Genomic DNA, 101,861 nt, shown 5'->3' on the forward strand with positions numbered 1-101,861 from the left:
CAGGCCCTACCGGAGCACACAGGAAAAGCTGGGCAGACCAGCAGCTACCCGCTGCCAGCACAACGACCGACCGGCGCCATCACCTCAGAACCACATCCATCAGGTCAGTCCACGGATCGAGGCTAAGCGTGATCCTGTCTCACATCGGAGGGATGGGTAGCCAACGGAGTGACCCGAATGTCCATGTAGGGGAACAGCGGCAGGTTGGAAATGATCTGGTGCAAGGCGTCATTGGATTCGACATCGAAGATCGAGTAGTTGGCGTACTCGCCCACCACCCGCCAGATGTGTGGCCATTTTCCGCTGCGCTGTAGATCCTGGGAGTAGGCCTTCTCCCGGCCGACGAGCTCGTCGCGGAATTGCGGATCCAGATCAGTGGGGATGTTGACCTGCATGTGGACGTGGAACAGCACCTCAGCCCCGCTCGGGATCGAGCGCAAAACCGTAGGTGACGGTCTGCGAGCCGTCTGCCTCGGTCTCGGGATCGAGGACCAGCTCAGGTTTGACGGCATTGGCAATGTCGTCCTCGTTGTGGGCGTTCCCCGGGAAATACAACTGTGCGGTCAGCAGCTCATGGCCCGGTGCCGACACTTTGACGTGCAGGTGAGCCGGACGCCAGGCATGCCATCCCGCTGCCGAGATGAGTTGCCGCAGGCCCCGTCGGTGGGAATCATGTACGGCGCAGGGCGGATCGTGGTGATCTCGAATTCGCCGTCCGGCCCGGTGGAAAAGCTGCCGCGCAGGTTCCACTCCGGGATGCCCGGCGCGAACTGGGAGTAGTAGCCGTCGTCGTCGGCGTGCCACAGCTCGATCTTTCCCTGCAGCGGGGTGCCGTCGGTCGAGGTGATGCGGCCGCGCCACACCAGGCGGGTGCCCTGTTCGTCGTCGCGCATCGGGATGGTGCCCGTGGCGCCCAGCTCCGGTGCATTCGGTGCGTAGTAAGGGCCTTCGATGGTGCCCTTGTTTCCGGTGCGGTGATCGGTGGCGACATCTTCGACGACGTGCTCGACCCAGACGTCCAGGAACAACGGCCATTCGCCGGTCTGGCCGACATCGATCATCCACGCCTTCAGGGCGTTGTACTCGTCATAGCTGACGCGGTGGCGGCGGATGGTGTCATGCACGGCGGACAGCACCTCGCGGGCCAGCAGGCTGACTCGCTCCGGAGCGGTGTCCTTGACCGCAGCGTACGGAGACTTGTCGGCGTGGAATCGTTCGGTGGCCGAGGCGCCGGATGCCGCCGCGGTCGCGAGCTCGGATGGCTGTCGATGGTGACAGCACAAGCGCTGCCGATCTGCCCGTCGATCTGGTTACCCATCACCACCTCCAGTCCGAGGCCCTCGGCCAGATGATGGACCCGCTGCGAGGTGGTGAACCCGGTCCGGGCGGTCTTGATGCTCACGGCAGTCGCGGATCTTCCCAGCACCTCCCGCGTGACATCGGCGGGTGAGGGCACCGATTCATCGGCGATGAACGGCACCTCGAGGCGCTCGACCAACCATCGGCGTCCCAACACGTCGTCGGCCGGGCACAACTCTTCGGCGAACAGCAGATCGAGGTCGGCCATCTCCTGCATCGCGCGCAGTGATTCCGCTGCCGTCCAGCCACGGTTGCCGTCGACGTAGAGTTCGACGGCGTCGCCGAAGTGTTCCCGCAGCGCCCGCACCACCGTGGTGTCCAGCGTCACCGGGCGGCGGCCGACCTTGACCTTGAAGACATTGATGCCGTGAAGATCCCGGATCTTCTCCGCTTCGGCGACCATCGCTGCGGGGTCGTCGAACCCCAGCATGTGGCTGACACACATCCGGTCGGTGTAGCCACCGAGCAGGCCTGTCACGGGGAGTTCCAGCGTCTTGCCCAGTGCGTCCCAAATGGCCATGTCGACAGCGGATTTGGCAGTCGGGTTGCCGACGGTCCGCGACATCCGGTGGCCGATGACCTCACGTTCGGTCAGTGTCAGGCCGACCAGGGCCGGTGCGAACAGCTGCTCCACCACGGCGATGATGCCGGTCTGTGTCTCGCCGTAGGTGAACGGCCGCGGTGGCGCTTCGGCCACCCCGGTGATGCCGTCGTCGGTGTGGACCCGGACCAGCACGTGGTCAGCGTTGTGCACCTGGCCCGAGGCGAACTTCAACGGTTTGACGTACGGGACGGTGAACGGGATGGCGTCGACTGCAGTGATTTTCACGACGATTCTCCTAACGGGCTCTTCGATGTCCGAGGAGCGAAGATGGTTGACAGGACACCGAGCACGGCGTCGAGCACGGGGTTGTCGCCACCGTGCCGCCAGGCGAGCGCCAGCTCGATGTTCCTGCCGTCGGCCAGGCCACGAAACACCAAGCCCTGCAACGGTAACGACCGCACCGATGCCGGCAACACAGCGACACCGAACCCGGCGGCCACCAAGGCCAGCAACACCGCAGTTCCCGGAGCGGAATGTTCACGGTGGGGCACGAAGCCGGCGCGCTTACAGGCCCGCCACACCGCGTCGTTCACGGCCGAATCCCGACTGGCGTAGGCGATGAAGGATTCGTTTCGCAGATCCGCAATGGAGACGACGGGCTCTGCTGCGAGTCGGTGATCGGCGGACGTCACGAGGACCAGGGGCTCGATATCGATGCTGCGCAGCTCGATGCCCTCGCCGATGGCAGGCGGCCGCAGCACGCCGAGAGCAACCGAGCCCGACCGAAGCTGATCGCACTGTGCCGGGGTGAGCATATCCGACTGGAATTCCATCGCCACTCCGGGAAGCTCTTCGCGGAGGACGCGGGCGATACGGGGTAGGTGCGAGAAGGTGGCGGTACCTGTCAGACCCACCCGTAGCAGTCCACTACGTCCCGCGGCGATGCGGCGGACCCCGCGTTCGGCATCTTCGACGCCGGCGAGGATCCGCGCGGCTTCGGTACGCAGGAACTCGCCGGCCGGTGTCAGGGAGACCTGCCGGGTGGTCCGGTTGAAGAGGGTGACGTCGAGTTCGGCTTCGAGCTGGCGGATCGCATACGACAGTGCCGGCTGCGCGACATGGAGCTGCTCAGCTGCCTGCCCGAAATGACAGGTCCGGGCGACCGCGGCGAATTACCGCAGGTGTCGCAGTTCCATGAGATTTCCATTCGTTCGAAAGGCGGGTGTGACGGCCCGCACGTCGACGGTAAGACCCTTATCCATTGATGACAAGGACAAATAGTCGCGCTATTAATCGATGGCATCGATTAATAGTTTTCTCCCCGAGCGGTTCGGCTCCTGTCGGCGAACTGTTGATCAGGGAGCGGAAGGGGCGTGGGCCCAGGCGGCGATATCGTTCCGCGATGCGGCACGGCTGACCGCTGACCCGGTGATGCGCGACGAGTATCTGGCTCGCTCGTCGGACGCGCTGGTCGCCGCGGGGGACTGCGTGGCGGCCGCGGCAAGTGTTCCTGCGGTGGAGAGCCTGCGCGAGACCCCGTTGCGTAACGCGGCGCTGGTGCCGCAACGCCATGTCCTGCATTCACTGATCCGTTGCCGCGATGAAGAATTGGTGCTGGATCTGTTGAACGGGCTACCACTGCGCTACGGCAGCGCTCGGGTGGATTCTGCTTTCGGGCAGACCCTGCGCCGTGCCGGGAAGCGCCGCCAAGCGGACAGGGTGATCAGCACTGCCCGCGAGATCTATCTGTCGCTGGGTGCGCAGACCTACGTCGCACGCTGTGACGGTGAGCTCAAAACCGGTGGTCTGCACCAGGTTCGCGGCTCCCGTGACAACGTGCAGTTGACCCCTCAGGAGGAGGCGGTCTCAACCCTTGTTGCTCGAGGGCTTTCGAACCGTGAGGTGGCCGCACTGCGCCGCTGACGTCCGTCAGTGATGGGGGCGCCGGTCTTGGCCGCCACCTCGTCATAGGACACCCCGTCGGCCAGTTCGACGACCTCGAAGCCGGTTCCGGTGATGTCGAACACCCCGAGGTCGGTGATGACGCGGCTCACGACGGCCTTACCCGTCAAGGGCAGATCGCAGTCGAGAACAAGTTTTGCCGCACCGGATTTCGAGGTGTGGTCCATCAGCACGATCACCCGGCCGGCGCCGCTGACCAGATCCATCGCGCCGCCCATGCCCTTGACCATGGAACCGGGCACCATCCAGTTCGCCAGGTCGCCGTTGGCGGCCACCTGCATGCCACCCAGCACCGCGACATCGACGTGACCGCCGCGGATCATCGCGAAACTGGTGGCCGAATCGAAATAGGACGCCCCGGCGACCACCGACACGGTTTGCTTGCCCGCGTTGATCAGGTCCGGATCGACCTCGTCGTCGTACGGGAAGGGGCCGACGCCGAGGATGCCGTTCTCGGCATGCAGCGTGACGCTCGAGCCGTCCGGCAGATGGTCGGGGATCAGCGTCGGCAGGCCGATGCCGAGGTTGACGTAATCACCGTCATGCAACTCCAGGGCGGCGCGGGCGGCCATCTGGTCACGGGTCCAGCTCATGAAAGTGCCTCCAGGGGACGGGGCCGCGTAGTGCGTTTCTCGATCTCCTTGCGGGAGGCCTGAACTGGTGTCAGTTCGACGACGCGACGGACGAAGATGCCGGACAGGTGGATCTCGTCGGGATGCAGCTCGCCCACCTCGACCACCTTCTCGGCCTCGACGATGGTGAGTCGCCCGGACATCGCGGCCGGAGGGTTGAAATTGCGTGCTGCTGCGTGGAAGACGCAGTTACCGGCCGTGTCGGCGACGGCGGCGCGCACCAGCGCGAAGTCGGTGACGATGGACTCTTCGAGCAGCATCTGTCGGCCGGCGAAGGTGCGGACCTCTTTCGGCGGTGACGCCAGGGCGACGCTGCCGTCGGGGTTGTAGCGCCACGGCAGGCCGCCGTCGGCCACCATGGTGCCCACGCCGGTGGGGGTGAAGAACGCGCCGATGCCGCTTCCGCCGGCGCGCAGGCGTTCTGCCAGCGTGCCCTGCGGGGTCAACTCGACGGTCAGCTCGCCGTTCAGGTACTGACGGGCGAACTCCTTGTTCTCGCCGACATAGGAGGCGATGACCCGGCTGATGCGGTGTGCCTCCAGCAGCAGGCCCAGTCCGGCGCCGTCGACCCCGCAGTTGTTGCTCACGATCGTCAGGTCGGTGGCACCCTGCTCGAGCAGGGCCTCGATGAGGAACCAGGGAATGCCGGCCAGCCCGAAGCCGCCGACTGCCAGACTGGCGCCGTCGGGGATGTCGGAGACCGCATGTGCTGCCGACGGCACGACCTTGTTCACAGTCATTGTTGCTCCAGATGTTCGATGAGCGCCGGGGTGATGATGTCGGATTGTTCGACGTTGGCGAGGTGGGCTGCGTTCGCGACCCTCAGCAGCGTGGCGTTCGGGATACGCGCAACGATCTCCTCGAGCTTGGCCGGCGGGGTCGCCGGATCGTCTGCGCCGGCGATTGCCAAGGTGGGCGCGGCGATCGTGGAAAGCTCTTCTCGCAGATCCAATGTGGCGATCGCCTCGCAACAGCCGGCATAGCCTTCGGCCGGGGTGGCTCCGATCATGGCCGCGTAAGCACCGCCCTTCTCGGGGTGGGCATCCAGGTGGCTCGGGGTGAACCACCGTTGCACGACGGCGGCGGCCACTGCCGGGCTGCCGTGCTCGCGTACCAGCGCGGCGCGGTCGGTCCAGGCCTGTGCCGGCGGAAGTTGCGCGCTGGTGCACAGCAGTGCGAGCCGCGCCACCCGTTCGGGGTTGCGGCTGGCTACCCGCATCACGGTCATTCCACCCAGGGACAGGCCCACCAGATGGGCCCGCTGGACGCCGAGCCGGTCCAGCAGCGCGATCAGGTCATCGGCGAGATCGTCGATCGAGTAGGGCCCGTTGGGCACCGGTGAGTTGCCGTGGCCGCGGGTGTCATAGCGCACCACGCGGAAATGTGCTTCGAGTTCCGGGATTTGGGCGTCCCACATGCGGTGGGTGGAACCGAGCGAGTTCGACAGCACCACCACCGGCCCGTTAGCTCGCCCGGTGACGATGGCGTGGACAGGCACCGCGGTCATCGGAGGACCTCGAATACGGCTGCCAGGCCTTGGCCGCCGCCGATGCACATGGTTTCCAGGACAGTGCGCGCGTCACGCCGACGCGCTTCGTAGGCGGCGGTTGCCAAGATCCGGGCACCGGTGGCGCCGATCGGGTGTCCCAGCGAAATACCGGAGCCACATGGGTTCAGGCGATCGTCGAGGGGGTCGATCTTCCACTCGGCGAGCACCGCCAACACCTGCACGGCGAACGCTTCGTTGAGTTCGATGAGGTCGATGTCGTCGAGGCCGAGTCCCGCGCGCTCGAGGGCGGCGGCGGCGGCGCCGACGGGCCCCAGGCCCATGGTCTCCGGAGCGCATCCGTGGACTGCCCACGATCTCAGCGCCAGCATGGGGGTCAACCCCAGCCGCTCGGCGTCTGCGGCGGTGGTCACCACACACATTGCGGCGCCGTCGTTCTGACCCGAGGCATTGCCGGCGGTGACGGTCGATTCGGGGTCGATCTTCGCGCGGATCGGTCGCAACGCCGCGAGCTTCTCGACGCTGATGTCGCCGCGGGGGTGTTCGTCGCGGTCGACGATGACGGCGGGTTTACCGCGCTTGCCGGCCACGGTCACCGGCACCAACTCGTCGGCGAACCGGCCCGATTCATGGGCTGCGATGGCGCGGTGATGCGACCGCACCGACAGCTCGTCCTGCTGGTCTCGGGAGATGCCGTATTCGCGACGCAGGTTCTCGGCGGTCTCGATCATGCCACCGACGATGGGATGTGAGGCACCGCCCGCTGTTTCGCGAGCCCGATCCAGTCGGTCCTGCAGTGCAATCCCGCCCTGGCGGACGCCGGTCCGCAGGCCCAGTGCGTAGTGCTCGACATTGGACATCGACTCGGCGCCGCCCGCCACGACCACGCGCGCGGCCCCGGTCGCCACCTGAGCTGCGGCGTAGAGCACGGCCTGCAAGCCGGACCCGCATCGCCGGTCGATCTGGAGGCCGGGGACACCGATACCGAGGCCGGCGTCCAACGCGGCAATTCGACCGATCGCCGGCGCCTCACCGCTGGGGTAGCCGTTGCCCAGGATCACGTCGTCGACGTCACCCTCGCCGAGACCGGTGCGCTCCACCAGCGCGCGCAATGTCGCTGTGGCGAGATCGGTGGCCGTCAGCGTCGACAACGCGCCGCCCATCCTGGTAACCGGAGTGCGGACGGGACTGCAGATCACGGCATCCATATCTCGACGGTAGGGAGCGTGGCCGATATTGTGAAATACTTAAATCGACTCTATTGAGAGCTAGTGGGTCCTAATTGTGGAGCTTCGCCATCTGAGATATTTCCGCGCTGTTGCTGAGGAGCTCCACTTCGGCCGGGCCGCGGAGCGGTTGCTCATGGCTCAGCCGCCCCTGTCGCAGCAGATCCGGGCCCTGGAACGCGAACTCGGTGTCACCTTGCTGACACGATCGACCCGCAATGTCGAGCTGACCCCGGCCGGGCGGGCGTTTCTCACCAGAACGGTCGAGATCCTGGCCGCGGTGGACGACGCCGGTGACCAGGCTCGCCGGATCGCCAATGGGGCCGAAGGCCGCCTGGTGATCGGCTGCGTCGGGTCGGCCACTTACTCGCTGCTGCCGAAGCTGGTGCGGGCGTTGCGGAAGACGCTGCCGAATGTCGACCTGAGCGTGCGCGGTGAGATGTTGGCGCCGGCGCAGCTCATCGCGCTTCACGCCGGCCAGATCGACATCGCCCTGCTGCGCCCGCCGGTCCTCGATCCAGGCATCGCGGCCGAGGTGATCAGAACCGACCGCTTGCTCGTCGCGTTGCCCGCCGAGCATCCGCTGGCCGCCCGGGACACCGTGGACCCCGCCGATCTGCGGGACGAGGACTTCATCAGCCACGCCGGGCATGGCCGCTCACGAATGGGTGCGCTGCTGACGACGTTGTGTGAGGAGGCCGGTTTCACACCACGCGTGCAGCATGATGTGGAGGAGACCTCCACCCTGGTGACACTGGTGGCGGCGGGGCTCGGCGTGGCGGTGGTGCCGGAGCCCACCTCCGAGTTGGACATTGCCGGGGTCTGCTACCGGCCGCTGTCGCCGGCCGCGGCCTCCATCGAGTTGTTGGTGGCCTATCGCAGCTCCGAGGTCTCGCCGTTGATCGCCAATGTGCTCGAGGTTCTCCGCGAGATCACCTGATGCCGAGGGGATTCCGTGGGTCGATCGAGTCGACGATTCCGCAACCTCATGTCGAAGAGGAGCCAACAAGCCGGCTGACGCTGCTGCGAACCCGTCCAGAGCGTGAACAATATGTGCGCAATCTGGTGGCGGTGTCGTCGACGCCGGACGATGGACCGAGTCGCCGAGCGAAAGGTCCGAGTCTTGACAGTCTCATCGCAGGTCACCGAGCGAGTCCGGGAGCCGCACTGGTCGCTGGCCCGGACGTGGTTGTTGCAGCCGGGGATCCCGAACGGGGGCCGAGCTTACGACGCCGCGGTCGCCGGCAGCGCTGATGCGGTTGTCTTAGATATCGAGGACGGGCTGCCGGAGGCGCAGAAAGTCGCTGGTCGCCAGTCGGTGGCGGAGTGGCTGGGTTCGGGCCAGGGGTGGGTGCGGATCAACAGCGTGAGCACATCTGCCTGGTCGGCTGATCTGGATGCGCTGGCCCAGGCGCCAGGTCTCATCGGCGTGATGCTGGCGAAGACTGAATCCGCCGACGACGTCGCCGCAACCGCCGCGCGGCTGCCTGCCGGTACACCCCTGGTGGCGCTGGTCGAATCGGCGCTCGGGATGGAATCGGCTTCCGAGATTGCCCGGACCTCCGAATGTTCTCGAATCGCCTTCGGGGTCGGTGATTTCCGGCGAGACACCGGGATGAGCGAAGACCCGACGGTGCTCGCCTACGCCCGGGCACGCCTGGTGATCGCCAGCCGCGCCGCGGGGCTCCCCGCGCCCATCGACGGGCCGACTCTGCGTGCACAGACACGCCACCTCGCCCGGGAAACCGCGGTGGCCAAAGCTGCCGGTATGACCGGACGGCTGTGTCTGGCTCCCGAGCACGCCGAGACCATCAACAGCCTGCTCAGCCCGTCGCAGCTGGAGATCGACGAGGCGCGTTGCACGCTCGCCCGGCTGGATGCGCCCACCGGCCCCTACGACGGCAGTGTCGGTCCCACCCGGGCCCGCGCCGAAGCGGTGCTCGAACTCGCCGTCAAACTCGGTCTCGGCTGAACCGCCCCCGCCGAGCGCCGGCGCGGTGCCGTCACCCAGCGCAGCTGTGTCCCGTCATGTGACGGAGAGCCGGCCCCTACGGGGCAGGTGTCACGTCGCCGCCGGAACCCTTCACCGAAGCCTTTGCCCGTTTTTCAGCCCGCACTGCTCTGTTGCCACGCACAAAACCGGTGACCGAGACCGTCGCTGAGAGCAGCGCTTCCTCGCCGTTGACAAACGGGTGGAACCCGACGCCGACGCCGCCGCGGCCCTTCACCGGGATATCGGCCACTTCGGTTACCTTCCAGCCCTTTTCGGAGATCGACAGAATGGCCTCGCCGTTATCACAGGTGAGCGGCAATGCCGCAATGACCTCATCGCCCGCGCCCAGCTTCACTCCGGCGACACCGTTACCGGCAGCGCCCTGCGGGTTCACCGCGGCCGGGTCGATCCGCAGAACCTTGCCGCGCCGGGTGACCAGCAGCATATGGTGGCCATCAGGCAGCACCCCGGAGCGCAGCAGGCCGGTGATATCCGGTGCCACCGGGATGTCGCGGGTCTTGTAGGGCAGCCCGTTGCCGGTGGTGAACTTGATGCGGCCGTCGGTCCACACCGCCCAACCCAGACCTGAGGTGAGCAGCTCGCCGTGGCTGTCGGAGAACACACCGCGGTCATCGAGGCGCCATGCGGCGTTGACCTTTCGTTCCCGGGCGCCGTCCTCGTCGGCGCCGAAGGTCGTGGGGGTGGCGTCGAAGTCCAGCACCGTACGGCGGTCGAACTCCGGGCCTTTGAACAGTTTTGCGGTCTCCACCAGTTCCTTGTCGATCACTGTTCGACGTGCGTCGGGATTGGACACCAGTTCGGTCAACGTCGCGAACTCGGCGTCCAGCTTCTCTGCCTCGGTCTGGAGTTCGATCACATCGAGCTTGGTCAACCGCCGAAGCTGCAGCCCCAGAACGTAATCAGCCTGCTCGGCGTCGATCACAAAACGCTCCTGCAGTCCCTGGCGGGCGTCATCGACGGTGTCGGAGTTACGAATGATCGCGACGGCAGTGTCGATGTCGATGTGGATCAGCATCAGGCCGGCCACCAGGTGGCGGCGCGCGGTGACCTTCTCCAGCCGGTATTCGCTGCGATGTAGCACCACTGAATCGCGCAGATGCAGGAATGCGGAGATCAGCTCGCGCACCGACCACCAGCGGGGCACCCGGTCTTCATCGAGTGCAACCAGGCTGGCGGCAAAAGTCGACTCCAGCGGAGTCAGGGCGAGCAGTTGCTCACGGATGGTGTCGGCACTGTGGCCGCGTTTGGCGGTGACCACGATGCGCAGCCCATTGCGCCGGTCGGTCAGATCCGACATGTCCGCCACCCCGGACAGTTCACCGGACTCGACCAGGGTCCGGATCCTGTCCTGCACAGTGTTACTGGCGACTCCCGGCGGCAGCTCGGTGATCACGACGTTCTTCCCGTCGACCGATACCGTGCCGCGAACGGTGAAAGCGCCACGGCCGGTCGTCATGTACTCGCGCAGGCCGGCTGTGCCGACGACGCTGGCTCCGCAGCCCCAGTCGGGACCGGGCATGAGTTTGACCAGCCTGTCATCGGTCATGTTCGGGGTTTTGAGCAACGCCCGGCAGGCGGCCATCACTTCACGGGGGTTGTGGGCCGGCACCTTGGTGGCCCAGCCTTCGGCGATGCCAACCGCGCCGTTGCAGAGCAGGACCGGCCACTGGGCCGGCAGCATCGTCGGCTCGGTCCACTCTCCGTCGAATGTCGGGACCATCGGGACGGCGTGATCGGCGAGTTCGGCGGTCAGAGCCGCCCCGGGAGCCGACAACCGCATCTCGGTGTAGCGGTCGGCGGCGGGAATGTCACCCTGGATACGCGGGAAAGCACCTTGTCCGTCAATGACTTTCACTCGCTGGAACTCGGCGGCCAGCAGTGCGGCGGCCCCGTACATCGACGCTCCGCCGTGCGGGTGCAGGTTGCCGGTGACAGCCGAGCAGACCTTCGAGGACTTCTGCGGCTTGTTGCCGGGCAGTAGTTTGGAGTCGTACATCTGGTACAGCAGCCGCCGCTGTCCGGGCTTGAGGCCGTCGAACGCGGACGGGATCGCACGGTCGCTGACGCTGTAGAGGGCGAAGGTCAGCTGGTAATGGTTCCAATAGTCATCGGCGCTCTGGGCGAGCACCAGATCCGGGTTCTGCTCAGGAATGTCCAGGGTGGCGGTCACAGTCCTTCTTCCTAGCTGAGGTCGAGAGCAGTGGTGTCGACGCGGGCGGCGATCTCGGCCATCCACGTGCGCCGGCCCTCCGGCGGCCCACCGAACAGAGTGTGGTGCAACTTCGGATCCCCGTCATCGAGGTGTACCCGAATCACGGTGCGCCGCTGCGGATCCAGCACGGTGTTCCAGAAGTCATCGGCATCCATCTCGCCGAGACCCTTGTTGCGCTGCACTTCCACTTTGCGTTTCGAGGTGGCTTTCAGCTGAGCCACCGCGGCATCGCGTTCGGACTCGTCCTGGCAGTAGATGCGCTCTTGGCCGTCTTTGACCACAAACAGCGGCGGCAGCGTGACATAGACCATCCCCGCCTTGACCAGTGGTCGGTAGAAGTCCAGGAACATCGAGATGAGGCTCGAGTTGATGTTGCCGCCGTCCGGGTCGGCGTCGGAGGCGAACAGGATCCGGTCGTAACGGCACGACTCCGGATCGCAATTGTCCCGAACACCGCAGCCCAGGATGCGCTCGATCGAATCGAACTCGTCCTTGACCCGGGCCTTGTTGATGGTGAACCCATAGACGTTGGGCGGCTTGCCTTTCAGCGGGAAGGCCGCCTGGAAGGTGGCGTCACGCGCCGCTTTGATGGTGCCCAGCGCGGAATCGCCCTCGCACAGGAACAGTTCGGCTCCGGACCCGCGCCCGGTCTCCCGGCTGGGTAGCAGCTTCGGCGGAAGCGACAGGTTTGTCCCCAGGCCCTTGGCTTTCGACGCCGCCCGGGACCGGGCCTTGGCGCCCTCGGCGCTGCGCCGTGCCCGCGCAGCTTCCAGAGCCAGCCGGGTCCACAGAGATACCGCGTCGCCGTTGCTCGGGTTTGCCGCCCAGATGGTGACGCTGCGCGCCACGTCCGGGGCCATCGCGACGTTCAGCGACCGCGATGACACCGCAGTCTTGGCCTGCGAGTCCCAGGCCACATCGGGAGCCCGGGTGTCCACGGCCAGCGCGGTGACCGCGACGAAGTCCTGTGCTTCCGGGCCGTCCTCGCCTTTGGCCAGGCCCAGGTCGCGGATACGGGACGCGCGGTCGGCCAGCGCCTCGGACAGGCCCTTGAGGGCGGCAGTCAGATGGGATCCACCACCGGGGGTGCGCACGGTGTTGCAGAACGCGGCGACGGTGGCGGGCTCGGCGGGGCCGGCGGTCAACGACCACCGGAACGGGGTGGGGCCGCGCCCGGTGGTGTACTCGCCGCGGCCCTCCACCACCGCACGCACGCCGGGCACCGGCGTGCCGGCGGCGGTGCACATGAGGTCCAGGAGGGTATCGGTGCCCCAGGGGCCGCTGAACGGCTCGATCAGCTCGGGCCGGACGTCCTCGCCGGGCCAGCCCTCGTCGACGACGACCAGGTGGACCCCTGGCGACATCCGGGCGGCGGCATGCGCCCGTAGCAGGACTTCGTTGATGTCGACGCTGGAATCCGGAACCACCGTCGGGTCGAACAGGATGCGCACTTCGGTGCCGTGCACGTCCGGTTTGCGGTTACCGGAGCCGCGCAGTTTCTGCGTGTCAGCGCGGGTGAACGGGGCGTCGGCGTCGAAGTCCTTACCCTCGAACACCCCGGGATAGCCGCCGCCGAAGCTCTGCAGGTAGGTCTTCCCGGCCCGGCGCACCGTCACGTCGGTCCGCGCCGAGATGAACACCGCGGCCGCCGCACCGATGCCGTTGAGGCCGGCGCCGGTGCTGGCCGCGTCGGTGTGCGCGGAGAACTTCCCACCTGCCCGCGCGGTGCCCAGCGTCTTGACGATGCCGTTCTTCCCGTTCACCGGGTCGGAGTCGACGGGAAGGCCCCGGCCGTCGTCGGCGACGCTGACCGATCCGTCGGTGTGCAGGGTGATGGTCACGGTGGAGCCACCGTGGGCGGGATCGGCGACCTCTTCGACTGCGTTGTCCACCAGCTCGCGCAGCGCGGTGTTGAGCACGTCCAGACCGAGGTTCACCGCCGGCCGCAGGCGTGTGTGCTGGACATCGTCGAGCTCGGTGATGTCGGCGGCGGTGTAACTCACTGCTCGTCCTTTCCATCGGTGCAGGTCGGATCCATCCGTGCCGGCTGGATCCCTCGTTGCCGGGTGGCAAGTGCCGAAGCGCGCAGGGGTGCGGTGGGCGGTCTGCCCGGCAACCACGGGTCTGCCCGGGGGAATGGTAGACGGTGGGCCCGACATCGTTGCGGATCCCCAGCGTCACCGGCCCGGTGTTCGACGATGAGTTTTGCCACGCGCGGAGGTCCAGACAGGTGTCATGATCGGATCGGTCCTATCCTGCGGAGGCAACCATGAACAGGACAAATCTGTCGATGTCCGTCTCGGCCGACGGCTACGTGGCCGGACCGCATCAGAGCGAAGAGCACCCGCTGGGAGTGGGCGGCGAGGCGGTCCACCGGTGGCACATCGGCCCCGAGAAAGATCACCCGGTCAACCGGCAGGTTGCCGCGGAGATGATGGACGGGATGACGGCAACGATAATGGGACGCAACATGTTCGGCCCCATTCGTGGTGCCTGGGGCGCCAGACCGTGGCAGGGATGGTGGGGTGAGGAGCCGCCCTATCACTGCCCGGTCTTCGTACTGACCCATTACGCCCATGAGCCGATCGAGCTGAAGGGCGGGACCACCTTCTTCTTTGTCACCGACGGCATCGAATCTGCATATCAGCAGGCGACTGCCGTTGCCTCAGGTGGACCCATTTCGATTGCCGGCGGTGCAAGTTGTGCACGTCAAGCGATAGCGGCAGGAATCGTCGACGAGATCGATCTTCAGGTGAGCCCTGCCATCCTGGGAGCGGGGGAGCGCTTGTTCGAGGGTTTCGCCCCGGGCGCGCCGACACTGGAGCTGGTCCGCGTGCTGGAGGCCCCGGGTGTCGCGCACCTGAGGTACCGGGTCGTTCGATGATGGAGCTCCCGACGGGTCACGCCGTGCGGGCGGACCAGTCGGGTGTACGGTCGCGCGTCGCCTCGGCGAGCGCCTTGCGGGTGTTGGCTGCGTTGAAGTCCTTGCCGTACACCGGTGTCCCGGGCTGTTGCCGCCACGATTCGGAGATCGGTCCGGCATCAACCGGCTCGAAGCCGAGTTCATCGACGATCCCGTGGACCCGGTCGCGACCCGATCCGTTGGCGCCGGCGATCGGAAGTGCGATCCGGTCCGGAGTTCCGCTGGGTGTTCCCCGCTGGAGTAGATGCTTCCAGAAGATCCAGCTGAACACCTTGTACACCGGCGCGCCGATCTGCTTGGCAACCCACGCGCTCTCGACCTGGCCGTCCTCGATCGCGGCGATCTCACCGTCACGTTGCTGTGGGTAGTAGTTGTTGGTCTCGATCACCGGGGCGCCCGGTTTACGCGCGTCGACGATTCCGTCGGCGAGGTCGGGAACGTTCTTCTGCGGAATACTCACGATGACCAGGTCGGCATCGGCTGCCGCGTCTTTGGCCCACGCCGCGCCGGCTCCGGTTTCGTTGACGAGGTCTGTGAGGGTTTCGGGGGAGCGCGAGTTTGCCACCGTGACCTCGTGTCCGAGTTCGCGCAGCCGACGCGTCAGCGTGCCGCCGATGTGACCTGCTCCGATGATGCCGATCTTCATGTTTCGCCTCCGAGCCGTTTGATGCCTCTGTCGGGCGACATCGCGGAGGGGGCGGCTGTTCCGGTCCGGTGCTTTCTGTTCTTGCCGTTCAGGTTTCAGGGTTGCCCCGGTTGTCGAGGATGACCTTGCCGACGGTGCCCTTGGATTCCAAGAGCTGGTGGGCGCGTGCAGCCTCGGCAATGGGGACGACCGTGTCGACCACCACGCGGACGGCGCCGGTGTCGAACAGCGGCAGGACGTCGCGGGTCACGCCCGCGATGATGTCGGCCTTCTGATCGACGGGACGCGCCCGCAGCATGGTTGCGGTCACGCTGGCCCGTTTGGACATCAACAGGCCGACGTCGAGCAGTACCGGAGTGGTCGACCCGCCGATGATCACCAGATGTCCATCAGGTGCCAGACATTCCAGATTCCGGCCGAGGTAGTCCGAACCCACGACATCGAGGATGGCGTCGACTCCACGGCCGTCGGTCGCTGCGAGAGTTGCGGCCACAAAATCCTGGGTGCGGTAGTTGATCGCGGTCGTTGCTCCCAGATCGAGACCCGCCTGAGTTTTGGCGTCGCTGCCCGCGGTGGTGATCACCTGGGCGCCGATCGCGGTTGCCCACTGGATGGCAAAAGTGCCGATCCCGCCGCCGGCCCCGTGGATCAGCACGCTGTCGCCTCGGGTGAGCCCGGCGATCATGGCGAGGTTGGAGTACACCGTCGCTGCGACCTCGGGGACGGCGGCGGCCTCCACGCTGGTGAGGCCGGCGGGGATGGGCATGACCTGGGTGGCCGGGACGGCGACCTCATCGGCGTAGCCGCCGCCGTCGAGCAGCGCGCACACCTGATCCCCTGGTGACCAGCCGGTGACGTCGGCACCGACCTCGGTGATGGTGCCTGAGCACTCCAATCCCAACGGACGCGGTGCCCACGCCGGAACCGGGTAGTGTCCCCGGCGCTGCAGGAGATCGGCATTGTTGACACCAGCTGCCGCCACCGTGACCACAACCTCGCCGGGGCGAGGATGCAGCGGTTCCACCGCAGACCAATGCAGGACATTCGGGGGACCGGGATGGTCGAACAGTATCGCTGAGGGCATTGCACTTCCTTCCGCCGTATGTCGGTCAAATCGTCACTTCACCGCGTGTGCGGCCGCCCAGCGGGCAATGCTGCTGGCGTACAGCGGGGTTTCGACCCGGCAGTGCGTGCCCGAGGCCGCTTGTCGAGCCGCTGCCGCTTCGTTGAAGGTCTGTCCGTTGTCGGCGATGAACTTCAGGAAGTCGTCGGTGGGATGGGAGGTCACCGTGTTGGTATACCGGCACCGGCCACCGTCGAGGCGCTCCATCCTGAGTTCCCAGATGACTTGTGTTGTGGTCCATCCCGACGGGGTGAGGATGTCCGACAACGACACCATCTTGCAGTAGTGGGCTTCGGCAACCTCGAACCGATACTGCTGGATCACCAGGCCGGTGCCGATCATCTCGACATTGATCGACATCGGTGTTCCGTCGTCGTCGACTGTGTACCCGGCGGCTTTGTGATCACCGGGCGCGCAGCGTTGATACTCGTGAGTTGGAAGAGTTTTCAACCACTGAGCAATGTCGACATCATCGAACGACGTCTCCACCTCCGCGGTGACAACTGCATGCGAGAGGACCAGATCTTCGTGCACTTCGGTGCTCATCCATCGCTCCTGTCGTAGTTCCCATGAGTGCCGGGTCCATCGAAACGAAGCACGAGTGGCGGACCGACGAAACAAGCATGTCGGGACCGCCGTTGAGCCCACAATGACGTTGTCGTGACCGAGCAGGTAGTGCTAGCACCCCCTCAAGTTGTCGGCTTGTCCCAGATCAGTGCATAGCGCCACATCGTCAGCCGGGTCCATCTGGCACCGGGAAGTACCTGGCGGGCCGCGCGACGCGCCTCGGCGTAACTATGAGGCGGCGGCCAGAAAATCGGCGCCGAGTGCTCCCAGATGCCGTATCGCCGCTTGAATCTCTGCTGCTGGACGAGGCCGGCGAGGTCATAGAGCGCATCGCCGGGGCGGGTACTCCTGGCCAGGCCGACGACGGCCAGGACGCCGCCCGGCGCCACCAGTTCGGCCAGGCGGGTCAGGGTCTGCGTGACGTCAGGAAGATGGTGGATCGTCGCCACGGAGGCGACGACGTCGAAGGAGGCGGGCTCGAAGGGGTAGGTCATGATGTCGCCGACCAGCCAGTTCACCTCGGGATCCTCGCGGCGGGCGGATTCGAGTACGTCGGCGTCGGCATCGAGTCCGGTCACCTCGGGCAGAAGCTTGTGCAGGTCGGCAGCCAGGAGTCCATTACCGGTGCCGACGTCGAGTGCGGTGCGCGCCGCTGCCGGAATGGCCTCGAGGATCACCCGGTGGTAGTGAATGTTGTTGTTCCAACGCGTGATTGGGCCCTGGCTGGTCACCATGCCACCTTGTCGCAGCTGATCTGAGCAGTCAGCGGGTCTGTTCTTGCGGCCTCACGGTGAATGGTGCACCGCCAGATAGTGCTCGGAGACCGGAGCGCCGTCGGTGAATCGCTCGACGGCCTCCTCGATGATCCGGTCTTGACCGGTCTGCCGGGTGTAGTGCTGATGCAGATGCTCACCCCAGGAGCGCACCACAAACGTTTCGACAAACGTCGACTCGTGTTCGATGCTGCGGAACAGTCGCCACTGTGATGCGCCGGTCCGTTGGCGGGATCGGCCCAATACGTCCATCGCCCTGAAGAAGCCGTCCTGATCTGCGGGGGCGACGCGGTAAGACGTGATCACCAGTACCGGACCGTCGAGGGGCTCGGGGTCGAATATCAGGTTCGGTTCCGGCCAATGCGACGACAACGTCAGGTCCAGGCCACCGGTTTTGGCGTGCAGTGGCCACCACAACGACGACAGCCCGCAGACCACCAGCAGCGCCGCGCTGATCAACAGGCTGGTGACGCTCGTGGTGGCTCCGGCGACCAATCCCCACACCAGCGAGCCCATCGCCTGGCCACCCATGAACACCAACTGGTACACCGACAATCCGCGGGCCCGTACCCAGGCCGGCAGACTCAGCTGCATCGAGGCGTTGAGCGTCGACAGCGACAGCAACCAGGCGGCGCCGCCCACCAGCAGCGCCAGTAACACGACAACGAAGTTGGGGATCAGCGCCAGCACGACGGTCGCAGCGGCGAAGCCCATGGCCGCCATCGTCAGCAACGTGTTCTGACCGTACCGGGACCGCAACCGCGACAGCAGGAAAGCGCCCAGCACGGCACCAGCGCCGAGAGCGCCCAAGAGGAGCCCGTAGCCGGATGCCGACAGTCCCAGTTGGTCTTTGGCGATCACCGGTAGCAGCCCCCACACTGCACTTCCGGGGGCGATGAACAACGCAGCCCGCAGCAGGATCCGCCGTACGATCGGTGAACTCCGGATGAACCGGCCGCCGGCGCTCAGCGCCGCCAGGGCCCGCTCGGGAGGATAGTTGTGCTCGACGGGGGCGCGGCGCCAGCAGGCGAGCACGATCACGATCCCGACGAAGGACACCGCGTTGAGCGCAAAGACCAGGGTCGGGCCCGACAGCGACACCAACAGTCCGGCGATCGCGGGCCCGATGGCACGTGCCAGGTTGACACTCATGCTGCCCAACGCAGCTGCAGCCGGAATCTGTTGAGGAGGAACAAGATCAGGCTGAATCGCCTGCCAGGCGGGCGCGACGAGCGCCTGCCCGCAGCCGATGACAAACAACAGTGTCAACAGCACAGCCGGCGTTGTCAGCCCGGCACCTGTCAGCGAGGCGAGCAGCCCCACGCCCGCCGCCATGGCGCCTTGGGTCGCGATCAGCAGCCGCCGTCGGTCGATGAGGTCGGCCAACACACCTGACGGCAGCGCCAGCAGCATCACCGGCAGCGTCGTGGCGGTCTGCACCAAGGGAACCAGAACAGCTGCGCGAGGATCGCCGACAAGCATCCACTGGGCCCCGACAGTCTGCATCCAGGTACCGAGGTTGGAAACCAGTTGCGCGATCCACAGTGCTCGGTAGACCGGCGATCGTAGCGGCGCCCACGTCGACGTCGGCGGTGCCGCGGTGTGCGCCGACGTCATCCGCGGCTCTTGTCCAAGGCCATTCGATCACTGTAGAAGGGCACTCGGTGAGTCGTCTGTGGACTCGTCGCAACCCTGCCGTCGCGTTTTGGCCTTTGGGCACCCCGGGTAGATACGTAAGCTCTCGACTGTGGAAAGGCGCGCCGATGACGTTGGTTGACCATGACCCGGCGCTGCGGCCGTGGCAACTCGACGAGGCCGACTATCCCAGCACCGGCCCGATGTCTGAACGTGTTGTCTTTCTGCTGAGGTACGCGGTTCTGGCTCCGTCGGGCCACAACACTCAACCGTGGCAGTTCCGGGTGGACAACAATCGGCTGCAAGTGCGTGCTGACCGATCACGTTGTCTTTCGGTCGTCGATCCAGACGACCGCGAGCTGGTGATCAGTTGCGGCGCCGCGCTCGAGACGTTACGGGTGGCGGCCCGCCATTTCGGCCTGGATGTCGGTGTTGACCTGTTCCCCGACACTGCCGATCCAGACCTGCTCGCCAACCTTCGGCTGGAGCCGGGCGTCCCGCCGAGCGTCGATGACAACACATTCTTCGGCGCCATCACACGGCGGCGTACCAACCGCAGGCCGTTTGCCGACCGTCCCCTGCCTGAGGCTCTGGTGCAACAGCTCGTCACGGACGCGCAGGATGTCGGCGCCCGGCTGTACCCGGTCGACATCGAGCAGCGTCAGCAGGTAGCCGCACTGATCGCCGATGGGACCACGATCCAGATGGCGGACAAAGGCTTCCGTCGGGAGCTGGCTGCGTGGCTGCGCCCGAACGCAAGTCACCACATCGACGGCATGCGTGCCCATGGTTTCGGGTTCGGCGACCTGATCTCGCATGTTGTACCGCTGGTGATCCGTAATCTTGATCTCGGAAAGAGTCAGGCAGCCAAAGATCGTGCGCTTGTGGACGGATCCCCATTGCTCGCAGTGATCGGCACTGACACCGACAGCCCTCTGGCGTGGCTCCTCGCGGGGCAGGCATTGCAGCGCACCCTGCTGCGTTGTTGCGCCGCCGGTGTTTCGGCGTCTTTCCTGAACCAGCCGATCGAGGTTGACCACCTGCGGTCGCGGCTGGCCGGGGAGGTCGCCGGCGGCAGCGCCCCACAGCTGCTGCTTCGCCTCGGATACGGGCCGCCGGTCGATCCGCAGCCGCGACGGCCGATCGAAGCCTGCTGCACGGCCGGAAACCGTCAGAAGTAGGTGTGGATGAAATCGACGACCACGGGATCCGGGGCGTCGACATCGTTGATCACCGGAATGAGCCGCCACTTGTCGAATGCGGTGCACGGGTGTGAAAGCCCGAGCCGCACCACGTCGCCGATGTTCAGGTCGTGACTCCGCACATAGGTGTGCTGGTCGTTCATGGCTGTGACGGTGCCGTTCACAGGTCCGCGTGGCCCGGTCTGAACCGAGGGCAGGCCTTCGTCGTACGGGAGGTCCCGCTTGCCGGCGTCGAGCAGCGCCAGGTCAGCTTCTGGGACCGAGACCACGCGCGCCCAACCGTGGATCGCCGAGGTCAGCTGCACCGAGTCCGACGCGGCGGCGTGGACGGAGAACGGGGAGATGCCCTCGTAGAACCCGTCGTCGTGGGTCAGGTAGGCACCGGATCTCAGCACCACCTGAGCCCCAGCCGCAATGGCGTTTCGAGTCTGGGTGGCCACCAGATCGGGATAGGCGCTCCCGCCGACGGACAGGATCTGGTTCGTGTCGAAAACCCTTGTGACATCGTGATACAACTCCGTCAGATGCCGTAGATAAGTGTTGACCCGGTCCACGGCCTCGGCAGATCGGTCGTGTCCCAGTACGCCCTCGTAACCGCCGACGCCGGCCAGGGTCAGCAGCGGTGACTCCGCCACCTTCGTCGCGACGGCGAGCGCCGCACTTTTGCTCCGGGCTCCGGTGCGGCCACTGGTGGCGCCGAGTTCGACAACCACCCTGATGCCGGCGGTGTCGATACCGAGCGTCGAAAGCGCCGCCTCCATCAGCTCGACGGTGGCCAGAGAATCTGCCCAGCAATAGAATTCGAATTCAGGGTGGGTGTCCAGTTCGCCGGCCACCCAATGTAGACCGGATTTCGAGATCAACTCATTGGCCAGCACGATTCGGTTGATGCCGAACCGGCGCGCCAGCTGCGCTTGCCACACGGTGGCCAACGTGATGCCCCACGCGCCGCAGTCGAGTTGCCGCTGCCACAGTTGCGGAGCCATGGTCGTCTTGCCGTGCGGCGCCAGGAGCATCGAGTGGGCCCGGGTCCACTGCGCCATGGCGGCGATGTTGTTTGTCAAACGGCGTTGGTCGATTGTCAACACCGGCGTCGAGATCGATGACAGCCGTGGCCGTGCGGCCACGAACTCCGAGATGCTCTTCCCCCACGCCTCGGGCGGAATGGATTTGTACTGCGGTCCTAGGATCGTGTCATCGGGTGCTGGGGTCACGTGTTGTCTCCTGGGTTGCGCTCGATCACATCGGTCAATCTGACCATGCCCGGCGACGCCGCAGGTCCCGCCCCCTTGCCGGCCAGTGTCACAGCACCTGGATCCAGCGGAATCAATCCACGGTTCTCCCTGTTTGAGATGAAGTAGCCGGGAGTGACTCCCAGCGACGGAGCCGACAGTGAGAAGAGGCGAGATCGATGAAGAAGATCGCAATGGTGGGGGCGGTCGCCGGCGTCCTGTCCGCAGCCGTGATCGGGTTTGCCGGTCCGGCCCAGGCCGACGAACATGGGTTCGGGTACAGCGGACGCGACAATGACTCCGGCAACTACTACGGTAGCGGCACCAACAACAACCCCTGGCTCAACCAGTTGGTGCCAACAGTGAAAGTCCCGCAGGTAGACACAAGCGTGCGCAACTAGGTGGGCAGCGGAGGTGCCGATCCTTCTCGTTTGCCGAGGTATAGATGACATCACCAGTTGCGCAACTTCTTTCGCGGGTGAGCGCTCTCGGCGGGTGGCTACCTGGCGCCGATCGGCGACTTGACCGCCAGGAGATCGACCTGACAAATCGTCGGCGGCCGATCCGGCCGGAGTGAACAAAAGGCTTACGTTCGCAGGATGGGCTGGACGGAGAAACCCAGCGTGCCGGCAGCGTAGTCCACGACCGCGTCCACGGCCCGGCGATCACCCACCTCGCCGTAGATCAGCCAAATGGCCGGCGCAGTGGTGTCCCAGGTGCCCAGATGTCGCCGCAGCTGCGCCAACTCTGCGCACATCGCGGCTTGGGTGCTGAACTGCAGGACCAGGCACGCGGTGGCGTCGCTCTGGTCGATCGACTGCAGAGCGTAGAGCAGCGAACGCTTGTTGATGGCGGTCAGATCCAACTCGATCGGGACCAGATGCCTCACATGGCGCTGTTTGATGGTCTGTCGGGGAGGCGCCGTCGTTTGTTGCGTCGCGGTGCGCACCGACTCGTACAGATCCAGTCGCGAGCCGACATTCTTGAGCAGCAGCGGGGTGATGCTCAACCGCGGCGCACCCGCGGTCCGCGTCAGCTCTCGACGGTGCTCGTCGATCAGCTGCGTCGCCGCCACCGCGGTCATCCTATCGATGTCGCCGGGGATCGACATTTCCGGACGGAGTTTGCGCCGATACTCAGCGGGCTGATGATGGAACCAGTCCGCGAACGCCCGGGTGAAGTACTTCACGTCGGAGAAGCCGCACGCCGCAGAGACTTCCACCATGGTGGCGTCACTGTCGAGGAGTAGCCGCTCACCGTGGTTGACCCGCACGAATGTCAGCAGATCGCGGAAGCTGATGCCCGAGACCTCCTTGACCAGATGCGACAGCCGCGATTTCGAGTAGTGCAGCTGCGCCGCCAGCTGTCCGAGTACGTCGCGTTCGACAGCGTGCGCACTCAGATGACGCACCACGGTGTGGAACAGGGCACGCTGTGCCGCCGTCGGTTCCCGGTCGCGATGGTAATAGTTCTCCAGCGAGTAGGAGGAACACAGCGTCCTCACCAGATCCTGAGAGGTGCCTGTCATTGAATCCTGCTGTACACCAGGCTCGTTCAGCAGATCAGCAACCAGGTCCAGGAGAATGCGGCGAAGCCGTGACTCCTGTCCGCGATAGCGGACCAGGTCGAAGGACTCGCAGGCAAAGATGACGTCACCGACAAACGGGTCGATATGCTCGAATGTCGCCAGATCCAGGTGCACCAACGCAGTGACGTTGGCCTCGCCGCCGACGAGTTGGTGCGGATCGCCCTCGTTGATCACGATGAAGTCGCCGCTGACGAGGTCGAACTGTTCGAAGCTGACCTGCGCGTGCAGCCCGCCGCGCAACACATACACGATCTCGAGGACACCCGGATGGGCGTGCAGACTTGTCCGCCCGATCGACACCACTTCCGCGCGCGTTCCCGTTCCGGGGGCGAACTCGACGGTGGAGGCCAACATAGTCCGAGAGCCTAAACTCTGCCCCTACTGTCGCTCTGCGGCTACCAGGGCGTCTACCAGACGAATTGACCGTCTTGGACGGTGAGCCGCCCGTCGCAGTAAGTCTGATGGATGTTGGCGACGTCGTAGATCACCATTGGATCGTTTGTCGGATCCTGTCGCAGCACCAGCAGGTCGGCGAGTTTGCCCGCTTCGATGGTGCCCAGCACGTGTGACATCCCGACGGCTTGGGAACCGATCTTCGTTGCGGCGGTGATGGCCTCCGACGTGGTCATCCCGTATTCCACCAGCGCGCGCAATTCCAGCGCGCTGTACTCGCCATACTTGGTGAGCGGCTCGTAGACGGTGTCGGAGCCGAGCGCAATCTTCACCCCCGCGGCCTTGGCTGTCTGGAAGCTCTGTACGGCTTGGGAACTGTAGCGATCGCCGAATGCCTCGTCATGGAGGTCGTAGTGATCCCGGTACAGGAATGCGTCCGGCCGCGGTTTCGGCGCCGCCGCCGCTCCGACGGGCACGAAGTCGCGATACCAGTTGACGATCAACTGCAGCGTCGGCACCAGGATCGTGCCCTTGGCGGCCATCTTGGCGGCCAGCGCTTCGTCGATGTCCTCGCCGTGTTCGATGGTGTCGCATCCGGCATCGATGGCCATCTCGATGGCCTCGCGGTTTTCCGCGTGACACATCACGAGCGTGCCGCGCTGGCGGTGTGCCTCCTCGACACACGCGGCGAGTTCCTCGAAGGAGTAGTGCACATCGTGGTTGCGGTCATGCGGCCAGTTGTCGCCGCCACTGGCGAAGATCTTGATGGCGTCGGCACCCTCTCGGAGCAGGTAACGCACCGATTTGACCACCTCGTCACGGCCGTCGGCGAGGATGCCCCACACACCGTTGGACTGAACGTAGTCGGTCGTGAACTGGTGTAGGTCGGCGTGCCCGCCGGTGCGGGTCAGCCCGGGGCCACACGCGATGACCTTCGGTCCCGGAATCCCCTGTTCGAAGAACAACCGCTTCAGGTACAGGCCGTTCCAGGACACGTCCCGCGCCGTCGTGACACCACGCTTGAGCAGCTGTTGCGCTTCGTAGACCGACCGCACGGCCCGCATCAGCTTGGGCTCGGCGATGACCCCCATCTCCTGATCATCGATCTGGGCCCGCCCACCGGACAGATGAACGTGCGCGTCGATCAGGCCCGGCATGACGTAGTGGCCGTCGAGGTCCACCTCGGGTATCCCGGGGTCTCGCCGGTACTGGGGCATCGGCACGACAGCCTCGATACGGCCGTCGCGCACGATCACCGCGCGGTCCGCCAGAGGTGGTCCGCCATGGCCGTCGACAACGTGTACCGACAGCAGCGCAACCGAATTCGTGGGCAGGCTCACCCGGATGTGACCGCGGCGTAGATGTCGTTGAACTGCTTCTGCTGGACATCGTCGACGGGCTTCCACTGCTTGAGGCGGTCCAGAAGTTCCTGAGGCGGGTTGATCAACGGGTTGGAGGCCAACGACGGGTCGATTTTGGCCAGCTCGTCGGTCATGTCGGAGAGCACCGGCAGGTAGTGGGTGAAGGCGACGAGTTTGGCGTAGTTCGGGCGGTCGTAGACGAAGTTGATCCACTCTTCGGCGGCTGCCTGGTTCTCGGTGGTGTAGGGGATGACCATCGACTGAAGCGTCAGTGTCCCACCGGAATCCGGCACGACAAACTGTAGATCGGGATTGTCGGCTTGCAGCTGGATCACATCGCCGGAATAGGCCTGTGCGATGACGGTGTTGCCGGTGGCCAGGTCGTCACCGTAGTCGTTGCCGGTGAAGCGGCGAATCTGTCCCTTGCCCATCTCTTCGGCCACCAAATCGGCGGCCTTCTGCACGGAGGCGACGGTGGGGTCCTCGGGGGTGTTGCCCTGCGACAGCATGATCATGCCCAGCGCGTCGTGTGCATCCGAGAGCAGCGTCACCTTGCCCTTGAACCGGGGATCCCACAGGTCGTCGATGGTGGTGATGTCGCGACCGACCGCAGCCCGGTTGTACGCCAGCCCGACCATGCCGTTCATATACGGAGCAGTCCGCTTGCGGCCCGGGTCGACAGCGCTGTCGAGCAGTGCGGGCTGCAGGTTGACCTTGTTGGGCCAGCGCGATTCTCGGATCTCGTTGACCCACCCCAGCGCCATGAGTCGACTCGCGATGGTCTCGGAGGGAATCACCAGATCGCAGCCGATGTCTTGGTGGCGCGACAGCGGTTCCTTGACCTTGGCGAACCACGACTCATCGTCGTTGTAGTCCTCGGTGTAGGCCACTGTCAGACCGGTGGCCCGCTGGAAGTCCGCGACAAATCCCTCGGCGATGTACAACGGCCAATTCGACACCCGTAGCGTGCCGGTGGCCGGCGAGCCGTCGTCGGGGGGCGCCGTTGCTCCCGTCGAGGCCGGCTGAGAGCCGGGACCCGACCCGCACGCCGTCAGGACGGAGGGGCCGACGATGAGCGCGGCCGCGGCCAGCGTTCCGCCGCCGAGAAATCGGCGGCGCGAGGGCATGTTCGGAGGGGGACCGGCACTACGCATGGAGGCACTGTAGGAACCGGAGAGCCCAGCGGGACATGCCGAACAGGCTGGGCATCCATGCCGATGGCGCTGGATCACTGCGGCGACGGACCGGCGGCGACTTTCAGCAGCGCGTTGCGGCACATGTCACGGATCTCGCGCCGGGACAGCTGCTCGTTTCCCGTCTGCTGATGCGCCTCTGCCAGTAGTGCCCAGGTCATGGCGACCACCCACTGCGCCGAGAACTGGGTGTCGATGCTGGAGTCGTCCTGACCGCGCGCCACGACGGCCACGATTCCCCGGTCCGCTTCGCAGTCGAAGTCTGCTACCTCCTCGTATTCGGTGCGCATCCACCACGCCAAACTGTCGAGTCGTTCCAGGAGTTCGTCGACGATCCTCGAGTAGGCGGCCAGGCCGGTGCCCTCGTGTGGGCGAGCGTGTTGGAGAGCCTCTTCGTATTCGGCTTCGACGTGGCTCTCGATGCCGTCCATGAGGGAGCTCCGGTCGGGAAAGTAGCGGTGCAGCGTGCTGCGGGCGACGCCCGCAGCGGCGGCGATATCGGCCATCGAGGCACCCGGGTGCTTACCGAGCACCTCGATGGCGGCGCCGAGCAGTGTTTGGCGTGTTCGGTCCCGAAGGCGGGAGGGCCTCGTCGACGACGTCATGAGTACATCGTCCACCATGGCGTCAAAATCGAACATATTTGACGAAAATAGGACAGCAGTGTCCTAATTATGGCCATGATGTCGACGACGGTGAACGCTGCGCCCCCGGCGGGCGGACTCGGGTCCAGGGTGGCAATCCTGTGGGCCCTTGCGCGTCCGCAAGCCCCCAAGCTGATCTTGGCGTTGTGTCTGGGTCTGGGAGTGGCCGCAGCGGAACTGGCCACTCCGCTGGTCACCCGATGGGTCCTGGACTCCATCGGCGCGCGTGCCGGCGGGCTGACCGGACCGGTCCTCTTGCTCGCCGGACTGATCGTCGCCGGCACGGTGTTCAGCTGGTGGCAGTGGGTGGTGTTGGGCACCCTCGCCGAGAACGTCGTCTACGACGCGCGCCAGGGAATGATCCGACGGTTCCTCGTCGCGCGGTTGATCCCGTTACAGGCACGACCGACCGGTGAACTGGTGACCCGCGTGACCAGCGACTCGGTGCTGCTCCGGGAGGCGGCGTCGTCGAGTGTCGTCGGGCTGGTGAACGGCAGCATCACCCTGGTCGGGACGCTGGTGTTGATGGTTGTTCTCAATCCGCTGCTCGGGGTTGTCACCATCGGCGCGATATGCCTGATCGCGGTGGTGTTCGCGGTCCTGATGCCGGGAATTGCGCAAGCGCAGGAACGGGCTCAGGATTCGTTGGGCAACCTGGGTGGAGCGCTGGAGAGCACACTGCGCGCGATCAGGACGGTCAAGGTCGCGGCCGCCGAACAGCGCCAAGCGGAGAGTTTGTTGGCCCATGCCGCCGAGTCGAGGACGTACGGCCTGCGGGCGGTTCGGCGCGAAGCGCTGGTGTGGAGCGTGGCCTTCTCCGGGATCCAGGCGGCCACACTTGTCATCGTGTGCGGTGGCGCCTATCTGGTGTCGACGGGACAGATGACGGTCTCGACGCTGGTGGCTTTCCTGCTGTACGCGGTGGGTCTGCTGGGTCCGACCATGGAGCTGAGCAACGACCTGACCACGCTGCAAGCGGGAATGGCGGCTGCAGGCCGGATTCGCGACGTTCAGGCACTCGAGGTCGAACCGCAGTCCACCGCAACGGCGGAGCTGCGTGACGAGCTCGCGGCACCTGCCATTGCCTTCGACCGGGTGAGTGCGCGCTACCACGACGGGGCAGCTGCAGTGCTTCGAGACGTCAGCCTCGAGGTGCCGCGGCGCGGCCACACCGCGATCGTCGGTCCTTCCGGTGCGGGCAAGACGACGGTGTTTTCGCTGATCCTCGGATTCATCGAGCCCGAGAGCGGTCGCCTGTTGCTGGCCGGCACCCCCTACCCGGACGTCGGCATCAGTGGGATCCGCTCCCGCATCGAATACGTCGAACAGGACACCCCGCTGTTGCCGGGAACCCTGCGCGACAATCTGGTGTTCGCCAATCCCGTTGCGACCGAGCGTGATATCGCCGAGGTCTTGCGGCGGGTCCGGCTGAGTGAGTTCGTCGACGGACTCGAGCTCGGACTCGACACCGATGTGGCCGGCACCACCATTTCCGGCGGTCAACGACAACGCATTGCACTTGCCCGGGCCGTGCTGGCGCAGCCGGAGGTGCTGCTGCTGGATGAGGCCACCGCTCAGATCGACGGTCTCTCGGAGTTGGCTGTGCACCAGGTCATTCAGGAGCAGTCAGCCACGGCAGCGGTGCTGACCATCGCGCATCGGCTCTCCACGGTGGTCGATGCCGACAGCATCATCGTGATGGATGACGGTCGAATCGTGGATCAGGGTCGCCACCACGAACTGCTGGCTCGCTGTCAGTTGTATCGACGACTGGTCGACTCGCTGCGCCTCGATCCGCCCGAGCGGGTCGGCGACCCCACGCCGTCGGGTGCTGGATGCCTGCCCTGACGTGACCGGGTAGCTACTGGGCGGGCTCGCGCAGCGGCCGCCCGTCTCCTTCCGGCTGGTCTTCCGGCTGGTTGTCCTCGGCTGCGGGCTCGTCATCGTCGGTGTCCTCGGTTTGGTCCTCGCCGGCCCGCTCACCGACCTGCTCGTCGTAGTACCGCAGGATCACGGCAACCGCGGCGGCCACGGGCACCGCAAGGAACGCCCCGACGATGCCGAACGTCGAGGCTCCCAGTGTCACTGCCAGCAGCACGATCACCGCGTGGAGTTTCATCGACTTCGACTGCAACCACGGCTGCAGCACGTTGCCCTCGAGCTGCTGGACAACCAGGATGATTCCCAGGACGATGAGCGCGTCGACCGGGCCGTTGGACACCAACGCGACCAGCACGGCAAGGCCGCCGGCGACAAACGCGCCGACGATCGGAATGAAACCGCCGATGAAGGTGATGATCGCCAGCGCATATGCCAACGGCACGCCGACGATCAGCAAGCCGATCCCGATGAGCACGGCGTCGACGAGGCTGACAACGGCCTGGGTGCGGATGAATCCGCCGAGAGTCGACCAGACCCGCTGGAGAACTTCGGCCACGTGCGCGGCACCGGGGGAGCCGACCACGCGGCGCAACCAGGGCAGGAAAGCCGGGCCGTCTTTCAGCAGGAAGAAGGTGACGACGATGGTTGCGAACACCGTGACCAGCGCTGAGGTCGCCGCGCCCACCCCGGAGAACACCCCTGAGGCGATTTGCGCGCTACTCGAGTTCAGTCGGTCGTTGATCGCCTCGACCGCCGAATTGAGCTGAGCCTCACTGATGTTCAGTGGTGGCCCACCCATCCAATCCCGCACCTGCACCACACCTGCGGTGGCTTGCTCGGCCAGCTCGGCGGATTGGTCGACGATCGCCGGCGCCACCGCGGCGATCACCGCACCGATCGCTGCCACCGCGATGAGAAGCGTCGACACGACCGCCAGTGCCGGGGGAAAGCCCTTTCCCCGCATCCAGCGCACGGGTGGCCACAGCACGGTGCACAAGATCAGGGCAAGCATGACCGGCAGGACAATCACCCATGTCTTGCCGACCACCCACGCGAGGATCCAGAGCGCGCCGGCCACGATGATGAACTCCATGGCGACCGTCGCGGTCGAGCGGAGATGGGCACCGTAGATCGAACCGCGGCTGCGCACTGCCAAAGTGTCGTTCTTCACCTCTCCTCTCTACCCAGCAAAAGCCACTTCCAAGTGTTCGGACACTCTCTTCTCGATCACATTTTGATTTGTCTACGCCGACAGCCCTGTTGTGCAGGGGCGGCTCCGCGGGCTGCGGCGCTGGGCGTCGCGGTAGTCGTCGACCAGGCTCAACTCTGTTGCCGCCTCTTCGTCGATGACCAGAACGGCGTTCTCGTGGAGCTGCAGAATCGAGGCCGGGCAGCGGGCGGACACGGGTCCCTCGGCGGCCCGCACGATCGCATCAGCCTTTGCCGCTCCGGTGGCGATCAGCAGCGTCATACGGGCCTCCATGATGGTGCCCAGCCCCTGCGTGACGCAGTCCATCGGCACGTCGTCAGGCGAATCGAAGAAGCGTGCGTTGTCCTGTCGGGTCCGTCGTGACAGCGCTGCGACCCGGGTGCGGGACACCAGTGATGACGTCGGCTCGTTGAAACCCAGGTGGCCGTTACGCCCGATCCCGAGGATCTGGATGTCGATCCCGCCCGCATCACGGATGGTGTTCTCGAATACGCGGCACGCTGTGTCGAGGTCGTCACCGATGCCCGCGGGTACGTGGACATTGCTGGGGTCGAGTCGCAGCGGTTCGGTGACCTGGGTCCGGATGACATGTGCGTAACTGTGCGGATCGCTGGGCGCCAGGCCCACGTACTCGTCGAGTGCAAAACCGGATACGGCGCTCATGTCCAGCCCGGCGGCAACGCGCTTGGCGAGTTCGGCATACAGACCCAGCGGACTCGAGCCCGTCGCGAGTCCGAGGACGGCGTTCGGTTTCCGTTGAACCAGGTCGGTCACCATATCTGCGGCCGCCGTGGCGACAGCGCTGACATCAGAGCTGATGATGACGTCCATTTCAATCCTCATTCCTTGTATGACAATGTATGAACATGATTCGTTGCGGATTTGCTGCCGCTTCGGTCGCGCAGACTGCGGCTCGTGTGCGTGTGGCTCGTGACTCGGATGGTGAACCGGCGCTTGAGATCATGGGCCGCCGGGTCGATGTGGAGGACCTGTGACCGACGCCGGGAACGCCAAGCGGGCACGACCGAAAGAAGCTGGAGCGCGGCGAGCGCTCCGGTACCAGCACGTGTACGACCTCGTCGTGTCGCTGATCGAGGACCGGGGTCTGCGCGAGGGCGACCAACTGCCCAGTACCGCCGAACTCGCCGAGATGGCCGGTGTCAGCGTGATCTCGGTGCGCCGGGCCCTCGATGAGCTCACCCATAGCGGGAAAATCGTGCGCCACCAAGGTGTCGGTACCTTCGTGGCCCCGCAACGGCTCGTCAGCGAACCGTCGCGGCCCGGTGCGCTGCTGGAGACCCTCAAAGGGCAGGGCGACGAGGTTGAACTCGCCACCGAGCTGGTCAGCATGGTGGTCGGTCTGCCGAGTAGCAAACACGCGGCAACCTTGCGCATCGACACCGGTCAGCCAGTGTGGGAGATCTGTCGCCTCCGCCGCCTGGGCAACGCTCCGAAGGTCCTCGAGAACGCCGTACTGCCGCTCAGCCTGGTTCCCTCGCTCGACGAAGGTCGACTGGCAGCCGGCGAATCGCTGTACGGTTTCCTCGCCGAGCGGTACGGGTTCACCGACGATTTCGTGGAGCAGGTCTTCGAGGTTGACCAGCCGAATTCCCTTGAGCGCGAACATCTGAAGCTGACCTCGAAGGACAACGTGGTGCGCATCCGTGGCGTGAGCGTCAACGCCTCGGGGGTGGCATTCGACAGTTTTCAGCAGACGTATCCGGCCCGGGAGTTCCTGTTCTACGTCTCGGGCACCTCGGGGCCCCGCCTGATGGAACCAGTTCACAACGGCCCGTGGTCGGTTCGGCCCCTCGGATCCTCCCCGGGACCCAGCGATTCCTCCCCAGGACCCAGCGATCCGGGGTGAGTCGCGTCGCAGATCAGGAAACGCGATGGTGCTGTGGATCGGGACTCGGCACACTTGCCAGAAGCTTTCGGGTGTAAGGGTCGGCGGGTTCGTTGACGATCTGCCACGGCTCGCCGGACTCGACGACCCTCCCCGAACGCATCACGATCACGCGGTCGGCGTAGGCAGTTGCCGTGGACAGGTCGTGGGTGATCATCAGGATTCCCATGCGGTGTTCGCGGCGTAACCGGTCGAGGAGTTCCAGGACCCCGGTACGCACCGACACGTCGAGCATCGACACGGGCTCGTCGGCAAGGAGTAATCGGGGGCGCAGAACGAGGCTGGCCGCGATCGCAACTCGTTGGCGCTGCCCGCCCGACAGCTCGTGTGGATAACGGCCTGCGAGGACCTCGGGGTCCAGCCCGACGTCGCGGAGCGCCTCGGCGACCAGCAAACGGCGCTCCCGGCGACCGTCTCCGATGTTGTGCACGTCCAGAGGTTCCATCACGGTGTCTTCGACTCGCAGCCGTCCGTCGAGCGCCTCGTACGGATCCTGGTAGATCATCTGTACGTTGCGCCGCAGTGGTCGCCAGGCGCGCGGGGTCAGTCCGGTGATCTCGACACCGTCGATCTGAATGGATCCGGATCTCACCGGCTGCATGCCGAGAATTGCCTGCAGTGTAGTGGTTTTCCCGCAGCCCGACTGACCGACCAAGGCGACCAGCTCGCCCTCGGCCACCTGCAGGCTCACGTCGGAGACAGCGTCGCCGACGGTGGAGGCGGCTGTCCCGGCCTCAGGGGCTGTCGCAGATTTCGCATCGGCGGCGGTTGCACTGCGGGAGAGCCACCGCCTGCGGGGCTTTCGCAGCAGCTCGCCGTAGGTCACCCGCAGATCGGCCACGTCGAGCAGCGGCGACGGGGGTGCTGGGCGCTCGTCCGCAGGCCGGACGTCGTTGAGGTCCGGGGTCGACTCGAACAGTTGGCGGGTGTAGGGGTGGGCCGGGCGACGGTACAGGTCCTCCACAGTGCCCTGCTCGACTATCTCGCCGCCACGCATGACCGCCGCCCGCGTGCAGGCCTGGGCTACCACTCCGAGATCGTGGGTGACGAGCACCAGGGCCAGACCCAGTTCGCCGGAGAGCCTAACCAGCAAGCGCAACACCTGATCCTGCACCACCACGTCAAGCGCCGTTGTCGGTTCGTCGGCAAGCAGTACCTTGGGCTCGCATGCGAGTGCCATCGCGATCACAGCCCGCTGCTTCATCCCACCGGAGAGCTGGTGGGGGTAGCGCTCGTCGCTGTCGGCGGGCAGACCGACGAGATCGAGAAGCTCCCGGGTACGGGCCACCGCTTGTTTGCCGCGCGCGATCCCATGGACCTCGAGGGCTTCACGGATCTGCCAACCTACTGTCTTGACTGGGTTGAAAGCGCTCATGGCGCCCTGGAAGACCATCGCGATGTCCGTCCAGCGGTGAGCGTTGATACCGCGCTCACCGGAGGCGATGATGTTGCTGCCAGCGACGCGAACCTCGCCGGCGACGGTGGCGGTGGCGGGCAGCAAGCCCATCGCCGCCAGGATGGTGGTGGTCTTTCCGCAACCCGATTCGCCGACCAAACCCACCCGCTCGCCCGGTGCGACGACGAGTGAGAGATCTTTGACGGTGTGAACGGCCTCCCCGTCGCGCTGGTGACGGGGCTGGAACCAGACATTGAGATCGACGATCTCCAAAGCATTCTCGCCGTTCACAGCGCGTCCTTCCCGCGGCCGACCAACGGGCGCATCTTCCATGACTTCGCTGACAGATGGGACGACCGCAGCCGCGGATTGAGTCCGTCTTCGATCGAATTGCCCACCAGGTGGCAGCCCACGATGAGCACGGCGACGCAGATCCCGGCGGGCACGATCGCCCACCATGCTCCCGTGCTGATGGCGCCTCGAACGAAGGCGTGCTCCATGATGGTTCCCCAGGTCACCGCCGTCGGGTCGGACAGCCCGAGGAACGCCAGCGCCGTCTCGTTGAAGATCGCGAGCGTGATCGCCAGTACGGTGTTGGCGATCAGCAACGGCCCCAGTTGAGGAAGGATGTGCCGGAAGATGATTCGGGTGTGACCGGCGCCGATCGACATCGCCCGCCGGACGTAGACACGCTCGCGCAGGGTCTTCACCTGGGCCCGGACCACTCGTGCGGTGCTGGTCCACATCAGGAAGCCGATGACGATGATGACATGGCTCAACTTCGGGCCCCACACGGCCGCAACCACGATCATCAGCACGATCTGCGGTATCACCATGAAGTAGTCGGTGATTCGCATCAGCACGGTGTCCACCCAACCGCCGAAGTATCCGGACAACACCCCGACGATCGCACCGATGACGATGGCGATGACGGCTGAGGTGAACCCGACAAACATCGAAATCTGCCCACCCTGCAGCACCAGACTGAGCATGTCGATGCCGCCGTCATCGCATCCGAGCCAGTGGGCAGCCGACGGCGGCTCGAACACCGCGCAGCTGGGATGGGAGGTGCTGTAGGGCTTGAGATACTGCGACAACGCCGAGAGCGTGAGAAACAGGCCGATGATGACGAGTCCGACGATGGCCGGCGGGGTGGCGACCGCGGTCCGCAGCGCTCCCCACACGCCGCGCCGGCGATCTTCTTTCGGGGTCTGCACTACGGCCCCGTCAACTGCGGGGTGATCCTGCGGGTTCACTGTGAGATCCTCGGGTCTAGCCGGAAGTACAGCAGGTCGGCAAGGTAGTTGATCACTACGACAGTGATGGTGATCGCGAGGAATCCGCCCTGCAACATCGGGTAGTCGCGCTGCAGCACCGCGTCGTACAAGGCGCGACCGATGCCCGGCCAGGAGAAGATCACCTCGACCAAGATCGATCCGCCGACGATGGTGCCCAACGACAGGGCGGTCTGGGTGATGGTCGGCAGGGCGGCGTTGCGCAGCGCGTATGCCCATACGATCCGCCCACGCGTCAGCCCCTTGGCCCGTGCGGTCAGGATGTAGTCCTCGCCGAGGGTTTCCAGCATTGCCGAGCGGACGATGAGGGCATTCTCGGCGTAGAGGGTCAACACGAGTGTGGACACCGGTAAGATCATGTGCCGCAACAGATCCGCGAACTGCTCGCCGGGCGAGAGCCCGACCGCGAAGGGGTCGGTCATGCCGACCGACGGTAGGACGCCGGCAAACAGGATCAGCAGCATCATCCCGAGGAACTGTGTGGGGAAGGCATAGAACGCCACCGCCAGGCCGGTCGAGAGATGATCGCCGGCCGAGCCGCGCCGCAGCGCGGCGAACATGCCGACGGCGACGCCCAGGATGATGGCGATCACCGTACCCGTCGCAACCATCGGCAACGTGTTGCCGAATGCCTCGATCAGGTTGTCCAGTACGGGTTGTCGGTTGGTATAGGACACCCCGAGATTCCCCTGCACGAGCTGCTGCAGATAGCGCAGGTACTGCTCGAAGATCGGCTTGTCGAGTCCGAACTCTGCCTGCAGGGCTTCCTTCATGGCGGGCGACGCATTCGGGATGCGCGATATCTGGCTGACCGCGTCGCCCGGTAGGACGCGAAACAGCACGAAGTTGACGGTGAGTGCGATGAAGATCGTGACCGCCGCGAAGAGTGAGCGTTGCCAAAGGTACCCGCGCACGAGGCCCCTTTCTCTCTTGACGCCCTAGGTGACGGTCATCATACTAAGCACACAAAGTAGCCGGGATGTTACGGCGCGACGCACGTCGACTCAGTTTGTCCGGGCCGAAACCTGGCGCCCGCGGCAGCATCCGGCTCGAGTTCGGCAGTCACCGCGCCACCACCCCAAAGAGCGAGGGAAGGCTCTAGATGAAGTTCGTTCTTCGAACCCTGGCATTGATCGTGAGCGGCATCGTGGCCGTTGGACTGATCGCAGGATGCGGTTCCAAGTCTTCGAGCAGCGTCTTGCGGATAGGCGTGAGCGTGGCTATCGACTCGCTCAATCCATTCGTGTCGACATCGGACTACAGCAATGTCGTCTACCAGTACGTCTATCCGCATCTGACGGAGTACGACACCAACGACATGTCTCTGCAACCCTCGTTCGCGACCAAGTGGGAGGCATCGCCGGACGGTCTGGTGTGGACCTTCGACACCGTGCAGGGTGCCGAGTGGTCCGACGGTGAGCCTCTCACGGCACAGGACGCGGCGTTCACGCTCAACATGATCCGTCAGTTCGAGGATGGGCCGACCGGGAAGCTCGCCGGCTTCATTCGCAGCCTGACCTCAGCCAGCGCCGAGGGGGACACCTTGACCTTGACGTATTCGGCGCCCGTCTCGAACGTGCTCGCCCAGATGCAGCAATTGCCGATCTTGCCCGAGCATGTGTGGTCGCAGTACGCGAATGGTGACGGCAAGTCCATCACGACCTTCCAGAACGAGGCTCCGTTGGTCTCGGGGGGTCCGTTTGCTCTCACCGAGTACAAGAAAGACCAGCTCGCGATGTTCTCGCAGAACCCGAAGTGGTGGGGCGAGACAAAGCCGCAGATCTCCGGTTTCGGACTGCAGTTCTTCGCCAACTCCGATGCGATGGTGACCGCGTTGCGCACCGACCAGGTCGACATGATCGGCGCGAGCACCCCGGCCACGGCGGTTCCGTCGATCAAGGAGGCGGGCTTCGAGGTGGGCACCGCGCCCGGGTCGGGGTTCTACAACTTCATCATCAACACCAACCCGAAGAAGAACCACCCCGAGCTGCTCAACCCTGAGGTGCGCAAGGCCTTCGAGTATGCGATGAACCGGGAAGAAATGGTCGGGACCGCCTGGCTGGACATGGCCACGTCCGGATCGACGATCGTCGCCCCGGCCACTGGCTGGCACGACAACTCGATCACCGGGCTGCCCTACGACGTGGCCCAGGCCAACGCCATCTTCGACGGCCTGGGTTATGCAAAGGGACCGGACGGCATCCGGATCGCCGGTGACGTTCCGATGTCCTACGAGGTGATCTTCCCGACCGACATCAACGGCGCCGGTGACCGGATGTTCCAGATCATCCAGAACGGGCTTCGCGAGGCGGGGGTGCGGCTGGAGATGCGCAAGATGGACACCGATGCCGCGACCGCGGCAATCCTGGGCCCCGACAACACCTACGACGAATTCGACCTCGCCATGTGGACCTGGATTCCGCCGGTGGATCCGGACTTTCAGCTCAGCGTGCTGACGTGCGCACAGTGGGGTAACAACAACGACAGCGGCTACTGCAACCCCGCTTACGACGAGCTGTATGCGGCTCAGGGAATTGCCCGCGATCGCGCTGAACGTCAGGACATCATCAATCGGATGCAGCGGATCGCCTTCGACGACCGCCCGTACATCGTGTTGCTGTACCAGAACGTGATCGAAGCGCATTCGCCGAACTGGACCGGGTTCCAGATGTCTCCGCTGGTCGGCTCGGTGAACAACCTGTCGACTCAGACCCTGCTCGAGGTTCACCCTGTCAAGTGATGGACGTGGCCATGTTCTGCTGCTCCCCGGATGACCTCGGCGATGTGCTGTCCGGTAACGCTCCCACCGAAGTGGTCGTGGGGATGTTCGGGGCCCGCAGCGGGCGCGGCGCCGATCTGATCGGCGCCGCACTCGGCATCGACTGTGCCGCGTTTGCCGCCGCCGACCCCGGCTTCGACGGTGAACCCGGCGCGCGCGCAACCGTGCTGATACCGGGCTCCTCGGGCGCGCTGCGGGTGACGTTGGTGGGCCTGGGCGCAAGCATTGTGGGTTCGGCGCCGCTCTTCGAGGCGGCGGTGAGTTCGGGTGCGCGGGGCGCCGTCGTCTCGACGCTGGCGCTCGAGGACCGTGCTGCCCTCGGCGCCGTGGCGCAGGGGCACGCGATCGGTTCGTGGCGGTATCGGCGTCCGGACACCGCGGCGGATCCCACAAGTGTGACGCTCGTCGTGGACGGTGCCGCGGGCACCGACGTGACGCTGGCCCGGGCGGCCACGGTGGCGCGGGCGACGGCGTGGGTGCGCCAGCTGACAGAAACGCCACCGAATGCATTGCGGCCCAGAGAGTTTGCCAGTGAGATCGCCGACTTTGCCCGTGAGTTGGCCGGCGGTTCGGTGGTGGTCGAAACATGGGACGCCTCGCTCTTGGCTCAGCGGGATTTCGGCGGCACGCTCGGAGTCGGAGCCGGAAGCGCCGAGGCTCCCCTGGTGGTGGTGTTGCAGGTATCCGGTGATGGGCCGTGGACGGCGTTGGCGGGCAAGGGGATAACGTTCGACTCCGGTGGGGTGAACCTCAAGCGGGATCTCGGCGAGCTCAGCTGGATGAAGTCGGATATGGCCGCGGCTGCCTCTGTGGCCGCCGCGGTGATCGGCGCGGCAGCGCTCGGTACCACAGGTCCCGTCACCGCGATCCTGCCCGTGGCGGAGAACATGCCTGGCGGCCGGGCGCTCCGGCCGGGTGACGTGGTGAGGCATCCCGGTGGGCGCACCACGGAAGTCCTCGACACCGACTCCGAGGGCCGGTTGGTGCTTGCCGACGCGCTCGGGTGGCTCGCCGCCCAACATCCCTGCCGCATCATCGATGTGGGCACACTGACGGACTCCGGAGGTGTCGGGCACGCATTCTGGGGCTGCTGGGGGACCTCGGATGCGCTGACCTCGGAACTCACCGCTGCCGGTGAGCGCGCCTTCGACCGGGGTTGGGCGTTGCCCTTGCACCACTCCTATCTGTCGCGGCTCGCGTCACGGGTGGCCGATGTCGCCAATGCGCCTGTCGGCGTTCCGGATTCGGGCCAGTTGGCGGCCACTTACCTGCGCACTTTTGTCGGTGACGTGCCCTGGGTGCACATCGACAACGGGTCGGCGGCTTTTCTCGAGGATGCCGCCTACCCGTGGCCTGCCGGCCCCACCGGCACGCCGGTGCGGGCTCTCATCGAGTTGCTGGCGCCAGAGGCGCCATAATTCAGCGTTGACAACATACTTAGTATAATAAGTGCAACTGCGTTGGTCAGTTCATCTAGAGGAAGAGCATGTCCATGACGACGTTCGACACCGCTTACGCCGAGCGGACCACGGCCACCAAGGCCCTCTACGACCGGGCACGCCGAACCATTCCCGGCGGCGCCGGGAGCACCGCCCGCCTGCCGCGCAACGGCTGGAAGCCCTACCCGCTCTTCATGGCCGAGGGCCAGGGATCGCGGCTGCGGGATGTCGATGGCAACGAGTACATCGACTACCTGCTCGGCCTGGGCCCGATGATCCTGGGCCACCGCCACCCCGAGGTGACCAAGGCCGTCACCGACGCGATCTCCGAGTACGGCACCTGCTTCGGCCTGCCATATGAACTCGAGATCGAGGCGGCCGAGAAAGTTGTTGCCGCCGTCCCCGGTGTGGAGCAGGTCCGGTTCACCAACTCGGGTTCCGAGGCGGTGGGAACCGCTGTCCGCCTGGCCCGCGCAACCACCGGCCGCCGGCTCATCGTGCGCTTCGAAGGCCACTATCACGGCTGGCAGGACACGGTGTACTGGTCCAACCACGTGGATCCGAAGCTCGCCGGCCCGGCTGACCGGCCGCGTCCGGTGGCCATGGGGCCCGGGGTGCCCGCCGAACTCGAGAGCACATTGGTGGTTCTCACTTGGAACGATCCCGAGAGCTTCGTCAAACTCATGGAGGAGCGCGGTGAAGAAGTGGCCGCGGTGCTGACCGAGCCCGCCGTCTTCAACACCGGCTGCATCCTGCCCGAGCCCGGGTATCTGGAGCTGTTGCGCGAGCAGACCACCAAGTACGGCGCGATGCTGATCTTCGACGAGGTCATCACCGGCTTCCGGTTTGCTCGCGGCGGCGCCCAGGAATGGTTCGGAATCCGTCCGGACCTCACCACCTACGCCAAGGGCATCGGCGGAGGCTTTCCCGTGGCGGCGGTCGCCGGTACGACGGAGGCGATGAAGCTGGTCGCCGACGGGACCTACTCGCACTCCGGCACCTACAACGCCAACGTCGTTCAGTGCGCTTCGGTCTCGGCGACCATGGACGTCCTGGCCACGCCGGGGCTGTATGAACGGCAACGCGCGCTGGGCGACCGACTCGGCCGCGGGCTCAAATCCCTGGCCGAAGACAAGGGTATCGACGCCTACGTCGAGGGCATCGGCACGGTGTTCCAGTTGTGGTTCACCGATCGCCCGATCAGGAACTGGCGCGAGGCGGCGGCCAATGCTCGCGAGGATGTGTTCACCCGTTGGTACCAGGAGATGGTGGTACGAGGCGTACTGTTCCACCCGCTGCAGTTCGAGAACCTCTTCGTCTCACTGGTGCACACCGATGCCGACATCGACGAGACGCTGAACGCGGCCGAGGCTGCGCTCAGTGTGGTGGCACGTGAGTTCTAGCCGTCCGTCAAAGTGTTGAGGGAGGCCAAAGCCGGTGAGTGACAATGGGTTCCTGGCGATCGGAATCGACCTCGGGACCAGCAGCCTCAAAGCGGTCGCGGTGCGGGCCGACGGCCGGTGTGTGGCCCGGGCGCGGGTGGAGTATCCGACTGCACAACCTGAACCCGGTGCCGCCGAACAGGACCCCCGAGATTGGATCGGGGCCTGTCACCGGGCACTGGCAGAGCTTGCGGCGCAGACCGAGCCGGCCGGCTGGCGCAGCATCGCACTCTCGGCGATGCTGCCGACGCTGGTCAGCCTTGATCGTGAGGGTCGCCCCATCGGCCCGGCGATCACCTGGAAGGACGGCCGAGCCGAGGCCGATGGCGACCGCATCGCGGCGGCCATCGGCCCGGCCACCCTCTACCGACGCACCGGGCAGCAGTTCGACGGCCGCTACCTGCTGGCGATGCACGCGCGACGGGTGGGTCTCGGACTGCCCGCGGAGTCGACCGTCGCCGGCGCCAAGGATTACCTGTTCTGGGTGCTGACCGGGGAACTGCTGACAGACCCGAGCACCGCCTCCGGGTACGGCGCCTACGACCTGTACGACCGCACCTGGGATGCCGGCATGCTGGCGGCAGCGTCGGTGACACATGTCCCGGACATCGTGGCCTCGCACGAATACCGGCCGCTGCGTGCCGAACTCGCATCCGAATGGGGCTGCCCACCCGGCATCCCGGTGCTGGTCGGGGCGGCTGACTCCGTTCTCGGAGCGTACGGGCTCGGGGTGCGCAGCCCGGGTGCAGTCGCCTATATCGCGGGAACCAGCAACGTCATCCTCGGCTGGTCACCGACCGTGCACACCGACGACGCCGGGCGCTTCCTGGTCACCCCCATGGCCGACGACGGCTTCGGGCTGGAGATGGACCTGCTCGCGACGGGTTCGGCGGTGGATTGGATGGCCCGGCTACTCGGAATCCCGGGAGGATCGTCCGCACTGGCCGATCTCGCGGCTACCGCACCCCTGGCATCGGCCCCGCTGATCCTGCCGTACTTCTCACCTGGTGAGCAGGGCGCCCTCTGGGACTCTCGGCTTGTCGGTGCGATCGAAGGATTGACGCTGGGCACCACGCCTGCCGACCTCGCGCGCGGGTTGATCGCGGGGATCGTGCTCGAGTCCCGTCGGTGCATCGAGGCACTCGAGGAAGCATCACCGGCAGCTGATTCGCCCGGACCGATCCTGATGAGTGGTTCGCCCGGACCAATCCTGATGAGTGGCTCGGGCGCGGCCGCCGAGATCTTCAGGCGCGACCTCGCGGATGCCACCGGCCGTGCCGTGCACTTCGATCGGCACGAGCGTGACCACTCGGCGGTCGGCGCCGCACTGCTCGCCGGGCGTACCTCGCTGGGGTGGTCCGACACCGAGACCGCAGCCGACCGACAACCCGACGTCATCGCACCCGACTCCCTCCGTGCTGAGGAGTGGGCACAACGCTTCGTCCGTCACGACGAGGCCTGCCGAGCACAGCAAGCGAGACAAGCCCGATGATCCCTACGAGTCCACCGGAGCACACCGCCTTGACAACATCGCGGACCCCGTCCGATCTCGATCTGTCGCTGTATCCCGAAGGGACGACGCTGGATTCCGACCAGAGTCTGCTCATCGGTGGATGCCGAGTAGCCAAGCTGGCCGAACAGCACGGTACCCCTGCATATCTCATCGACGAGGGGGCGCTGCGACGCACGGCGCGCACCTATGTCGAAGCATTCGCCAGCCGTCACCCCCGGTCGCTCGTGTTGTTCGCATCGAAGAGCTTCCCGTCGGCGTCCATCATCGGAGTGTTGGCGCAGGAGGGGTGCGGTACCGACGCCGCGGCGGCGGGGGAACTACGCCTGGCCGTCGCCGGCGGTGCGGATCCCAGCCGAACGGTCTTCCACGGCAACGCCAAGACCGACGAGGACGTGCGGACGGCGGTGGATGCGCGGGTCCGTTACATCGTCATCGACAACCTCGACGACGTCGAACGGATCGCTCGGATTGCGACGGCGCCGGTGCCCGTCCTCCTGCGGGTGAGTCCGTCACTGGAGGCCAAGACACACGCGGCGATGATGACCGGACACGATGCGTCCAAGTTCGGGATCCCGCCGGATCAGGTCGAAGACGTCATCCGGGAGATCCGCAGCGAGCCCCTGCTGGATCTGCGGGGCCTGCACGCCCACGTGGGATCTCAATTGCTCGACCTGGGGCAGTTCGAGGCCGCGGTGACCGCGCTCGCGGAATTCGAGCGCTTCGGGGTATACGACTTCGGTGGCGGCCTGGGGGTGCGGTATGTCAGCGCCGACACTGCACCCTCGATCGACGACTACGCCGACCGGTTGGTCTCGGCGGTGCACCGCAAGCTCGGCAACGACGTCGAGTTGTTGGTGGAACCTGGGCGTTCGATGGTGGCGCGCAATGGAATCACCGCTTACCGCGTTGTCACCGTCAAGCGTGGGGTGCGCACCCACGTGGCCATCGACGGCGGGATGGGCGACAACCTGGAGGTCTCGCTGTACGGGCAGGCGTTCCAGCCCGCAATCATCGACCGCAGTGGACCTGTCGAGACCGTTGACATCGTTGGCAGGCACTGCGAATCTGGTGACCGGATCGCCGAGCAGGTGGAGGTGGTCGCCCCCCGAGTCGGGGATCTGGTCACGGTCCCGGTGACGGGCGCCTACTGCTACACGATGTCGAACAACTACAACACCGCCCTGCGCCCGCCGGTGGTGTTCTGCCGCGACGGTGTGTCCCGGGTTGCGGTCCGCCGCGAGACATTCGACGACTTGCTTCGACGTGAGCAGCTGATTGGCGGCGAATGAGCGATTCAGCGCGCGCGGTCGTTACTGCGATCGCCGAGCAGTGGGCGGTACCCGGTGGCGCCGTTGTTGCCGTCGACCGGCACGGCGAGGTGTTCTCCCACGTGTTCGGCCGAGCGGACCTGCGGGCGGGCGATCCTGTCGAGCCGCATCATCTCTTCGAGATCGGTTCCATCAGCAAGATCTTCACGGCAATCACGATCCTGCAGCTCGCCGAGCAGGGGCTGGTCGGACTGGACTGGCCGGTCGCGAGGGTCCTCGACTGGCTTCCCGAGCCGATGCACGCCGAAGGGATCACGATCGGACGGCTGCTCAACCACACTGCGGGACTCGTCGCGAGCGTGGACGCGCTGCCCGACGAGATCGGGCAGGCCAGTGTCTATGCGGGACAACCGTCGTCGGCCCCGCCGGGCAGTTTCTTCCACTATTCGAACCTGGGTTTCATCCTGCTCGGGTTGGTGGCCGCAAACGTGGCGGGGCAGCCGCTGACCACCCTGGTGCAGCAGCACATCCTGCTCCCACTCGGCATGGCCGACACGGTGTCTCGGGTGACGCACGACGATTATGCGGCGCTGGCACGTGGTCACCAGCCGCTGCACGACGACCGGCCGTGGGTCCCGGGAGACCCCTTGGTGAACGCCCCCTGGTTGGAGGTTGCCGGTGCCGACGGCAACATCGCGGCCACGGCGTCCGACCTCGGCCGGTTCGCCCGCATGCTGTTGGGGCGGGGCACCTTGGGCCACAACAGGATTGTGAGCATGGCGGCCTTCGAAACCATGTTGTCCACGCTCGCCCCCGAGGGTGAAGACGTGCTCGCGCTGCACGGTGTTCCTACCAGCGATATCAGCCGGTACGGGCTCGGCGTCAACGTCGAAGAGATCAACGGTCGTGTTGTCCTGACACACGGTGGCGGGATGGTCGGTTACGCATCGTTCCTGTGGGCCGATCTCGATGATGGTCTGGCGGTGTGCGTGGTGACGAACGCCAACGGTGACACTCCCGTCGCCGAGGCGATGGCGCGTGGCGTCGCGGCAGAGCTGAGCACTCCGGGTCGGGTCGACACAGATCGAACCGACCCGGGTTGGTGGGATGCACATCTGGTGGACGAGTCGGGGTGTATCGGCGAATTCTCCTCTACCGAGGCTGAATTCGGGTCGACGGAGCCGTCCACGTCGGTGCACGTCTCGATAGCTGCCCGTCGCGGAGATCTTGTTCGGCTGATGGTGTCCGGCGGCGGCGACCAGGCGCCGCTGGTGCGTACGTGGGGGAGTCGCGCGGTGACGACGTTACCGCTGCTGAGGCGCTACGCCCTCACGTTCGAGGATGGGCGCTGGATCTGGGGGCCGGAAGTGCTCACCCGAGACGGCTCCATCGCTGTCGAGCCCGCCGACCAGGCCGAAGGGCTGACGGCATTGTGTGGTCACTACCGCTCGTATTCACCGTGGTTCACCAACTTCCGGGTGGTGCTTCGGGCCGGTGGGCTGGTGCTCATCGCGGCCAGCGGTGTCGAAGCGCCCGGCGAGGATATCGACCTGGTGCAGGTCGGGCCATCGACATTCCGCATCGGCACCGATGATCGGCTACCGGAACGGATCACCTTCGGTCCGGTGATCCGCGGTGTTGCCGCCTGGGCCGAGCGGGACGGCTGCAGATACTCGCGCGCGTTCACGCAGTGATCGCGGGGCGCGCCCTCTCCGATCAGCGGAAGCGCACGTTCAAGGTCGCCAGACCGAAGATCTTGCGGCCTTCCGACTTCGCGGCGACCAGGACAACACCGGTGCGCGTTGCCGCGTCCAGAGACTTGATCTTGCCACTGAATTCGATATCGCAACCTTCGGTGGCCGGCACGATCGCGGGCTGCGACAGCCGCACCGCATATCGGGTGACGGCACCCGGGTCTCCCGACCAGGCGGAGGCAAAGCCGGCGCCCAGTCCCATGGTGAGCATGCCGTGGGCAATCACGTCGGGCAGCCCGGCCAGTTTGGCGATGCTCTCGTCCCAGTGGATCGGGTTGGCATCACCGGCCACCCCGGCGTAGTTCACCAGGTCGCCGCGAGACAGCCGGGTGTGGTGTACCGACAACTCGTCGCCGACCTTGACGTCCTCGAAGGACGGCGTCCCCAGGGGACGGGTGGCGTCGACTTCGGCGATCCGGACCTCACCCGCCGGGCGCACCGTCTTGTGATACTCCGATTCGCCGATGGCCATGATGTTGACGTCGTGCATCATCGCCTTGTGCACAGCCGTCATGGTCGCCGGATTGAGGTCCTCGGCGGTGACACCGACAACGGTGGTGTGCAGAGTGTGCACCCGCTCGCCGTTGAGGTCGGTGAAGGTGTTTGTCACCGTGATCAGGTCGCGGCCGGCAATCCGGCGGACCGCCGTCAGCTCGACGTCGATGCGCAGCTCGTCGCCGGCAACGATCGGGCGGTGCTGCTCGAACACCTCTTCGGTCTGCAGGTAGGTGTCATAACCGACGACAACCTCTTCGAACATGCGACGGTTGCACGTCATGCCGGGGACCGAGGTGAACGTCAACGGCGCCACCAGGCCCGAGTAACCCAGCTCAGCGGCCGCGGCAACATCCCAGTGCGCGGGGTGGTAGTCCTGCACGGCCCGGGCGTACTCGCGTACCTTCTCGCGGCCGACCAGATAGCTGTCGGCCATCTCGTAGTAGTGACCCACCCGCGACTCGAGCGGCGACGCCTCTGATGCTGCAGTCATGAATTCGGCTCAACTTTTCTATCGGCCTGTTCGCTGAGGCTGACCAAAGCACCCTAACGCGCCGCCGGCGTGGCCCTCCAGCCGTGGGGTGCCTGCTGAAGCGGTCCTGGGGCAACCTGGCCGATTCCGCTCCAAAACACCTGGCAGCGCGGCGGCGGGCCTCGTAGGGTCTCCCCATGACCGATTTCGGCCGCATCGTCAGCGCCAGCCGTGATGTCTTCGCCCCCGCCGCGGCGATCTTCGAGCTGATCGCCGATCCGGCGCGGCAACCGGACTGGGATGGCAACAACAACCTGGCCGAGGCTGCGCCGGGACAGCGGATCCGCGCCGCCGGGGAGGTTTTTGTCACGACGCTCACCACCGGTGCACAGCGACACAACCACGTCGTCGAATTCGAGGAGGGGCACCGCATCGCGTGGCGACCCGCAGAGCCGGACAGCCCCCCACCAGGGCATCTCTGGCGGTGGGAACTGGAGCCACTCGGCGACGATCGCACCCGGGTCACCCACACCTATGACTGGTCGCAGTTGACCGACCAGGCGCGGATGAAGCGCGCCCAATCGACCACCAGTGCCGCCCTGGCCGGGTCGCTCGACCGGCTCGCCGAGATCGCCGAGCGGGACTGAGCGCCGCTACTCGATCACGCCGCTACTCGATCACAAAGACCGGGATCTGCCGATCGGTCTTGGTCTGGTACTCGGCATACGGCGGGTACGCCGCGACGGCCAGCTTCCACCAGTGGTCACGCTCTGCGCCGTCGAGCTCGCGTGCGGTCCCGGTGGTGACCTTGTCGCCGTCCTGAACGGTGACCGACGGGTTGGACTGTACGTTCCAGTACCACGACGGATGCTTGGGGTCGCCGCCCTTGGACGCGACCATGGCGTAACGGCCGTTCTCCTCGACACGCATCAGCGGCACATAGCGTTGCTTGCCCGACTTCGCACCGGTGGTCGTGAACAGCACAACAGGCCGATCCAGGACCTCTACTCCGTCGGTGGTGCCCTGCTCCAGGATGCGTTTGGTCTGCTCGCGGACCCACTCGGTGGGGCTCAACTCGGCATTCTCGGTCATGGCGGGCTCAACAAATCGGGCCCCGCGGTTATTCCCGACGCAGACGTTCGGGGCGACAGGTTTGAATTTCTGGCTACTGCGGTACCTGTGACTGCATACGGCAGCCAGTGCCGCGACTTCGACTACTGACTCAGGAGATTCGAGATGGAAATGCTGACGGCCGCCGACGTGCTGGCACGTTCGACAATGACCACCAGCGTCGGCTGGATTGGCTACATCATCATCGGTGCGCTTGCCGGGTGGATCGCCGGCAAGCTCGTGAAAGGGGGCGGCGCAGGCATCCTGATGAACATCGTCATCGGCATCGTCGGTGCGCTCATCGGCGGGTTCCTCTTGAGCTTCTTTGTCGACACCGCCGGCGGAGGCTGGTGGTTCACGCTGTTCACCGCGATCCTCGGGTCGGTGATCCTGTTGTGGATCGTCGGCAAGTTCCAGGGTGATCGCGCGTCACGCTAGCTGCTGTGAGACAACGCGGTCGCCGGTCCGCTAGGTGACCATCTGGTCGACACCTCCCGCGAGTTCCGCGCGGGAGGTGTCCTTGAGTTCAACACCGGACCGACCGAGCCGGCGAGCCCCCGCCACCAGCGCGGCGGTGATGCGGGCCGCGGACACATAGTCCAGACCACCTGGCGGGTGGATGTTGGAGATGCAGTTCCGGTCAGCGTCGGTGCGGCCGGGTCTGGGCAGGTGCGTCAGGTAGATCCCCAGACTGTCGGCGACCGACAACCCCGGCCGTTCGCCGATCACCATGATGAGCGTGGTGACGCCCAGCGCCGCCCCGATGTGATCGCCGAGGGCCACCCGCGCCTGCGTCGCGATCACCGGCTGTGCCAGCTGATAGCGGCCCTCGAACTCGGCCGCCAGTGCCGCCAGCAGCCCGGTTCCGTGCTCGGTCAGGGCCCGCGGCGACAGACCGTCGGCCAGCACGATGCCGATGTCGGCACCCGATGCCGCCGCAGTCAGTTCGTCGAGATCCGCTGGGGTGCGTCCGAGGTCGGGCCGCCGCAGGTATTCGCTGCGGTCCGCGGCGCGACTCCGGACATGCAGTGGCGCACCGAGGTTCAGCGTCTCGATCTCCGCGGTGAACGCTTCGGAATCCAACGGGACGTGCACCGCGTCGCGTGCAGCCGAATGCGCCGCCTTGAATTCGAGGACCCGGTGCGACGGTAACGAGTTACCGGTGCGGCCGAGCCCGATGCGCGCCGCAGTGGTGCGGCGCAACGGCGCCCACACATCCTCGGCAGGTGATCGGTCCTCGGCGCTCATCAGCCGGCCGCCAATCCGAGCAGGGGAGAAGCTGCCGGATCGATCGGCAGCACCCGCCCGTCACCGTCGGCCATGCCCAGCCGGGTCAGCCATGCCTCGAATTCGGGTGCGGGCCGCAGTCGCAGCGCTTTTCGCACATACAACGCATCGTGGAACGACAGGCTCTGGTAACCCAGCATGACGTCATCGGCGCCGGGCACGGTGATGACAAACGCCGCCCCTGCCACCCCGAGCAGAGTCAGCAGGGTGTCCATGTCGTCCTGGTCGGCCTCGGCATGGTTGGTGTAGCAGACGTCGACGCCCATCGGCAGGCCCAGCAGCTTGCCACAGAAGTGATCCTCCAGCCCCGCCCGGATGATCTGTTTGCCGTCGTAGAGATACTCCGGCCCGATGAAACCCACGACGGTGTTGACCAACAACGGGTCCAGCGCCCGCGCCACCGCGTATGCCCTGGTCTCGAGTGTCTGCTGATCCACTGGTTTTCCGCCGACGCCGAGGTGCGCACCGGATGACAATGCCGAACCCTGCCCGGTCTCCAGATACATCACGTTGTCTCCGACGGTGCCTCGACGCAGCGCCCGGCCGGCCTCGTTGGCTTCGGTCAGCATCGGCAGGGTGACGCCAAAACTGGTGTTGGCGCCTTGAGTTCCGGCGATCGACTGGAACACCAGATCAACCGGGGCGCCGCGCTCGATCAGCTCCATCGTCGTGGTCACGTGGGTGAGCACACACGACTGCATCGGGATGTCGAAGCGCTGCCTGATCTCGTCGAGCAGGTGCAGCAGATCCGAAGTGGCCTGCGGTGAATCGGTCGCCGGGTTGATCCCGATCACCGCGTCGCCGCAACCCATCAACAGACCGTCGAGCGTCGCCGCGGCGATCCCGCGCGGATCGTCGGTGGGGTGGTTGGGCTGCAGCCGCGTCGCGAGTGTCCCCGGTATGCCGATCGAGGTCCGGAACGCGGCGCTCACGGTGGTGGCCGCCGCCACCGCGATCAGATCCTGATTGCGCATGATCTTCGACACCGCGGCAACCATCTCCGGTGTCAGACCCGGCGCGACCGCGGCGATCTGCTCGGCACTGTGCGGATAGGACGCCGTGTCGAGCAGCCAGTCGCGGAACCCGCCCACCGTCAGATGCGAGACGGCGGAGAACGCTTGCCGGTCGTGGGTGTCGATGATCAGTCGCGTGACATCGTCGGTCTCGTAGGGCACCACCATCTCGTCGAGGAACGTCGACAGCGGAAGATCGGCGAGAACCCATGCCGCAGCGGCCCGTTCGGCATCGGAGCCGGCCGCGCAGCCGGCGAGTTCATCGCCGGACCTCAAGGGGGTCGCCTTTGCCATCACTTCGACGAGCCCGCCGAACTGATAGTTGTGCCCGGATACCTGCTGGGAATAGGTCATCTCAACTCATCCTCGGCGGCGGCCAGGGCGGCGAATTCCTCGTCGGGGGAGTTGGCGACCAGCTTGTGCCGGCTGTACATCCCGAAATAGGCCATGAAGGCGGCGAACACGATCAGGCAGCACAGCGCCGCGAAACTGTCGACCAGGAAGGTCGCGATGACCGCCAGGACCGCGATCACCAGGGCGAAGCCGGTGGTGAAGACGCCGCCGGGCGTGCGGTACGGCCGGGGCATATCGGGCTCGCGCCGACGCAGCACGATATGGCTGACCATCATCAGCACGTAGCTCAACGCTGCCCCGAACACCGCCATGTTCAGCAGCAGGGCGCCCTGGCCCGTCAGCGACAGCAAAAAACCGATGACGCCCGGCACGATCAGTGCCAGCGTGGGTGCCTTGCGTGAGTTGGTCACCGACAGTGCGGTCGGCAGGTATCCGGCCCGGGACAGCGCAAACAGCTGGCGCGAGTAGGCGTAGATGATGGAGAAGAAGCTGGCGATCAGGCCGGCCAGACCGATGTAGTTGACCACCTTGGCCCACGAGCTGTCGCCGAGCGCCTCCACCAGCGGATTTCCGGATTCGGACATGGCGGTCGCGCCGCCCGCGCCGGTGGTCAGCACCAGGACCGTCACGCAGGTCACCAGCAGCACGGCCATTCCCGCGATGATGCCCCGCGGAACATTGCGCTCCGGGTTGGCGGTTTCCTCCGCGGCAAGCGGCACTCCCTCGATGGCCAGGAAGAACCAGATCGCAAACGGGATGGCAGCCCAGATGCCCAACACGCCGAAGGGCAGCCACTCCGAAGCTCCGGCGGCATCGGTGACGGCGATGTTGGTGAGATTGGCCAGGTCGAAGTGCCCGATGGCGGCGATCGCGAAGACCACCAGGCCGACCAGCGCGATCGCGGTGATCACGAACATCACCTTGAGCGCCTCACCGACCCCGGACAGGTGAATGCCGATGAACAGTGCGTAGGCGGCGAGATAGACCCACCAGCCGTCGGTGATCCCGAACAGGCCCAGCGATTCGACGTAGGCGCCGATGAAGGTGGCGATGGCGGCGGGGGCGATCGCGTATTCGATGAGGATCGCGGTGCCGGTGGCAAAACCGCCCCACGGGCCCAACGCCCGGCGGGCGAAGGTGTAGCCGCCGCCGGCAGCAGGCAGCGCCGACGACATTTCGGCCATACCGAGTACCAGGGCGAGGTACATCCCGGCGATCACCACGGCGGCGATGGCCAATCCGCCGAAGCCGCCCTGGGCGAGGCCGAAGTTCCAGCCCGAGTAATCACCGGAGACGACATAGCTGACTCCGAGGCCAGCCAGCAGGATCCAGCCCGCACTGCCCCTCTTGAGCTGCCGTTTCTGCAGATATACCGCTGACTCCTGATGCGCTTCGACACCGGTGTGTCTGGGATGATTGTCGCGACTCATCAGCGAGCTCCGTTCGATGGTGTGAGCTGTAACACTAAGCCTTGCCGGGGTTGCGGCAACGTTGCATCGTTGACCCCAATCATGTTGGAGGGCAACGTAATATCTGCAACACCGCACACGGGATCGACCGGGGCGACGGCATCGTCGCGGGTGGTTCACGCATCTCGGTCGATGCACCACCGGCCCGGTCGGGAGATCTAAAGGTTGAGTAACCAACCTTTAGCTGAGCGTATTGGCTCGATGGGCTGATGTCCAGCGTTGCGCTGAAAACAGCAGTCGCAACCGCGCCGGCCTCGCTCACGTCAAGAACGAGCGCCCGGCCCTGACGTCGTCGTTGGCGCAACAACTGGCGCTCGTTGCGTAGCCACACTAGGTTTTGGGCGTGATGTCCTCAGCTGCTGGAGCAGTCGCGCGGTGGATCGCCCCCTTCATGACGGTTGCGGCCGTCGCTGCCTTCACCGTTCCCGCCGAAACCGGCCCGGTGCCGAAGATCGGCCTGGTCAATGAGGCCAACCCACTGGACGGGCTGCCGTTCTACGTCAATCCCAACTCGAAGGGGACCCGCGCCGCCCAGGGCGATCCGAACCCCCAGCTGGCCGCCGTCGTCAACACGCCGACGGCGTACTGGATGGATCACCTCTCCACTCCCGCCGTGGACGCCAAGTACATCGCCGACGCCCAGGCTGCCGGCACCATCCCGATTCTGGCGCTCTACGGGATCACCAATCGCGACTGCGGGAGTTACGCCGCGGGCGGTTTCGGGTCGGCTGACTCCTATCGGAACTGGATCGACGGGGTCGCCGCCGCCATCGGTGGTGGACGAGCCGCGGTCATCCTCGAACCGGACGCACTGGCCATGGCCGACTGTCTGTCGCCCGCCCAGCAGCAGGAACGCTACGACCTGATCGGCTACGCCGTCGACACGCTGACCCGCAATCCCGGCACGGCGGTGTACGTCGATGCCGGTCATCCGCGCTGGGTGGCCGCCGATGTGATGGCCAACAGGCTGAACCAGGTCGGTGTCAGCAAGGCGCGCGGCTTCAGCCTCAACACCGCGAACTTCTTCACCACCGAGGAATCGGTCGGATACGGCAACACGATCTCAGGGATGACGGGCGGAAAGCCCTTTGTCATCGACACCTCGCGCAACGGCGCCGGCCCCGTCGAGGGGGACCCGCTGTACTGGTGCAACCCCAGTGGCCGCGCTCTGGGTGTCGCGCCGACCACGGCCACCGGCAACCCTCAAGTCGACGCCTTCCTCTGGGTCAAACGTCCCGGCGAGTCCGACGGCGCCTGCCGAGGTGCACCGAGCGCGGGCACCTTCGTCAACCAGTACGCCATCGACCTGGCTTCTAACGCAGGCTGGTAGCGAGTCAGCGCGGCGTCGCTGCTGCCAGAGACGGCCAGCTCTCCGGCGAGGACATAAGCGCCGATGAGGTCCAGGCTGGTTCCTGCTCCGCCGAAAGTTGCGTTGCAGGAGGCGGAATCGCCGAGCAGGGTGACGCGCCCCTTGCTCCAGGACCCGAGCGCGCCTGACCTGCCGGCGAGAAGTGCATCGGCGCCCCCGGCACCGGCGAAAGTGCTTCGCAGGATCGTGATCTGGTCGGATTTGCCCGGCGGTAGACCGATCGAGCAGGTTGATGGCGGCCGCTACACCGGTGATCTCCGAGTTCGCCCGGCAGATCGCGGGTTTCGATTCGGGGGTGATGCTTGCCGATCGAAGCGGGGTGCTGGTGGCCCGAAGCTTCGGTGTCGATTCCCTGCTGCGTGACATGGATCGTGTCGGTGCCATCGAAGGTGCGGTGTTCTCCGAGGCGTATTCAGGCACCAATGCCCTGTCCACGCCCCTCGAGACGCGCGCCGGGATTTTTGTCGGTCGGCACGATCACTTTCTGGAGGGATTTTCTCGGCTCGCGTGTCATGGCGTACCGATCCTGCATCCTGTGACGCAGCGGATCGAGGCGGTGATCGATATGGTGACGGCCTCGGAAGCCTCTCCGGCACTGATGAAATGGGCTGTGGAACGCGCCGCCCACGATATCCGGCGGCGCCTCACCGAGACCTACACCGCAGAGACGTTGATCCGGCTGGGCGCGAAGTCGATTGCGAGTTGCCGTGTCAGGTTGACGACGCCGCCCTTGGATGCGCAGTATGCGGGTTCCTTCTCGAGACCGACCAGACCTCCGATCGATGCGATGTTGACCACCTTGCCGCGGCACCCGTCCACCAGATCTTGCTTGCTTTGTTGTGTGATGGCATATTTTGCGCCCAGCCACACCCCTTTGAGGTTCACCGCCATGGTTCGGTCGAAGTCGGCCTCCGACTCCTCGATGGTGTTGCCGATGCTCGCAGTGATCCCGGCATTGTTGACCATGACGTCCAGTCGGCCATAGGTGGCCACCGTCGTTGCGACCAGATCTGCGACCTGGGTGGCGCTTGTCACGTCGCACGTGGCGAAATTCGCTTGCCCACCGGACCTCTCGATGAGCTCGTGGGTCGGCACGTCGGCCTCCTGCTCGTAGCCTCCCGCCAGCGCCTCGGGGCGCAGGTCCGCGCACACCACGCGGCAGCCTTCGGCGGCGAGCCGAAGCGCCACAGCCCGGCCGTTACCTGAGCTGGCTCCGGTGACGACCGCCGTCCGGGCGCTATTTAATTGAATCGCAGTCATATCCGTCAGTTCAGCCTTCGGCTCGCAGTGGGCGTTTCGCGTGAATCGCCAAGCTACAGCGAACTGCCGGATCGGACATCCGCCGAAGGGTCCGTGACGACGCCCCACCTTGGGTGGGGAAGCCACGGGCGTCGGGCACCGCTCCGGTGTCGTCTCGGTGTGCAGATACCAACTTGCACGCGTGCTCGGCTGACGTGGGCGCGGGAATGCAGACTGCTCTGATCGCGTTCCTGTTCACGCCGACTGGACAACAACCAGCTGTTGCGGTCGCCTGGTCGAGAGGACGCGTGCGATGGGACTCGAGGAATCTGACAAAGGCTGGGGTTTCCACGAAGGAGAACTGAGGGTCCAACGCGCCGCGGGAGTGCAGCCGCAGGCCCAGCGTCTGGAGGGGATGCTCAGGCCCGCCGACCTCTCTGGCGGGGCCGCGAGATTTCTTGCGGCACAGACCTTTGCGGCGCTGACCGCACACGATCGCGCAGGTGTGCTGTGGACGTCACCACTGGCCGCGCCGCCGGGGTTCCTCCAGGGCGGCACCGACGTGTTGAGGGTTGCGAAGCTGCCCCGGCAGGGAGATCCCCTTCATGACTTGGCACCCGGTCAGGACGTGGGTCTGGTGGTTGTCGACTTTGCCGCGCGACGCAGACTCCGGGTCAACGGCCACCTCGTCAAGGTCGACGCCACGGGACTCGAGATCGCGGCTGATCAGGCCTATGCCAACTGTCCGCAGTACATCCACCGTCGCCACCCCGACGCCACCAGGCCGGCGGGGACGCCGGCGGTGGGACGTCGCGAGTCACCGACCTTGACGTCGGCCGACGAGTTGTTGATCAGTACCGCCGATACCTTCTTTCTCGGAACCACCCATCCCATCCGGGGCAGTGACGCATCACATCGTGGCGGGCCGCCCGGATTTGTCCGGGTCGATTCCCGCAGTCGGTTGTGGTGGCCGGATTTCCCGGGTAACAACATGTTCAACAGTCTCGGCAATCTTGCGGTCGATGACGAGTCCGCCCTGTTGTTCGTCGACTTCACGACGGGGGCAACGCTGCACATCTGCGGAACCGCCCGCCTGGAATCGGCGGAGTCGAATGTGCCCGGTGCCGTGCCGGATCGTGGAATCGCCTTCTCCGTGGGAGCCGTGGTAGCCGTGTCGACCACTTCGGGGTCCTAGCTGAACCTGTTCGCACCTGCACGTGGACATCGGTTGTGATGGTGCAACGATGGCTGCATGACCGCAACGCTTGTCGCGAAGAATGTGGCCGGCGGATTCGCCCACCGCACCCTCTTCGAGGGCCTCGACCTCACCGTCGCACCAGGTGACGTGGTAGGCGTCGTCGGCGCCAACGGCGCCGGTAAGAGCACCTTCCTGCGGATCCTGGCCGGGGCGCTCGAGCCGCTCGACGGCACGGTCAGTGTGGCACCCGCGGATGCGTTTGTCGGCTGGTTGCCGCAGGAACACGAACGGGTCCCCGGGGAGACCGTCGCCGCCTACATCGCGCGCCGAACGGGATGCGCCGCCGCCACAGAGGCCATGGAGGCCGCGGCGCTGGCGTTGGCCGACCCGAGTCCTGCCGACACCGATGCCTATTCCGCCGCGCTGGACCACTGGCTTGCCTCCGGGGCGGCAGATCTCGACGAACGGTTGCCCGCGGTACTGGCCGACCTCGGTCTCGACTCCGAGGCGGTGCGGCCCGAGTCGACCCCGATGACCGCCCTGTCCGGCGGCCAGGCCGCTCGGGTGGGTTTGGCGGCGCTGGTGCTGTCGCGATTCGACATCGTCCTGCTGGACGAACCCACCAATGATCTGGACCTTGACGGGCTCGACCGGTTGGAGCGTTTTGTCCAGGATCTCCGGGGAGGGGTGGTACTGGTCAGCCACGATCGAGAGTTCCTCGCCCGCAGCGTGACTCGTGTGCTCGAACTGGATCTGGCGCAGAACACCACCACCGTCTTCGGTGGCGGCTACGAAAGCTATCTGGACGAGCGTGAGGTCGGTCGTCGGCATCGCCGCGAGCAGTATGAGGAGTTCGCGGACAAGAAGGCCGACCTGGTGGCCCGTGCCCGCACCCAGCGGGAATGGTCCAGCCAGGGGGTGCGCAACGCGATGCGTAAGTCGCCTGACAACGACAAGATTCGCCGGCGTGCAGCCAGCGAGTCCAGCGAGAAGCAAGCGCAGAAGGTTCGCCAGATGGAGAGCCGCATCGCCCGACTCGAGGAAGTCGAGGAGCCCCGCAAAGAATGGGCGCTCCAGTTCACCATCGGGGCGGCGCCGAGGTCGAGTTCGGTGGTGGCGACTCTGGACAATGCCGTTGTGCGCCAAGGGAATTATGTGCTCGGGCCGGTCTCGCTACAGGTCGATGCCGGTGAGCGGATCGGGATCACCGGCCCCAACGGCGCCGGGAAGTCGACCTTGTTGCGGCTGCTGCTCGGACGTTGCTCACCCGAGCAGGGGCGAGCAAGTCTGGGTGCCAACGTCGCGATCGGTGAGATCGATCAGGCTCGTGACGAGTTCTCCGGAGCGGGACGGCTCGTGGATCGTTTCGAACAGCGGGTCCCGACGTGGTCCACCGCCGACGTGCGAACACTTCTGGCCAAGTTCGGGTTGGGCGCCGACCACGTGGAGCGGCCGGTGGAGGAACTTTCGCCCGGGGAGCGGACCCGCGCGGGCCTGGCGTTGCTACAGGCGCGCGGCACCAATGTGCTGGTTCTCGACGAGCCGACCAACCACCTGGACCTCCCGGCCATCGAACAGCTCGAACAGGCCCTGGAAACCTACGACGGCACATTGCTGCTGGTGACCCATGACCGCCGGATGTTGGAGAACGTCCGGCTGGATCGCACCTGGCGGGTCGACGGCGGGCGGGTCGCGGAACTGTGAGTGCCGCCCGGCGCCGCGCTGCGGGTTTGGACGCTTCACGGCTGAGCTGGTAGTCCGCCGGGGCGTTTTGCCGCCAACACTTGACCCGGATGTCACTTTGTGACACATCCCCGCGGTGGCCCGGCCGCATCTGGCCAACAACTGGCACCTGTACGTCGGTGACCCCGACGACCCCGAACAGCTGGCCGACATGTTGGCCCGCTCACCGATCACGAAGGTCGACCAGATTCGCACGCCGCTGATGGTGATCCAGGGTGCCAACGATGTGCGGGTGGTGCAGGGGGAGTCCGACAACATGGTCGATGCGCTGCGTGCTCGTGGAGTGGATGTGGAGTACTTGATCCAGGAGAACGAAGGCCCCGGGGCGGTGAACCCGGAGAACGTGATCGCGATGTGGCATGCGATCACGCGCTTCCTGGCCGCCCACCTGGGAGCTCGGGTGTGAACCCCTGGGCGGCTCAGTTCATCTGAGCCGCAACCGGTGTCAACGTTGGGCCGGTGTGGCCCACACCCAGGCCGCCGCTGCGCCGTCTCAGCGGCGCAGCGGCGTCGCGGCCTCGAATTCCGCTGCCTTGCCTGCGGACTGCCATTGCAGCCAGCTCTCCCAGCGTCGCAGATTCGACCGCTGCCATCGCCGGTCCACCCCGGGAGAAACCCGCCGCGCCAGCTCCAGTGCCGCGATCACCGGAAAGCGCAGCATCAGCAAGACGATTCCCGGCAGCGCCGACGGCAGCCGATAGCGCCGGCGGTTCCACGGCAGCATGTACAGGCCCAGAAAACCTGCCTGGAGCCGATAGTGGTATTCGGCACGTAGTCGCTGCAAGCCGCGCTGCGCCGGTGCCGGCGCAAAGGCCGGCACAAAAGATTCGACCAGTTCGGCGCCACTGCCTGCGCTGTCGTAGCTGCGTGCCGAGTCGGCCATGAACAGGATGCGCCACGCGTCGGCGATGGTCGTGGGGAAGTAGCCGTCACATCGCACCCCGACGAGGTGGCCGCAGTAGCGGTTGAAATGCAGCACCGCCCGCATCTCGGCGGGCGAGGTCACATGCCCGAGCAGGAACAGCCCGAACGCCGGTGCGATGCTGCCGCCGAGCAGGGTCAGCAACATCGCCGACTGGCTGATGGGCAACCCCCAGCGCGATGCATCCCATTCCGGGTGTTGCTTGACCCGGTCGCGGACGCTGACGTGCATGATCCGCACGTGCAGCGAGATGTTGCGCCCGGCAGAACCCGGGGTGAGGATGGCGCCGGGACGGCTGACCTCGATCCACCAGCGTGAGGTCTCGAGGTAACGGTGCAGGGCCCGTTGGCCGGCGTAACCCCCGGACAGCGACAGCGGAACGGCGAGCCAGCCTTCGGTGTAGGTGTCGTTGGTGCCGGCGTTGCCGAGTGCTCCCAGCGCGTACGCCCAGCGACGCCACACCGCGGCACCCTCTTCGACGAGGATCGGGTCCACCCAGGCGGGAAGCTCCTCGAACTCCTCGAACAGGGCTTTCATCGAAGCCGGGGCCTCGGGCACGTTGTCGATACCATCTCGCTGAGCCCGCTCGACCAGATCGCGGGCTTTTCTGGCGCCGAGCTCCCCGTGGTAGGTCTCCGCGACAAACCGCTCCGCCACCGGGTCACCCTCGCTGAGCCCTTCGCTGAATGCCCGGGCGACGGCGGGAGACGGGAAAATACCGACTCCGGTGGCTCGTTTCACCACACTCTGCAGGCGGGTGCGCCGGCTGGGGGTGGGGGGATAGCGGAATGCGGTGGGACAGGCCATCGCTCAGTCATATCCCACCGCAGCCCCCTGCCACTGCAGTTTCACCCCGAGTACCGGCCCACCTTCTCCGGGTGGATGACCAGCCGAACCCAGTCCTGGGCCAGCATCGCAGCGAGATCGTTCGCCCGCACCGGGTCCGCGAGATCCCAGTATTGGGCGGACAGACGCTGCATGAGCTCCCGTCCGCCATCTGCTTCGATGGCCACGCGACCCGCCACCGACACCCACCGTTCCCGCTCGGAGACCGGCGCGGACACCACCAGCGAAGCGCGCGGATCCTTCTGCAGCTGACGTACCTTCACGGTGTCCGGACCGGTGAAGAGCGCAATCGTGCCGTCGGTGGTGGCTTCGAACCACACCGGCCGGGGTTGCGGTGGTGTCGGACCGGCCGCCACGGTCAAGAATCCGAACAGCGGGCGCCGGAGGAATTCGAGGTCGTCGGGGGTGAGTGTCACCGTGACCACGCCCCGGCCGCTGCGGTCCGCAGCACATAGTCCTCGAAGGTGCGCGGATCCCGGCCCAAGACCTCGGCGACACCGCTGCTCGGGGAGTTGATCAGGCCTTGTTCCATGAGCGCGAACATCTCCGCGACATGATGCGCGTCGTCCTCGTCGACCCCCTGCTCGGCCAGCATCTCGACATACTCTGCGGCCGAGATCTGCTTGTAGACGATGGGTGATCCCGCGGCCCGGGAGATCAGCTCGACAGCTTCGGCGAAGGTGATCGCACGCGGTCCCGACAGTTCGTAGATGTGCCCGCCGTGGCGCCCCGGTTCGGTGAGCACCGTCGCGGCGACATCGGCGACGTCTTCGATGTCGATGAACGGTTCCGGAGCCGAGCTCGGCAACGCCAGCTCACCGGCCAGCAGTGGGGCGTGAAAAACATCCTCGTCGAAGTTCTGATCGAAGTTGTTGGGCCGCAGGATGGTCCACTCCAGCGACGAGTTCTGCACCGCGGTTTCGGCGGCACGCATGTCCAATCCGAACGCCGACTCTCCCCAGGAGTCCGCACCGCGCCCGGAGAGCAATACCAGTTGCCGGACCCCGGCGGCTTCGGCGCGGGCCACGAAGTCGTGCGCCGGCCCCGGTTCGCGGGGCGCCACGATGTAGACGCCGGCAACGTCGCGCAGCGCGGCGTCCCAGCCGTCGGGTTGGGACCAGTCGAAGGGGGTCCTGCTGGATCGCGATGCCGCGCGCACGGGTGCGCCGCGGAGTCGCAACCGGGCGGCGATCCGGCGGCCGGTCTTGCCGGAGCCGCCGAGGACAAGTGTCGTATTCATGGTCATGCTGTCGATTGAAGTGGCATCTGCTGGACAGTTCCATGGGTGAAAAGCCGGAATACCTGTCTGATCGTCTAGCCTCGAGGGGGTGGATGTGTTCGGAGACCTCTGCCGTGGGGTGCGGGCCCACGGTTCGCTGTTCGGCAGTTCGACCCTGACCGCCCCCTGGTCGCTGCACTTTGTCGACGGGGCCCCGCTGACGCTGTGCACCGTCCTGGGTGGTGGCGGGTGGATCGTGCCCGACGGGTGCGCGCCCGAACGGTTGCTGCCGTATGACACGGTGCTGGTTCGGGGGCCCGCGACGTTCACCTTCGTCGACGAACCGGGTACCGCGGCCGCCCCGATCGCGTGCGGGGAGTTCTGCGCAACACCCGAACACGGCGGGACCCGGCACCGTCTCGGGTGGAGCGACACCGCCGCCACCGACGACAGCCAGACGACATTGATCGTCGGGGCGTACCCGGTTCGTGGCGAGATCAGCCGCCGGCTGCTGGACGCCCTGCCGGTTGTCCTGCGAGTGGCCGCGGGCGGAACGGGCGACGCGGTGGTGGCTCACCTGGCCGGCGAGCTGTCCATGGATGTTCCGGGCCAACAGGTGGTGCTCGACCGGCTGCTGGACTGGATGCTGGTCTGCACGCTGCGAGAATGGTTCGACCGGCCCGGCGGGCAGCCGCCTGCCTGGTGGTCGGCCCAGCGGGACCCGGTCGCCGGTGACGCACTACGGCTGCTGCACGCGGACCCGACCGCACCCTGGACGGTGGCCTCGCTGGCCCAGCGCATCGGTGTGTCGAGGTCGACGCTGGCCAAACGTTTTGCCGATCTGGTCGGAGAGCCGCCGTTGACGTATCTCACCCACTGGCGGATGACGTTGGCCGCTGATCTGCTGGTCGAACAGGACACGGCGACCATCGCCGAGATCGCCCGCAGCGTAGGCTATTCGGACCCCTTTGGGTTCAGCGCCGCATTCAAGCGCGTCCGCGGTGTCAACCCCAGTGAGTTCCGCCGGGCCGCTGATTTCACTTCGCCGATGACAGTGAGCGCAGGAAGAACATGAGGTTGGCCGGCCGCTCGGCGAGGCGGCGCATGAAGTAGCCGTACCACTGCTGTCCGTACGGCAGATAGACCCGCAGCTGGTGGCCGGTCCCGACGAGGCGGCGCTGTTCGACATCACGGATCCCGTAGAGCATCTGCAGCTCGAACTTCTCTGCCGAACGGCCGGCGTCCCCGGCCGATCGTAGCGCCGCTTCGATCATGCTCGGATCGTGTGTGGCGACCATCGGGTACCCGGTGCCTTCCATCAAGATTCGTAGGCATCGAAGATAGGAGCCGTCGACATCGCGCTTGTTCTGGTAGGCCACCGAAACCGGTTCCCGGTAAGCGCCCTTGCAGAGCCGGATCCGGGAACCGGGTCCCGAGAGGTCTCGACAGTCGCCTTCGGTGCGGTGCAGGTACGCCTGCAGCACCGTGCCGAGTGTGGGAAATTCGGCGCGCAGTTCGTTGACGATCGCGAGCGTGGAGTCGGTGGTGGTGTGATCCTCGGCATCGACGGTCACCCACGCTCCGGAGGACTCCGCTGCTCGGCAGATGGTGCGGGCGTTGTCGACCGCGATCTGGTGACCGTCCCGGGGCAGTGCCTGACCCAGTGCCGAGAGTTTCAGTGACACTTCGACTCTGCGCCGCTCAGGCGTCTGCTCGGTGAGCTGGGACAGTGCGGGCAGCAACGCCAGGTAGTGCCGCACGGTGTCATTGGCCTGGGCGACGTCGGTGGTGTCCTCGCCTAGGTAGTCGATGGTGATGTCCCGGCCGTCGTCCAGGAGTCGCCGGGCTACGGCCACGGCGTCGGCCTCGGTTTCACCGGCGACAAACCGGTCGACGACATGTTTGGTCACCGGCACTCTCGCGACGGTGCGCGCCATCCGTGGCGAACGGCCTGCCGCCAGCAGCGCCGGGCGCAGGACCGCAGAGAATGCCATGTCAGTTCTCTTCGAGCTGGTGCGGGTAGCGGTGGTCGGTGGGCGGCACGAAGGTCTCCTTGATGGTGCGGGCAGAGGCCCAGCGCAGCAGATTCTGGGCTGAACCCGCCTTGTCGTTGGTGCCCGAGGCCCGCGCCCCGCCGAACGGCTGCTGCCCGACGACGGCGCCGGTGGGCTTGTCATTGATGTAGAAGTTTCCTGCGGTGAAGCGAAGTGCGTTGGTGGCCTTGTCGATCGCCGCTCGGTCATCGGCGATGACAGACCCGGTCAATGCGTAATCCGAGCCGCCATCGACGACGGTCAGGATGTCGTCGTATGCCGAGGGGCGGGAGTCGTCGTAGACGTGGACGGCCAGGATGGGGCCGAAGTACTCGGTGCGGAACGCGTCATCACCCGGGTCGTCGCCGAGTAGCAGTGTGGGGTCGACGAAGTAGCCCACGCTGTCGTCGGAGCGACCGCCGACGGCGACGGTGAGGCCGGCGGTGGACTTGGCGCGGGCGATCGCCGCGGTGTTGCGGTCGAATGATTTCTTGTCGATGACGGCGCCGCCGAAATTGCTGAAATCAGTGACGTCACCGTAGTTCAGCGCATGTGTCTTCTCGATCAGATCGTCGCCCATCCGGGCCCACACCGAAGCGGGAATGAAGGCCCGTGAGGCTGCCGAGCACTTCTGTCCCTGGTAGTCGAAAGCACCGCGGATCAGTGCCGTGGTCAGCACTTCGGGATCGGCCGAGGAGTGGGCGAGGACAAAATCCTTACCGCCGGTCTCCCCGACCAAGCGGGGATAACTGCGGTAGGAACCGATCCGGTCGCCGACCTGCTGCCACAGCTGCTGGAAAGTCGCGGTGGAGCCGGTGAAGTGGATACCGGCGAGCCCGGAATCGGCCAGCACCGTCTTCGACACCGCGGCGCCGGCGCCGTACACCAGGTTGACAACACCGGGCGGCAGACCGGCGGCCTCGAGCAGCAGCATGGTCCAGTAGGCCGCAACGGCCTGTGTCTCTGAGGGTTTCCAGATGACGGTGTTGCCCATCAGGGCCGGGGCGGTGGGCAGGTTGCCGGCGATGGCGGTGAAGTTGAACGGGGTGATCGCGTAGACGAAGCCCTCGAGGGGGCGGTACTCGACCTTGTTCCAGACACCAGGACTGGAGATCGGCTGATCGGCCATGATCTGGCGGGCGAAATGGACATTGAACCGCCAGAAGTCGATCAACTCGCAGGCGGCGTCGATCTCGGCCTGATAGGCAGTTTTCGACTGGCCGAGCATCGTTGCCGCAGAGAGGGTTTCGCGCCAGGGTCCGGACAGGAGATCGGCGGCCCGGAGGAACACGGCGGCGCGCTCATCGAAGGGGAGATCGCGCCACTGCGGCGCGGCGGCCGTGGCGGCGTCGATGGCTGCGGCGACATCCTCGTGGCCAGCGTTGGTGAAGGTTCCCAGGACGGCTGCGTGCCGGTGCGGCTGCAGCACGTTGACCAAGGCTCCCGCGCTGCGGCGGTGCTCGCCACCGATGACATGGTGGATCTCGGTCGGATTGTCGGCGAGCTCGACGAGCTTGGTCTGCAACCGGCTGCGCTCGGGACTGCCCGGAGCGAAGGTGCCCACGGGCTCGTTGACCGGGGTCGGTGTGGTGGTGATGGCGTCCATGTGAACGACTCCTCGGACATTCAGGCGGCCAGCGCGCCGCGAACCGGGTGATCGCCAGTCAACACCCACCGACCCGGTGATCAATCAGCCAATCGCACAAACGCAGGTTTAGTTCGTTGTACAGTTCGCCAAGTGAGCGACTTCGGCGATCACGGTGTCGATGACAACTCCGAAGCCGAGGGTGTCCAGGTTCCGGGGCGACTGACGCTGCGCGAGCTGATGACCGCCCTGGACACGGCGGTGGTCGAGCTCGTCGAGGCACCGGCCGGTGATGTCGTTCCGGTGGGGTCGGCCGCACTGGTGGACGCCGTCGACCTGGCGGCCGAGGTGACGCCGCCGACCCCGCTACCCGATGTGTATGTGCTGGTCGGAGTCTCGGAAACCGAGACCATCCGGTGGCTGGACGGGGTAGCCGACCGCAACGCCCGCCAGCGCCCCGCCGCGGTGATGACCAAGGTCGCCGAGTCCGGCGGCGTGCGAGTGGCCGCACGGCGGGCCGGCGTCGCGTTGGCCGCGGTGCACCCGAAAGCCCGCTGGGATCACGTGTTCGGCCTGGTGCTGCACATCCTGTCGCGTGCCCAACGGTCCACCGGCAGCCCCGCCGACGACGCCGGGCTGCTCCGTGCCGACACCGATCTCTTCGATCTCGCCCAGGCGGTGGCCGTCAACGCCGGCGGCATGGTGTCCATCGAGGACGCGCAGTCCAAGGTGCTGGCCTACTCCGCGTCCGACGACTCGGCCGACGAACTGCGGATGCTGTCCATCCTGGGAAGGGAAGGGCCGCATGAATATCTGCGAGTGCTGCAGAAGTGGGGGGTGTTCGACCGGATCCGGGAAACCGGCGATGTTGTCGATGTGCCCGCCCACGACGAGCTTGGGATCCGCCGTCGGTTGGTGGTCGGGATCCGGGCGCAACGGGCCCCGTCTTCGGCTCGCGGGCTCCTCGGCTCGATCTGGTTGCAGCAGGGGGCGACAACATTGCATCCCGATGCGGCCGAGGTGCTCCGCGGTGCCTCGGCGGTGGCCGCGCGGCTGATCTCACGGGCGATACACGCACCCACCACCGAAGGTGTGTTGGTCCAGCGGCTCTTCGGCGCGTACGGCGGGGGAGTCGACATCCCCACCGTCGCTGCAGCATTGGACATCGACTCCCACGGGCCGTCCGCTGTGGTGGGGTTTGCCCTGCAGCATGGCGACGCCGGAGGCGAGGGGGATCTTGCCGCCCTCGGCAGCTTACTCAGGCTGCACGCCAGTTCATTTCGTCACGATGCGGTGACAACGATCATCGGTGGCCGGGCCTACGTGTTGTTCCCGCAGTACCGGACACCGCACGGAGTGGCCACCTGGGCGCGCCAGTTCGTCGACCAACTCGAGAAGAAACGCTCGCTGGTGGTGCGGGCGGCGATCGTCTCTCCGCTGGCGGATCTGGCCCGGGTCGCCGTGGCACGCGCCGAGGTGGACCGAGTTCTGGACGCCACGGCGATCACCTTCCCGGAAGACCGGGTGAGCACCCTGGCCGAGTCGCTCACCAGGGTGCTGCTGGGGGAGATCCTCGAACTCATCGGGCGGCACCCCGAGCTCACCGACCCGAGACTGCAGGCGCTCGAGGACTACGACAGTGATCACGGCGCATGGTTGCGGGCAAGTGTGCATGCCTACCTGCAGGCACACGGTGATGTGCGACAAGCCGCGGCGGCCGTCAACGTCCACCCCAACACGTTGCGCTACCGACTGCGCCGGGTGGAGGAACTCCTCGGAATCAGTCTCGCGGACCAGGCCGACCGGCTGTTGCTGGAGCTGCAACTGGCGGTTGCCGAGCGCCACCCCCCGGCCTGACCTGCGAAACCTCGCGCTAGCCGAACGCGCGACTGTACTGCGGTGGGTAACCGAGGGTGGCGCCCAGCTGGTCGGCGGCCTGCCGGATCCAGGCCGGGTTGCGCAGGAGCGCCCGGCCCAGGAACACCGCATCGGCCTGTTCTCCGGCGATGAGGTCGTCGGCTTGGCTTGCCTCGGTGATCAGACCTACTGCACTGGTGGGGATCTCGACCTCTTTGCGAATCCGGGCGGCAAACGGAACCTGATAGCCGGGGCCCACCGGAATCTGGGCATCCGGTGCCGAACCGCCGGTCGAGACATCCATCAGGTCCACGCCGAGAGCCTTGAGCCGCTGTGCCAGCACCACGGTGTCGGCGACCGTCCACCCCGGCCGCTTGTCGTCGGTGTCACCGCCGAGCCAGTCGGTGGCCGACGCCCGGAAGAACAGCGGAAGCTCGGCCGGCCAGTTGTGTCGCACGGCGGCAACAACTTCGAGGGCAAACCTGAGGCGGTTCTCCAATGTGCCGCCGTAGTGGTCGGTACGGGTGTTCGAGTACGGCGACAGGAACTGGTGGATGAGATAGCCGTGTGCGCCGTGCAGTTCGAGCACCTGGAATCCGGCCGCGGCGGCGCGGCGGGTCGACGCGGCAAAAGCTTCGACGATCTCGGCGATCTCGGAGAGGGTCAAGGCGTCCGGTGCGGGGAGCCGGCCGAACGGCTCCACGCTGGGGCCGACGGTGGGCCAGCGGACCCCGTCCGCGTCGTCCCACGGTCGTCCGGTGGAGCCTTTACGGCCGGCGTGCACCAATTGGATTCCCGGCACCGAGCCCGCGGCGGTCACACATTCGATGATCCGGCGAAAGCCGTTGGCCTGCTGCTCACTCCACAGGCCGAGGTCGTAGACGCTGCTGCGTCCCACCGGGGCGACGGCGGTGGCCTCCACCATCACCAGTGCCGCGCCGGCCACGGCGCGCGAGCCCAGGTGCTGCAGGTGCCAGTCGGTGGGAGAGCCCTCCTGAGACCCGGACGGCACGCCGGAGAACTGCATCATCGGTGACATCCAGGCTCGGTGCGCAAAAGTCACCGCGCGCAGGGTCAGTGGAGTGAACAGGTGGGCCACGGTCAGCTCCGGCCCAGGGGGAGCGGGGCGTTGTTGCTGTCGAGGTGTTCGACGGTGGAGAAGACCAGTTCGGTGTCGCCGATGTTCTCGATATCGTGCAGCAGGTACTCCCCGGGACCGAAATGGAAGTGCCGGGTCTCGCCGGCCTGGTAGGACACCTCGCGGACGGTGCCGTCGTGGGTGTGCTGACGACTGCGCCCGGCGTTGACCGCGGTCCAGAAGTAGTCCAGGACATGGCGATGCGCGTGCCAGCGTTCGCCGGGGGCGAGCCGGATCTCCCACACTCGGACCCGGGAGTTCTCGCTGAGCAGCCGGGAGCCGACTTCGCCGTCGAGTGCGTGTTCGGTGAACTCGCTCTTGAGCCAGTCCGGCCAGCCCTCGAAGTCGGTGGCGACCAGATCGCCCGCCAGCGGGAGATCTGTCAGGAAGTTGTTGTCGGTCATGGTTTTTCCTTTCGGGTTAGTTGCCGGGTCCGTACAGGCCGAATCGCAGGTCCGGATCACCCGGTGTCCAGGTGTTGTGGAATTGGGAGCGTTCGCCCATTGCGACGACCCGGCGCAGCAGAGAGTCGCTCAGCTGCAGTTGGGCCGGTTCCCATTTGGTCAGAGCCGCGGCGATGTCCCCACCGGCCTCGTCGAGAGCCGCTGCCAATGCCCAGCCGTCGGCGGCGGCTTTTGCGGTACCGGCCGCCGCGTGTGGCCGCGACGCGCAGGCGGCATCACCGATCAGGGCCACTCGACCGTGAGCCATCCGGGTGGCGCGAACATCGGAGAGGACCTGCAGATAGGGCTGCGCGGTGGCGGTGACCACCTCGGCCACTGCGGGGGCCAGCAGTGCCGCTGCGTCCGCTTTCATCTCGGCGACGTAGCGGTCCTGGACCTGCCCGGGATGTACGGATACCGTGCCCGGGAATCCCCGCTTGTCGATCAGCATTTCGGTGAGATCCGGCCCGGCCGGCACGTTGCGATACCAGACGTAGTTCATCAGTCTGTCGTCCAGCGCGAGGCTGCCCTCACCGGGGATCGGATACATGGTGATGTGGGAGTGCGGGATGACGTCATAGGTGATGGCATCGGTCAGGACGTCGCGAGCCGTGGTGCTGAGTTCACGCAGGGCCACCGTGCCGCGCCAGCCGATGTAACCGGCGTAGCGCAGACTAGCTGCCGCGTCGAAGCGTTCGCGGGCCACCGAGGTGACGCCATCGGCGAACACCACCAGATCGGCGGTGGCAGTGGTGCCGCTGACAAAACGGATGGTCGCGCCGGAGTCGGTCTGCTCGAAACCGCAGGCGTACTCGCCGTAGTGGTAGTGCTCGTCGCCGAAATCTGCGAGCAAGGCCCGGTAGAAGGTGCCCCACGACGTGTAGGTCCAGGTGCACTGCTCCCGGAACACCACTTCGCCGGTGCGGTCCAGGTACTGGACGAAGTTGGTGGAGGTGCTCAGGTCGTCGAGGCTCTGGCTGCTGCGTTCGGTGAACCAGCGAACGGTGTCTGGTTGCAGGACGATTCCGCTGCCCCGACCGTCGAGTGCGGTCGGCGTCCGCTCGTAGACGTCCACGGTGAAGCCGAGGTCGCGCAGCAGCAGCGCGGTGGTGAGGCCCCCGATCGAACCGCCGATGACGATGGCGGAGGCTTGGCTGTAAACGCTCACGACGGGCTCTTCTCGTTGTGGGGAGCGGTGGTTGATTCCGTGATGGGGTCGGCAGGCAGTGGTTGTCCTCGGGTCTCGCGGGCGAAAGCGAGTCCGATCACCGCGACCAGGCCCAGCGCGGCGACCGAGGCGGTGGCCAGCCCGAGATTGCCGCCGAACCACGAGGTGGCGATGGCGCCGGCGGTGAGCGGGCCCAGTGCCGTCACGAACCGGCCGAAACTGTTGCATGTGGCCAATGCGGTGGCACGCACACTGGGCGGGAACAACTCGGGGCCGTAGATGAAGGTCCCCGACAATGCTCCGAAGAGACCAAAACCGAGGAACGGCATGGCGATCAGCAGCTCGGTGTAGCTGCGCTCGAAGGGGAACGCCCAGGCAACCGAGGTCGCCGACACCGCGAAGCTCACCATGAAACACTTACGGCGTCCGATCGCGTCGGCCAGGAATCCCCAGGACGCGTAGCCGATGATGCCGCCGGCGTTGAATGCCATCGCCGCCATCGCCACCCGGTGATCGGCCATCTCGCGCGGCAGACCCTCCAGGGCGCTCAGACCACGAATGATCTGCGGGTACCAGGTGCTGACACTCCAGAACGCGATCAGCGCGCCGGTGGCCAGCGTGGTGCAGACCAGCATCGGGTGCAGCAGTGGGGGTGCAAACAGTCGGCGGAGCACAAACCGGTCTCCAGAGTTGATGGCGCCGTCGCGTTTCCGGTTGCGGCGGGCCGCCATGACGGCTTCGACCTCCGGTGGCTCGGGGACATAGCGGCGGATGAACCACACCAGCAGTGCGGGCAGTCCGGCCAGCAGCAGCATCGGCCGCCAGCCGTACTGCCCCAGCAGCGCGTAGGCCAAAGCCGCGGCGAAGAAGCCGCCGGCGTAGCCCGCCATCATGATGCCGCCGGCCCGGGCGCGGTAACGGTTGCGCCAGGTTTCGGCGATCAGAGCCGCGCCCACCGGCGCCTCCACCCCTGAGCCGACGCCCGCGATGAAACGCAACAGGCCCAGCTGCCACCAGGTTTCAGAGAAAGCGGCCAGCGCGCTGAAGACGGCATAGGTGAGGATTCCCACGGACAGCACCTTGGTGCGGCCGAAGTAGTCGGCCAGCATGCCGAACAGGATGCCGCCGACGGCCCAGCCGAGCAGGAACAGCGCTACCGTCAGTCCGCCGTAGTAACCGATGGCCGCGGAGTCGACGTCGATTCCGCTGTTGGGCAGCAGTTCTCCCATGGTGGGGCCCAGCACCAGGATGTAGAGGCTGGCGGCGAAGCCGTCCAGTCCCCAACCCAGCGTGGTGCCGGCCAGCACCAGCCACTGGATTCGGGTGATCTCGGTGCGCCACCCGGTGTTCGGTGCGGCGTTCATCAGTTCAGCCGTCCCTGCTCGCGGCCGCCGTACCAGTCGACGGGATCGACGGCGGTCCGCACCACGATGGTCTTGATCCAGGAGAAGTCGTCGAACGATTCCGCCCCGGCGTCCTTGCCGGTGCCGGATTCCTTGACCCCGCCCCAGGGCAGCGACGGTTCGAGCCGATGGTGGTCGTTGATCCAGACCATGCCGGCGACGATGCGACCGGCGACGCGGTGTGCGCGGCCGATGTCGAGGGTCCATACCCCGGCACCGAGGCCGTAGCGGTTGTCGTTGGCCTTCCGAATGGCGTCCTCTTCGTCGTCGAACGGCAGGACGACGGCGACCGGTCCAAAGATTTCCTCGAGGGCCACGGTCATGTCGATGGAGGCATCCGCCAACACCGTCGGCTGCAGAAAGAAGCCGTCCTGCAAAGCATCCGGCAGCTCGGGCACACCGCCACCGGCGATGAGCCGGGCCCCTTCGGCAACCCCGACGTTGATCAGGTCACGCACCTTGTCGCGTTGTCGGGCGCTGATCAGGGGGCCCATCTGGGTGTCGGGTGCGGTGGGGTCACCGATCCGGATGGCGCGGGCGCGCATCGACAGGGCGGCGACGAAGGCGTCGTAGACGCCCCGCTGCACCAGGAACCGGGAGCCGGCGACACACGACTGACCGGCGGCGACAAACGCGGCGAAGGCGGCCCCTTCGGCTGCCGCCACCGGGTCGACGTCATCGAACACCACCACCGGGGTCTTGCCGCCGAGTTCGGTGGTGACCCGGGCGAATCGGGCGGCGGTTGCCAGCGCGGCCGATCGCCCCGCCTCGGTGCTGCCGGTGAGGGTGATCTTGGCGATGTCGGGGTGATCGGTGAGTCGGGCGCCGGCCTCCCGGGCTCCGGTGACCACGTTGAGGACGCCACTGGGCAGCCCGGCGCCGGCCATGATGTCGGCCAGCGCGAGGGTGGTCAGCGGAGTCAGCTCGGAGGGCTTGACCACGACGGTGTTGCCGTTGGCGAGCGCCGCGGACACGCTGCGACCCAGGATCAGCAGGGGATGGTTGAACGGGGTGATGATGCCGCACACCCCCAGCGGCAGTCGCTGCTGGTAGATCAGGTGTGGGCCGTCAGAGGGCAGGACGGCGGGGCGTTGTGCCGCCAGCAGGCCGGCGTTGTAGCGAAACCATTCCGGTACCCGCGACAGCTGGGCGCGGGTCTCGGTGATCGGGCGCCCGTTGTTGAGTGCTTCGAGGGTGTACAGCCGCTCGGCGTCGGCTTCGATGGCGTCGGCGATGCGCAGCAGCGTCCGGGCCCGTTCGCTGCGGGTCATCGCCGGCCATGGACCGGTTTCGAAGGCTGCCTTCGCGGTGGCGACGGCTGCGTCGACGGCAGCGGCGCCCCCTTCGGGAACGGTGTCGATCACCGCGCCGGTGGCGGGATTGATGATGGCGCGCTGTCCCACCGCGGCGGTGGCGACGTCATCGGCGACCTGGGTCATGAGTGCTGTCCTTCCTTGAGGTGAGAGCGGAACTCACGGGGCATGCCTATGAGTGTCGTCACAGCGGAAGGCAGTATTCAATGTTCAAAAAGACACTATTCGGCCGAATTCTATGTCTCAGGCGACACTGAGTCCGTCCCTTTCCCAGGTGATGTGCCCCGGCCGGGGCGTCAGTGGGTCAGCGACGCGGCGGTAGCGGGGAGCGAGTCGGCGCCTTGTCGGACGCCAGCTTGAGGCCGACGGTGCCGGCCACGATCCCGGTCAGGAAGACGATCCTCCACACCGAGGCAACCTCATCGCCGGTCAGGATTGCGTAGGCCACCGTGAGGGCGGCTCCGAGGCCGCTCCACACGGCGTAAGCGGTGCCGATGGGAATGCGTTTGGCCGCATATGCCAAACCGACCATGCTGATGGCGAACGTCACGACAAACACCACGGTGGGCACCACCATGCTCAAGCCCTGGGTGTATCCCAGCGCGGTCGCCCACACGGCCTCGAACACCGCACTCAGGATGAGGACTATCCAGGCCACGGTCAGCTCACCAACTTCAAACCGACGACGCTGCCGATCAGCAGTACCAGCATCAGTCCCTTGACCGCGGTCAACTGCTCGGTGCCCCGGAAGACACTCCACAGCACCGTCAACGACGCGCCGATACCCACCCAGACCGCATAGGCGGTGCCGGTGGGCAGGGTGGTCATGGCGTAGGCGAGCCCGGCGAGGCTGACGACAAGCGCCACGAAATAGACGATCACCGGACCTCGACGGCGCAAGCCGTCGGATGCGCCGAGCGCAACAGCCCACACGGCTTCGAAAACTCCGGCCAGAACGAGTACAAGCCACGCCACGACAATCACTCTCCAAGTGAGTCAGTCTTGTCGTAGGCGGGTACTGCTCCCTCGTCCGCGATCACCCGTTTTCGGGTGACCCGCCGTCAACGATACAAATCGACGATGCCGTTGTCACGCAGTGGTAACACATCTCACCGCCCAGCCGTGAAGGTCGCCGCAGCTCAACGACTTCCGATGAACGCCCAGCTGCCAACGCTGATCGACACCGCGACAGCCGCCCCCGCGATACCGACACCGGCGGCGATGAGGGCCAGCTCGCGCCATCCGAAAGTCGAAGTCCGCGCCCAGGTTCGGCTGGGAAAAGCCCCGAATCCCCGGGCCTCCATCGCGGTGGCGAGCTTGGACCCACGACGTAGCGCAAAAACCAGCAGGGCAAACGCCTGACCGAGGACCCGGCGCAGCCGGCCGTGGTCGGCGACGCCCCGGGCCCGGCGGGCATAGCCCAGGTACTGCCAGTCCTGGCGCAGCAGGCCGACGAGTCGTAACCCGGCCAGAGCTCCGATGACAAACCGGGCCGGCAGGCGCAGGACCTGGCCCAGCCCGTCTGCCAGCTCTGTCGGTTGCACATCGAGGAACAGCACCACCGAGGGCAACGCGATGGCCAGGACACGGAGGAACATGGCCACGGCCAGTTCGATCGAGCCGTCGCTGACATTGATCAGCAGGAAATGCCAGTGGACGGTGCCGCGGGACTCGCCGTAGAGAAGGTTGGTCACAGCGGTCAGCGCGGCAGCAACAGCGATCAGTGCGCCACGAACCAGGAAGGGCCGCAGCCGAACTCCGAGCGCCACGAACAGCGGGATCTCCAGCAACAACGCGGTGAGTGCCGAGACCCAGTCGACGCTGAGAACCAGGGCGAACGCGATCACGCCTGCCGTCATCAGCTTCGCGACGGGGTTGATGCCGACCGATCTCATCGAAGCTCGATCCGGTGGTCGGCGAGGAGGTCGACGAACTCGGCATCGTGGGTGACCGCCACGACAGCGGTTCCGTCGTCGGCGATTTCGGCGAGCAGGCCGACGAGTTCGGTCCAGGTGCGAAGATCCTGACCGAAGGTGGGTTCATCGAGAACGACGACGGCGGGCCGTGTTGTCAGGACGGTCGCCACCGACAGCCGGCGCTTCTCGCCGCCGGACAGGGTGTACGGGCTGCGATCCGCGAGGTGGGTGAGCCGCAGCCGGTCAAGCAAGGTATCCACCAGCGAATCGATCTGGGCCTGGCTCTGTTTGAGGGCCCTCGGGCCCAGAGCGATCTCGTCGCGGACCGTGGCGGCGAGGAATTGATGTTCCGGATCCTGGAAAACGCTGCCGATACGGGTGAGTAGCTCTTTGGATCGCCACCGGTCCGGCCGGCGATTCTTGGGAGACGGTGCCAGACCGGGTTCTGCGTCCAAGGTGCCGTCCCGAGGCGGCAGCAGCCCCCCGAGGGTCAATGCCAGCGTCGACTTGCCGGAGCCGTTGGGGCCGGTGACCGCGGTGATGCGGCCCCCGTCGATGGTGAAGTCGAGGTCGCCGCCCAACGCCGGACCGAACCGATACCCCACCGACAGATCGGTGGCCGTCAACAGTGGTGCGGTGGCCGCGGGCCGATGGCGATCGACGTGGGGGACGGGGGCGTCGGGCACCCAGATACCTGATCGGGCCAGGTGTTCACTCTCCTGGCGAACCGTCTGCTCCGCCTGCCCGTCGGCGACGATGCTCCCCTCGGCGCCCAGCACAACCACCCGATCGATGACCGGCAGCCACACCTTGGTGCGATGCTCGACGATCACCAGCGTGGCACCGGTCTGCTGTGCCGCCGCGGTCACGGCGTCGCGCACCTCGAGGACCCCGGCCGGATCGAGATTTGCGGTGGGTTCGTCCAACAGGATCAGCCCGGGGCTCATGGCCAGCACCCCGGCCAGCGCCAGCCGCTGCTTCTGTCCGCCCGAAAGCTGTGCCGTGTCGTGGTTGTTCGGCAAGTCCAAACCCACGGACCGCAACGCCTCCTGGACTCGCGGCCAGATCTTCTCGCGGGGGACGCCGAAGTTCTCCATCCCGAACGCCACGTCGTCGCCGACCCGGGACAGGATCACCTGCGAGTCCGGATCCTGGAGAACCATTCCGATGCGGGCCCGTCGTTGCGCGGGTGGGGCGCCGTCGACGAGCAGGCTTCCCGACTCCTGTCCCTCCTCGGAACCGCCGAGCAGTCCGGCAAGACCTTGCAGCAGGGTGGACTTTCCCGACCCGGACGGTCCGAGCAGGAGCACCCGCTGGCCCGGTTCGATCACCAGATCGAGATCGCTGAGCGCCCAATGGTTCTGGCCGGAATGCTGCCAGCCCCAGCCACGGGCGAGCACCTCGGCGCCGCCGGGCGCAGATGCTGACGCCGGCCTCATCGAGGGGTGGGACTCGCGATCCGGCCCGAGGCGAATCGGCTGAGCGCACCGGTCTTCGCCAGCGCCCGGACCACAAACCAGGACAGCACCCCGGCGATGACGGCGCCGGAGACCACCGCGCACCCGATGTAGATCACGGCGAAGGCCGTCGCCGCACCCGGATACCAGAGGATCAGGTCGTTGATGGCCAGCGCCAGCCCTGCGGCCGCTCCGGCGAGAGCGGCAACGGGCAGGTTCCACCGGCGGTACAGGAACACCGCAAACACCAGCTCGGCGCCCAGGCCCTGGACCAGACCGGACTCGATGGTCAGCACGCCCCACTGATTACCGACAAGCGCCGACACCGATGCGGCCACCATCTCGCCGTAGAGGGCCGCACCCGGTTTACGGATGACCAGCGCGGTCAGCACACCGGCAAAGAGCCAACCCCCACCGGCCAGTGCCTGCAGCCCCGGCAACAGGGCGCTCAACGGGGCGGTCACCGGATTGGAGGCCACGTTCCACAGGACGAAAACCAGACCGGCGGCCACCGCCAGCACACTCGCGACCACGATGTCGACAACGCGCCAGCGCAGCACAGGACGGGCGGAATTCACGTGCTTCTCCCTACGCCGGCATTACCCGGTCAGGTTCGTACGGTCGACAGCCGGTCAGCCGTCCTCTCAGCGCACTCGGTGTGCACTCCCGTGTGTGTTCGCGTCCAAGCTAGCAGGTGGGGTGGCCACGCTAGGCCGGGTGGTTGGGCACGAAGGCCCAGGCTCGCCCGGGTCCGGTGTCCGTCGCTAGGTAGTCGGCGGCCTCCCGGGGGCCGTCACTGGCCATGAGGAGCTCCTCCTGAGCGGCCCAGCGCTCCCAGTGCGGGCGGAAGGTGTCGCCGTCGCGCTGCATGGCCTGATGTTTGCGCACGTCATCGGGGGCGTCGACCCAGATCCCGATATCCGCCAGCGGGCGATTGCCGGCGGCCAGCGCACCGACACCTTCCAGGATCAGCCGCGCCCCGGGAGCCACGGTCCGCCACCCGGCGGGAGTGCCCGTCACCCAGTCCCACTGCTGCCACCGCCCGGGGTGACCCGCGGCGCGCGGCTGCAGCAGCGCGGTATGGACGTGGGCCGCAGCCCAGGCCAACCCGTCCCAGCCGGGGTAGATGTCGTCGAGGCGCACCACAGTGCTGGAATCCCAGCACTGTTGCAGGTGATCGGCCAGCGTGGATTTACCCGCCCCCGACCGCCCGTCGATCAACACCGTGGTGGATCCGGCGGCGAGGACCAGATGCACCAGGCCGTCCAGATCCACCGTCATAGCTGTCGATTATGGGTCTGTGTGCTGCCCGGCTTGCGGCAGGCTATGCTGGCCGACGTGATCATCGGCGCGCGCAGCTATTGGCGCTTTATCTGGGCTCCGGGTGGAGCCTTGGATAGAGCGCACTGAACTGCGCCACCGCCACCCGGAGCCCGAGCAGTGACCGATTCGGTCGCTGCTTTTGTCATTTCAGGGCGCCGGACAACGTAGGGGCCCTGTTCACCACAACAGGAAGCAACCGTGACCCTCACCGATAGCGACATCGACCTCACCGGTACCGACATCACCAAAACGGCGGACCGGCGGATCGTCTCGTTCAAAGCGGTCAGCACACCCGAGCAGATCCGTTCCGAGTTCTCGCTGCCACCGGAGTCCGCAGCACGTGTCCAGCGCGACCGCGACGAGATCGCGAGCATCCTCGCCGGCCACGACGACCGGCTGCTCGTGGTGGTGGGGCCGTGCTCGGTCCACGACACCGAGGCCGCGCTCGACTACGCGCGCCGACTGGCCCCACTGGCGCAGGAGTTCTCCGACCGCCTCAAGATCGTCATGCGCGTCTACTTCGAGAAGCCCCGCACCACCGTCGGGTGGAAGGGACTCATCAACGATCCCGGTATGGACGGCAGCTACGACGTCGAACGCGGCCTACGGACCGCCCGCGCACTGCTGCTCGACATCACCGAGCTGGGATTGGCGGTGGGATGCGAGTTCCTGGAACCGATCAGCCCTCACTACATCGCCGATGTCGTTGCCTGGGGTGCGATCGGCGCCCGCACCACCGAATCCCAGGTCCACCGGCAGCTGGCTTCGGGTCTGTCGATGCCCGTCGGGTTCAAGAACGCTACCGACGGCGACATCCAGCCGGCCATCGATGGCATCAAAGCCGCTGCGGCGCAGCACGTCTTCTTCGGTATCGACGGACAGGGGCGGGGTTCGGTGGTCGAGACGGCCGGTAACTCCGACTGTCATGTGATCCTGCGCGGCGGTTCGTCGGGGCCGAATCATGATCGCGATTCCGTGGCGGCGGCTGTCGCCTCGGCGGCGGCCGCGGGATTGCCGGCACAGGTGATGGTCGACTGCTCGCACGCGAACTCGGGCAAAGACCATGTGCGCCAAGCCGAGGTGGCACGTGAACTGGCAGCCCGGATCGCCGACGGCGACCAGCACATCAACGGGTTGATGCTGGAGAGCTTCCTGGTCGCCGGCGCCCAACCCGTGGGGCCCGATCTCGTCTACGGCCAATCCGTGACCGACAAGTGCATGGACTTCACGACCACCGCCGATGTGCTGGCGCTGCTGCACCAGGCGAAGGTGCGGGCCGCCCAGAGCTGAGTTCAGCCGTGCGCGTGTAGCGGTTTCCCCGCCAGCACGAGGTGTGCCTCACCGAGGGCCTCGTGCTGGGTGGGGTGCGCATGGACAAGCGGGGCAACATCTTCGGCTGTCGCCTCCCAGCCGCAGATCAGCTGGGCTTCGCCGATCAGTTCGCCCACCCGGGATCCGACCAGGTGCACTCCCACCACAGCTCCGGGGGTACCGCGCCCGCCGGCCTTCACCAGTTTCACCGCGCCCTGGGCGCGCAGGATCTGGGATTTTCCGTTTCCGGCGAGATCGTATGTCACGGTGTCGATGTCGCCGTACTTCTCGCGGGCAGCCGACTCGGTGAGCCCGACCGAGGCGATCTCGGGTTCGCAGTAGGTGACTCGCGGGATGGTGGATTCCGCGACGCGGCGCGGCGCCAGCCCGGCGATGTGCTCGGCCACGAACAGGCCCTGCTGGAATCCCCGGTGTGCCAGTTGGAGTCCGGCAACCACGTCACCGACGGCGTACACGTTCTCGAGGTTCGTCTGCAGGTTGTCATCGACGCTGATGAATCCGCCGCGCTCCAGCCGGACACCCACCTCCTCGAGGCCGAGACCGGCGGTGTTGGGTGCGCGGCCCACCGCGACCAGAAGCACATCGGCGGTCAGCTCTTCACCGGAGTCCAGGGTGACGGTCACCTGTTCGGCATCGGCAGTGACGTCGGTGACGGCGGTGCCGGTGCGGACGTTGATCTGTCGACGGCCGAAGGCGCGCTCGAGTTGGGAGGACACAAACGTGTCCTCGTTGGGCACGAGCCGCGGCAGCGCCTCGACGACGGTGACCTCAGTCCCGAAAGACCGCCACAGGCTGGCAAATTCGACGCCGATGACGCCCCCGCCCAGCACGATGACCCGGCTCGGGACATAGCTGAGTTCCAGCGCCTGATCCGAGGTGACGACCCGGCCCCCGATCGGCACGCCGGGAACGGTCTTGGACTTCGCGCCGGTGGCCAGCACCACCTGCCGGCCGGTGTAGCGGGTGCCGCCGGCTTCGACGACGTTCGGTGCGGTCAGGGTGCCGGCGGCGGAGACGAGTTCGATCTTGCGCGACTTCACCAGGCCCTGCAGGCCTTTGTAGAGCTTGTCGACGACCTCGTTCTTGTAGCCGTGCACACCGTCGATGTCGATTCCCGTCAGCTGTGAGCTCACTCCGAATCGGGCGCTGTCGCGGACATTGTCGGCGATCTCCGCGGCGTGCAGCAGGGCCTTGGTGGGGATGCAGCCCTTGTGTAAGCAGGTGCCGCCGAGCCGATCCTGCTCGATCAGCACCACCGTCTGCCCGAGTTGCGCGGCCCGCAGTGCACACGCGTAGCCGCCGGACCCGCCTCCCAGGATCACGAGATCAGCGGATTTGTCCTCCACGAGAATGTCCTTTCGGGGGTACCGGTCAGAAAGCCAGTGCGAGCGAGGGCTGTTCGAGAAGCCGGGCGATATGGGAGAGCACCTGACTGCCCAGTTGGCCGTCGACGAGCCGATGGTCGAAGGACAGCGACAGCGTGCAGAGGCTGCGCAACGCGATCTCGCCGTTGTGTTCCCAGGGGCGTCGGGCGATCTGGCCGACGCAGAGGATGCCCGCCTCGCCGGGATTCAGGATCGGTGTCCCACCGTCGACTCCGAACACCCCGATGTTGGTGATGGTGAACGTGCCTCGTGCCATCGCCTCCGGCTGGGTCTTGCCGGCCCGGGCCTCGGTCACCAACTCGTCGAGCGCATCGCAGAGCTCACGCATGCTCAATGACTGTGCCGCTTTGATATTCGGTACCAACAACCCCCGGGGAGTCGCCGCCGCCACCCCGAGGTTCACATCCCGGTATTGCACGATCTCACCTGCCGCGCCGTCCCATGAGGCATTGATTCCCGGATGGGTTCGCAATGCCGACAACGTGGCGCGGGCGATCAGCGTCAGCGGTGTCAGCCGCGCGCCCGCAAATGCGCGGTCCCCCCGAAGCCGTTCGAGCAGTGCCAACGTTTCTGTGACGTCCACGGTCACCCACTCGGTGACATGCGGCGCGGTGAAGGCCGACTCGACCATGGCCGCGGCTGTTGCCTTGCGGACTCCCTTGATGGGAGAACGTGTTTCGGCAGGATCGGCGACGGTCGCGACGGTGTTCACGGCACGGGCCGCCGCCTCGACATCGGCGCGGGTGAGCTGTCCGCCCGGGCCACTGGGCACCACGGAGGCCAAGTCGACGCCGAGCTCTTTGGCACGGAAACGCACCGGCGGTGTGGCGGACGGTCTGGTTCCTGGGGGCACCTGAGCGGGATGGGCGCTTCGGTAACCCGGTTTCCGGGGGCGGCGTTCGACCTTGGCCCGGCTGGGACCGTACCCGACCAGCACCGGCTGTCGCTGCTCGTCCTCCGGTGGGTCCGCCGGTGCCTCGGGGGCAGCGGCGGTGACGGTGGTGGCGGTGTCGGTGGCGGTGTCGCCGAAACTGACGATCGGAGAACCGACTTCGACGGTGTCACCTTCGGCACCATGGAGTGCGGTGATCACACCGGCATGCGGGGAGGGTAGTTCGACCAGCGACTTGGCTGTCTCCACCTCGACGAGGGTGTCGTTGACCGCCACGGTGTCACCGACTTTCACCAGCCACCGCACGATCTCCGCTTCGGTGAGGCCCTCACCGACATCGGGCAGGGCAAACTGCCGACCTGTGGTCATCTCAAGGTCCTTCGACTACTCGGTCGATCGCGTCGAGGACGCGGTCGATACCAGGGAGATAGAGCTCTTCGGTCCGGGCCGGCGGGTACGGGGTGTTCCAGCTGCCCACCCGCTGTACCGGGGCTTCGAGTGCCGTGAAACACCGCTCGGTGATCGAGGCGGCGATCTCCGCGCCGAGGCCGGCAAACGTCGACGCCTCGTGAACGACCACGGCGCGTCCGGTCTTGCGGACCGAAGCGGTCATGGCGTCCATGTCGAGCGGGGACAGGGAACGCAGATCGATGACCTCCACCGACCGGCCTTCCGATGCGGCGACCGTCGCTGCGTCCAGCGCAACCCGGACGGTGGGGCCGTACGCCAGCACCGTGACGTCGGTCCCGGCTCGTGCCAGCCGGGCGCGGTCGAACGGGACAGCCTGCGTAAGAGTCGATCCCACCGTCACAGGTGCCTTGTCCCAGTAGCGGCGTTTCGGCTCGTAGAAGATCACCGGATCGTCACAGGCGATGGCCTGCTGGATCATCCAGTACGCGTCATCCGGGTTTGCGCACGCGACCACCCGCAGCCCAGGGGTGTGACAGAAGTACGCCTCGTTGGATTCACTGTGATGCTCGACGGCACCGATCCCGCCACCGCACGGCACTCGGATGGTGACCGGCACAGTCAGGCGTCCGCCGGAGCGCGCCCGCAATTTGGCCAGCTGCGAGACGATCTGGTCGAATGCCGGATAGATGAACCCGTCGAACTGGATTTCACAGACGGGTCGGTAGCCGCGCATCGCCAGCCCGATCGCCGTTCCGATGATCCCGGACTCGGCCAGGAGCGAGTCGACCACCCGGTGTTCCCCGAACTCGTCGCGCAGTCCTTCGGTGACTCGGAACACGCCGCCGAGCGCGCCGATGTCCTCGCCGATGAGCATCACCGAGTCGTCGTCGGTCATTGCTTTTCTCAGACCGGCGTTGAGGGCCTTGCCGAGGGTGAGTGTCTCTGTGGCAGCGGTGGTTTCGACCGCTGTTGCGGTGGTCATACGAAGGACTCCCGCCATGTCGTGAACTGCTCGCGCTCATCGCGCAGTGCCGCCGTCTCGGCTACCAGGGTGTGGCGGAAGGTGTCCTCGAGCGGTGGGGCCTGCAGAGCGTGGCAGTCGGCCCGGGTGATCTCGGCGAGGGCGTTCGCCTCGTCCTCGAGCTGTGCGTGATACCGGGAGTCGGCCCAACCGGTCTGGTCGAGTAGCCGCCGGACCCGCAGCAGCGGATCGCGGTCCTCCCAGAGCGCCACCTCGTCCTGGTCGCGGTAACGGGTCGGGTCATCCGAGGTCGAATGCCCGGCCAGCCGGTACGTGATGGCCTCGATGAGCTCGGGTCGTCCGCCATTGCGCACCCGTTCGGCGGCCGCGGCCGTAGCGGCGTGGACCGCCAGCACGTCGTTGCCGTCGACCAGCGTGGTCTTGAGGCCGAAACCCGCGGCGCGTACATGCAGCGGGGTGCGGCTCTGCGCGGCAGCGGGGGTGGAGATCGCCCACTGGTTGTTCTGGCAGAAGAAGACCAGGGGGGCGTCATGGACCGCGGCCCAGTTCAGCGCCTCGTTGGCGTCGCCCTGGCTGGCCGAGCCGTCGCCGAAGTAGCACAGCACGATCTCGTCGACGGCCGGGTCTCGACGGCGATCGGCGGCGACGCCGAGCGCGTAGCCCGTCGCGTGGAGCAGCTGCGTCGACAGGACCAGGGAGGTGATGTGGAACCGGTAGGTGTCGGGATCCCAGCCGCCGTGCGCGGTGCCACGCCACTGGGTCAGTTGCTCGGCCGGCGTGATTCCCCGGCACAGCGCCGATGCGTGCTCCCGATAGGAGGGGAACACGTGATCGGTTGCCCGCACGGCCCGGATGCTGCCCACCTGCGCAGCCTCCTGGCCCCGGCACGAGAGCCACAACCCCAGCTCGCCCTGGCGCTGCAGATGAAACGCCTCCTGGTCGAAGCGCCTGGCCAGCAACATGTCTCGATACAACCCGCGGACCAGTTCGGGGTCGATGGCGGTGACGTCGCAGGACAGGTTGCCGTCGGCGTCGAGAACCTGGGTCAGTGGTGTGCCGGCATCGTCGCCCACGGTGATGAGTCGATCGACCAGGTCTGTCATAGCGGGGTCTCCTCGAGAAGAGTGCTGACCAGCGGGCGCGGCCCGCGGTGGGAATCGTTCGGTAGGTGGACAACACGATGGACGTCGATGAGCCGGTTCAGACGCTTGTCCAGCAGCTCCACGCCGCGGCCCGACGGCGTGCGTACGGTGAGTTGGGCGTGCCAGCCGTCGGTGGCCGGTGCCCTGGTGAAGGCCATCTCGGTGATCTCGATGTCGAGCGGCAGCAGCATCGTCGCGATTCGGCCGGGAACGTCGCGTCCCGGCCCCGCCAGGACGACGAGCTGATGCTCGTTCATCTGATACCTCATTTGTCTCAAAGGAATTCGCCGGTAGCTACCGACGATGGATGAGACGGTATGTGGCCAGTCACAGCCGAAGCAACAAAATTTGAATCTATCGCCTCAGTGGGCAATTAACTACGAGTAGCTGTGGCCCTATGGTGTCATTGTGTTGCAGTTCGACGCAAAAAAGTGCAACCTAGGCAAATGCTCGATGACGTCGACAAAGAGATCATCCGCCTCCTGCGCGAGGACGGCCGCCGAACGGTCCGGGATGTCTCCGACCGGGTGGGCCTGACCATTGCGCCGGTGAAGCGGCGTATCGACCGGCTCGAGAAGACGGGTGTCATCAGCGGCTACACGGTCCGGGTCGACTCCACCAAGGTGGAGTCCGAGCTCGAAGCGGTGGTGGAGCTGCGGGTGGCCGGAGACCTCGAACTCGAGATGATCCTGGCGTTCGCCGCAGAGATCCCAGAAGTCATCGAAGTGCTGACCTTGGCCGGTGATCCCGACGCGATCGCGCGGATCCGTGCGGCCAACATTCACGACCTGCAACGGGTGGTCAACCTGTTGCGGACGAACGGCCGGGTGACCGGAACCAAGACCCTCGTGGTGCTCAATTCGTGGTCGCGATTCGGTTGAGGAGGCTGTCCTCAGACCAGGCCGCGGCTGTCCAGGTACAGCGGAAAGCACATCTCCCACAACAGCAAGGTGGCGAAGAACCACGCCACCGGTTTGCGGAGCTGAAACGAGCCGACGGTCGATGTGATCGGCCGGCCCCTCTTGGCAGAGGCAGTGGCGTCGCGGTACACCCAGACGGCGGTGGCGAACATGATGGCCACCGCCAACAGAATCGCGACGAGCAGACCGCCGACGGCGCTGCCCGTCGGAACTGAGAGTGGCATCGGCACACGATACCGGCAGATCGCCGGATCAGACCGATGCCAGCTGTTCCAGGCCGGCGGCCACGGTCGGCAGGCGGACACTGAAGCGCGTCACTCCGGGGTCCGAGTGCGCCTCGATGGTGCCGCCATGGGCTGCCACGATCGACGCGGCGATCGACAGACCCAGGCCGAAGCTGCCCGACTCGTGTGATCGGGATTTGTCGGCCCGGACAAACCGCTCGAAGAGGTGCGGCAGCAGCTCGGGGTCGATTCCGGTGCCGTTGTCGGTGACCGCCACCTCGACATAGGCGGTGCCGTCATCAGCGCGTCCGGTGGCCACCGACGTCTGCACCGTGGTGCCGGCAGGGGTGTGGACCCGCGCATTGGACAGCAGGTTGGCAACAGTCTGATGGAGCCTGGCGTGATCGCCGCGGACCCACACCGCACGACCGGGCACCGACGCCGGCCACTGGTGGGTGGGCGCCGACACCGCCGCGTCGTTGACGGCGTCGACGACAAGAGCGGCCACGTCGACCTCGCTGGTGTACAGCTCCTCGCCCTCGTCGAGGCGGGCCAGCAGCAGCAGGTCCGCCACCAGCGCATTCATCCGCCGGGTCTCGGCTTCGATACGTGCCAGCGAGTACTCCGTCATCTCCGGCAGCACCGCACTGTCCTGGCGGGTCAGCTCGGCATAGCCATGGATGGCGGCCAGGGGGGTGCGCAGTTCATGGCTGGCATCGGTGATGAACTGACGCATCCGCCTGTCGGAGGCGGCGACCTCGGCCAGGGCACGTTCGACGTGGTCGAGCAGTCGATTGAGGGTGTCGCCGACGAGCCCCACCTCGGTGCGCGGGTCGGTGTACCCGGCGGGCACCCGAGGGGTGATCTTGTGGTTATCGCGGTCGAGTCGTAGGGCTGCGACCTCTGCAGCGGTGCTCGAGACACGGTGCAGCGGGCGCAGCGCGAAGCGGACGAGCACCAGCGTGCTCAACGCGGTGACCACGATGGCCAGCACCGTCAACCCGGATACGATCGCGGTCTCCCGGACCATCGCTTCCCAGGCCGGGGTCCGGGACACGCCTGTCACCAGGATCTCGTCGCCGTCCCCGGGGCGGCCGACCATCCGGTACCAGCCCAACTCCGGTAGCTCGACGGTGCGAGGTTGTGGGTCCGTCCACGCCAGCCGGGCGATCTCCTGGACTGCTGCCAGCGGGGCGGTCCGTGCTTCCCCGTCGAGGAAGTACGCCGAATCGACGACCTTGCCGTCCTGGATCAGCGCGACGACATTTCCCGGCGCCTGCCCGATGAGGTTGGTGAGCGGTTTCATCTCCCCGGGGGCAGGCAGGGAGCCGTCGGATCCTGGGGTGGCGCGGTATTTTGCGACCGAGTTGGTGCAACCGTCGGCGGCCCCGGTGAGCTGACTGTCGAGGATGCCGATCACCGAGGAACGCAGCGAGAGCACCGACATGACGCCTATCGTCCCGACGGCGATCATCACCACCACCGAGACGCCGACAACAAGTTGCCGCAGCAGCGTCCAGCTGGCCCAGATGCGCGTCACGCGGGTGGCCGGAGCAGGTATCCGACACCGCGGACGGTGTGGATCATCGGTTCCCGGTCGGCGTCGACCTTCTTGCGTAGATACGAGACATACAGGTCGACGATGCTGGTCCGCCCGCCGAAGTCGTAGTCCCACACCCGCCGGAGTATCTCTGCGCGGCTCAACGCCCGCCGCGGATTGCGCATCAGGAACCGCAGCAGATCGAACTCGGTGGACGTCAACTCGATCGGCTCGCCGCCGCGGGTCACCTCGCGGCTGGCGACATCGAGCGCCAGGTCGCCCACCCGCAGGGACTCGTCGTCCGCGGGGGTCAGATACGCGGTTCGGCGCAGCAGCCCGCGCAGCCTCGCGACGAGCTCTTCGAGAGAGAACGGCTTGGTCATGTAGTCATCGCCGCCCGCGGTCAGCCCGGTGACCCGGTCGGTCACCGAATCGCGCGCTGTCAGGAACAGCGTGGGCGTGTAGGTATCGGAGTCGCGGATCTGCGCCAACACCCCGAACCCGTCGGTGTCGGGGAGCATGATGTCCAACACCAGGAGATCGGGGACGTTGGTCCGGTACTTTTCGACAGCTTCGGCGGCGTCGTGTGCGACGTCGATCTCCCAGCCCTCGTACTGCAGCGCCATTCTGATCAGGTTCGTCAGGGCGCGTTCGTCGTCGACGAGTAGCACCCGGATCGGGGAGCCGTCGGCGCGGAACATCTTGGGTAGCTGGCCCAAGATGGCGCGACGGGGTCCGGGGCTGCCGACCTGCACAGACGTCACCGGCTCATTCTCTCCGGTGCCCCTGGTTCCACACAATCTCTCATAGACATTTCATAGAACCCGTGGACATGTGAATCGTCTATGAAAGGCGTGACGTGGGGCCGCGGAGACCACTTCACTGGGTAGGTGCCGACATCTCGGCGGTGGATGTGTGAAGTGACCGAAACACCCTGCCGCTCAGTGATGTACGACTCATAGAAGCGTCGGTGACACGTAACAAGCAGCGGCGCCCGAATTTTCACCGACTGGCGCCGCGTGAACCTCGAAGAAAGGCAGCAATTCGTCATGACCGCGACTTCCGCGATCGACGCCCGTCTGCAGTCACAGTCCGGAAGTGCTCTGGGGGTGTTCCGGATTCTTGTGGGACTGCTGTTCCTGATGCATCCGACGATGAAGTTGTTCGGCTGGCCCAGCGGCCCACCTGCCGAATTCGGCGCGTGGCCGATGTGGTGGGCCGGCGTCATCGAGATCGTGCTCGGCATTCTCATCGTTGTCGGGTTGTTTACCCGGGTGGCGGCATTTGTCGCCGCGGGTGTGATGGCGGTCGCCTACTTCTGGATGCACCTCCCCGAAGGATTCTGGCCGGTTCTCAACGGTGGTGAGACAGCGGCGCTGTTCTGCTTTGCCTTCCTGTACTTCGTCTTTGCCGGCCCCGGAGCGCTCGCCGTATCGCGACGCTGAGCACACGACGCCGGATGGGTCTCGACTAGTGGTCGAGTCCCATCCGGCGGTGTTGTGCATGATCAAAAACTGTTGTGCCCGAGAATATTTGGGGTTGATGTGAGAACAGTGTCGAGGGGTGGGACCCGCCTTAGCGTCGTTGGTATGACATCGAAGAAACCCGACACCATCAACGAATGTGATTCTGTGAACGCATCATTCGAACAACATGTGCTTCCCCTGCGTGCTGAACTGACCCGCGCCGCGCTGCGGCTGACCAAAAATGGCGCTGATGCCGAAGACCTGGTGCAAGACACCCTCCTGCGCGCCTACCGGCATTTCGAGACCTTTGACGTCGGTACCAACGTCCGGGCCTGGATGCACCAGATCTTGCGGAACACCTGGATCAGCAGGCATCGGGCCGCCCAGCGGCGTTTGGCAGAAGTGCTGACCGGAGAGTTCGCGGAGGTGGCACAGACAGCGTCGGCACCTACTTCGATGCCGGAGGCTGAAGTGATTGCCGCGCAACCGGACAACGATGTGGTCGCAGCACTGGCCGAATTGAACGAGGAATTCCGGATGGTGGTCTACCTGGCCGATGTCGAAGGCTATCCGTACGCGACCATCGCCGAGATGATGAACACGCCGATCGGCACCGTGATGTCGCGGTTGCATCGGGCGCGCCGGTTGCTGCGGGTCTCGCTGGGTGGCGCGGTGCGCCGGCGGCGACTGGTGGCCGCCGCATAGGCCAGGCCGACGCGATCTCCTGCGGACCCGCGCCCGCGCGCAGCCACGATGTCGAGACCGGCGTGCCGGCTCCGTTCATGGGGTAAGTGACCGTGAGGGCACTGAACCGAAGGAGACACCCATGGCCAAGTATCTGTTGCTCAAGCATTACCGGGGCGCCCCGGCGTCGGTCAACGACGTGCCGATGGCCCAGTGGACGCCCGCGGAGGTGCAGGCACATGTGCAGTACATGAATGATTTTGCGGCCCGGCTCCAAGACACCGGTGAGTATGTCGACAGCCAGGCACTGGCGCCGGAGGGATTGTGGGTCCGGTCGGCTGCAGACGGCAGCGCACCGGTGACCGACGGCCCGTTTGCCGAGACCAAAGACCTGATCGCCGGTTTCATGATCATCGACGTCGAGTCCCACGAACGTGCCGTCGAGTTGGCCGGTGAGTTGTCGGCGGCACCGGGGGCCGGTGGTGCGCCTATCCACGAGTGGCTCGAACTGCGCCCGATGCTGAACCACACCGCGACGACCATCGACTGATGGCCATGGCCGCGGTGGACCAAGCCGAGTTACGCGATCGGATCCCTGGAGTGTTGGCCGCTCTGGTCCGCCGCGGTGCGGACTTCGCCGCAGCCGAGGATGCAGTCCAGGAGGCCCTGGTCACGGCCTGGGAGACGTGGCCGGCAAACGGGCCCGCCGATCCCACCGGGTGGCTGATCACCACCGCGTGGCGGCGCTTTCTCGACCAGAGCCGATCCGACACCGCCCGCCGCCGGCGCGAGAAGTCGGTGTTCGGGGAGCCGTCACCGGCCCCGAGTGCCGCCGTGGACGACACGCTGCAGCTCTATTTCCTGTGCGCCCACCCGAGCCTGACGCCGGCGTCAGCGGTGGCGCTGACCCTGAGAGCGGTGGGCGGACTCACCACTCGCCAGATCGCGCAGGCCTACCTGGTACCGGAAGCGACGATGGCGCAACGGATCAGTCGTGCCAAACGCACCCTGAGCGGTGTCCGCCTGGATCGGCCGACCGATCTGGGCACGGTGCTGAGGGTGCTCTATCTGGTGTTCAACGAGGGTTACAGCGGCGATGTCGACCTGGCTGCGGAAGCGATCCGGCTGGTGCGTCAATTGGCCGCGCTCACCGATGACGAGGAGGTTGCCGGACTGCTGGCGCTGTTCCTGCTGCACCACGCCCGGCGTCCGGCGCGGATCCGCCCCGACGGCAGCCTGGTGTCGCTGGCCGACCAGGATCGCAGCCTGTGGCGGCACGACATGATCACCGAGGGGGTGGCGGTGCTGCAGGCGGCACTGGCCCGCGATCGACTCGGGGAGTACCAGAGTCAGGCGGCGATCGCGGCGTTGCACGCTGACGCCCGCACCGCCGCCGAGACGGACTGGGTGCAGATCGTCGAGTGGTACGACGAGCTGGTCATGCTGACCGACAGCCCGGTGGCGCGGCTCAATCGTGCGGTGGCCGTCGGCGAAGCGGACGGACCACACGCGGGGCTTGCTGCACTCGGTGATCTCGATCCCGTGTTACCGCGCTACGTCGCCTCGGCTGCGTACCTACACGAGCAGGCCGGTGAGGTGGCACTGGCGGCGCAGCTCTACGCGCGGGCGGCAGAGCAGGCTCAGAATGTGGCCGAGCGGGACTACCTCACTCTGCGGGCCGCCATCCTGCGGGAGCGCAACTCAGGCTGAGTCGAGCGTCAGGCGGTCATCAGGTAGTCGGCGCCGCCGACATAGACAACGCCGGACGGATTGGGTGTCGAGGTCGCGTTGACGATGGCTGCGGTGAGACTTTCGTCGGTCACGTCTCCGGAGACGACGGTGAAGTGGACGCCGGCCCGGTCGAATTCGGAACGCAATGCGTAGAGTGCTGTTTCGCCGGCACGTAGGCTGGCGGCGACCGCCGCGTAGCCCTTTTGCACGGCCTTGGCGGGGTAGAAGTGGGCCTGGTGGCTGGTGGCGAACACGATGCGGCCGCCCACCGGCATCAGCGGCATCGTGCGCAGCGCGAGCCTGCGCTGGGCATCACGGTTGAGCCATCTGGCGTGGCGCGGGTCGGTGCCGGTGTAGAAGCCGCCGTGCGCGTTGAGGACCAGGGCGTCGAGCCGCCCGAAGCGGGCCGCCACGGTGTCGATCATTGCTGCGGCGCCGGCTTCGTCGGAGATGTCGGCGGCCAGCGAGGAGGCCTGCCCGCCGGCGCTGCGAATCGCATCGACGATGGTGTCGGCATGCAGGGCCTGCTGGTGGTGATTCACCACGACGTGGGTGTCCGGGCCGGCCAGCTGGCGCGCGACATCGGCGCCGATACCCCGAGATGCTCCGGTGACCAGGACGATCCTTGTTGGTGGCATATCGGTTCCTTCCGTCGCAGCTCGATGATCGACTTCAGGCCACCGTACACGACTTTTTAAGAAAAATAAGGTGTTAATAAGATAACGATAAGGCCAAGGGGCGTGACCCGGGCTTCCTGTATGTGCCGAAAACGGTTGTTCGGCAATTCAATTCGCGAGAATGTAACGATGGGGTCGCCGTCGAGCGATGGATTGGTCGATGGGCGCGGCGAGTGTGAGCGCCGGACGGTGCGGGTACGCGAAATCGCAGAGACCGACGCGGGCACCTGGCTGCCGAGAAAGGTCCACGCCCTCGCCGAGGCGGGTCGTGGCATCGAATCATGAAGGGTGGCAACTTGGTACGTGAGACCGAGCGCGCCGACGATCGGACGGACAAGGACGATCGTGCCGACACAGATGACCGCGCCGACAAAGATGGTGATACCAGCCGGTTTCTGCGCCGCCGCACGGTGCTCAAGCTGCCGATGCTGGCCCCCGGGGCTGCCGCGCTGACCTTTGCGCCTAGTTCCGCGGCCGAACCGGTGCGGTGGACGGCGGATCGCGCCCATCGCTGGTACCGCGGCCAGGGGTGGCTGGTCGGCGCGAACTACATCACCTCCAACGCCGTCAACCAGCTCGAGATGTTCCAGCCCAACTCCTTTGATCCGTGGCGCATCGACCGGGAGTTGCAGGTGGCGGAGCAGATCGGGTTGAACACCGTGCGGGTGTTCCTGCACGACCAGCTCTGGATGCAGGACCGCCGGGGCTTTCTGCAACGCCTGAGCCAGTTCGTCGACATCGCCGCCCGGCATCACATCAAACCGCTGTTTGTGTTCTTCGACTCCTGTTGGGACCCGCTGCCACGGCTGGGCCGCCAGCGCGCCCCCCGGCCGGGCATACACAACTCGGGCTGGGTGCAGAGCCCCGGTGCCGAACGCCTCGGTGACCGGCTCTATCGCGTCGCGCTTCGCGAATACGTTGTTGGTGTGCTGCGCCGGTTCCGCGCCGACGACCGGGTGCTTGGCTGGGACCTGTGGAACGAACCCGACAATCCGGCCAGCGTGTACAACCGCGTGGAGCGTGACGACAAGCTCGATCTGATCGCCGATCTGCTTCCCCAGGTGTTCCGGTGGGCGCGCGCTGTCGACCCGATCCAACCCTTGACCAGCGGCGTCTGGGACGGGAACTGGGATCGGAGCCGGCGGTCCGTCATCGCGGGCATCCAGCTCGACAACTCGGACGTCATCACATTTCACAGCTACGCCGACCCCGCCGGCTTTGCTGCGCGGCTCGACGAACTGGCGCCGCTGGGCCGGCCGACGCTGTGCACCGAGTACATGGCCCGCACACTGGGTAGCATGGTGGGCGGTATCCTGCCGATCGCCAAGCGGCGTCAGATCGGTTCCTACACCTGGGGATTGGTTGCCGGTAAGACGCAGACCTACCTACCGTGGGACTCCTGGGACCGTCCCTACACCGGATCGCAACCGGAATGGTTCCACGATCTTGTCCATCCCGGTGGCCGCCCCTACCGCAGCGGTGAGATCGACACGATCCGGAGACTGACCGGCACCTTCGGCGCGTCGTACGCCGGGGTGGCCGCACCCCCGGACGGACAGGTCGCCACGGGCTGAGCAGCGTGGCAACCCGAGAATGTCGGTGCCGTCTCGTAGGTTCGAGACATGCTGGACAACCCGGACGGACCGTCGGTCGTCGCGCCGTGTTCGCACTGCGATGTCGAGACCGTCTGGCTGCGGACCGTCAACGGGGGTTGGCGGCTGTTCGACGCCACGATGGACCTCACCGAGAACACGTTCCAGGGCAATCGGTTTGCCATCGATCGGCGCAGCCGGCTGGTTGTCGACCTCGACGATGCGCTGGAATCGCGCTGGCCGGCCCGGTGCCTCACCTTGCATCGCTTTCGCTGCCCGCAGAGCTACGACGACTCCCGGCATCACACTCGTCGGCCGCGCCAAGCCAACGACATCGACCTGTCCGACCTGTGGCGGCGGCTGGCCGCGGCCAAAGAGGACACGCGGCGCATCAAGCTGGGCTGAGGGGGCCACCTGAGGGGTGAGGCGGGCCGGCCCGCCTCAATCCATCCGGCCCGCTTCGACCAGCCTGATGACGGGTTCACCGGCCTCATCGGAGGCTTCCAGGTCGACCTCGACCTCGAAGCTCCAATCATGATCCCCCGCAGGGTCGTTGAGGATCTGGCGGACCCGCCACATCCTGGGTTCACGCTCGATCACCAGCAGCGCCGGCCCACGGGCGTCGGCGCCGGTGTCGAGGTAGTCGTGTTCGGCGAAGTAATCGTCCCCGAGGTCGGCCCACCGGTCGAAGGACCAGCCGGCGGCACCGTCGATGGCGGCGAGTTCGGTCCAGTTGCGCCGCGCAAACAGTTCCACCCGCCGGAACAAAGCATTACGCACCATCGCGGTGAAGGCTCGCTCGTTACCGGTGAGTGGCCGCGGACGGGCCGGCACCGCCACCGGCTGGTCTGCGCTCTGATCCGGATCGGTGAGCTGTTCCCACTCGTCGAGCAGGCTCGAATCGACTTGGCGGACCAGTTCGCCGAGCCACTCCACGATGTCGGTGACCGACTCCGAGCGGGCGCTCGCGGGAACCCCGGAACGCAGCGCCTTGAAGGTGTCCGAGAGATAGCGCAGCACCGCGCCTTCGGAGCGGGTGAGCCCGTACACGCTCACGAACTCCTTGAACGTCATTGCGCTTTCCCACATCTCGCGCACCACCGACTTCGGTGACAAGTGCCCGTCGGCCGCCCACGGGTTGGTCTGGACGTACACGTCGAAGACATGCCCGAGTAGCTCCTGCAACGGCTTGGGATAGGTGATGTCGTCGAGCAGTTCGATGCGCTCGTCGTACTCGATACCGTCGGCCTTCATCTGGGCCACCGCCTCGCCCCGGGCCTTCTTCAGCTGCGCGGACAGGATCTGCCGCGGATCCTCCAGCGTCGCCTCGATCACCGAAACCACATCGAGGGCATAGGTTTCGGAGTCCGAATCCAAGACGTCGATCGCGGCCAGGGCAAAGGTCGACAGGGGCTGGTTGAGGGCAAAGTCCGGCGGAAGATCGACGGTCAAGCGGTACCGCCGGCCGTCGGGTTCGGCTTCGTCGAGTCGTTCCAGCACCCCGGCCTGCAGCAGCGAGCGCGCAATGCCCACCGCCTCCCGGATGAGGCGAAGCTGGCGTTTGCGCGGCTCGTGATTGTCGGTGAGCAGCCGCCGCATCGCGACAAACGGGTCGCCCGGCCTGTCGACCACGTCGAGGATCATCGCCGTCGACACCCGCATGTTGCTGTTCAACGATTCGGGAGTGGCGTCCATCAGACGGTTCATCGTGGTCTCGCTCCACGGCACCATGCCTTCGGGAACCTTGCGGCGCACCAGCTTCCGGCGCTTCTTCGGATCGTCGGCCACTTTTGCGAACTGTTTGAGGTTTTCCACCTCGTGCTCGGGGGCCTGCACCACCACGGTGCCTGCGGTGTCGTACCCGGCCCGCCCCGCCCGGCCGGCGATCTGGTGGAATTCGCGGGCGTTGAGCAGCCGGGTGCGGGTGCCGTCGTATTTCGACAGCGCCGAGAACACCACGGTGCGGATCGGCACGTTGATCCCGACACCGAGGGTGTCGGTGCCGCAGATGACCTTCAGCAGGCCGGCCTGGGCGAGCTGTTCGACCAGCCGCCGGTATTTGGGCAGCATTCCGGCGTGGTGCACGCCGATGCCGTGACGCACCAACCGTGACAGCGTGGTGCCGAATGCCGACGAGAACCGGAACCCGCCGATCAACTCGGCGATGGCCGCCTTCTGCTCCTTGGTGCTGACGTTGACGCTCATCAAGGCCTGGGCGCGTTCCAGCGCCGAGGCCTGGGTGAAGTGCACCACGTAGATCGGCGCCTGCGAGGTGTCGAGGAGCTCCTGAATGGTCTCGTGCATCGGGGTTGTTGCGTAGCTGTAGAACAGCGGGACCGGTCGCTGCGCGCTGGTCACCAGCTCGGTGGGCCGGCCGGTGCGCCGGGTCAGGTCGTCGCGCAGCGCCGTGACGTCCCCGAGTGTGGCCGACATCAGCAGGAACTGTGCGCGGGGCAGCTCGAGAAGCGGCACCTGCCAGGCCCAGCCGCGGTCCGGGTCGCCGTAGAAGTGGAACTCGTCCATGACCACCAGGCCGATATCGGCGTCGGCCCCTTCCCGCAGCGCGGTGTTTGCCAGCACCTCGGCGGTGCAGGTGATGATCGGAGCCCCGGGATTGACCGCGGCGTCGCCGGTCAGCATGCCGACATTGGCGGCCCCGAACACGTCGCAAAGGGCGAAGAACTTCTCGCTGACCAGCGCTTTGATCGGGGCGGTGTAGTAGCTGCGCCGGCCCGCCGCCAGTGCGGCGTACTGGGCGCCGGCAGCCACCAGCGACTTACCCGACCCGGTGGGCGTCGCCAACACCACGTTGGCGCCACTGACCAGTTCGATCAGTGCTTCCTCCTGCGCGGGGTACAGCACCGTGCCGTTTGCTTCCGCCCAGGCGGCGAAGTCGGCGAACAGCCCATCCGGGTCCTCGCCTCGGGCGTGGAGCGCGGCTAGGTCAGACGGGTCTGGCAGCAGGGGAGTGGGGCTCATCTTGCTGACTAGCCTGCCTGACGCGCAGCGGCGGCCGGGAGTCGGCGTCCCCGGTAACCGTGGCGAGCAGACGCAAACTCGCAGAGATCGGGGGTCCAGAACCCGAGTTTGTGTCTGCTCGCCCAAGATGGGTGGGGTGACGATCAGCTACGACTCCAGCCTGAGGGACCGCATCCAGGCGCACCTCGCCGGTCACGACCGGCGGATGGTCGCCGACCCGACCAAGCGGCACGCCGCGGTCGCCGTGGTGCTGGTGGATTCCGACATCGGTGAGGACCGGGTCGATCCCGCCCCGGTGGACGACTGGAACGCCGGGCGCCCGCTGCCGGACGCCGGTCTCGACGGGCGCATGGTCGACGTCTCCGGCGGCGCCGCGTTCTTGCTGTGCCGCCGGGCTGCCCGACTGTCCTCACACTCGGCGCAGTGGGCGCTGCCCGGCGGCCGACTCGACCCCGGTGAGACCGCGGTGGACGCCGCGCTGCGCGAACTCGACGAAGAGGTGGGCGTCGGATTGCCCGAGTCGGCCGTGCTGGGACTGCTCGACGACTACTCGACACGGTCGGGCTACGTCATCACCCCGGTGGTGATCTGGGGTGGTGGCCGCCTGGACCTGCGGCCGTCACCCGATGAAGTGGTGGCGGTCTACCGGGTGGGACTGCACCAGCTGCAGCGCGACGACTCCCCGCGCTACATCGAGATACCCGAGAGCCCGCGCCCGGTGGTGCAGATCCCGCTGGGCGGCGACCTCATCCACGCCCCGACCGGCGCAGTGCTGCTGCAGCTGCGATGGCTGGGCCTGGAGGGTCGCCACCAGGCGGTCAACGAACTGGAGCAACCGGTGTTCGCCTGGAAGTAGCCAGCCCCGACAATGCCTGCGGCAGCGGGCCGGTATGAAGCACCCCGAGCCGCTGAGTGGCGCGGGTCAACGCAACGTAGAGCTCGGCCGCCCCTCGTGGTCCCTGAGCCAGGATGTGTTCCGGTTCCACCACCAGCACCGCGTCGAACTCCAGCCCCTTGGTCTCCGACGCCGGCACCGTGCCGGCGACACCGGGCGGTCCGATGACCACGCTGGTGCCCTCGACCTCGGCTTCCGAACGCACGAACTCCTCGATGGCAGCAGGCAATTCATCTTCGGAGAGTTGCTGAGCCCAGGGCTCGACGCCGCAGGAGCGGACCGACTCCGGTGGCTGGATGCCGGGTGCGGTCTCGGCGAGCAGGGCTGCCGCGACCGCCATGATCTCGGTGGGCGTCCGGTAGTTCATCGTGAGTGTCCGGTACACCCAACGGCCGGGAACATACGGTTCGAGCATGGTGGCCCAGCTGCTCGCCCCCGCCGCCGAGCGGCGCTGCGCGAGGTCACCGACCACGGTGAAGGACCGGCTGGGGCAGCGCCGCATCAGCACCCGCCAGTCCATCTCGGAGAGCTCCTGCGCCTCGTCGACCACCACATGGCGGTACGTCCAGTCCCGGTCGGTCGCGGCCCGTTCGGCGAGATCCCGAGTGTCGCGCTCGGTGAAGCGTTCCGCCAGCTCCTCGGCGTCGATGACGTCGGAGGCCAGCAGGTGGTCCTCGTCGTCCATCAGATCCTCGCGGTCGATCAGCAGGTCCAGCACGCCCGCCGCGTAGGCCTCCTCTTCGCGGCGCTCCTTCTCCGCAAGCGCCTCGGCCCGGCGGTCGCGGCCCAGCAGGTCCACCAGCTCATCGAGCAGCGGGACGTCCGACACCGTCCAGGCCTCGCCCTCGGCACGCCACAACACCGGGTCGGCACCGGCAGCCTCCAGCCGATCAGGCGAGGTGTACAGCGAGGACAGCAGCGCCTCGGGGGTCAGGATCGGCCAGAGCTCGTCGATGGCCGCACCCACCTGTTCGTGGTCGTCGAGCTCGGAGGACAGATCGGACCGCAGCTCCTCCCAGGCGTTGCGGTCCTCCCGGGTCAACCAGCCCTTGGCGATCCGGCTGGTGGCCCGCTCGGTGAGCACGTAGACGATGATCTCGCGGAACTTCGCGCGGGCATCGTTGTGCGGCAGGGCGGCCTCACGCGCTTCCTGCCTGGCCCACTCCGCGGTGGCGGTGTCGATCTGCACGGTCGTGTCGGTGAGTTCGATGACGATCGGCTCCGCCGGCAGCTGCTGACGGTCGGCGATCGCGGCGGCCAGCACATCCAGGATCTCGAGCGAGCCTTTGATCCGGGCCGCGTCGCGCCCGTCCTCGGCGGACACCTGGAGTCCGGGCACCAGATCGCCGGTGGTGGCAAACACCGCATCGGATTCGCCGAGGGACGGCAGCACGCGGCCGATGTGATTCAGGAAGGCCTGGTTGGGTCCGACGATCAGCACCCCGTGGCGTTCGAACCGGGCCCGTTGGGTGTACAGCAGATACGCGACCCGATGCAGCGCCACCACGGTCTTACCGGTGCCCGGACCACCCTCGATCACCAGAACACCGGGATGATCGAGCCGGATGATCTGATCCTGCTCGGCCTGGATGGTCGCGACGATGTCGCGCATTCCGGCGCCGCGGGGGGCGTTGACCGCCGCGAGCAGCGCCGTGTCGCTCCGCCCGGCCATCGGTTCGCCGGCATCGGGCCGCCCGAGCACCTCGTCGGTGAAATCGGCCACGGCGCGGCCATGGGAGTGGAACTGTCGGCGCCGGCGCATGTTCTCCGGGTGCGCTGCGGTGGCCACGTAGAACGCCCGGGCCGCCGGGGCGCGCCAGTCGATCAGCAACGAGTCGGCGTCGCCGGTGTCACCGCTGATACCGAGACGGCCCACATAGAGCCGCTCACCGGAGACGCTGTCGAGCCTGCCGAAGCACAGGCCGTGGTCCGCCACGTCGAGCCGCTGCAGTTGTTTGGCCACCGCCCGCACCTCGACATCGCGCTCGAGCAGGACCGGGCCCTCCCGGTCGCCGTCGGGACCGCGCAGGGCGTTGTTGTATCTGCCCTGCAGTCGTGCGCGCTCGGCGTCGAGCCGTGAATAGAGCTCACCGACGTAGCCCTGTTCCGACTTCAATTCTTGTTCATACCCGTGATCCGACACCCGGCTCCTCACCTAGATCAGAGAGTGTGCCCCACCACCCCGGCCTTGCCGCAAGGCCCGGGGTGTCGTTTATCCTGAAGTGGCCACTGCGAAGTCGGTGACGGGGCAATACTTCTCACGAACACGCCACTTCTCACGAGTACACCGGGGGGCTGTCATGAGTGGTCGGTGGGTTGCTCGCCTGCTCAACGTCGCGATCATCGGTCTGTTGGGTTTGTCTGTGATGTTCGCCTCGCCGCAGGCTTCCGCCGGGTCCTGCCCGGACATCGAGGTGGTCTTCGCCCGAGGCAGCGGGGAACCCCCGGGGATCGGGGGAGTCGGTCAGGCCTTTGTCGACGAGGTGCGGGCCAGAGCGGGTGGGAAATCCGTTGGGGTGTACGCGGTGAAGTACGCGGCGAGCACCGACTTCTCGGACCGGCCCGGAATCGCGCGTACCGTGGCCGCCGGAATCGGCGACGAGCGTGCACATCTGGAGTCGATGGCGGCCAGCTGCCCGAAGACCCGACTGGTTCTGGGTGGCTTTTCGCAAGGTGCGGCGCTGACCGGCATGGCGACCTCGTCGGTGTTCCCGAGTGGATTGGCGCCCGCGCTGACCCCGCCGCCGTTGCCACCTGATGTGGCCGAACACGTGGCGGCGGTGGTCTTCTTCGGCAAACCCTCCGGTGAGCTGCTGCCGCGCTACAGCGTGAGGTCGATCTCGGTCAGCCCGTTGTACCGGGCCAAGACACTGGACCTGTGTGCACCCGGCGACGCCGTCTGCGAGGGCATCCTCAACGGGCCCAGGGCGGCGCACCGGCTCTACCCCGTCAACGGGATGGTCGGGCGCGGCGCCACGTATGCCGTGGGTCTGCTGTAGATCGCCCGGTGTTCGGGTTGACGAGCCCAGCCGCCGGGTATTGATTCCGGCATGACCTTTCGCCGGATGATCCGCGGCGCGGTTGCCGCGGCCGTTGCTCTCACAGGTGTGTCGTTCTCTGTTGCCGCCCCGGCCGCTCTCGCCGAACCGTGCCCGGATGCCGAGGTGATCTTTGCCCGTGGCACCGGCGAAGCCCCGGGGGTGGGCGGTATCGGGCAGGCCTTTGTCGACTCGGTGCGCGCGCAGGCCGGCGGCAGGTCGGTTGCTGTGTATCCGGTCAACTACCCCGCGAGCGGCAACTTCGCCGACCGGGCCGATATCGCCCGAAGTGTCGCGGGTGGGGTTCGCGACGAGAACTCCCGGATCAGCCAGATGGCGGCCACCTGTCCTGACACCAGGCTGATCCTCGGTGGCTACTCGCAGGGTGCGTTGGTCACGGGGTTTGCCACCTCGACTGCCGCTCCCGCGGCGGTGCCGGCCGAACTGATCCCACCGCCGCTGCCGACCGATGCCGCCGAACACGTGGCGGCGGTGGTGCTGTTCGGTAAACCGTCGGCTCAGTTCCTGGCCATGTTCGATGCGCCCAGGGTGGAGGTCGGCCCGGAGTTCGCAGCCAAGACGCTGGACCTGTGTGCCCCCGGGGACACCATCTGTGAAGGGGCGTTCGGCGGCGGCCCGACGGTCGCCCACGCCCTGTACCCGTTCAACGGCCAGGTGAGCCAGGGTGCGGCGTACGCCATAGAGCGACTGTGACTTCAGCTGCCCGTGCACCGCTTCGAGCATTCGAGCAGGATCTGGCGCAGTTCGGCGTCGTCGATATCGGCGAGGGTGGGATCGGTGGCGCAGGCGTAGATCCCGGCGCTGGTCATGGAGATCGCCACCCGGGTGGTGGTGTCGGGATCGGGTCCCAGGAGCAGCGCCGAGAACCGGTCGATGATCACCTGGTATTCCTCGTGCGACTCGACCAGCTGGTGAATGATGGGATCGCCGTAGAACAGTGACGAGATGCGCCGGTGCCGGATCGCGAGTTCGACCAGCCCGCTCATCGCCACATCGCGTTTGGCGGCCGCCGTCGGCAGCAACTCGGCGATGCGGGTGAGGTGTTCGATGTCCTCGAACACCGGGTGCACCACCGCGAGGGTGATGTCGTCTTTGGACTGGAATTGGTAGTAGACCGCGCCTTTTCCGACCCCGAGCCGGTCGGCGATCATCTGCAACGAGGTGCCGTGTACGCCGTGCTTGGCGAACAGCTCCAGGGCGGCCTCGACAACCCGCTCACGGGCGAAACCGCGCGTCGGACTCGCCATTTTCAATCCTCCTGCTGACAATCTGCGCGACTGTACCCCGCTGTCGGTGTGACCACGACCACTTGGCCGTTCGGCTTGTAAAACGATAGCCGGATGGATAACGTTTAGCCCCACTAAGGGCAAGGTGTGTGAGACCGCCGACTGCCCGCAGGAACGTTGCCGACGCCCACCTCAGAGGAGTCCTGGTCATGAAGGTGCTCAGACGGGCGTGGTTGCCACTGCTCATCGTGGTGGTGCTGCTCGTCGCCGGGTTCACCGTCGACCGAGTTCGTGGATTCTTCGCCTCCGAGGGGCCGTTGGTGACTCCGGTGAACTTCGCCGACGACCCAGAACCGTTCGACCCGAAGGTCGTCGAGTACGAGATCTACGGCACCGGTGGCACGGCGGACGTCAACTACATGGATCTGGACGGCAAACCGCAGCGGGTGGACGGCGCCGAGCTGCCGTGGCGGATCCGGCTGGAGACGACCAACCCCTCCGCCATGGCCCAGGTGGTGGCGCAAGGCAAGGGCAACAGCCTGACCTGCAGGATTCTGGTCGACGGCGAATTGCGGAAAGAAAGGACCACTGACGCAGTGAGCGCTCAGACCTTCTGTATCGAGAAATCGGCATGAGTGCACCCTCCGGTGATGCGCCCACCGGGCCGGTGCGGGTTTCCGATGCCCACCAGGTTCCCCGGCACGTGCACTTCGAGAAACCGGCGCGTGTCATCCGGAAACTGTCGGTTCCGATCATCCTCATCTGGGTGGCGATCGCCGCCTTCCTGAACATCTCCGTCCCGCAGCTCGAGCAGGTGGGTGAAGAGCGTTCGGTGTCGATGAGCCCCGAAGACGCCCCCGCGGTGATCGCGATGCAGCGCATCGGCACCGTCTTCGACGAGTACAAATCCAACAGCTCGGTGATGATCGTGCTGGAGGGGCAAGAGCCTCTTGGTGTGGACAGTCGGCGTTATTACTCCGAGCTGATCGAGAAGCTGCAGGCCGACACCACACACGTCGAACATGTTCAGGACCTCTGGAGCGACCCGCTGACGGCGGCCGGCGTGCAGAGCAGCGACGGCAAAGCCGTCCAGGTGCAGATCAACCTCGCCGGCAATCAGGGCGAAGCGCTGGCCAACGAGTCGGTCAACGCCGTCCGCACCATTCTGGAGAACACCCCGGCACCGGAGGGGGTGACCGCGCACATCACCGGAGCGGCGGCGCTGTCGGCCGAACAACAGGAGGTCAGCCACAGCAGCATGCGCACGGTGGAGATGCTGACCTTCGCCGTCATCATCCTGATGCTGCTGATCATCTTCCGCTCCATCGTCACCACGGTGCTGATGCTGGTGATGGTGGTCGTCAGCCTGCTGGTGGTGCGCGGGACCGTGGCTTTCCTGGGGTATCACGACATCATCGGACTGTCGGTGTTCGCCACCGGTCTGCTGGTCACCCTCGCCATCGCCATCGCCGTCGACTATGCGATCTTTTTGATCGGCCGGTATCAGGAGGGGCGCGGTGCCGGAGAAGACCCGGAGTCGTCCTACTACACCATGTTCGGTGGCACCGCCCATGTGATCGTGGGCTCTGGCCTGACCATTGCGGGCGCGACGTTCTGCCTGAGCTTCACCCGCTTGCCGTACTTCCAGACCCTGGGTGTGCCGCTGGCGGTCGGCATGCTCGTGTTGATCATCACCGCAATGACTTTCGGGCCCGCGGTCATCACGGTGGCCAGCCGGTTCGGTCTGCTCGAACCGAAGCGATCCATGCGCAAGCGCGGCTGGCGCAAGATCGGCGCGGCCGTGGTGCGTTGGCCCGGACCCATCCTGGTCACGTCGATCGCCGCGTCGCTGATCGGCCTGCTGGCGTTGCCGGGTTACCAGACCAGCTACAACGACCGTCTCTATCTGCCCGCGGACACCGGTTCGAACATGGGATACGCCGCAGCTGAACGGCATTTCTCGCCGGCCCGGTTGAACCCCGAGATGCTGATGATCGAAAGCGAACGGGATCTGCGCAATCCGGCGGACATGCTCGTCATCGAAAAGATCGCCAAAGCGGTGTTCAAGGTGGAGGGTATCGGCCGGGTGCAGGCCATCACGCGTCCGGAGGGCACCCCGATCGAGAACACCTCGATCCCGTATCTGATGAGCCAGCAGGGCACCCTGCAGACGCTCAACCAGAAGTACATGAACGACATGATGGACAACATGCTTCGGCAGGCCGATGACATGCAGACCACCATCGACAACATGGAAGAGATGAACCGCATCACCACCGAGATGGCGGACACCACCCATCAGATGGTGACTCAGATGGGCAACATGGTGGTCGACATCCAGGGGCTGCGCGACAACATCGCCAACTTCGATGACTTCTTCCGGCCGATGCGCAACTACTTCTACTGGGAACCGCACTGCTACGACATCCCGATCTGCTGGGCGCTGCGCTCGATCTTCGACACCATCGACGGCATCGATGTGATGACCGCCGGCATCGAGGACATGCTGCCGATGATGCAGCGTCTGGACACATTGATGCCGCAGATGGTGGCGATCATGCCGTCGATGCTCGAGACCATGAAGTCGATGAAAACGATGATGCTGACGATGCATCAGACGCAGGCCGGCATGCAGGAACAGCAGCAGATCTTGCAGGAGAATGGCACTGAGATGGGGGAGGCGTTCAACGCCGCCAGGAACGACGATTCGTTCTATCTCCCTCAGGAGGCTCTCGACAACCCGGACTTCGCCAAGGGGTTGGAGCAGTTCATCTCACCCAACGGCCATGCGGCGCGGTTCATCATCGCCCACGAGGGTGACCCGATGACCGCTGAAGGCATCGCCAAGATCGACTCGATCAAGCTGGCCGCCAAGGAAGCCATCAAGGGCACCCCGTTGGAGGGTTCGACCATCTACCTCGGGGGTACCGCGGCCACGTTCAAGGACATGGCAGACGGCACCGCCTACGACCTGCTGATCGCGGGAATCGCGGCGATCTGCCTGATCTTCATTATCATGCTGATTCTGACCAAGGCGGTGGTGGCCGCCGCGGTGATCGTGGGCACGGTCATCCTGTCCCTGGGTGCGTCCTTCGGGATCTCGGTGCTGATCTGGCAGCACCTCATCGGTATTCCATTGCACTGGATGGTGTTACCGATGGCGGTCATCATCCTGCTGGCCGTCGGCGCCGACTACAACCTGCTGGTGGTGGCCCGGCTCAAAGAGGAGATACACGCCGGCTTGAACACCGGCATGATCCGTACCCTGGGCGGCAGCGGCGCGACGGTGACAGCCGCAGGCATGGTGTTCGGGTTCACGATGATGACGATGGCGGTCAGCGACCTGACGGTGATGGGGCAGGTGGGCACCACCATCGGCCTGGGACTGTTGTTCGACACCTTCGTGATTCGCTCGTTCATGACACCTTCGATAGCGGCGCTGCTCGGCCGGTGGTTCTGGTGGCCGACGGCCGTGCGAATGCGGCCGAAACCACAACCGTGGCCACGGCGGGAACCTCAATTGACGACGGGCTCATGATGATTGGTAAGACAGTGGTTGCAGCTGCGGCGTCGGCGGTGTTGTTGTTCGCGGGGGCGCCGGTGGCGCATGCCGATCCCGATGAGGCGTTTGCCGAGCAGCTGCACGGTTTCGGGATCTACGGGCAGAAGGATTACAACGCCTGGATCGGCAAGATCATGTGCAAACGGCTACGCAACGGCCAAGACCCGGACG

General features: G+C 66.3%; 90 protein-coding genes, 6 pseudogenes and 1 riboswitch. Of the genes and pseudogenes, 37 read left to right on the forward strand and 59 right to left on the reverse strand.

Annotation, left to right across the window (positions count from 1 at the left end):
- Positions 1 to 122: 122 nt before the first annotated feature.
- The 4 genes and pseudogenes from catC to WBB07_RS06150 all read right to left on the reverse strand — a co-directional run bounded on the left by catC (position 123) and on the right by WBB07_RS06150 (position 3,099).
- Positions 123 to 413, reverse strand: coding sequence for a muconolactone Delta-isomerase (gene catC / locus WBB07_RS06135; RefSeq protein ID WP_526305930.1), 291 nt, complete (start codon positions 411 to 413; stop codon positions 123 to 125).
- A gap of 1 nt (position 414) precedes the next feature.
- A pseudogene (gene catA, locus WBB07_RS06140) lies at positions 415 to 1,136 on the reverse strand (catechol 1,2-dioxygenase).
- Complete coding sequence (locus WBB07_RS06145) at positions 1,070 to 2,188, reverse strand: enolase C-terminal domain-like protein (RefSeq protein WP_526305764.1); 1,119 nt, start codon at positions 2,186 to 2,188, stop codon at positions 1,070 to 1,072. Before WBB07_RS06145 ends, catA begins: the two are co-directional and overlap by 67 nt.
- A pseudogene (locus WBB07_RS06150) lies at positions 2,185 to 3,099 on the reverse strand (LysR family transcriptional regulator). The gene WBB07_RS06145 and the pseudogene WBB07_RS06150 overlap by 4 nt, the downstream one beginning before the upstream one ends.
- A 400-nt stretch (positions 3,100 to 3,499) precedes the next feature.
- Here WBB07_RS06150 and WBB07_RS06155 point away from each other — a divergent pair.
- Positions 3,500 to 3,814: pseudogene (locus tag WBB07_RS06155) on the forward strand (helix-turn-helix transcriptional regulator); the annotation flags it as partial.
- Here the strand turns inward: WBB07_RS06155 and WBB07_RS06160 are convergent.
- Genes WBB07_RS06160 through WBB07_RS06175 form a run of 4 tightly spaced genes read right to left on the reverse strand, consistent with a single transcriptional unit; the run spans position 3,754 to position 7,212 of the window.
- Entirely contained in the window at positions 3,754 to 4,458 is a 705-nt protein-coding gene (locus WBB07_RS06160) for a CoA transferase subunit B (protein ID WP_526305766.1), read from the reverse strand. The pseudogene WBB07_RS06155 and the gene WBB07_RS06160 sit on opposite strands and share 61 nt — an antisense overlap.
- Complete coding sequence (locus tag WBB07_RS06165; protein WP_526305768.1) at positions 4,455 to 5,237, reverse strand: CoA transferase subunit A; 783 nt, start codon at positions 5,235 to 5,237, stop codon at positions 4,455 to 4,457. The genes WBB07_RS06160 and WBB07_RS06165 overlap by 4 nt, the downstream gene beginning before the upstream one ends.
- A complete protein-coding gene (pcaD, locus tag WBB07_RS06170) occupies positions 5,234 to 6,004 on the reverse strand; it encodes a 3-oxoadipate enol-lactonase (protein WP_526305770.1) in 771 nt (256 codons plus the stop codon). The genes WBB07_RS06165 and pcaD overlap by 4 nt, the downstream gene beginning before the upstream one ends.
- Positions 6,001 to 7,212, reverse strand: coding sequence for a thiolase family protein (locus WBB07_RS06175; protein WP_526305772.1), 1,212 nt, complete (start codon positions 7,210 to 7,212; stop codon positions 6,001 to 6,003). The genes pcaD and WBB07_RS06175 overlap by 4 nt, the downstream gene beginning before the upstream one ends.
- 76 nt (positions 7,213 to 7,288) lie before the next feature.
- Here WBB07_RS06175 and WBB07_RS06180 point away from each other — a divergent pair, with 76 nt between their 5' ends.
- Positions 7,289 to 8,170, forward strand: a complete 882-nt coding sequence (locus WBB07_RS06180; RefSeq protein WP_526305774.1) for a LysR family substrate-binding domain-containing protein — start codon at positions 7,289 to 7,291, stop codon at positions 8,168 to 8,170.
- Positions 8,171 to 8,353: 183 nt separating this feature from the next.
- Positions 8,354 to 9,202, forward strand: coding sequence for an HpcH/HpaI aldolase/citrate lyase family protein (locus WBB07_RS06185; protein ID WP_526305775.1), 849 nt, complete (start codon positions 8,354 to 8,356; stop codon positions 9,200 to 9,202).
- Positions 9,203 to 9,278: 76 nt separating this feature from the next.
- On the opposite strand, the gene WBB07_RS06190 is transcribed toward WBB07_RS06185, so the two are convergent.
- Both WBB07_RS06190 and WBB07_RS06195 read right to left on the reverse strand, forming a co-directional pair.
- A complete protein-coding gene (locus WBB07_RS06190; protein ID WP_526305777.1) occupies positions 9,279 to 11,414 on the reverse strand; it encodes a DNA gyrase subunit A in 2,136 nt (711 codons plus the stop codon).
- A gap of 11 nt (positions 11,415 to 11,425) precedes the next feature.
- Positions 11,426 to 13,459 (reverse strand): toprim domain-containing protein, encoded by a 2,034-nt coding sequence (locus WBB07_RS06195; RefSeq protein WP_526305779.1) that lies wholly within the window; start codon positions 13,457 to 13,459, stop codon positions 11,426 to 11,428.
- Between the two features lie 266 nt (positions 13,460 to 13,725).
- Here WBB07_RS06195 and WBB07_RS06200 point away from each other — a divergent pair, with 266 nt between their 5' ends.
- Positions 13,726 to 14,340: a dihydrofolate reductase family protein gene (locus WBB07_RS06200; RefSeq protein ID WP_526305781.1), complete on the forward strand. Its 615-nt coding sequence runs from the start codon at positions 13,726 to 13,728 to the stop codon at positions 14,338 to 14,340.
- Positions 14,341 to 14,356: 16 nt separating this feature from the next.
- Here the strand turns inward: WBB07_RS06200 and WBB07_RS06205 are convergent, their stop codons facing one another.
- The 5 genes from WBB07_RS06205 to WBB07_RS06225 all read right to left on the reverse strand — a co-directional run bounded on the left by WBB07_RS06205 (position 14,357) and on the right by WBB07_RS06225 (position 19,105).
- Positions 14,357 to 15,205, reverse strand: a complete 849-nt coding sequence (locus WBB07_RS06205; protein ID WP_526305783.1) for an NADPH-dependent F420 reductase — start codon at positions 15,203 to 15,205, stop codon at positions 14,357 to 14,359.
- The gene (locus tag WBB07_RS06210; RefSeq protein WP_526305785.1) at positions 15,114 to 16,109 is read right to left on the reverse strand and encodes an NAD(P)H-quinone oxidoreductase; all 996 of its coding nucleotides are present in this window, start codon (positions 16,107 to 16,109) and stop codon (positions 15,114 to 15,116) included. The genes WBB07_RS06205 and WBB07_RS06210 overlap by 92 nt, the downstream gene beginning before the upstream one ends.
- Positions 16,110 to 16,142: 33 nt before the next feature.
- Positions 16,143 to 16,694, reverse strand: a complete 552-nt coding sequence (locus tag WBB07_RS06215) for a hypothetical protein (protein WP_526305787.1) — start codon at positions 16,692 to 16,694, stop codon at positions 16,143 to 16,145.
- Positions 16,695 to 16,837: 143 nt separating this feature from the next.
- Positions 16,838 to 17,446 carry a class I SAM-dependent methyltransferase gene (locus WBB07_RS06220; protein ID WP_526305789.1) on the reverse strand — a complete coding sequence of 203 codons (609 nt, stop codon included), beginning with the start codon at positions 17,444 to 17,446 and terminating at the stop codon, positions 16,838 to 16,840.
- Positions 17,447 to 17,500: 54 nt separating this feature from the next.
- Positions 17,501 to 19,105 carry an MFS transporter gene (locus WBB07_RS06225; protein WP_526305791.1) on the reverse strand — a complete coding sequence of 535 codons (1,605 nt, stop codon included), beginning with the start codon at positions 19,103 to 19,105 and terminating at the stop codon, positions 17,501 to 17,503.
- 146 nt (positions 19,106 to 19,251) lie between these two features.
- Between WBB07_RS06225 and WBB07_RS06230 the strand changes: the two genes are divergently transcribed.
- The gene (locus WBB07_RS06230) at positions 19,252 to 20,304 is read left to right on the forward strand and encodes an Acg family FMN-binding oxidoreductase (protein WP_526305793.1); all 1,053 of its coding nucleotides are present in this window, start codon (positions 19,252 to 19,254) and stop codon (positions 20,302 to 20,304) included.
- On the opposite strand, the gene WBB07_RS06235 is transcribed toward WBB07_RS06230, so the two are convergent.
- Positions 20,295 to 21,539, reverse strand: coding sequence for a type III PLP-dependent enzyme domain-containing protein (locus WBB07_RS06235; protein WP_526305795.1), 1,245 nt, complete (start codon positions 21,537 to 21,539; stop codon positions 20,295 to 20,297). The genes WBB07_RS06230 and WBB07_RS06235 overlap by 10 nt on opposite strands.
- A 197-nt stretch (positions 21,540 to 21,736) precedes the next feature.
- On the opposite strand from WBB07_RS06235, the gene WBB07_RS06240 reads away from it, so the two are divergent.
- Complete coding sequence (locus tag WBB07_RS06240; protein ID WP_526305797.1) at positions 21,737 to 21,958, forward strand: hypothetical protein; 222 nt, start codon at positions 21,737 to 21,739, stop codon at positions 21,956 to 21,958.
- Between the two features lie 185 nt (positions 21,959 to 22,143).
- Here the strand turns inward: WBB07_RS06240 and WBB07_RS06245 are convergent, their stop codons facing one another.
- From WBB07_RS06245 to WBB07_RS06260, 4 genes are all read right to left on the reverse strand, one after another.
- Positions 22,144 to 23,499 carry a helix-turn-helix domain-containing protein gene (locus WBB07_RS06245; protein WP_526305799.1) on the reverse strand — a complete coding sequence of 452 codons (1,356 nt, stop codon included), beginning with the start codon at positions 23,497 to 23,499 and terminating at the stop codon, positions 22,144 to 22,146.
- 53 nt (positions 23,500 to 23,552) lie between these two features.
- Positions 23,553 to 24,878 carry a metal-dependent hydrolase family protein gene (locus WBB07_RS06250; RefSeq protein WP_526305801.1) on the reverse strand — a complete coding sequence of 442 codons (1,326 nt, stop codon included), beginning with the start codon at positions 24,876 to 24,878 and terminating at the stop codon, positions 23,553 to 23,555.
- Positions 24,875 to 26,053 (reverse strand): ABC transporter substrate-binding protein, encoded by a 1,179-nt coding sequence (locus tag WBB07_RS06255; protein WP_526305803.1) that lies wholly within the window; start codon positions 26,051 to 26,053, stop codon positions 24,875 to 24,877. Before WBB07_RS06255 ends, WBB07_RS06250 begins: the two co-directional genes overlap by 4 nt.
- Before the next feature lie 74 nt (positions 26,054 to 26,127).
- Positions 26,128 to 26,733, reverse strand: a complete 606-nt coding sequence (locus WBB07_RS06260; protein ID WP_526305805.1) for a TetR family transcriptional regulator — start codon at positions 26,731 to 26,733, stop codon at positions 26,128 to 26,130.
- Between the two features lie 42 nt (positions 26,734 to 26,775).
- On the opposite strand from WBB07_RS06260, the gene WBB07_RS06265 reads away from it, so the two are divergent.
- On the forward strand, positions 26,776 to 28,584 hold the full coding sequence (locus WBB07_RS06265) for an ABC transporter ATP-binding protein (RefSeq protein ID WP_526305807.1): 1,809 nt from the start codon (positions 26,776 to 26,778) through the stop codon (positions 28,582 to 28,584).
- A 13-nt stretch (positions 28,585 to 28,597) separates the two neighbouring features.
- On the opposite strand, the gene WBB07_RS06270 is transcribed toward WBB07_RS06265, so the two are convergent.
- Positions 28,598 to 29,710, reverse strand: coding sequence for an AI-2E family transporter (locus WBB07_RS06270; RefSeq protein WP_526305932.1), 1,113 nt, complete (start codon positions 29,708 to 29,710; stop codon positions 28,598 to 28,600).
- A 150-nt stretch (positions 29,711 to 29,860) separates the two neighbouring features.
- Positions 29,861 to 30,658 (reverse strand): glucosamine-6-phosphate deaminase, encoded by a 798-nt coding sequence (nagB, locus tag WBB07_RS06275; protein ID WP_526305934.1) that lies wholly within the window; start codon positions 30,656 to 30,658, stop codon positions 29,861 to 29,863.
- A gap of 160 nt (positions 30,659 to 30,818) precedes the next feature.
- On the opposite strand from nagB, the gene WBB07_RS06280 reads away from it, so the two are divergent.
- Positions 30,819 to 31,694: a GntR family transcriptional regulator gene (locus tag WBB07_RS06280; protein ID WP_526305809.1), complete on the forward strand. Its 876-nt coding sequence runs from the start codon at positions 30,819 to 30,821 to the stop codon at positions 31,692 to 31,694.
- 13 nt (positions 31,695 to 31,707) lie between these two features.
- Here the strand turns inward: WBB07_RS06280 and WBB07_RS06285 are convergent, their stop codons facing one another.
- Genes WBB07_RS06285 through WBB07_RS06295 form a run of 3 tightly spaced genes read right to left on the reverse strand, consistent with a single transcriptional unit; the run spans position 31,708 to position 35,338 of the window.
- Positions 31,708 to 33,420 carry a dipeptide ABC transporter ATP-binding protein gene (locus tag WBB07_RS06285; protein WP_526305811.1) on the reverse strand — a complete coding sequence of 571 codons (1,713 nt, stop codon included), beginning with the start codon at positions 33,418 to 33,420 and terminating at the stop codon, positions 31,708 to 31,710.
- Positions 33,417 to 34,385 carry an ABC transporter permease gene (locus tag WBB07_RS06290; RefSeq protein WP_526305813.1) on the reverse strand — a complete coding sequence of 323 codons (969 nt, stop codon included), beginning with the start codon at positions 34,383 to 34,385 and terminating at the stop codon, positions 33,417 to 33,419. The genes WBB07_RS06285 and WBB07_RS06290 overlap by 4 nt, the downstream gene beginning before the upstream one ends.
- Entirely contained in the window at positions 34,382 to 35,338 is a 957-nt protein-coding gene (locus tag WBB07_RS06295; RefSeq protein ID WP_526305815.1) for an ABC transporter permease, read from the reverse strand. Before WBB07_RS06295 ends, WBB07_RS06290 begins: the two co-directional genes overlap by 4 nt.
- 302 nt (positions 35,339 to 35,640) lie before the next feature.
- On the opposite strand from WBB07_RS06295, the gene WBB07_RS06300 reads away from it, so the two are divergent.
- The 6 genes from WBB07_RS06300 (at position 35,641) to WBB07_RS06325 (ending at position 44,559) form a co-directional block, all read left to right on the forward strand.
- Entirely contained in the window at positions 35,641 to 37,164 is a 1,524-nt protein-coding gene (locus tag WBB07_RS06300) for an ABC transporter substrate-binding protein (RefSeq protein ID WP_526305817.1), read from the forward strand.
- Positions 37,164 to 38,621, forward strand: a complete 1,458-nt coding sequence (locus WBB07_RS06305; protein WP_526305819.1) for a leucyl aminopeptidase family protein — start codon at positions 37,164 to 37,166, stop codon at positions 38,619 to 38,621. The genes WBB07_RS06300 and WBB07_RS06305 overlap by 1 nt, the downstream gene beginning before the upstream one ends.
- A 74-nt stretch (positions 38,622 to 38,695) precedes the next feature.
- Entirely contained in the window at positions 38,696 to 40,045 is a 1,350-nt protein-coding gene (locus WBB07_RS06310; RefSeq protein WP_526305821.1) for an aspartate aminotransferase family protein, read from the forward strand.
- Positions 40,046 to 40,079: 34 nt separating this feature from the next.
- Positions 40,080 to 41,576, forward strand: a complete 1,497-nt coding sequence (locus WBB07_RS06315; protein ID WP_526305823.1) for a xylulokinase — start codon at positions 40,080 to 40,082, stop codon at positions 41,574 to 41,576.
- A gap of 29 nt (positions 41,577 to 41,605) precedes the next feature.
- Positions 41,606 to 42,886 carry a diaminopimelate decarboxylase gene (lysA, locus tag WBB07_RS06320; protein WP_526305825.1) on the forward strand — a complete coding sequence of 427 codons (1,281 nt, stop codon included), beginning with the start codon at positions 41,606 to 41,608 and terminating at the stop codon, positions 42,884 to 42,886.
- Positions 42,883 to 44,559: a serine hydrolase domain-containing protein gene (locus WBB07_RS06325; RefSeq protein WP_526305827.1), complete on the forward strand. Its 1,677-nt coding sequence runs from the start codon at positions 42,883 to 42,885 to the stop codon at positions 44,557 to 44,559. Before lysA ends, WBB07_RS06325 begins: the two co-directional genes overlap by 4 nt.
- Before the next feature lie 22 nt (positions 44,560 to 44,581).
- Here the strand turns inward: WBB07_RS06325 and WBB07_RS06330 are convergent, their stop codons facing one another.
- Entirely contained in the window at positions 44,582 to 45,607 is a 1,026-nt protein-coding gene (locus WBB07_RS06330) for a fused (3R)-hydroxyacyl-ACP dehydratase subunits HadA/HadB (protein WP_526305829.1), read from the reverse strand.
- Positions 45,608 to 45,783: 176 nt separating this feature from the next.
- Here WBB07_RS06330 and WBB07_RS06335 point away from each other — a divergent pair, with 176 nt between their 5' ends.
- A complete protein-coding gene (locus WBB07_RS06335) occupies positions 45,784 to 46,233 on the forward strand; it encodes an SRPBCC family protein (protein WP_526305831.1) in 450 nt (149 codons plus the stop codon).
- Positions 46,234 to 46,255: 22 nt separating this feature from the next.
- Here the strand turns inward: WBB07_RS06335 and WBB07_RS06340 are convergent, their stop codons facing one another.
- A complete protein-coding gene (locus tag WBB07_RS06340) occupies positions 46,256 to 46,678 on the reverse strand; it encodes a nitroreductase family deazaflavin-dependent oxidoreductase (RefSeq protein ID WP_526305833.1) in 423 nt (140 codons plus the stop codon).
- Positions 46,679 to 46,822: 144 nt separating this feature from the next.
- Between WBB07_RS06340 and WBB07_RS06345 the strand changes: the two genes are divergently transcribed.
- Positions 46,823 to 47,134, forward strand: a complete 312-nt coding sequence (locus tag WBB07_RS06345) for a GlsB/YeaQ/YmgE family stress response membrane protein (RefSeq protein WP_526305835.1) — start codon at positions 46,823 to 46,825, stop codon at positions 47,132 to 47,134.
- Between the two features lie 30 nt (positions 47,135 to 47,164).
- Here the strand turns inward: WBB07_RS06345 and eutC are convergent, their stop codons facing one another.
- The 3 genes from eutC to eat are packed head-to-tail and all read right to left on the reverse strand — an operon-like array spanning position 47,165 to position 50,780.
- Positions 47,165 to 47,944, reverse strand: a complete 780-nt coding sequence (eutC, locus tag WBB07_RS06350) for an ethanolamine ammonia-lyase subunit EutC (RefSeq protein WP_526305837.1) — start codon at positions 47,942 to 47,944, stop codon at positions 47,165 to 47,167.
- Entirely contained in the window at positions 47,944 to 49,350 is a 1,407-nt protein-coding gene (locus tag WBB07_RS06355; RefSeq protein WP_526305839.1) for an ethanolamine ammonia-lyase subunit EutB, read from the reverse strand. Before WBB07_RS06355 ends, eutC begins: the two co-directional genes overlap by 1 nt.
- Positions 49,347 to 50,780 carry an ethanolamine permease gene (gene eat / locus WBB07_RS06360; RefSeq protein ID WP_526305841.1) on the reverse strand — a complete coding sequence of 478 codons (1,434 nt, stop codon included), beginning with the start codon at positions 50,778 to 50,780 and terminating at the stop codon, positions 49,347 to 49,349. The genes WBB07_RS06355 and eat overlap by 4 nt, the downstream gene beginning before the upstream one ends.
- A 385-nt stretch (positions 50,781 to 51,165) precedes the next feature.
- On the opposite strand from eat, the gene WBB07_RS06365 reads away from it, so the two are divergent.
- Together WBB07_RS06365 and WBB07_RS06370 are read left to right on the forward strand one after the other, a co-directional pair.
- The gene (locus WBB07_RS06365; protein ID WP_526305843.1) at positions 51,166 to 52,149 is read left to right on the forward strand and encodes a glycoside hydrolase family 6 protein; all 984 of its coding nucleotides are present in this window, start codon (positions 51,166 to 51,168) and stop codon (positions 52,147 to 52,149) included.
- 238 nt (positions 52,150 to 52,387) lie between these two features.
- A pseudogene (locus WBB07_RS06370) lies at positions 52,388 to 52,780 on the forward strand (sigma-54-dependent Fis family transcriptional regulator); the annotation flags it as partial.
- Between the two features lie 62 nt (positions 52,781 to 52,842).
- Here the strand turns inward: WBB07_RS06370 and WBB07_RS06375 are convergent.
- Complete coding sequence (locus WBB07_RS06375) at positions 52,843 to 53,448, reverse strand: SDR family NAD(P)-dependent oxidoreductase (RefSeq protein ID WP_526305845.1); 606 nt, start codon at positions 53,446 to 53,448, stop codon at positions 52,843 to 52,845.
- Positions 53,449 to 53,740: 292 nt separating this feature from the next.
- Here WBB07_RS06375 and WBB07_RS06380 point away from each other — a divergent pair, with 292 nt between their 5' ends.
- From WBB07_RS06380 to WBB07_RS06390, 3 genes and pseudogenes are all read left to right on the forward strand, one after another.
- A complete protein-coding gene (locus WBB07_RS06380) occupies positions 53,741 to 54,622 on the forward strand; it encodes a pyridoxamine 5'-phosphate oxidase family protein (RefSeq protein WP_526305847.1) in 882 nt (293 codons plus the stop codon).
- 57 nt (positions 54,623 to 54,679) lie between these two features.
- Positions 54,680 to 56,329 carry a ribosomal protection-like ABC-F family protein gene (gene abc-f / locus WBB07_RS06385; protein ID WP_526305849.1) on the forward strand — a complete coding sequence of 550 codons (1,650 nt, stop codon included), beginning with the start codon at positions 54,680 to 54,682 and terminating at the stop codon, positions 56,327 to 56,329.
- Between the two features lie 106 nt (positions 56,330 to 56,435).
- Positions 56,436 to 56,774: pseudogene (locus WBB07_RS06390) on the forward strand (alpha/beta hydrolase family protein); the annotation flags it as partial.
- A gap of 87 nt (positions 56,775 to 56,861) precedes the next feature.
- On the opposite strand, the gene WBB07_RS06395 reads toward WBB07_RS06390, so the two are convergent.
- Genes WBB07_RS06395 through WBB07_RS06405 form a run of 3 tightly spaced genes read right to left on the reverse strand, consistent with a single transcriptional unit; the run spans position 56,862 to position 59,382 of the window.
- Positions 56,862 to 58,097, reverse strand: a complete 1,236-nt coding sequence (locus WBB07_RS06395) for an oxygenase MpaB family protein (protein WP_526305851.1) — start codon at positions 58,095 to 58,097, stop codon at positions 56,862 to 56,864.
- A gap of 41 nt (positions 58,098 to 58,138) precedes the next feature.
- Positions 58,139 to 58,552 (reverse strand): pyridoxamine 5'-phosphate oxidase family protein, encoded by a 414-nt coding sequence (locus WBB07_RS06400; RefSeq protein WP_526305853.1) that lies wholly within the window; start codon positions 58,550 to 58,552, stop codon positions 58,139 to 58,141.
- Positions 58,549 to 59,382 (reverse strand): NAD(P)H-binding protein, encoded by an 834-nt coding sequence (locus WBB07_RS06405; RefSeq protein ID WP_526305855.1) that lies wholly within the window; start codon positions 59,380 to 59,382, stop codon positions 58,549 to 58,551. The genes WBB07_RS06400 and WBB07_RS06405 overlap by 4 nt, the downstream gene beginning before the upstream one ends.
- An 82-nt stretch (positions 59,383 to 59,464) precedes the next feature.
- On the opposite strand from WBB07_RS06405, the gene WBB07_RS06410 reads away from it, so the two are divergent.
- Positions 59,465 to 60,430: a helix-turn-helix transcriptional regulator gene (locus tag WBB07_RS06410; protein ID WP_526305857.1), complete on the forward strand. Its 966-nt coding sequence runs from the start codon at positions 59,465 to 59,467 to the stop codon at positions 60,428 to 60,430.
- Here WBB07_RS06410 and WBB07_RS06415 read toward each other — a convergent pair.
- On the reverse strand, positions 60,393 to 61,349 hold the full coding sequence (locus WBB07_RS06415) for a proline dehydrogenase family protein (protein ID WP_526305859.1): 957 nt from the start codon (positions 61,347 to 61,349) through the stop codon (positions 60,393 to 60,395). The genes WBB07_RS06410 and WBB07_RS06415 overlap by 38 nt on opposite strands.
- 1 nt (position 61,350) lies before the next feature.
- A complete protein-coding gene (gene pruA / locus WBB07_RS06420) occupies positions 61,351 to 62,994 on the reverse strand; it encodes an L-glutamate gamma-semialdehyde dehydrogenase (protein WP_526305861.1) in 1,644 nt (547 codons plus the stop codon).
- 219 nt (positions 62,995 to 63,213) lie between these two features.
- Here pruA and WBB07_RS06425 point away from each other — a divergent pair, with 219 nt between their 5' ends.
- Positions 63,214 to 64,830, forward strand: coding sequence for a PucR family transcriptional regulator (locus WBB07_RS06425; RefSeq protein WP_526305936.1), 1,617 nt, complete (start codon positions 63,214 to 63,216; stop codon positions 64,828 to 64,830).
- 16 nt (positions 64,831 to 64,846) lie between these two features.
- On the opposite strand, the gene WBB07_RS06430 is transcribed toward WBB07_RS06425, so the two are convergent.
- The 11 genes from WBB07_RS06430 to WBB07_RS06480 all read right to left on the reverse strand — a co-directional run bounded on the left by WBB07_RS06430 (position 64,847) and on the right by WBB07_RS06480 (position 74,949).
- Positions 64,847 to 65,929, reverse strand: a complete 1,083-nt coding sequence (locus tag WBB07_RS06430) for an NADH:flavin oxidoreductase/NADH oxidase (RefSeq protein ID WP_526305863.1) — start codon at positions 65,927 to 65,929, stop codon at positions 64,847 to 64,849.
- Positions 65,930 to 65,931: 2 nt separating this feature from the next.
- A complete protein-coding gene (locus tag WBB07_RS06435) occupies positions 65,932 to 66,372 on the reverse strand; it encodes a cupin domain-containing protein (protein WP_526305865.1) in 441 nt (146 codons plus the stop codon).
- 16 nt (positions 66,373 to 66,388) lie between these two features.
- Entirely contained in the window at positions 66,389 to 67,579 is a 1,191-nt protein-coding gene (locus WBB07_RS06440; RefSeq protein ID WP_526305867.1) for an FAD-dependent oxidoreductase, read from the reverse strand.
- Positions 67,576 to 68,943, reverse strand: a complete 1,368-nt coding sequence (locus WBB07_RS06445; protein ID WP_526305869.1) for an MFS transporter — start codon at positions 68,941 to 68,943, stop codon at positions 67,576 to 67,578. The genes WBB07_RS06440 and WBB07_RS06445 overlap by 4 nt, the downstream gene beginning before the upstream one ends.
- Entirely contained in the window at positions 68,943 to 70,421 is a 1,479-nt protein-coding gene (locus tag WBB07_RS06450; protein ID WP_526305871.1) for an aldehyde dehydrogenase family protein, read from the reverse strand. Before WBB07_RS06450 ends, WBB07_RS06445 begins: the two co-directional genes overlap by 1 nt.
- A gap of 178 nt (positions 70,422 to 70,599) precedes the next feature.
- Positions 70,600 to 70,953 (reverse strand): DMT family transporter, encoded by a 354-nt coding sequence (locus WBB07_RS06455; RefSeq protein ID WP_526305873.1) that lies wholly within the window; start codon positions 70,951 to 70,953, stop codon positions 70,600 to 70,602.
- Positions 70,954 to 70,955: 2 nt separating this feature from the next.
- The gene (locus tag WBB07_RS06460) at positions 70,956 to 71,270 is read right to left on the reverse strand and encodes a DMT family transporter (RefSeq protein WP_526305875.1); all 315 of its coding nucleotides are present in this window, start codon (positions 71,268 to 71,270) and stop codon (positions 70,956 to 70,958) included.
- 15 nt (positions 71,271 to 71,285) lie between these two features.
- Positions 71,286 to 71,352, reverse strand: a riboswitch (guanidine-III (ykkC-III) riboswitch).
- A gap of 82 nt (positions 71,353 to 71,434) precedes the next feature.
- A complete protein-coding gene (locus WBB07_RS06465; protein ID WP_526305877.1) occupies positions 71,435 to 72,190 on the reverse strand; it encodes an energy-coupling factor transporter transmembrane component T family protein in 756 nt (251 codons plus the stop codon).
- Positions 72,187 to 73,650, reverse strand: a complete 1,464-nt coding sequence (locus WBB07_RS06470) for an ABC transporter ATP-binding protein (protein ID WP_526305879.1) — start codon at positions 73,648 to 73,650, stop codon at positions 72,187 to 72,189. Before WBB07_RS06470 ends, WBB07_RS06465 begins: the two co-directional genes overlap by 4 nt.
- Positions 73,647 to 74,246, reverse strand: a complete 600-nt coding sequence (locus WBB07_RS06475; protein WP_526305881.1) for an ECF transporter S component — start codon at positions 74,244 to 74,246, stop codon at positions 73,647 to 73,649. Before WBB07_RS06475 ends, WBB07_RS06470 begins: the two co-directional genes overlap by 4 nt.
- A gap of 130 nt (positions 74,247 to 74,376) precedes the next feature.
- The gene (locus WBB07_RS06480) at positions 74,377 to 74,949 is read right to left on the reverse strand and encodes a uridine kinase family protein (protein WP_526305883.1); all 573 of its coding nucleotides are present in this window, start codon (positions 74,947 to 74,949) and stop codon (positions 74,377 to 74,379) included.
- Positions 74,950 to 75,189: 240 nt separating this feature from the next.
- On the opposite strand from WBB07_RS06480, the gene WBB07_RS06485 reads away from it, so the two are divergent.
- Entirely contained in the window at positions 75,190 to 76,281 is a 1,092-nt protein-coding gene (locus WBB07_RS06485; RefSeq protein ID WP_526305885.1) for a 3-deoxy-7-phosphoheptulonate synthase, read from the forward strand.
- A 2-nt stretch (positions 76,282 to 76,283) separates the two neighbouring features.
- Here the strand turns inward: WBB07_RS06485 and lpdA are convergent, their stop codons facing one another.
- From lpdA to WBB07_RS06510, 5 genes are read right to left on the reverse strand one after another with little or no spacing between them, the layout of a single operon-like run.
- The gene (gene lpdA, locus WBB07_RS06490; RefSeq protein ID WP_526305887.1) at positions 76,284 to 77,669 is read right to left on the reverse strand and encodes a dihydrolipoyl dehydrogenase; all 1,386 of its coding nucleotides are present in this window, start codon (positions 77,667 to 77,669) and stop codon (positions 76,284 to 76,286) included.
- A 25-nt stretch (positions 77,670 to 77,694) separates the two neighbouring features.
- Positions 77,695 to 78,969, reverse strand: coding sequence for a 2-oxo acid dehydrogenase subunit E2 (locus WBB07_RS06495; RefSeq protein ID WP_526305889.1), 1,275 nt, complete (start codon positions 78,967 to 78,969; stop codon positions 77,695 to 77,697).
- Position 78,970: 1 nt separating this feature from the next.
- Positions 78,971 to 79,993: an alpha-ketoacid dehydrogenase subunit beta gene (locus tag WBB07_RS06500; protein WP_526305891.1), complete on the reverse strand. Its 1,023-nt coding sequence runs from the start codon at positions 79,991 to 79,993 to the stop codon at positions 78,971 to 78,973.
- Entirely contained in the window at positions 79,990 to 81,096 is a 1,107-nt protein-coding gene (locus tag WBB07_RS06505; RefSeq protein ID WP_526305893.1) for a thiamine pyrophosphate-dependent enzyme, read from the reverse strand. The genes WBB07_RS06500 and WBB07_RS06505 overlap by 4 nt, the downstream gene beginning before the upstream one ends.
- Positions 81,093 to 81,392: a hypothetical protein gene (locus WBB07_RS06510; RefSeq protein WP_526305894.1), complete on the reverse strand. Its 300-nt coding sequence runs from the start codon at positions 81,390 to 81,392 to the stop codon at positions 81,093 to 81,095. The genes WBB07_RS06505 and WBB07_RS06510 overlap by 4 nt, the downstream gene beginning before the upstream one ends.
- Before the next feature lie 189 nt (positions 81,393 to 81,581).
- On the opposite strand from WBB07_RS06510, the gene WBB07_RS06515 reads away from it, so the two are divergent.
- Positions 81,582 to 82,016: an Lrp/AsnC family transcriptional regulator gene (locus WBB07_RS06515; RefSeq protein ID WP_526305896.1), complete on the forward strand. Its 435-nt coding sequence runs from the start codon at positions 81,582 to 81,584 to the stop codon at positions 82,014 to 82,016.
- A gap of 11 nt (positions 82,017 to 82,027) precedes the next feature.
- Here WBB07_RS06515 and WBB07_RS06520 read toward each other — a convergent pair whose 3' ends face one another.
- From WBB07_RS06520 to WBB07_RS06530, 3 genes are read right to left on the reverse strand one after another with little or no spacing between them, the layout of a single operon-like run.
- Positions 82,028 to 82,279 (reverse strand): hypothetical protein, encoded by a 252-nt coding sequence (locus WBB07_RS06520; RefSeq protein ID WP_526305898.1) that lies wholly within the window; start codon positions 82,277 to 82,279, stop codon positions 82,028 to 82,030.
- Positions 82,280 to 82,307: 28 nt separating this feature from the next.
- Complete coding sequence (locus tag WBB07_RS06525; protein WP_526305900.1) at positions 82,308 to 83,819, reverse strand: sensor histidine kinase; 1,512 nt, start codon at positions 83,817 to 83,819, stop codon at positions 82,308 to 82,310.
- Entirely contained in the window at positions 83,816 to 84,520 is a 705-nt protein-coding gene (locus WBB07_RS06530; RefSeq protein WP_526305938.1) for a response regulator transcription factor, read from the reverse strand. The genes WBB07_RS06525 and WBB07_RS06530 overlap by 4 nt, the downstream gene beginning before the upstream one ends.
- A 348-nt stretch (positions 84,521 to 84,868) precedes the next feature.
- Here WBB07_RS06530 and WBB07_RS06535 point away from each other — a divergent pair, with 348 nt between their 5' ends.
- The 4 genes from WBB07_RS06535 (at position 84,869) to WBB07_RS06550 (ending at position 87,679) form a co-directional block, all read left to right on the forward strand.
- The gene (locus tag WBB07_RS06535; protein WP_526305902.1) at positions 84,869 to 85,264 is read left to right on the forward strand and encodes a DoxX family protein; all 396 of its coding nucleotides are present in this window, start codon (positions 84,869 to 84,871) and stop codon (positions 85,262 to 85,264) included.
- Positions 85,265 to 85,408: 144 nt separating this feature from the next.
- Positions 85,409 to 85,990 carry a sigma-70 family RNA polymerase sigma factor gene (locus WBB07_RS06540; RefSeq protein WP_526305904.1) on the forward strand — a complete coding sequence of 194 codons (582 nt, stop codon included), beginning with the start codon at positions 85,409 to 85,411 and terminating at the stop codon, positions 85,988 to 85,990.
- A 121-nt stretch (positions 85,991 to 86,111) separates the two neighbouring features.
- Positions 86,112 to 86,519, forward strand: coding sequence for a YciI family protein (locus WBB07_RS06545; RefSeq protein ID WP_526305906.1), 408 nt, complete (start codon positions 86,112 to 86,114; stop codon positions 86,517 to 86,519).
- On the forward strand, positions 86,519 to 87,679 hold the full coding sequence (locus tag WBB07_RS06550; RefSeq protein ID WP_526305908.1) for an RNA polymerase sigma factor: 1,161 nt from the start codon (positions 86,519 to 86,521) through the stop codon (positions 87,677 to 87,679). Before WBB07_RS06545 ends, WBB07_RS06550 begins: the two co-directional genes overlap by 1 nt.
- Positions 87,680 to 87,687: 8 nt before the next feature.
- Here WBB07_RS06550 and WBB07_RS06555 read toward each other — a convergent pair whose 3' ends face one another.
- Entirely contained in the window at positions 87,688 to 88,338 is a 651-nt protein-coding gene (locus WBB07_RS06555; RefSeq protein ID WP_526305910.1) for an SDR family oxidoreductase, read from the reverse strand.
- Positions 88,339 to 88,772: 434 nt separating this feature from the next.
- Between WBB07_RS06555 and WBB07_RS06560 the strand changes: the two genes are divergently transcribed.
- Together WBB07_RS06560 and WBB07_RS06565 are read left to right on the forward strand one after the other, a co-directional pair.
- Positions 88,773 to 89,951, forward strand: coding sequence for a glycoside hydrolase 5 family protein (locus WBB07_RS06560; RefSeq protein WP_526305940.1), 1,179 nt, complete (start codon positions 88,773 to 88,775; stop codon positions 89,949 to 89,951).
- Positions 89,952 to 89,999: 48 nt separating this feature from the next.
- A complete protein-coding gene (locus WBB07_RS06565; protein ID WP_526305912.1) occupies positions 90,000 to 90,374 on the forward strand; it encodes a hypothetical protein in 375 nt (124 codons plus the stop codon).
- A 36-nt stretch (positions 90,375 to 90,410) separates the two neighbouring features.
- Here WBB07_RS06565 and WBB07_RS06570 read toward each other — a convergent pair whose 3' ends face one another.
- The gene (locus WBB07_RS06570) at positions 90,411 to 92,948 is read right to left on the reverse strand and encodes a DEAD/DEAH box helicase (RefSeq protein ID WP_526305914.1); all 2,538 of its coding nucleotides are present in this window, start codon (positions 92,946 to 92,948) and stop codon (positions 90,411 to 90,413) included.
- Positions 92,949 to 93,084: 136 nt separating this feature from the next.
- Between WBB07_RS06570 and WBB07_RS06575 the strand changes: the two genes are divergently transcribed.
- Positions 93,085 to 93,804, forward strand: a complete 720-nt coding sequence (locus WBB07_RS06575) for an NUDIX hydrolase (protein WP_526305916.1) — start codon at positions 93,085 to 93,087, stop codon at positions 93,802 to 93,804.
- Here WBB07_RS06575 and helR read toward each other — a convergent pair.
- The gene (helR, locus tag WBB07_RS06580; RefSeq protein ID WP_526305918.1) at positions 93,767 to 95,986 is read right to left on the reverse strand and encodes an RNA polymerase recycling motor ATPase HelR; all 2,220 of its coding nucleotides are present in this window, start codon (positions 95,984 to 95,986) and stop codon (positions 93,767 to 93,769) included. The genes WBB07_RS06575 and helR overlap by 38 nt on opposite strands.
- 157 nt (positions 95,987 to 96,143) lie before the next feature.
- Here helR and WBB07_RS06585 point away from each other — a divergent pair, with 157 nt between their 5' ends.
- Both WBB07_RS06585 and WBB07_RS06590 read left to right on the forward strand, forming a co-directional pair.
- A complete protein-coding gene (locus WBB07_RS06585) occupies positions 96,144 to 96,842 on the forward strand; it encodes a cutinase family protein (RefSeq protein ID WP_526305920.1) in 699 nt (232 codons plus the stop codon).
- Between the two features lie 51 nt (positions 96,843 to 96,893).
- Positions 96,894 to 97,595, forward strand: coding sequence for a cutinase family protein (locus WBB07_RS06590; RefSeq protein WP_526305922.1), 702 nt, complete (start codon positions 96,894 to 96,896; stop codon positions 97,593 to 97,595).
- A 2-nt stretch (positions 97,596 to 97,597) separates the two neighbouring features.
- Here the strand turns inward: WBB07_RS06590 and WBB07_RS06595 are convergent, their stop codons facing one another.
- On the reverse strand, positions 97,598 to 98,149 hold the full coding sequence (locus tag WBB07_RS06595) for a TetR/AcrR family transcriptional regulator (protein ID WP_526305924.1): 552 nt from the start codon (positions 98,147 to 98,149) through the stop codon (positions 97,598 to 97,600).
- A 188-nt stretch (positions 98,150 to 98,337) separates the two neighbouring features.
- Between WBB07_RS06595 and WBB07_RS06600 the strand changes: the two genes are divergently transcribed.
- The 3 genes and pseudogenes from WBB07_RS06600 to WBB07_RS06610 all read left to right on the forward strand — a co-directional run.
- The gene (locus WBB07_RS06600) at positions 98,338 to 98,763 is read left to right on the forward strand and encodes an MmpS family transport accessory protein (protein ID WP_526305926.1); all 426 of its coding nucleotides are present in this window, start codon (positions 98,338 to 98,340) and stop codon (positions 98,761 to 98,763) included.
- Positions 98,760 to 101,666, forward strand: a complete 2,907-nt coding sequence (locus tag WBB07_RS06605) for an MMPL/RND family transporter (RefSeq protein WP_526305928.1) — start codon at positions 98,760 to 98,762, stop codon at positions 101,664 to 101,666. The genes WBB07_RS06600 and WBB07_RS06605 overlap by 4 nt, the downstream gene beginning before the upstream one ends.
- Positions 101,663 to 101,861: pseudogene (locus WBB07_RS06610) on the forward strand (DUF732 domain-containing protein); the annotation flags it as partial. The gene WBB07_RS06605 and the pseudogene WBB07_RS06610, both read left to right, overlap by 4 nt.

Source organism: Mycobacterium sp. (assembly GCF_049647605.1).
Lineage (GTDB): Bacteria > Actinomycetota > Actinomycetes > Mycobacteriales > Mycobacteriaceae > Mycobacterium.

Excerpts from the sequence above, each read along its gene's own strand:
- WBB07_RS06160 (WP_526305766.1), bottom strand. The coding sequence starts at position 4,458 with ATGAGCTGGACCCGTGACCAGATGGCCGCCCGCGCCGCCCTGGAGTTG.
- WBB07_RS06165 (WP_526305768.1), bottom strand. The coding sequence starts at position 5,237 with ATGACTGTGAACAAGGTCGTGCCGTCGGCAGCACATGCGGTCTCCGAC.
- pcaD (WP_526305770.1), bottom strand. The coding sequence starts at position 6,004 with ATGACCGCGGTGCCTGTCCACGCCATCGTCACCGGGCGAGCTAACGGG.
- WBB07_RS06175 (WP_526305772.1), bottom strand. The coding sequence starts at position 7,212 with ATGGATGCCGTGATCTGCAGTCCCGTCCGCACTCCGGTTACCAGGATG.
- WBB07_RS06200 (WP_526305781.1), top strand. The coding sequence starts at position 13,726 with ATGAACAGGACAAATCTGTCGATGTCCGTCTCGGCCGACGGCTACGTG.
- WBB07_RS06210 (WP_526305785.1), bottom strand. The coding sequence starts at position 16,109 with ATGCCCTCAGCGATACTGTTCGACCATCCCGGTCCCCCGAATGTCCTG.
- WBB07_RS06215 (WP_526305787.1), bottom strand. The coding sequence starts at position 16,694 with ATGAGCACCGAAGTGCACGAAGATCTGGTCCTCTCGCATGCAGTTGTC.
- WBB07_RS06225 (WP_526305791.1), bottom strand. The coding sequence starts at position 19,105 with ATGACGTCGGCGCACACCGCGGCACCGCCGACGTCGACGTGGGCGCCG.
- WBB07_RS06230 (WP_526305793.1), top strand. The coding sequence starts at position 19,252 with ATGACGTTGGTTGACCATGACCCGGCGCTGCGGCCGTGGCAACTCGAC.
- WBB07_RS06240 (WP_526305797.1), top strand. The coding sequence starts at position 21,737 with ATGAAGAAGATCGCAATGGTGGGGGCGGTCGCCGGCGTCCTGTCCGCA.
- WBB07_RS06245 (WP_526305799.1), bottom strand. The coding sequence starts at position 23,499 with ATGTTGGCCTCCACCGTCGAGTTCGCCCCCGGAACGGGAACGCGCGCG.
- WBB07_RS06255 (WP_526305803.1), bottom strand. The coding sequence starts at position 26,053 with ATGCGTAGTGCCGGTCCCCCTCCGAACATGCCCTCGCGCCGCCGATTT.
- WBB07_RS06260 (WP_526305805.1), bottom strand. The coding sequence starts at position 26,733 with ATGTTCGATTTTGACGCCATGGTGGACGATGTACTCATGACGTCGTCG.
- WBB07_RS06265 (WP_526305807.1), top strand. The coding sequence starts at position 26,776 with ATGTCGACGACGGTGAACGCTGCGCCCCCGGCGGGCGGACTCGGGTCC.
- WBB07_RS06270 (WP_526305932.1), bottom strand. The coding sequence starts at position 29,710 with ATGGAGTTCATCATCGTGGCCGGCGCGCTCTGGATCCTCGCGTGGGTG.
- nagB (WP_526305934.1), bottom strand. The coding sequence starts at position 30,658 with ATGGACGTCATCATCAGCTCTGATGTCAGCGCTGTCGCCACGGCGGCC.
- WBB07_RS06305 (WP_526305819.1), top strand. The coding sequence starts at position 37,164 with ATGGACGTGGCCATGTTCTGCTGCTCCCCGGATGACCTCGGCGATGTG.
- WBB07_RS06310 (WP_526305821.1), top strand. The coding sequence starts at position 38,696 with ATGACGACGTTCGACACCGCTTACGCCGAGCGGACCACGGCCACCAAG.
- WBB07_RS06325 (WP_526305827.1), top strand. The coding sequence starts at position 42,883 with ATGAGCGATTCAGCGCGCGCGGTCGTTACTGCGATCGCCGAGCAGTGG.
- WBB07_RS06330 (WP_526305829.1), bottom strand. The coding sequence starts at position 45,607 with ATGACTGCAGCATCAGAGGCGTCGCCGCTCGAGTCGCGGGTGGGTCAC.
- WBB07_RS06335 (WP_526305831.1), top strand. The coding sequence starts at position 45,784 with ATGACCGATTTCGGCCGCATCGTCAGCGCCAGCCGTGATGTCTTCGCC.
- WBB07_RS06340 (WP_526305833.1), bottom strand. The coding sequence starts at position 46,678 with ATGACCGAGAATGCCGAGTTGAGCCCCACCGAGTGGGTCCGCGAGCAG.
- WBB07_RS06345 (WP_526305835.1), top strand. The coding sequence starts at position 46,823 with ATGGAAATGCTGACGGCCGCCGACGTGCTGGCACGTTCGACAATGACC.
- eutC (WP_526305837.1), bottom strand. The coding sequence starts at position 47,944 with ATGAGCGCCGAGGACCGATCACCTGCCGAGGATGTGTGGGCGCCGTTG.
- WBB07_RS06355 (WP_526305839.1), bottom strand. The coding sequence starts at position 49,350 with ATGACCTATTCCCAGCAGGTATCCGGGCACAACTATCAGTTCGGCGGG.
- eat (WP_526305841.1), bottom strand. The coding sequence starts at position 50,780 with ATGAGTCGCGACAATCATCCCAGACACACCGGTGTCGAAGCGCATCAG.
- WBB07_RS06365 (WP_526305843.1), top strand. The coding sequence starts at position 51,166 with ATGTCCTCAGCTGCTGGAGCAGTCGCGCGGTGGATCGCCCCCTTCATG.
- WBB07_RS06375 (WP_526305845.1), bottom strand. The coding sequence starts at position 53,448 with ATGACTGCGATTCAATTAAATAGCGCCCGGACGGCGGTCGTCACCGGA.
- WBB07_RS06380 (WP_526305847.1), top strand. The coding sequence starts at position 53,741 with ATGGGACTCGAGGAATCTGACAAAGGCTGGGGTTTCCACGAAGGAGAA.
- abc-f (WP_526305849.1), top strand. The coding sequence starts at position 54,680 with ATGACCGCAACGCTTGTCGCGAAGAATGTGGCCGGCGGATTCGCCCAC.
- WBB07_RS06395 (WP_526305851.1), bottom strand. The coding sequence starts at position 58,097 with ATGGCCTGTCCCACCGCATTCCGCTATCCCCCCACCCCCAGCCGGCGC.
- WBB07_RS06405 (WP_526305855.1), bottom strand. The coding sequence starts at position 59,382 with ATGACCATGAATACGACACTTGTCCTCGGCGGCTCCGGCAAGACCGGC.
- WBB07_RS06415 (WP_526305859.1), bottom strand. The coding sequence starts at position 61,349 with ATGGCATTCTCTGCGGTCCTGCGCCCGGCGCTGCTGGCGGCAGGCCGT.
- pruA (WP_526305861.1), bottom strand. The coding sequence starts at position 62,994 with ATGGACGCCATCACCACCACACCGACCCCGGTCAACGAGCCCGTGGGC.
- WBB07_RS06425 (WP_526305936.1), top strand. The coding sequence starts at position 63,214 with ATGACCGCCCTGGACACGGCGGTGGTCGAGCTCGTCGAGGCACCGGCC.
- WBB07_RS06435 (WP_526305865.1), bottom strand. The coding sequence starts at position 66,372 with ATGACCGACAACAACTTCCTGACAGATCTCCCGCTGGCGGGCGATCTG.
- WBB07_RS06445 (WP_526305869.1), bottom strand. The coding sequence starts at position 68,943 with ATGAACGCCGCACCGAACACCGGGTGGCGCACCGAGATCACCCGAATC.
- WBB07_RS06450 (WP_526305871.1), bottom strand. The coding sequence starts at position 70,421 with ATGACCCAGGTCGCCGATGACGTCGCCACCGCCGCGGTGGGACAGCGC.
- WBB07_RS06465 (WP_526305877.1), bottom strand. The coding sequence starts at position 72,190 with ATGAGATCGGTCGGCATCAACCCCGTCGCGAAGCTGATGACGGCAGGC.
- WBB07_RS06470 (WP_526305879.1), bottom strand. The coding sequence starts at position 73,650 with ATGAGGCCGGCGTCAGCATCTGCGCCCGGCGGCGCCGAGGTGCTCGCC.
- WBB07_RS06480 (WP_526305883.1), bottom strand. The coding sequence starts at position 74,949 with ATGACGGTGGATCTGGACGGCCTGGTGCATCTGGTCCTCGCCGCCGGA.
- WBB07_RS06495 (WP_526305889.1), bottom strand. The coding sequence starts at position 78,969 with ATGACCACAGGTCGGCAGTTTGCCCTGCCCGATGTCGGTGAGGGCCTC.
- WBB07_RS06500 (WP_526305891.1), bottom strand. The coding sequence starts at position 79,993 with ATGACCACCGCAACAGCGGTCGAAACCACCGCTGCCACAGAGACACTC.
- WBB07_RS06505 (WP_526305893.1), bottom strand. The coding sequence starts at position 81,096 with ATGACAGACCTGGTCGATCGACTCATCACCGTGGGCGACGATGCCGGC.
- WBB07_RS06510 (WP_526305894.1), bottom strand. The coding sequence starts at position 81,392 with ATGAACGAGCATCAGCTCGTCGTCCTGGCGGGGCCGGGACGCGACGTT.
- WBB07_RS06515 (WP_526305896.1), top strand. The coding sequence starts at position 81,582 with ATGCTCGATGACGTCGACAAAGAGATCATCCGCCTCCTGCGCGAGGAC.
- WBB07_RS06520 (WP_526305898.1), bottom strand. The coding sequence starts at position 82,279 with ATGCCACTCTCAGTTCCGACGGGCAGCGCCGTCGGCGGTCTGCTCGTC.
- WBB07_RS06530 (WP_526305938.1), bottom strand. The coding sequence starts at position 84,520 with ATGTTCCGCGCCGACGGCTCCCCGATCCGGGTGCTACTCGTCGACGAC.
- WBB07_RS06535 (WP_526305902.1), top strand. The coding sequence starts at position 84,869 with ATGACCGCGACTTCCGCGATCGACGCCCGTCTGCAGTCACAGTCCGGA.
- WBB07_RS06540 (WP_526305904.1), top strand. The coding sequence starts at position 85,409 with ATGACATCGAAGAAACCCGACACCATCAACGAATGTGATTCTGTGAAC.
- WBB07_RS06545 (WP_526305906.1), top strand. The coding sequence starts at position 86,112 with ATGGCCAAGTATCTGTTGCTCAAGCATTACCGGGGCGCCCCGGCGTCG.
- WBB07_RS06550 (WP_526305908.1), top strand. The coding sequence starts at position 86,519 with ATGGCCATGGCCGCGGTGGACCAAGCCGAGTTACGCGATCGGATCCCT.
- WBB07_RS06555 (WP_526305910.1), bottom strand. The coding sequence starts at position 88,338 with ATGCCACCAACAAGGATCGTCCTGGTCACCGGAGCATCTCGGGGTATC.
- WBB07_RS06565 (WP_526305912.1), top strand. The coding sequence starts at position 90,000 with ATGCTGGACAACCCGGACGGACCGTCGGTCGTCGCGCCGTGTTCGCAC.
- WBB07_RS06570 (WP_526305914.1), bottom strand. The coding sequence starts at position 92,948 with ATGAGCCCCACTCCCCTGCTGCCAGACCCGTCTGACCTAGCCGCGCTC.
- WBB07_RS06585 (WP_526305920.1), top strand. The coding sequence starts at position 96,144 with ATGAGTGGTCGGTGGGTTGCTCGCCTGCTCAACGTCGCGATCATCGGT.
- WBB07_RS06590 (WP_526305922.1), top strand. The coding sequence starts at position 96,894 with ATGACCTTTCGCCGGATGATCCGCGGCGCGGTTGCCGCGGCCGTTGCT.
- WBB07_RS06595 (WP_526305924.1), bottom strand. The coding sequence starts at position 98,149 with ATGGCGAGTCCGACGCGCGGTTTCGCCCGTGAGCGGGTTGTCGAGGCC.
- WBB07_RS06600 (WP_526305926.1), top strand. The coding sequence starts at position 98,338 with ATGAAGGTGCTCAGACGGGCGTGGTTGCCACTGCTCATCGTGGTGGTG.
- WBB07_RS06605 (WP_526305928.1), top strand. The coding sequence starts at position 98,760 with ATGAGTGCACCCTCCGGTGATGCGCCCACCGGGCCGGTGCGGGTTTCC.